111 protein-coding genes and 1 pseudogene (2 of these 112 running past the window's edge) are annotated in these 113,624 nt (G+C 63.7%); 64 read left to right on the top strand and 48 right to left on the bottom strand.

Annotation, left to right across the window (positions count from 1 at the left end; genetic code table 11):
• From QQL28_RS05300 to ytfQ, 7 genes are all read right to left on the bottom strand, one after another.
• Window positions 1-51 carry the beginning of an aldose epimerase family protein gene (locus QQL28_RS05300; protein ID WP_284261936.1) on the bottom strand. Its footprint begins 1,026 nt before the window's first position, so 51 of the gene's 1,077 nt are visible here — the first part of the coding sequence; it begins with the start codon at window positions 49-51; its stop codon lies off the left edge, out of view.
• Between the two features lie 2 nt (window positions 52-53).
• Window positions 54-980 (bottom strand): Gfo/Idh/MocA family protein, encoded by a 927-nt coding sequence (locus tag QQL28_RS05295; RefSeq protein ID WP_284261934.1) that lies wholly within the window; start codon window positions 978-980, stop codon window positions 54-56.
• Between the two features lie 2 nt (window positions 981-982).
• Window positions 983-1,753, bottom strand: coding sequence for a FadR/GntR family transcriptional regulator (locus QQL28_RS05290; protein ID WP_284261932.1), 771 nt, complete (start codon window positions 1,751-1,753; stop codon window positions 983-985).
• Entirely contained in the window at window positions 1,750-2,730 is a 981-nt protein-coding gene (yjfF, locus tag QQL28_RS05285; RefSeq protein WP_284261930.1) for a galactofuranose ABC transporter, permease protein YjfF, read from the bottom strand. The genes QQL28_RS05290 and yjfF overlap by 4 nt, the downstream gene beginning before the upstream one ends.
• A complete protein-coding gene (locus QQL28_RS05280; protein WP_284261927.1) occupies window positions 2,727-3,719 on the bottom strand; it encodes an ABC transporter permease in 993 nt (330 codons plus the stop codon). Before QQL28_RS05280 ends, yjfF begins: the two co-directional genes overlap by 4 nt.
• Window positions 3,716-5,260: a sugar ABC transporter ATP-binding protein gene (locus tag QQL28_RS05275; RefSeq protein ID WP_284261925.1), complete on the bottom strand. Its 1,545-nt coding sequence runs from the start codon at window positions 5,258-5,260 to the stop codon at window positions 3,716-3,718. The genes QQL28_RS05280 and QQL28_RS05275 overlap by 4 nt, the downstream gene beginning before the upstream one ends.
• Before the next feature lie 128 nt (window positions 5,261-5,388).
• Window positions 5,389-6,354, bottom strand: a complete 966-nt coding sequence (gene ytfQ / locus QQL28_RS05270; RefSeq protein ID WP_284261923.1) for a galactofuranose ABC transporter, galactofuranose-binding protein YtfQ — start codon at window positions 6,352-6,354, stop codon at window positions 5,389-5,391.
• A 165-nt stretch (window positions 6,355-6,519) separates the two neighbouring features.
• Here ytfQ and QQL28_RS05265 point away from each other — a divergent pair, with 165 nt between their 5' ends.
• Window positions 6,520-7,785 carry an FAD-dependent oxidoreductase gene (locus QQL28_RS05265; RefSeq protein WP_284261921.1) on the top strand — a complete coding sequence of 422 codons (1,266 nt, stop codon included), beginning with the start codon at window positions 6,520-6,522 and terminating at the stop codon, window positions 7,783-7,785.
• A 24-nt stretch (window positions 7,786-7,809) separates the two neighbouring features.
• Here the strand turns inward: QQL28_RS05265 and QQL28_RS05260 are convergent, their stop codons facing one another.
• Entirely contained in the window at window positions 7,810-9,000 is a 1,191-nt protein-coding gene (locus QQL28_RS05260) for a fumarylacetoacetate hydrolase family protein (protein ID WP_431309577.1), read from the bottom strand.
• 306 nt (window positions 9,001-9,306) lie between these two features.
• Between QQL28_RS05260 and QQL28_RS05255 the strand changes: the two genes are divergently transcribed.
• The 20 genes from QQL28_RS05255 to QQL28_RS05160 all read left to right on the top strand — a co-directional run bounded on the left by QQL28_RS05255 (window position 9,307) and on the right by QQL28_RS05160 (window position 31,444).
• Window positions 9,307-10,557 (top strand): ABC transporter substrate-binding protein, encoded by a 1,251-nt coding sequence (locus tag QQL28_RS05255; RefSeq protein WP_284261919.1) that lies wholly within the window; start codon window positions 9,307-9,309, stop codon window positions 10,555-10,557.
• A gap of 127 nt (window positions 10,558-10,684) precedes the next feature.
• Window positions 10,685-11,512 carry a helix-turn-helix domain-containing protein gene (locus tag QQL28_RS05250; RefSeq protein ID WP_284261917.1) on the top strand — a complete coding sequence of 276 codons (828 nt, stop codon included), beginning with the start codon at window positions 10,685-10,687 and terminating at the stop codon, window positions 11,510-11,512.
• A 194-nt stretch (window positions 11,513-11,706) separates the two neighbouring features.
• On the top strand, window positions 11,707-12,717 hold the full coding sequence (locus QQL28_RS05245; RefSeq protein ID WP_284261915.1) for a branched-chain amino acid ABC transporter permease: 1,011 nt from the start codon (window positions 11,707-11,709) through the stop codon (window positions 12,715-12,717).
• A gap of 1 nt (window position 12,718) precedes the next feature.
• On the top strand, window positions 12,719-13,822 hold the full coding sequence (locus QQL28_RS05240) for a branched-chain amino acid ABC transporter permease (RefSeq protein WP_284261913.1): 1,104 nt from the start codon (window positions 12,719-12,721) through the stop codon (window positions 13,820-13,822).
• Window positions 13,815-14,597 (top strand): ABC transporter ATP-binding protein, encoded by a 783-nt coding sequence (locus QQL28_RS05235; RefSeq protein ID WP_284261910.1) that lies wholly within the window; start codon window positions 13,815-13,817, stop codon window positions 14,595-14,597. Before QQL28_RS05240 ends, QQL28_RS05235 begins: the two co-directional genes overlap by 8 nt.
• Entirely contained in the window at window positions 14,590-16,806 is a 2,217-nt protein-coding gene (locus tag QQL28_RS05230; RefSeq protein WP_284261908.1) for an ABC transporter permease, read from the top strand. Before QQL28_RS05235 ends, QQL28_RS05230 begins: the two co-directional genes overlap by 8 nt.
• A gap of 3 nt (window positions 16,807-16,809) precedes the next feature.
• The gene (locus QQL28_RS05225; protein ID WP_284261906.1) at window positions 16,810-17,643 is read left to right on the top strand and encodes a phosphoenolpyruvate hydrolase family protein; all 834 of its coding nucleotides are present in this window, start codon (window positions 16,810-16,812) and stop codon (window positions 17,641-17,643) included.
• Between the two features lie 25 nt (window positions 17,644-17,668).
• Window positions 17,669-20,569: a flotillin family protein gene (locus tag QQL28_RS05220; protein WP_284261904.1), complete on the top strand. Its 2,901-nt coding sequence runs from the start codon at window positions 17,669-17,671 to the stop codon at window positions 20,567-20,569.
• A 10-nt stretch (window positions 20,570-20,579) separates the two neighbouring features.
• Window positions 20,580-21,017 (top strand): SRPBCC family protein, encoded by a 438-nt coding sequence (locus QQL28_RS05215; RefSeq protein WP_157331006.1) that lies wholly within the window; start codon window positions 20,580-20,582, stop codon window positions 21,015-21,017.
• A gap of 2 nt (window positions 21,018-21,019) precedes the next feature.
• Window positions 21,020-21,463: an SRPBCC family protein gene (locus QQL28_RS05210; protein WP_284261899.1), complete on the top strand. Its 444-nt coding sequence runs from the start codon at window positions 21,020-21,022 to the stop codon at window positions 21,461-21,463.
• 2 nt (window positions 21,464-21,465) lie between these two features.
• Complete coding sequence (locus tag QQL28_RS05205) at window positions 21,466-22,284, top strand: FAD binding domain-containing protein (protein ID WP_284261897.1); 819 nt, start codon at window positions 21,466-21,468, stop codon at window positions 22,282-22,284.
• Between the two features lie 6 nt (window positions 22,285-22,290).
• Entirely contained in the window at window positions 22,291-22,767 is a 477-nt protein-coding gene (locus QQL28_RS05200) for a (2Fe-2S)-binding protein (protein WP_284261895.1), read from the top strand.
• A gap of 11 nt (window positions 22,768-22,778) precedes the next feature.
• On the top strand, window positions 22,779-24,368 hold the full coding sequence (locus QQL28_RS05195; RefSeq protein WP_284261892.1) for a xanthine dehydrogenase family protein molybdopterin-binding subunit: 1,590 nt from the start codon (window positions 22,779-22,781) through the stop codon (window positions 24,366-24,368).
• Window positions 24,369-25,391, top strand: a complete 1,023-nt coding sequence (locus QQL28_RS05190; RefSeq protein ID WP_284261890.1) for a xanthine dehydrogenase family protein molybdopterin-binding subunit — start codon at window positions 24,369-24,371, stop codon at window positions 25,389-25,391. It abuts the gene before it with no gap.
• An 8-nt stretch (window positions 25,392-25,399) separates the two neighbouring features.
• Complete coding sequence (locus QQL28_RS05185; protein ID WP_284261888.1) at window positions 25,400-26,281, top strand: AAA family ATPase; 882 nt, start codon at window positions 25,400-25,402, stop codon at window positions 26,279-26,281.
• Complete coding sequence (locus tag QQL28_RS05180; RefSeq protein WP_284261886.1) at window positions 26,278-27,399, top strand: vWA domain-containing protein; 1,122 nt, start codon at window positions 26,278-26,280, stop codon at window positions 27,397-27,399. The genes QQL28_RS05185 and QQL28_RS05180 overlap by 4 nt, the downstream gene beginning before the upstream one ends.
• Entirely contained in the window at window positions 27,396-28,280 is an 885-nt protein-coding gene (locus QQL28_RS05175) for an amidohydrolase family protein (RefSeq protein ID WP_284261884.1), read from the top strand. Before QQL28_RS05180 ends, QQL28_RS05175 begins: the two co-directional genes overlap by 4 nt.
• A 41-nt stretch (window positions 28,281-28,321) precedes the next feature.
• Window positions 28,322-29,170 (top strand): MBL fold metallo-hydrolase, encoded by an 849-nt coding sequence (locus tag QQL28_RS05170; protein WP_284261882.1) that lies wholly within the window; start codon window positions 28,322-28,324, stop codon window positions 29,168-29,170.
• 75 nt (window positions 29,171-29,245) lie between these two features.
• Window positions 29,246-30,814 carry an isochorismatase family protein gene (locus QQL28_RS05165; protein ID WP_284261880.1) on the top strand — a complete coding sequence of 523 codons (1,569 nt, stop codon included), beginning with the start codon at window positions 29,246-29,248 and terminating at the stop codon, window positions 30,812-30,814.
• Window positions 30,815-30,817: 3 nt separating this feature from the next.
• On the top strand, window positions 30,818-31,444 hold the full coding sequence (locus QQL28_RS05160) for an FMN-dependent NADH-azoreductase (RefSeq protein ID WP_284261878.1): 627 nt from the start codon (window positions 30,818-30,820) through the stop codon (window positions 31,442-31,444).
• A gap of 3 nt (window positions 31,445-31,447) precedes the next feature.
• Here the strand turns inward: QQL28_RS05160 and QQL28_RS05155 are convergent, their stop codons facing one another.
• The 4 genes from QQL28_RS05155 to QQL28_RS05140 form a co-directional block, all read right to left on the bottom strand.
• Window positions 31,448-32,425, bottom strand: coding sequence for a HEAT repeat domain-containing protein (locus QQL28_RS05155; RefSeq protein ID WP_284261876.1), 978 nt, complete (start codon window positions 32,423-32,425; stop codon window positions 31,448-31,450).
• A gap of 2 nt (window positions 32,426-32,427) precedes the next feature.
• Entirely contained in the window at window positions 32,428-32,661 is a 234-nt protein-coding gene (locus tag QQL28_RS05150; protein WP_008141081.1) for a 4Fe-4S dicluster domain-containing protein, read from the bottom strand.
• A 35-nt stretch (window positions 32,662-32,696) separates the two neighbouring features.
• Complete coding sequence (locus QQL28_RS05145) at window positions 32,697-34,439, bottom strand: fumarate reductase/succinate dehydrogenase flavoprotein subunit (RefSeq protein ID WP_284261833.1); 1,743 nt, start codon at window positions 34,437-34,439, stop codon at window positions 32,697-32,699.
• A 117-nt stretch (window positions 34,440-34,556) separates the two neighbouring features.
• Entirely contained in the window at window positions 34,557-35,330 is a 774-nt protein-coding gene (locus tag QQL28_RS05140) for a ferredoxin--NADP reductase (protein ID WP_284261831.1), read from the bottom strand.
• Between the two features lie 226 nt (window positions 35,331-35,556).
• Here QQL28_RS05140 and QQL28_RS05135 point away from each other — a divergent pair, with 226 nt between their 5' ends.
• From QQL28_RS05135 to QQL28_RS05115, 5 genes are all read left to right on the top strand, one after another.
• Window positions 35,557-35,862, top strand: coding sequence for a gamma-butyrobetaine hydroxylase-like domain-containing protein (locus QQL28_RS05135; protein ID WP_284261829.1), 306 nt, complete (start codon window positions 35,557-35,559; stop codon window positions 35,860-35,862).
• A 236-nt stretch (window positions 35,863-36,098) separates the two neighbouring features.
• The gene (locus QQL28_RS05130) at window positions 36,099-36,872 is read left to right on the top strand and encodes a Crp/Fnr family transcriptional regulator (RefSeq protein ID WP_284261827.1); all 774 of its coding nucleotides are present in this window, start codon (window positions 36,099-36,101) and stop codon (window positions 36,870-36,872) included.
• Between the two features lie 165 nt (window positions 36,873-37,037).
• Window positions 37,038-38,459, top strand: coding sequence for an ABC transporter substrate-binding protein (locus QQL28_RS05125; protein ID WP_284261825.1), 1,422 nt, complete (start codon window positions 37,038-37,040; stop codon window positions 38,457-38,459).
• A gap of 38 nt (window positions 38,460-38,497) precedes the next feature.
• Complete coding sequence (locus tag QQL28_RS05120; protein WP_284262486.1) at window positions 38,498-39,370, top strand: ABC transporter permease; 873 nt, start codon at window positions 38,498-38,500, stop codon at window positions 39,368-39,370.
• A complete protein-coding gene (locus QQL28_RS05115; protein ID WP_284261823.1) occupies window positions 39,367-40,239 on the top strand; it encodes an ABC transporter ATP-binding protein in 873 nt (290 codons plus the stop codon). The genes QQL28_RS05120 and QQL28_RS05115 overlap by 4 nt, the downstream gene beginning before the upstream one ends.
• 87 nt (window positions 40,240-40,326) lie before the next feature.
• Here QQL28_RS05115 and QQL28_RS05110 read toward each other — a convergent pair whose 3' ends face one another.
• Together QQL28_RS05110 and QQL28_RS05105 are read right to left on the bottom strand one after the other, a co-directional pair.
• Window positions 40,327-41,385, bottom strand: coding sequence for a YeiH family protein (locus tag QQL28_RS05110; protein ID WP_284261821.1), 1,059 nt, complete (start codon window positions 41,383-41,385; stop codon window positions 40,327-40,329).
• A 194-nt stretch (window positions 41,386-41,579) separates the two neighbouring features.
• Window positions 41,580-41,957 carry a hypothetical protein gene (locus QQL28_RS05105; RefSeq protein ID WP_284261819.1) on the bottom strand — a complete coding sequence of 126 codons (378 nt, stop codon included), beginning with the start codon at window positions 41,955-41,957 and terminating at the stop codon, window positions 41,580-41,582.
• A gap of 61 nt (window positions 41,958-42,018) precedes the next feature.
• On the opposite strand from QQL28_RS05105, the gene QQL28_RS05100 reads away from it, so the two are divergent.
• Window positions 42,019-43,929 (top strand): flavin-containing monooxygenase, encoded by a 1,911-nt coding sequence (locus QQL28_RS05100; protein WP_284261817.1) that lies wholly within the window; start codon window positions 42,019-42,021, stop codon window positions 43,927-43,929.
• On the opposite strand, the gene QQL28_RS05095 is transcribed toward QQL28_RS05100, so the two are convergent.
• The gene (locus QQL28_RS05095) at window positions 43,908-44,222 is read right to left on the bottom strand and encodes a hypothetical protein (RefSeq protein ID WP_284261815.1); all 315 of its coding nucleotides are present in this window, start codon (window positions 44,220-44,222) and stop codon (window positions 43,908-43,910) included. The two genes, QQL28_RS05100 and QQL28_RS05095, sit on opposite strands and share 22 nt — an antisense overlap.
• Before the next feature lie 237 nt (window positions 44,223-44,459).
• Complete coding sequence (gene ald / locus QQL28_RS05090) at window positions 44,460-45,575, bottom strand: alanine dehydrogenase (protein WP_284261813.1); 1,116 nt, start codon at window positions 45,573-45,575, stop codon at window positions 44,460-44,462.
• 144 nt (window positions 45,576-45,719) lie between these two features.
• On the opposite strand from ald, the gene QQL28_RS05085 reads away from it, so the two are divergent.
• The 3 genes from QQL28_RS05085 (at window position 45,720) to QQL28_RS05075 (ending at window position 49,208) form a co-directional block, all read left to right on the top strand.
• A complete protein-coding gene (locus QQL28_RS05085) occupies window positions 45,720-46,199 on the top strand; it encodes an Lrp/AsnC family transcriptional regulator (RefSeq protein WP_254096171.1) in 480 nt (159 codons plus the stop codon).
• 66 nt (window positions 46,200-46,265) lie between these two features.
• Entirely contained in the window at window positions 46,266-48,623 is a 2,358-nt protein-coding gene (locus tag QQL28_RS05080; RefSeq protein ID WP_284261809.1) for an Orn/Lys/Arg family decarboxylase, read from the top strand.
• Between the two features lie 6 nt (window positions 48,624-48,629).
• Complete coding sequence (locus tag QQL28_RS05075) at window positions 48,630-49,208, top strand: GNAT family N-acetyltransferase (RefSeq protein WP_284261807.1); 579 nt, start codon at window positions 48,630-48,632, stop codon at window positions 49,206-49,208.
• A gap of 18 nt (window positions 49,209-49,226) precedes the next feature.
• On the opposite strand, the gene QQL28_RS05070 is transcribed toward QQL28_RS05075, so the two are convergent.
• Window positions 49,227-49,439: a hypothetical protein gene (locus tag QQL28_RS05070; protein ID WP_284261806.1), complete on the bottom strand. Its 213-nt coding sequence runs from the start codon at window positions 49,437-49,439 to the stop codon at window positions 49,227-49,229.
• Window positions 49,440-49,563: 124 nt separating this feature from the next.
• Entirely contained in the window at window positions 49,564-50,613 is a 1,050-nt protein-coding gene (locus QQL28_RS05065; RefSeq protein ID WP_284261804.1) for a hydroxyacid dehydrogenase, read from the bottom strand.
• A 257-nt stretch (window positions 50,614-50,870) separates the two neighbouring features.
• Between QQL28_RS05065 and QQL28_RS05060 the strand changes: the two genes are divergently transcribed.
• Window positions 50,871-51,431, top strand: a complete 561-nt coding sequence (locus QQL28_RS05060; protein WP_284261802.1) for a thiamine pyrophosphate-binding protein — start codon at window positions 50,871-50,873, stop codon at window positions 51,429-51,431.
• An 8-nt stretch (window positions 51,432-51,439) separates the two neighbouring features.
• Entirely contained in the window at window positions 51,440-52,042 is a 603-nt protein-coding gene (locus QQL28_RS05055; protein ID WP_284261800.1) for a thiamine pyrophosphate-dependent enzyme, read from the top strand.
• A gap of 57 nt (window positions 52,043-52,099) precedes the next feature.
• Here QQL28_RS05055 and QQL28_RS05050 read toward each other — a convergent pair whose 3' ends face one another.
• The 7 genes from QQL28_RS05050 to QQL28_RS05020 all read right to left on the bottom strand — a co-directional run bounded on the left by QQL28_RS05050 (window position 52,100) and on the right by QQL28_RS05020 (window position 61,538).
• A complete protein-coding gene (locus QQL28_RS05050) occupies window positions 52,100-52,486 on the bottom strand; it encodes a DUF1236 domain-containing protein (RefSeq protein ID WP_284261798.1) in 387 nt (128 codons plus the stop codon).
• A gap of 115 nt (window positions 52,487-52,601) precedes the next feature.
• The gene (locus QQL28_RS05045) at window positions 52,602-53,489 is read right to left on the bottom strand and encodes a 2-hydroxy-3-oxopropionate reductase (protein ID WP_284261796.1); all 888 of its coding nucleotides are present in this window, start codon (window positions 53,487-53,489) and stop codon (window positions 52,602-52,604) included.
• Window positions 53,490-53,719: 230 nt separating this feature from the next.
• Complete coding sequence (gene hyi, locus QQL28_RS05040) at window positions 53,720-54,505, bottom strand: hydroxypyruvate isomerase (RefSeq protein WP_284261795.1); 786 nt, start codon at window positions 54,503-54,505, stop codon at window positions 53,720-53,722.
• 12 nt (window positions 54,506-54,517) lie between these two features.
• Complete coding sequence (gcl, locus tag QQL28_RS05035) at window positions 54,518-56,308, bottom strand: glyoxylate carboligase (protein ID WP_284261793.1); 1,791 nt, start codon at window positions 56,306-56,308, stop codon at window positions 54,518-54,520.
• Between the two features lie 154 nt (window positions 56,309-56,462).
• Window positions 56,463-58,265 (bottom strand): adenine deaminase, encoded by a 1,803-nt coding sequence (locus QQL28_RS05030; protein ID WP_284261791.1) that lies wholly within the window; start codon window positions 58,263-58,265, stop codon window positions 56,463-56,465.
• Window positions 58,266-58,386: 121 nt separating this feature from the next.
• Complete coding sequence (locus tag QQL28_RS05025; protein ID WP_284261789.1) at window positions 58,387-59,238, bottom strand: IclR family transcriptional regulator; 852 nt, start codon at window positions 59,236-59,238, stop codon at window positions 58,387-58,389.
• Between the two features lie 170 nt (window positions 59,239-59,408).
• Window positions 59,409-61,538, bottom strand: coding sequence for an acetate--CoA ligase family protein (locus tag QQL28_RS05020; RefSeq protein WP_284261787.1), 2,130 nt, complete (start codon window positions 61,536-61,538; stop codon window positions 59,409-59,411).
• Window positions 61,539-61,876: 338 nt separating this feature from the next.
• Here QQL28_RS05020 and QQL28_RS05015 point away from each other — a divergent pair, with 338 nt between their 5' ends.
• The 9 genes and pseudogenes from QQL28_RS05015 (at window position 61,877) to QQL28_RS04975 (ending at window position 73,936) form a co-directional block, all read left to right on the top strand.
• Window positions 61,877-62,572 carry a GntR family transcriptional regulator gene (locus QQL28_RS05015; protein ID WP_051389613.1) on the top strand — a complete coding sequence of 232 codons (696 nt, stop codon included), beginning with the start codon at window positions 61,877-61,879 and terminating at the stop codon, window positions 62,570-62,572.
• Between the two features lie 87 nt (window positions 62,573-62,659).
• Window positions 62,660-64,393, top strand: a complete 1,734-nt coding sequence (gene oxc, locus QQL28_RS05010; protein ID WP_284261785.1) for an oxalyl-CoA decarboxylase — start codon at window positions 62,660-62,662, stop codon at window positions 64,391-64,393.
• A gap of 61 nt (window positions 64,394-64,454) precedes the next feature.
• Complete coding sequence (frc, locus tag QQL28_RS05005) at window positions 64,455-65,732, top strand: formyl-CoA transferase (RefSeq protein WP_284261780.1); 1,278 nt, start codon at window positions 64,455-64,457, stop codon at window positions 65,730-65,732.
• Between the two features lie 373 nt (window positions 65,733-66,105).
• Window positions 66,106-67,383, top strand: a pseudogene (locus QQL28_RS05000) (serine hydrolase domain-containing protein); the annotation flags it as partial.
• Between the two features lie 1,045 nt (window positions 67,384-68,428).
• Window positions 68,429-69,472 carry an alpha/beta fold hydrolase gene (locus QQL28_RS04995; RefSeq protein WP_284261778.1) on the top strand — a complete coding sequence of 348 codons (1,044 nt, stop codon included), beginning with the start codon at window positions 68,429-68,431 and terminating at the stop codon, window positions 69,470-69,472.
• A gap of 56 nt (window positions 69,473-69,528) precedes the next feature.
• Window positions 69,529-70,953, top strand: coding sequence for a class II fumarate hydratase (gene fumC, locus QQL28_RS04990; protein ID WP_284261776.1), 1,425 nt, complete (start codon window positions 69,529-69,531; stop codon window positions 70,951-70,953).
• An 80-nt stretch (window positions 70,954-71,033) separates the two neighbouring features.
• Window positions 71,034-72,281, top strand: coding sequence for a threonine/serine exporter family protein (locus QQL28_RS04985; RefSeq protein WP_284261773.1), 1,248 nt, complete (start codon window positions 71,034-71,036; stop codon window positions 72,279-72,281).
• Between the two features lie 2 nt (window positions 72,282-72,283).
• A complete protein-coding gene (locus QQL28_RS04980; RefSeq protein WP_284261767.1) occupies window positions 72,284-73,015 on the top strand; it encodes a YoaK family protein in 732 nt (243 codons plus the stop codon).
• 78 nt (window positions 73,016-73,093) lie between these two features.
• Window positions 73,094-73,936: an alpha/beta fold hydrolase gene (locus tag QQL28_RS04975; protein ID WP_284261765.1), complete on the top strand. Its 843-nt coding sequence runs from the start codon at window positions 73,094-73,096 to the stop codon at window positions 73,934-73,936.
• A 134-nt stretch (window positions 73,937-74,070) separates the two neighbouring features.
• On the opposite strand, the gene QQL28_RS04970 is transcribed toward QQL28_RS04975, so the two are convergent.
• From QQL28_RS04970 to QQL28_RS04950, 5 genes are all read right to left on the bottom strand, one after another.
• Window positions 74,071-75,342 carry an MFS transporter gene (locus QQL28_RS04970; protein ID WP_284261763.1) on the bottom strand — a complete coding sequence of 424 codons (1,272 nt, stop codon included), beginning with the start codon at window positions 75,340-75,342 and terminating at the stop codon, window positions 74,071-74,073.
• A 215-nt stretch (window positions 75,343-75,557) separates the two neighbouring features.
• Complete coding sequence (locus tag QQL28_RS04965; protein ID WP_284261761.1) at window positions 75,558-75,947, bottom strand: cysteine rich repeat-containing protein; 390 nt, start codon at window positions 75,945-75,947, stop codon at window positions 75,558-75,560.
• Between the two features lie 67 nt (window positions 75,948-76,014).
• The gene (locus tag QQL28_RS04960) at window positions 76,015-76,506 is read right to left on the bottom strand and encodes a flavin reductase family protein (protein ID WP_284261758.1); all 492 of its coding nucleotides are present in this window, start codon (window positions 76,504-76,506) and stop codon (window positions 76,015-76,017) included.
• A 2-nt stretch (window positions 76,507-76,508) separates the two neighbouring features.
• The gene (locus QQL28_RS04955) at window positions 76,509-78,098 is read right to left on the bottom strand and encodes a 4-hydroxyphenylacetate 3-hydroxylase N-terminal domain-containing protein (protein WP_284261756.1); all 1,590 of its coding nucleotides are present in this window, start codon (window positions 78,096-78,098) and stop codon (window positions 76,509-76,511) included.
• Between the two features lie 107 nt (window positions 78,099-78,205).
• Entirely contained in the window at window positions 78,206-79,015 is an 810-nt protein-coding gene (locus QQL28_RS04950; RefSeq protein ID WP_284261754.1) for an IclR family transcriptional regulator domain-containing protein, read from the bottom strand.
• 139 nt (window positions 79,016-79,154) lie between these two features.
• On the opposite strand from QQL28_RS04950, the gene QQL28_RS04945 reads away from it, so the two are divergent.
• From QQL28_RS04945 to ampH, 7 genes are all read left to right on the top strand, one after another.
• The gene (locus QQL28_RS04945) at window positions 79,155-80,483 is read left to right on the top strand and encodes an ABC transporter substrate-binding protein (protein WP_284261752.1); all 1,329 of its coding nucleotides are present in this window, start codon (window positions 79,155-79,157) and stop codon (window positions 80,481-80,483) included.
• Window positions 80,484-80,603: 120 nt separating this feature from the next.
• The gene (locus QQL28_RS04940) at window positions 80,604-81,320 is read left to right on the top strand and encodes an ABC transporter ATP-binding protein (protein ID WP_284261750.1); all 717 of its coding nucleotides are present in this window, start codon (window positions 80,604-80,606) and stop codon (window positions 81,318-81,320) included.
• A gap of 3 nt (window positions 81,321-81,323) precedes the next feature.
• Window positions 81,324-82,022 (top strand): ABC transporter ATP-binding protein, encoded by a 699-nt coding sequence (locus QQL28_RS04935; protein WP_284261747.1) that lies wholly within the window; start codon window positions 81,324-81,326, stop codon window positions 82,020-82,022.
• Between the two features lie 4 nt (window positions 82,023-82,026).
• A complete protein-coding gene (locus QQL28_RS04930; protein ID WP_284261745.1) occupies window positions 82,027-82,896 on the top strand; it encodes a branched-chain amino acid ABC transporter permease in 870 nt (289 codons plus the stop codon).
• A gap of 9 nt (window positions 82,897-82,905) precedes the next feature.
• The gene (locus QQL28_RS04925) at window positions 82,906-83,988 is read left to right on the top strand and encodes a branched-chain amino acid ABC transporter permease (protein WP_431309576.1); all 1,083 of its coding nucleotides are present in this window, start codon (window positions 82,906-82,908) and stop codon (window positions 83,986-83,988) included.
• Window positions 83,989-84,154: 166 nt separating this feature from the next.
• The gene (locus QQL28_RS04920) at window positions 84,155-84,337 is read left to right on the top strand and encodes a hypothetical protein (RefSeq protein WP_284261743.1); all 183 of its coding nucleotides are present in this window, start codon (window positions 84,155-84,157) and stop codon (window positions 84,335-84,337) included.
• A gap of 921 nt (window positions 84,338-85,258) precedes the next feature.
• Window positions 85,259-86,428 carry a D-alanyl-D-alanine-carboxypeptidase/endopeptidase AmpH gene (gene ampH, locus QQL28_RS04915; protein WP_284261741.1) on the top strand — a complete coding sequence of 390 codons (1,170 nt, stop codon included), beginning with the start codon at window positions 85,259-85,261 and terminating at the stop codon, window positions 86,426-86,428.
• 56 nt (window positions 86,429-86,484) lie between these two features.
• Here ampH and QQL28_RS04910 read toward each other — a convergent pair whose 3' ends face one another.
• Window positions 86,485-87,546 (bottom strand): alpha/beta fold hydrolase, encoded by a 1,062-nt coding sequence (locus tag QQL28_RS04910; protein WP_284261739.1) that lies wholly within the window; start codon window positions 87,544-87,546, stop codon window positions 86,485-86,487.
• A 73-nt stretch (window positions 87,547-87,619) separates the two neighbouring features.
• Window positions 87,620-87,862 carry a hypothetical protein gene (locus QQL28_RS04905; protein WP_284261738.1) on the bottom strand — a complete coding sequence of 81 codons (243 nt, stop codon included), beginning with the start codon at window positions 87,860-87,862 and terminating at the stop codon, window positions 87,620-87,622.
• Window positions 87,863-88,019: 157 nt separating this feature from the next.
• Between QQL28_RS04905 and QQL28_RS04900 the strand changes: the two genes are divergently transcribed.
• Window positions 88,020-88,898: a LysR family transcriptional regulator gene (locus tag QQL28_RS04900; RefSeq protein ID WP_284261734.1), complete on the top strand. Its 879-nt coding sequence runs from the start codon at window positions 88,020-88,022 to the stop codon at window positions 88,896-88,898.
• 79 nt (window positions 88,899-88,977) lie between these two features.
• Here the strand turns inward: QQL28_RS04900 and QQL28_RS04895 are convergent, their stop codons facing one another.
• From QQL28_RS04895 to QQL28_RS04880, 4 genes are all read right to left on the bottom strand, one after another.
• Window positions 88,978-90,489 carry a YncE family protein gene (locus QQL28_RS04895; RefSeq protein WP_284261733.1) on the bottom strand — a complete coding sequence of 504 codons (1,512 nt, stop codon included), beginning with the start codon at window positions 90,487-90,489 and terminating at the stop codon, window positions 88,978-88,980.
• Window position 90,490: 1 nt separating this feature from the next.
• Window positions 90,491-91,021 (bottom strand): DUF305 domain-containing protein, encoded by a 531-nt coding sequence (locus QQL28_RS04890; protein ID WP_284261731.1) that lies wholly within the window; start codon window positions 91,019-91,021, stop codon window positions 90,491-90,493.
• Between the two features lie 152 nt (window positions 91,022-91,173).
• Complete coding sequence (locus QQL28_RS04885) at window positions 91,174-91,524, bottom strand: hypothetical protein (RefSeq protein ID WP_284261729.1); 351 nt, start codon at window positions 91,522-91,524, stop codon at window positions 91,174-91,176.
• 93 nt (window positions 91,525-91,617) lie between these two features.
• Entirely contained in the window at window positions 91,618-91,974 is a 357-nt protein-coding gene (locus tag QQL28_RS04880) for a hypothetical protein (RefSeq protein WP_284261728.1), read from the bottom strand.
• A gap of 221 nt (window positions 91,975-92,195) precedes the next feature.
• Here QQL28_RS04880 and QQL28_RS04875 point away from each other — a divergent pair, with 221 nt between their 5' ends.
• Both QQL28_RS04875 and QQL28_RS04870 read left to right on the top strand, forming a co-directional pair.
• Window positions 92,196-93,647: a histidine kinase gene (locus QQL28_RS04875; protein WP_284261726.1), complete on the top strand. Its 1,452-nt coding sequence runs from the start codon at window positions 92,196-92,198 to the stop codon at window positions 93,645-93,647.
• Window positions 93,644-94,327 (top strand): response regulator, encoded by a 684-nt coding sequence (locus QQL28_RS04870; protein ID WP_284261724.1) that lies wholly within the window; start codon window positions 93,644-93,646, stop codon window positions 94,325-94,327. The genes QQL28_RS04875 and QQL28_RS04870 overlap by 4 nt, the downstream gene beginning before the upstream one ends.
• Before the next feature lie 18 nt (window positions 94,328-94,345).
• On the opposite strand, the gene QQL28_RS04865 is transcribed toward QQL28_RS04870, so the two are convergent.
• The 12 genes from QQL28_RS04865 to QQL28_RS04810 form a co-directional block, all read right to left on the bottom strand.
• Window positions 94,346-94,486: a hypothetical protein gene (locus QQL28_RS04865; RefSeq protein WP_284261722.1), complete on the bottom strand. Its 141-nt coding sequence runs from the start codon at window positions 94,484-94,486 to the stop codon at window positions 94,346-94,348.
• A gap of 12 nt (window positions 94,487-94,498) precedes the next feature.
• Entirely contained in the window at window positions 94,499-94,690 is a 192-nt protein-coding gene (locus QQL28_RS04860) for a hypothetical protein (protein WP_284261720.1), read from the bottom strand.
• Between the two features lie 112 nt (window positions 94,691-94,802).
• Entirely contained in the window at window positions 94,803-96,107 is a 1,305-nt protein-coding gene (locus QQL28_RS04855) for an Hsp70 family protein (RefSeq protein ID WP_284261718.1), read from the bottom strand.
• A 90-nt stretch (window positions 96,108-96,197) separates the two neighbouring features.
• Window positions 96,198-97,094 (bottom strand): YncE family protein, encoded by an 897-nt coding sequence (locus QQL28_RS04850; RefSeq protein ID WP_284261716.1) that lies wholly within the window; start codon window positions 97,092-97,094, stop codon window positions 96,198-96,200.
• A gap of 14 nt (window positions 97,095-97,108) precedes the next feature.
• Window positions 97,109-97,852: a sulfite exporter TauE/SafE family protein gene (locus QQL28_RS04845; RefSeq protein WP_284261714.1), complete on the bottom strand. Its 744-nt coding sequence runs from the start codon at window positions 97,850-97,852 to the stop codon at window positions 97,109-97,111.
• 80 nt (window positions 97,853-97,932) lie between these two features.
• On the bottom strand, window positions 97,933-98,328 hold the full coding sequence (locus QQL28_RS04840) for a YncE family protein (protein WP_284261712.1): 396 nt from the start codon (window positions 98,326-98,328) through the stop codon (window positions 97,933-97,935).
• Window positions 98,282-98,980, bottom strand: a complete 699-nt coding sequence (locus tag QQL28_RS04835; protein WP_284261710.1) for a YncE family protein — start codon at window positions 98,978-98,980, stop codon at window positions 98,282-98,284. The genes QQL28_RS04840 and QQL28_RS04835 overlap by 47 nt, the downstream gene beginning before the upstream one ends.
• 10 nt (window positions 98,981-98,990) lie before the next feature.
• Complete coding sequence (locus QQL28_RS04830) at window positions 98,991-99,239, bottom strand: hypothetical protein (protein WP_284261707.1); 249 nt, start codon at window positions 99,237-99,239, stop codon at window positions 98,991-98,993.
• A gap of 10 nt (window positions 99,240-99,249) precedes the next feature.
• A complete protein-coding gene (locus QQL28_RS04825; protein WP_284261705.1) occupies window positions 99,250-99,846 on the bottom strand; it encodes a superoxide dismutase in 597 nt (198 codons plus the stop codon).
• Between the two features lie 54 nt (window positions 99,847-99,900).
• A complete protein-coding gene (locus QQL28_RS04820; RefSeq protein ID WP_284261703.1) occupies window positions 99,901-100,833 on the bottom strand; it encodes a DUF1259 domain-containing protein in 933 nt (310 codons plus the stop codon).
• A gap of 51 nt (window positions 100,834-100,884) precedes the next feature.
• Complete coding sequence (locus QQL28_RS04815) at window positions 100,885-101,118, bottom strand: hypothetical protein (RefSeq protein WP_284261702.1); 234 nt, start codon at window positions 101,116-101,118, stop codon at window positions 100,885-100,887.
• A gap of 617 nt (window positions 101,119-101,735) precedes the next feature.
• Window positions 101,736-102,746 (bottom strand): transcriptional regulator GcvA, encoded by a 1,011-nt coding sequence (locus tag QQL28_RS04810; protein ID WP_284261699.1) that lies wholly within the window; start codon window positions 102,744-102,746, stop codon window positions 101,736-101,738.
• Between the two features lie 126 nt (window positions 102,747-102,872).
• Between QQL28_RS04810 and QQL28_RS04805 the strand changes: the two genes are divergently transcribed.
• From QQL28_RS04805 to QQL28_RS04745, 13 genes are all read left to right on the top strand, one after another.
• Window positions 102,873-103,109 (top strand): DUF1127 domain-containing protein, encoded by a 237-nt coding sequence (locus tag QQL28_RS04805; RefSeq protein WP_284261697.1) that lies wholly within the window; start codon window positions 102,873-102,875, stop codon window positions 103,107-103,109.
• A gap of 42 nt (window positions 103,110-103,151) precedes the next feature.
• Window positions 103,152-103,844, top strand: coding sequence for a glutathione S-transferase family protein (locus QQL28_RS04800; RefSeq protein WP_284261695.1), 693 nt, complete (start codon window positions 103,152-103,154; stop codon window positions 103,842-103,844).
• 393 nt (window positions 103,845-104,237) lie between these two features.
• Window positions 104,238-104,375: a hypothetical protein gene (locus QQL28_RS04795; RefSeq protein WP_198031694.1), complete on the top strand. Its 138-nt coding sequence runs from the start codon at window positions 104,238-104,240 to the stop codon at window positions 104,373-104,375.
• A 238-nt stretch (window positions 104,376-104,613) separates the two neighbouring features.
• Complete coding sequence (gene oxlT / locus QQL28_RS04790; RefSeq protein WP_284261692.1) at window positions 104,614-105,900, top strand: oxalate/formate MFS antiporter; 1,287 nt, start codon at window positions 104,614-104,616, stop codon at window positions 105,898-105,900.
• 260 nt (window positions 105,901-106,160) lie between these two features.
• Window positions 106,161-107,477, top strand: a complete 1,317-nt coding sequence (gene oxlT, locus QQL28_RS04785) for an oxalate/formate MFS antiporter (RefSeq protein ID WP_284261690.1) — start codon at window positions 106,161-106,163, stop codon at window positions 107,475-107,477.
• Window positions 107,478-107,656: 179 nt separating this feature from the next.
• Window positions 107,657-108,082, top strand: coding sequence for a CBS domain-containing protein (locus QQL28_RS04780; protein WP_284261688.1), 426 nt, complete (start codon window positions 107,657-107,659; stop codon window positions 108,080-108,082).
• A gap of 98 nt (window positions 108,083-108,180) precedes the next feature.
• Window positions 108,181-109,194 (top strand): 2-dehydropantoate 2-reductase, encoded by a 1,014-nt coding sequence (locus QQL28_RS04775; RefSeq protein ID WP_284261686.1) that lies wholly within the window; start codon window positions 108,181-108,183, stop codon window positions 109,192-109,194.
• Window positions 109,194-109,982, top strand: a complete 789-nt coding sequence (locus QQL28_RS04770) for a fumarylacetoacetate hydrolase family protein (protein WP_284261684.1) — start codon at window positions 109,194-109,196, stop codon at window positions 109,980-109,982. The genes QQL28_RS04775 and QQL28_RS04770 overlap by 1 nt, the downstream gene beginning before the upstream one ends.
• Before the next feature lie 271 nt (window positions 109,983-110,253).
• On the top strand, window positions 110,254-110,448 hold the full coding sequence (locus QQL28_RS04765) for a hypothetical protein (protein WP_284261683.1): 195 nt from the start codon (window positions 110,254-110,256) through the stop codon (window positions 110,446-110,448).
• Between the two features lie 77 nt (window positions 110,449-110,525).
• Window positions 110,526-111,122: a hypothetical protein gene (locus tag QQL28_RS04760; RefSeq protein ID WP_284261681.1), complete on the top strand. Its 597-nt coding sequence runs from the start codon at window positions 110,526-110,528 to the stop codon at window positions 111,120-111,122.
• 302 nt (window positions 111,123-111,424) lie between these two features.
• The gene (locus tag QQL28_RS04755; RefSeq protein WP_284261679.1) at window positions 111,425-112,129 is read left to right on the top strand and encodes a GlsB/YeaQ/YmgE family stress response membrane protein; all 705 of its coding nucleotides are present in this window, start codon (window positions 111,425-111,427) and stop codon (window positions 112,127-112,129) included.
• A gap of 342 nt (window positions 112,130-112,471) precedes the next feature.
• Window positions 112,472-113,467, top strand: a complete 996-nt coding sequence (locus tag QQL28_RS04750) for an NAD(P)H-dependent flavin oxidoreductase (RefSeq protein ID WP_284261677.1) — start codon at window positions 112,472-112,474, stop codon at window positions 113,465-113,467.
• A 25-nt stretch (window positions 113,468-113,492) separates the two neighbouring features.
• Window positions 113,493-113,624: the 5' end (the start) of a zinc-binding dehydrogenase gene (locus QQL28_RS04745; protein WP_284261675.1), read on the top strand. It continues 837 nt past the right edge of the window; only the first 132 of its 969 coding nucleotides appear in the window; it begins with the start codon at window positions 113,493-113,495; its stop codon lies off the right edge, out of view.

Raw genomic sequence — 113,624 nt, 5'->3', positions numbered from 1 at the left:
GCCATCCGGCAGCGTTCCGAAGACGTCCTTTGCGATGCGGCTGCCTGCCATGATCATTCCACGAACGGTTCGACGACGTTGCGCTTGCCAAGCATGAAGGCGTCGGCGACGAGACGGAACGGCGTCAGGTCGACATCGCTCTCCCCCGTCGCCGCAAGCTCGACGAAACGCCGGTAGAGCCCGCGATATTCGGCTTCCGGCTCTTCCGCAAGCACTTTGCCATCGACCGCCATGCGGGCGCCGCCGCCCGACAGCGTCATCCGGCCCTGATCGGTCTCGGCGACGATGTCCCAGCTCTGCGGGCCGGTCTGTCGGAAGTCGAATTCCGCCATGATCGGCAGGCTGCCGGCGTCGGTAAGCGCCAAATTCGCCGCAATCGGCGCGTCGCGATTGGCGGGAAAGGACAGGTCGGCCGCGGTCACGAACACAGGGCGCGGCAGGATGCGGGTCAGGATCGAGAGCGCATTGATGCCGGGATCGAACACGCCGAGCCCGCCCGGCTCCCAGATCCAGCCCTGCCCCGGATGCCAGACGCGGACGTCTTCCTTCCAGCTGATGTGCACGGACTTGATCCGGCGCGCGGCAAGCCATTGCCGCGCCGGCTCGACGGCCGGGGCAAAGCGCGAATGCCAGGTCGCAAACAGCGTCCGCTTCGCATCCTTCGCCATCGCGACCAGCGGATCGAGCTCACCGACGCTGAGGCCGGGCGGCTTCTCCAGCATCACATGCTTGCCGGCGGCAAGCGCCGCCAAGGCCTGCGCGCGCCGCACCTGCGGCGGCGTGCACAGCGACACCGCATCGATCGGTGGCCCTTTCTCGAGCAGGTCCTCGATGGTGGCGAAATGCGGCAGATCCGGTAGCGAGGCATTGCGGCTCGCGATGGCGGAAAGCGTCGCACCCGGCGTTGCCGCGATCGCGGCGACGTGCTGGTCGCGCGCAATCTTGCCGAAGCCGACGATGGCGATGCGAAGTTCGGTCACGCTCATTCTCCAGATTGCGCGGACGGAGCCGGCTCGGCCGGCGCCGTCTCGATCACCGTGCCTTCATGGCGGCTCATGCCATTATGGATGACGAAGACCATGGCGGCCGCGGCGGCCTCGGTGTCACCCGCCGCGATCGAATCGACGATCTTCTGGTGCCAGAGCAGCACCGTGTCGCGATCCTCGACCTCGACCGGCGCGCTGAGCAGGAAGGACGCCCGCAAGGCGGCTTCGATGACGTGGCCGATCGAGCGCATGAACAGATTGCCCGACGCGCGCGCGACCGCAACGTGCAAGGCGAGGTCGGCGTCGGCGAAGCCTGCCGAATCCGATGCCTCGCGCCGCATGCGATCCATGCTGCGATTCAGCTCGGCGAGGTCCTCCTCCGAGCGCCGCGCGGCCGCGAGCATCGCCGCGCGCGGCTCGACCGCGAGACGGATCTCGGCGAGGTCGTTGAGGAAGCGTTTGTCGATGCCGGCATCGAGATGCCAGGCCAGCACATCGGCGTCGAACATGTTCCAGGCGCCGCGCTCGCGCACGACAGTGCCGACCCGCGCCTTGGTGGTGAGCAGACCTTTTGCCACGAGGGTCTTCACGCTCTCGCGCAACACCGGCCGCGAGACGCCGAACATCGAGGTCAGCTCGGCATCGCCAGGCAGCCGCGTACCTTCGGCATAGCGACCCGCGATGATGTCGACCCCGATCGAGCGGGACACTTCCGCATGGTTGGAATGGGCCCGCCGCGTCGGGATGACGACGATGCGCGAGGTCATGGCGTGGCTCCCGCAGGTCTCACGGCCGGCCGGCGCGCGATCGCGATCATGACCTGCTGCAAGGCGATGAAGGCAAACAGCAGAACGCCGGTCGCGATCTTGGTCCACCAGCTCGACAGCGTGCCGTCGAAATTGATGTAGGTCTGGATCAGGCCCTGAATGAGGACGCCGAGGAACGTTCCGACCACCGAGCCCTGCCCGCCGGTGAGCAGCGTACCGCCGATCACCACCGCCGCGATGGTGTCGAGCTCGACACCGACGGCCGAGAGCGAATAGCCGGCGCCGGTGTAGAAGGAGAAGACGATGCCGGCGATGCCTGCGAGCAGGCTCGACAGCATGTAGATGCGGATCGTCATCTTGCCGACGGCGACGCCCATCAGGCTCGCCGTGATCCGGCTGCCGCCGAGCGCATAGACATTGGCGCCGAAGCGGGTGAGCTGCAGCAGCAGCGCTCCGCCGATCACGATGACCAGCATGATGATCGCAACCGCTGTCAGTCGCCCGCCGCCCGGCAGTCGCAGCGCAAAGTCCGAGACCGTCGAATAGATCGGCGCGGTGATCGGCACCGATTCCGTGGAGAGCAGGAAGCTCGCGCCGCGCGCGAGGAACATGCCGGCCAGCGTCACGATGAACGGCGGCAGATCGAACAGATGGATGACGGCGCCCATCGCCGCGCCGAAGGCCGCGGACAGCGCCAGGATAGCCACGAAGGCGACCAGCGGCGGCATGCCCCAGCGCTCGATCGCGAGCGCGACGAACACGGTGGTGAAGCCGATCACCGAGCCGACCGACAGGTCGATGCCGCCCGAGATGATCACGAAGGTCATGCCGGTCGCGACGATGCCGAGGAAGGCGTTGTCGGTCAGGAGATTGCAGACCACGCGGGTCGAGGCAATGTTGGGAAATTGCAGCGCGCAAAGCACGAAGCCCGCGACGAGCACGATGGCCGTGATGAGGACGGGCGGCAGGCCTTTCATGCTTTCGTCCCCCGGATACGCGCCACGATGCCGGCCATGCCGGTCAGCTTCGGCGATTGCAGCAGCAGCACCGCCAGCACCACCACGGCCTTGACCAGGAGGTTGAATTCCGGGGGATAGCCCGACAGGAGAATGCCCGTGTTCATCGTCTGGATGATGAGCGCGCCGAGCACAGCGAGCAAGAGGCTGAAGCGGCCGCCGAACAGCGAGGTTCCGCCGATCACGACGGCCAGGATCGCGTCGAGCTCGAGCCACAGGCCGGCATTGTTGGCATCAGCCCCCATGATGTCGGCCGCGGCGATCACGCCCGCAAGCGCCGCGCACACGCCGCACCAGACATAGACGGCCAAGATCATGGCGCGGGTGCCGACGCCGGCGAGATCGCTCGCGCGCGCATTGCCGCCGGTCGCCTCGATCAAGAGACCGAGCGCCGAGCCGCGCACCACGGCGCCGGTGAGGATCAGCATCCCCAAGGCAATCGCGACCGGCACGGGAACGCCGAGGATGGCGCCGTTGCCGAGCCAGACCAGATCCGGCGAGGTGAAGGTCACAATGCGCCCCTCTGTGATCAGCTGGGCGATCCCGCGGCCGGCAACCATCAGGATCAGCGTCGCAACGATCGGCTGCATGCCGAGGATGCTGACTAGAAAACCGTTCCAGAGGCCGCAGACGAGGCCCGCACCGAGCGCAGCCGCGAGCACCACGGGCAGGCCGTGACTGTCCGCAAGGCTCGCCGCAATCGCGCCGGAAATCGCCATGACTGCGCCGACCGAAAGATCGATGCCGCGCGTCGCGATCACCAGCACCATGCCGAGCGAGAGCAGCGCCACCGGTGTGCCGCGGTTGAGCACGTCAATCATGCTGCCGAACAGCCGTCCGTCCTGCAAGCGCAGATCGAAGAATTGCGGCGAGACGGCGCGATCGACCATCAGGATGACGATCAGCGCGAATATCTGGGCGAGGCCCCGGCGCGGCAGAAGAGCGGTCACGGCCTGCCCTCCTGCGCGATGGTGCTGCCGTCGGCGGCAATCGCCGCCAGAATATTGGAGACGTCGATCGCCTCGCCCTGCAACTCCTCGACATGGGCGCGATCCCGCAGCACGACGACGCGATCCGAATAGGTGACGATCTCGTCGAGCTCGGAGGAGATCACGAGTAGCGCGAGGCCATCGTCGCAGAGCTCGCGGATCAGGCGGATGATCTCGGCGTGCGCGCCGACGTCGATGCCGCGGGTCGGCTCGTCCAGCACCAGGAGCCGCGGCGAGGTTGCGAGCCAGCGCGCCAGCAGCACCTTTTGCTGGTTGCCGCCGGACAACAGGCCGACCGGACGCTCCGGATCGGGCGGACGAATATCGAGCATTTTGACATACCGCGCGGCGATCTCGTCCTGCTCGCGGCGCGACAGCGGCCGGTGCAACCCTCGCTTGGCCTGCAGTGCCAAGACAATGTTCTCGCGCACCGTGAGCTCGGCCACGATACCTTCGGTCTTGCGCTCCTCCGGGCAATAGCCAAAACCGTGGCGGACGCCGTCGCGCGGGGTCTGGAGCCGCGCTGGCGCGCCCTCCACTTTCGCCTGGCCCTGATCGGAGCGCTCGGCGCCGAACACCAGCCGCGCCGTCTCGGTGCGCCCCGAGCCGAGGAGGCCGGCGAGACCCACGACCTCGCCGTGGCGCAGTTCGAGATCGAACGGCGCGACGTAGCCGGCCTTGCCGTAGCCCTTAAAGCTCGCGCAGACCCCGCGCGCCTGATGCTCGCCCGCGGACGCGCGTGCGCTGGTGGTCTCGGCAAGCTCGCGGCCGAGCATCATCCTGATCAGCTCGAGCCGCGGCAGCGATGCGGTCTCGCGCTCGCCGACGAGGCGGCCGTTGCGCAGGACGGTGATGCGGTCGGAGATTTCGTAGACCTGGTCGAGGAAGTGGCTGACGAAGACGATGCCGATGCCGCGGCCGGCAAGCTGGCGCATGATCTTGAACAGAATCTCGACCTCGTGGCGGTCGAGGCTCGCGGTCGGCTCGTCGAGAATGAGAACGCGCGCCGACAGGTCGACGGCGCGGGCGATCGCGGTGACGTGCTGGATCGCGACAGAGTAGCTGCCGAGCGGCGCCGCCACGTCGATGTCGAGGCCGAACCCGGCAAGTAGCGCGTTTGCCCGCCGGCGCATCTCGCCTTCGCGGACGATGCCGAAGCGCATCGGCTGCCGGTCGAGAAAAAGATTCTGCGCCACCGACAGGTTGGGCAGCAGATTGACTTCCTGGTAGACGGTGGCGATCCCAGCTTCCAGTGCCGCCTTCGACGATCGCGGCGCGACCTCGACGCCGCCGAGCCGAACGATTCCGGCATCGCGCGGGAAGATCCCGGTGACCACCTTGATCAGCGTGGACTTGCCCGCGCCGTTCTCGCCGAGCAGGGCATGGATCTCGCCGGCACGAAGCGTGAAGTCGACGTCCTGCAACGCACGTACAGCGCCAAAACTCTTGCTGATCCCACGCACCTCGAGCAGACAAGGGGCAGAATCCGGGCCGGTCTCCATTGCGACGTCACTCCCGCCGGCGTCCGCTTGTGGGGTTGCGGACGTCCAGCCAATTCACCACGCTTAGCAGTTTCGAAGGGGGTGGCGCCACCGCAGCATGCGTCAGCCGCGGTGGCGCACGGGAGGGCTCAGTAACCGAGACCCTTCTTGCTGTCGTAGATCTTCTGCGGATCGTCGGAGGCGGTATAGAGCTTCGATTCCGTCTGGATCCACTTCGGCGGAACGGTGCCCTTGTCCTTGAAGGCGGCGATGACGTCGAGCGCGGGCCCGGCCATGTTCGGCGTCAGCTCCACCGTGGCGTTCGCCTCACCTGCGGCCATCGCCTTGAAGATGTCGGGAACCGCGTCGATCGAGACGGTCAGGACGTCCTTGCCGGGCTTGAGGCCGGCTTCCTTCATCGCCTGGATTGCGCCGACCATCATGTCGTCATTATGCGCATAGACCGCGCAGATCGACTTGCCGCCGCCTTCGGCCTTGATGAAGCTCTCCATCACTTCCTTGCCCTTGGCGCGGGTGAAGTCGCCGGTCTGGCTGCGCACCACCTTCAGGTTCGGATGCTTGGCGACGACGGAGTCAAAGCCCTTCTTGCGGTTGGTGGCGACGCTGGCGCCGACCGTACCCTGCAATTCGACGACGTTGCAGGCCTTCTCGCCGACCGTCTTGGCGAGCCACTCGCCGGCGACGGCACCTTCGTGCACGCTGTCCGAGGTGACGGCGGTCAGATAGAGCTCCTTGCCGGAGGGATCGATGTCGCGGTCGAGCAGCACGACCGGAATCTTGGCCTCCTTGGCCTCCTTCAGCACCGCGTCCCACCCGGTCGAGACGACCGGCGCGAGGAAGATCGCGTCGACGTTCTGCGCAATGAAGGAGCGGATCGCCTTGATCTGGTTCTCCTGCTTCTGCTGGGCGTCGGCGATCTTCAGGTTGACCTGGCGCTTGGACGCTTCCTGCTTGGAGACCGAAGTCTCAGCGGCGCGCCATCCGGATTCCGATCCAATCTGCGAAAAACCGATGGTGAGCTGGCCGGCATTGGCCGGCAACGCGAGCAGCAGCGCTGCCGTGGCGGTGGCCGCAAAGAGGGCTTTGAGGGTCATCAGGCGTGTCTCCCAAAAAATGTTTATCTCGGATGCCAATTGGTATGATGGCACCTACTAGACCGCCCCTCTGGGCGGCGGGAGGGACTATTTCACGGAAGCTCAGCTCCGTATAGTCATATTATTTGACTATATGACTGATCACAAAAATTTTCGCATACACTCGTGGCACGCGAATTCTGCGTGCCTATGCAACGAAAAGATGAACGCGAAAATGTGGAGCGGCCTATCGACGGGGCCCGCTATATTCTCCACTGCGTTAGCGTTGTGCGCAGAGGCGAAGGTGAAGCCATGCAGACATGCGATGTCGCGGTGATCGGGCTGGGCCTTATGGGCAGCGCGGCGCTCGACGCTTTGCTCAGCGCTGGCGTCGATGCGCTGGGTTTCGACCCCATTGGCCCCGGCGATAACCGCGGCTCCTCGCACGGTTCTTGTCGGGTGTTCCGACGCTTCAACTTCGAGAATGACAACTATACCGATCTGAGTGACGCAGCCCTTGCAGGCTGGAAGCGGCTGGAGTCTGACAGCGGCGAAACAATCCTCATACCGTCTCCGGTTCTGGAGGCCGGCCGGCCCGGATCGCCGATGGTGGCGGCCTCACGCGCTGCGGCGCTGGCGAAAGGCCATGCGGATCCCGCTTGGTCGGCCGCTGCGGCAAATCGGGAATTCCCTGCATTCGCTCTTCCTGCCGACTGGGATGTGGTGGTGCAGGACGGTGGGGCCATTCTGAAAGCCGAAGTCGCCCTGAGGATCACGCGTTCGCGCGCCAACGAGCGGGTGTTTCCGGAAGCTGCGCAGATCGACTGTCGTCCAGACGGCGTTCTGGTGCGCACCAAGACCCGGGACATTTTCGCCCGGCAGGCCATCCTCGCTCTTGGCCCATGGCTGGGCCGCGCCCTGCCCAAGATCGCTCCGATGCTGGAAGTGACGCGGCAGGCGGTGGGCTGGTTTAGCGCCGCCCGACCCGAGAGCGTGTCACCCGACCGCTTTCCACTGTTCATTCTGGAGCGGGGACCCAACGATATCGTGTACGGCTTCCCGGATTTTGAACAGCGTGGCGTGAAAGCGGCCCCCCATAATCATGGACCGAAGGTAGACGCGGACGACTGGGACCGGCCGGCGACGGATGCCGAACTAATGCAGGTCGGAAACGCCCTGGCCCAGCTTGTCCCGGGTGCCGCCGGTCCCATCGTCGATCGCGATATCTGTCTCTACACGAACACCGCGCCGGCCGACCACCGACCGGACAAAGGCCAGGAGTTCATCATCGATCGATGGCCAAATTCCCGGCTGATCGTCGCCTCGCCCTGTTCGGGTCACGGCGCGAAGTTTGCGCCTGCCATCGGCGAAAAACTTGCCCGCCTCGCCATCGATCCAACGTACCAAGTCGAGCCTTTCTTCCAACTGTCCCGGTATTCGGCTTTCGCCTGACGAGTCGATGATGTCGTCGTGGGCTTAAAGCAGCCTGCGCTGCGCGAGGTTCTTCATCAGCGCGCCGATGCCGAAGCTCCAGGGCTCGCATTCATCGCTCGTGCGCATGCGGTTGGTGAGCTTGCCGAGCTCAGGGGCTGCGATGGTGACGATGTCGTCATGCTTGTGGGTGAACCCCTGCCCCGGCGCATCGCGATCCTCGACCGGCGCGAACATCGTGCCGAGGAACAGCACGAAGCCGTCAGGATATTGATGGACGGTGCCGATCGTCTGCGCGACGAGATCGGTGGGATCGCGGCTGATCTTGCTGATCGAGGAATGGCCGTTGAGCACGAAACCGTCCTGCCCCTTCACGTTGAGGGTGATGTCCAGCCTGCGCGCGTCATCGAGGGAGAAGGTGTCGTCGAACAGCCGCAGCAGCGGGCCGATGGCGCAGGAGGCGTTGTTGTCCTTGGCCTTCGACAACAGCAGCGCCGATCGCCCCTCGAAGTCGCGCAGGTTCACGTCATTGCCGAGCGCGCCTCCGACGATCTTGCCGCGGCTCGAGACGAACAGCACCAGTTCCGGCTCCGGATTGTTCCATGTCGATTTCGGATGCAGCCCGGCATCCATGCCGGCGCCGACCGACGACAGCACCGGCGCCTTGGTGAAGACCTCCGCATCGGGGCCGATGCCGACCTCGAGATACTGGCTCCAGGCGTTCTGCTCGATCAGCACCTGCTTCAGCCGCATCGCCTGGTCCGAGCCTGGCTTGAGCTTTGACAGATCGTCACCGATGAGCCGCGTCACTTCTTTCCGGATCGCTTCGGCCGAGGCCGGATTTCCCTTTGCCTTCTCCTCGATCACGCGCTCCAGCATGGAGATGGCAAAGGTCACGCCGGCGGCCTTGAGGGTCTGAAGGTCGACCGGCGCGAGCAGCCAGGGTTTTTGCCGGTCGCGCTGATCGGGCGGCGTATTGGCTGCGATCGCCTCGAGATCGCCGATCCGCTCGCCCTTGGTCTCGCGCACGGCCTTGGCCGGATCGGCCTCCTCGCAGAGCGCGCTGATGGTCGGAAACCGCGCGGTGACGTCGAACACGCCGTCGCTGCGCACCGCGACCACGGCGGGACCATTGACCTGCGGCAACCAGACGCGGCCAACCAGCGTGCCGCGCGTCCCGTCCTCCGGCAAAACATCCGTCGCCGTCAGTGTCATCCTGGCCGTTTCCGACTTCATTGCATCGGTCCTTTTCTCTTTCGTTGTCACCCGCGTGGCACGACAGGCGCGCCGCTCGCCAGCACCAAGAACACCATTTGCGGGCGTTCCGCCACTGGGCAGCGTGCGATTCAACCACGCGGCGCGCGGTCGCCTATTGCACCGCGGAACCATTTGCGACGCAACATTCAAAATGAGACTGCCCGTTAAGCCGTGCATGGCTCCGACGCGTGCGCTGCATCCGAGTTCGGTTAGCCTCCATGCAAGAACCGTGAGCCTCGTGTGAACAAGCTACCGGCGAACAATGACGACACAGGGAGGAGAGCAATGTTGAAAGGCAGTGTGGGACTTATCGCGCTGAGCAGCCTGTTGCTTTCAGGAGCAGCCATGGCTCAGGAGAAGATCAAGGTCGGCGTCACCGCAACTCTCGAAGGCACCTATACCGTGCTCGGCGAGGACGGCATCCGCGGCCATCAGACCGCGCTCAACGTGCTTGGCAAGAAGGTCGGCGACAAGGAACTCGAATTCATCATCGCCTCGACCGACGCAACGCCCGACTCCGCCGTGCGCGCCGTGCGCAAGCTGATCGAGCAGGACAAGGTGCAGATCCTGCTCTCGCCGCTGTCCGGCGACGAAGGCATCGCGGTGAAGAATTTTGCGAAAACCCATCCCGAGCTGACCTTCATCAACGCGGCCTCCGGCGCCCAGGAAACGACCTATGTCGATCCCGCGCCGAACTTCTTCCGCTACAACATGGACGGCGCGCAGTGGCAGGTGGGCCTCGGCAAATACGCCTATGAAACCAAGGGCTATCGCAAGATCGCGACGGTCGGCGAGGACTACTCCTTCATCTACACGCAGGTGTTCGGCCTCGTGCTCGAATTCTGCGGCATGGGCGGACAGGTCACCAACCGGCAATGGGTGCCGCTCGGCACCAAGGACTTCGCCTCGGTGATCGCCGCGCTGCCCGACGATGTCGATGCGATCTATCTCGGCCTCGGCGGCGCCGACGCCGTCAACTTCCTCAACCAGTACCAGCAGGCCGGCGGCAAGGCGCATCTGATGGGCGGCTCGATCATGATCGACCAGACCATCCTGTCCTCCAAGGGCAACGCCAAGAACGCGCTGATCGGCACGCTGGCGGCGAGCGGCCAGGCCGACACCTGGGAGGATCCGGGCTGGCAGAAGTTCGTGAAGGACTACCAGGACGCCTTCCCGCCGAACAAGCGCTTCCCGAGCCCGTCGCTGCTCGCGACCAACTATTACGGCTCGACCATGGCGCTGATCCTCGGATTGCGTGCGGTCAACGGCGATCTCAGCGACAATCAGTCGAAGTTCAAGACCGCGCTGGCCAAGCTCGAGATCGACGCACCGAACGGCAAGATCAAGCTCGACTCCAACCGCCAGGCGATCGGCACCAACTTCGTGACCGAGGTCGTCGATGACGGCAAGGGCGCGCTGTTCTCGAAGGTCGTGAAGGTGATCCCGAACGTGAATCAGACCCTCGGCTACGATCCGGCGGTGTTCGCCAAGATCGGGCTGCCGAGCCGTACAGTACCGGAATGTAAGAAGTACTGACGCAATCACGTTCGCAACTGCGGCGACCGGGGAGCGATTTGCGAGGCGCGGATCTCACCGCCCTTGCAATCTCTCCCCGGTTGTTGAACGCTAACGGCAAAACAAGAGAACATCGGGAGGGGAAGGCATGAGCCGGGCGCTCGCCATCTTCCATGGCCGGTTCGGTCGGGCAACGGTCTATCAGTTGAACCGCCCTTTCAACATCCATGCGCATCGCGAGGGTCATCTGATCTTCCACGTCGGCGGCATGTCGGCTTGCATCGATGTCTGTGACCACCGCTTCCAGCTCGACGAAACCTCCGTCGTCGCCGTCAATCCCTGGGAACCGCACAATTTCCTGCCCTCCGATCTCGACGCCGGCGCGATCTTCTTCGTGCTCTATGTCAACGCCGAGTGGTTTGCCCCGGATGCGCCAGGCGCCGACCGGCTGCGCTTCGGCCGCACCCAATTCAAGCGCACGCCGGCGCTCGACAAGCACATCCGCAGGACCGCGGCGCTGGTGTGCGGCGCCCCCTCGCTCTCGAGCCTCGACTCCGAGCTCCGGCGGCTGATCGACATCTGCTACGACGAAAGCTGGCAGCAGGCCGAGATCGCGCGCGACGCCCGCGCGGCCGGCGCCGTCACCGACTTCCGCGTGCGCAAATGCATCAAGCTGATGTCGGAAAGCCCGGGCGCGGAGATGGAGCTCGACACCATCGCGCGTGAATCCGGCCTGTCGCGGCCACATTTCTACCGGCTGTTCCGGACCCAGACCGGCGTCACCCCGCATCTCTATCTCAACACGCTGATCATGGAACAGGCGCTGGAGGCGCTGGTCGCCAGCGAAGCGCCGATCGCCGACATCGGCTTCGATCTCGGCTTCTCCTCGCAGAGCGGTTTCACCCGCTTCTTCGCCGCCAATGTCGGCATGGCCCCGACCGATTATCGCCGCGCCGCCAAGGTTTTGCGCGCGTAAAGCCGCGCGAAAAGATACTGACGATCAAACACCTTCGTTCTGTCCTCGCTAGGATGTGCGGAACACGATCCCGAAAAGAGGATCGCGAGCCCAGGGAGATGCACGTCCATGGCGTGGTACGCAGCCTGCTCGGGGCTGTCTGACCTGCATCGGGATGATCGTCGGCGCGGCGCCTCCGCGGTGGAGCGATCGCCATGACCCGCTTTGTCGAACGCCATCCCGCCTGGGCACTGATCGTCATCATCGCGATTGCGCTGGCGCTCTGGTTGATCTTCGCGGTCTGGCCGCCGGGGCTCGAGGAGGCGATTGGCCGCAAGCGGGTGTTCCTCAACGCCGTCTTCAACGGCATCACACTTGGCGGCCTCTACTTCCTGGTCGCGAGCGGCTTCACCTTGATCTTCGGGCTGATGCGCAACGTCAATCTCGCGCACGGCTCGCTTTATCTATTCGGCGGCTATGTCGGCTACGCCATCAGCGCCTCGACCGGCTCGTGGATCCTGAGCTTCATCATCGCCTTCATCCTCACCGCGCTGGTCGGCATCCTGCTCCAGGTCATCGTCTTCCGCCGCATGGAAGGCCAGGACCTGCGCCAGACCATGGTGACGATCGGGCTTTCGATCGTGTTTGCCGATCTGATGCTGTGGGCCTGCGGCGGCGACTTCTACCAGATCCAGACCCCGAGCTGGCTGATCGGCCCCGTGGAGCTGCCGCTGATCACGGCGCTCAAATCCTCGGGCGAGCCGGTCTATCTGCGCTATCCCCTGGTACGGCTCGTGATCTTCGCCGCCTCCGTGGTGATCGGCATCGCGATGTGGCTGGCGCTCAACCGCACGCGGATCGGCATGATCATCCGCGCCGGCGTCGACGACCGCGATATCCTCGCGGCGACCGGCGTGCGCATCCAGATCGTGTTCGTGCTCGTCTTTGCGCTCGGCGCCGGACTTGCCGGCATTGCCGGCGTCGTCGGCGGCACGTTTCAATCGCTCTCGCCGGGCGAGGATATCCGATTTCTGCTGGCGTCCCTCGTGGTCGTGATCGTCGGCGGCATGGGCTCAATCCCCGGCGCCGCACTTGGCGCGCTGATCATCGGCCTCGCTGAGCAGCTCGGCTCGGTCTACATCCCGACCTATGCGATCGTCGTGACCTTCCTGATCATGGTGCTGGTGCTGGCGCTCCGGCCGCAAGGCCTGCTCGCGAGGCGCTGACATGTCCGTCACCCACGACGCACGCGTTTCCGTTCGCACCGCCACCGGCGTGCAGCGGCCCGGATTGCGCGCGTGGCCGGGGATCGACAATCCCGCCGCCTGGATCGTCGCGATCATCCTCCTGATCATGCCGCTGATCGCCAACGGCTTCTTCCTGATCGAGATCTTTGCGACGACGTTGATCCTCGGCACCATCGCGCTGAGCCTGATGTTCCTCGCCGGCTATGGCGGCATGGTCAGCCTGATGCAGCTGACCATCGCGGGCTTTGCCGCCTACATGGTTGCGGTGTTCGGAACCAGCGACAACGCCAATATCAGCCTCGGCTGGCCGTGGTGGCTCGCAGTTCCGATGGCGCTCGCGCTCGCCACCGCCTTCGGCACGCTCGGCGGCGCGCTCGCGGTGCGGACCGAGGGCATCTACACCATCATGATCACACTCGCGATCGGGGCGGCCTTCTACTATTTCACCAACCAGAACTGGGCGATCTTCAACGGTCACACCGGCATCAACAATGTCGGCACGCCGCGCTTCTGGGGTATCAACTGGCGTGCCGACATTCCCTTCTACTACATCGTGCTCGGCGTCGCCGCGCTGTGCTATTTCGCGGTCGAGTACATCTCGCGCGCGCCGTTCGGCCTTGCCTTGCAGGGCGTGCGCGACAATCCGCGCCGCATGGCCGCGCTCGGCTTCAACGTCAATGCCCATCGCGTCGCGGCTTACGCATTTGCGTCCTTCGTCGCGGCGCTGGCGGGCGTATTGCAGGTCTGGAACTACCGGCAGATCTCCCCGGGCTCGGTCAGCGTCGGCGCCTGCATCGACATTCTCATCATTGCGATCGTCGGCGGCATCACGCGGCCTGTCGGCCCCTACATCGGCGCGCTGATCTTCGTGCTGCTGCGCACCTTCGCGCTCGACTTCCTGGTCAAGATCGGGCTCGACGGCAACCGTTTCCGGCTGCTGATCGGGCTCGGCTTCCTCGCCATCGTGTTCTGGTCGTCGGATGGCGTGATCGGCCTCTGGCAGCGCTGGCGCCAGCGCGCCACCCCGACGCGCCCAATCGGACGGAGCGGCCAACGATCTGGTCAAGGATCCGGTCATGGATAGCGTCGCCCATCGCCTCTCGGCCGTCGGCGCCGGCGCAGCGCTCGAGCTGCGCGGCGTGACGCGGCTGTTCGGCGCGCTCGCTGCGCTGACCGACGTCACCATCACCGTCCGCCCCGGCGAGCGTCGCGCCGTGCTCGGCTCAAACGGTGCCGGCAAGACCACGCTGTTCAACTGCATCACCGGCGACTTCCCGCCCTCCTCCGGCACCATTCGCTTCTTCGGCGAGGACATCACGCACTTCCCACCCTATGAGCGGATCCGCCGCGGCCTGCGGCGGACCTACCAGATCTCCGCGCTGTTCCCCGGCCTCACCGTGCAGGACAATGTCTATCTCGCCTGCCGCGGCGTCTCGCGCGGGCGCTTCTCGCTCCTGCGCCCCAGCCAGAACGATGCGCTGATGCATGCCGCCGACAATCTCGTGCAGGCGGTGCATCTCAACGCCGTGAAGGACCGGCGCGTCGCCGAGCTCGCGCATGGCCAGCAGCGCCAGCTCGAGATCGCGCTGGCGCTGGCCGGCGCGCCGCGCTTCGTGCTGTTCGACGAACCGGCGGCGGGCCTGTCGCCGGCCGAGCGGCTCGAGCTGATCGAGATCCTGACCTCCCTACCCGCCCATATCGGCTACATCATCATCGAGCACGACATGGACGTGGCGCTGCGCGTCGTCGAGAGCGTCACGATGATGCACAACGGACGCATCTTCAAGGAAGGCCTGCCGCAGGAGATCCAGTCCGACCCCGAGGTTCAGGAGCTTTATCTCGGAGGCGGCCATGACTGAGGTCCGCCGCACCGCAGCCGCGCTCGAGGTCAAAGGCCTCGACGTCTACTATGGGCATTCGCATGCGCTGCAAGGCGTCGACCTCTCGCTCGACGCGAGCGTGTTCTCCGTCGTCGGCCGCAACGGCATGGGCAAGACCACGCTGTGCAAGGCCATCATGGGGCTTGTGCCCGTGAGCGGCGGCTCGATCCGCATTCGCGGCGAAGACATCACGCGGCGGCCGCCGGCGCATATCGCGCGGCTCGGCGTCGGCTATGTGCCGCAGGGACGCCGCCTCTGGCGCTCGCTCAGCGTCGACGAGCATCTGCGGCTTGCCGGCGGCATCCGCAGTGGCGCCTGGACCGTCGAGCGCATCTACGACACGTTTCCGCGTCTCGCCGAGCGCAAGGACCATGGTGGCGGCCAGCTCTCGGGCGGCGAGCAGCAGATGCTCGCTATCTCGCGTGCGCTTCTCACCAATCCGCAGCTCCTGATCATGGACGAGCCGACCGAGGGCCTTGCGCCCGTCATCGTCGCCCAGGTCGAGGAGATGCTGCTGCGCCTCGGCGAGGACGGCGACATGTCGGTGCTCGTGATCGAGCAGAACATCGGCGTCGCCACCGCGGTCTCACGCAACGTCGCGATCATGGTCAACGGCCGGATCAATCGGATCATCGACTCGTCGCGCCTTGCCGCCGACCGCGACTTGCAGCAGCGCCTGCTGGGCGTCGGGCTGCACGCCGGGCTCGAGGCTGATGTCGATGCACCCGCGGCCGGCAGTGAGACAAAACCAGCCCAGCAACCTGCGCGTCCGAGCGGTCCGATCCGCATCTACATCTCCAACCCGACGCCGCCGACGCGCTGGTCGCAGCCCGTGCCGATCGCCCGCATCGAGGCCGCAGCGCGCACGCTCTCGACGCAGGTGGCGCGTCTCGACGAGACCGCGCGGCGCAAGCGCGAGCCGGTCGCGGCGCAAACCGCCGGACCGCCGGTCGTGCTGGTCGTCGGCACGCTCGACACCAAGGGCACGGAACTTCGCTTCATCCGCGACATCATCGCGGAAAGCGGCCTGCGCACGCGGCTCGTCGACGTCTCGACCGGCGGCAAGCACACGAGCTGCGACGTCTCCGCGCAGGAGATCGCGCTGAACCACGGCCGTGGCGGATCGGCCGTGTTCGGCCCCGACCGCGGGGTTGCCGTGACCGCGATGGCCGACGCCTTCGCCAACTGGCTCCGTCGCCAGCGCAACGTCGCCGGCGTGATCTCGGCAGGAGGTTCGGGCGGCGCCTCGCTGGTTGCACCCGGCATGCGCGCCCTCCCCGTCGGCGTGCCCAAACTGATCATCTCCTCGGTCGCCTCCGGCGACGTCGGCCCCTATGTCGGGCCGGCCGACATCACCATGATGTATTCGGTCACCGACGTGCAGGGCCTCAACTCGATCTCGCGCGCGGTGCTCGCCAACGGCGCCAACGCGCTTGCCGGCATGGTCAAGGCGCGTCTCGATCAGCGCGAGGCGAAGGAGCGCACTGCCGCCGCCAGCCTGCCCGCGGTCGGCATCACCATGTTCGGCGTGACCACGCCGGCGGTGCAGAAGATCGCGGCCGATCTGCGCGAGGACTTCGAATGCCTCGTCTTCCACGCCACCGGCGTCGGCGGACGCTCCATGGAGAAGCTGGTCGAGTCCGGCCAGCTGGCCGGCGTCATCGATCTCACGACGACGGAGGTCTGCGATCTCTTGATGGGCGGCGTGTTTCCGGCGACCGAAGATCGCTTTGGCGCAATCATCCGCAGCCGCGTACCCTATGTCGGCTCCGTGGGCGCACTCGACATGGTCAATTTCGGCGCGCCCGACACCATCCCCGAGCGCTATCGCGGCCGCAAATTCCACGTCCACAATCCGCAGGTCACCCTGATGCGGACCACGGTGGACGAGAACGAGCGCATGGGTCGGTGGATCGGCGAGCGGCTGAACCAAATGGACGGGCCGGTGCGGTTCTTCATTCCCGAGGGCGGCGTCTCCGCGCTGGATGCGCAGGGACGGTCGTTCTGGGATCCCGAGGCCGATGCCGCGCTGTTCCGTGCGCTCGAACGCACGGTGCGGCAGACGAGCAACCGCCAGCTCATCCGCGTCAAGAACAATATCAACGATCCCGAGTTCGCCTCCACGATCGTCAGTGCGTTCAAAACCCTGTTCGGACGCACCGGGGCGCGCCGGAGAATGGTGAGGTGACCGATGGCCAGGTTTGAACGGGCTGCACTGCTGAAGCGATTTCGCGAGATGGCAAAGCGCGGCGAGCCGATCGTCGGCGGCGGCGCCGGCACGGGTCTCTCCGCCAAGTGCGAAGAGGCCGGCGGTGTCGATCTCATCGTCATCTACAATTCCGGCCGCTATCGCATGGCCGGTCGCGGATCGCTTGCGGGCCTCATGGCCTACGGCGATGCCAACGCCATCGTGCTGGAGATGGCCACCGAAGTGCTGCCCGTGGTCAGCAAGACGCCGGTGCTCGCCGGCGTCAACGGCACCGATCCGTTCCGCGACATGGACGTCTTCCTCGACCAGCTCAAGGCGCTCGGCTTTGCCGGCGTGCAGAACTTTCCGACGGTTGGCCTGATCGACGGGATATTCCGCGCCAATCTGGAGGAGACCGGCATGTCCTACGCGCTGGAGATCGACATGATCGCCAGGGCGCGTGAGAAGGACATGCTGACGACGCCTTACGTCTTCAGCGAGAAGGAAGCCGCCGCGATGGCGATCGCGGGCGCCGACATCATCGTCTGTCACCTGGGGCTCACGACGGGCGGCACAATCGGAGCGCAGACCGCACCGAAGCTTGCCGATTGCCCGGCGCACATCGACACCTGGGCCTCAGCCGCGCTCAGCGTCAATCCGGACATTCTGGTGCTCGCCCACGGAGGTCCGATCGCGGATCCCGCGGATGCCGATTTCATCATGAAGAACACCCGCTACTGCCACGGCTTCTACGGAGCCTCCTCGATGGAGCGCCTGCCCGTGGAGCGGGCACTGACGGACCAGGTACGCAAATTCAAGGCGATCGGCGCGCGTTGACGCCTGTAAGTTCGAGGAGGGAAAGATGTCGGGGATTTTGGTCGGTGAATTGATCCTCTGGCTGATCATCGCGATCATCGTGATCGTGGTTGGCGTCTACATCGTGAACTGGCTGTACCATCGCTCATCCAAGGAGGTCTCGTTCGTCCGGACCGGCTTCCTCGGCGAGCGCGTGGTGATCAATGGCGGCGCTTTCGTGCTGCCTTTCATCCACGACTACACGCCGGTCAACATGAACGTGCTGCCGATGGGGATCATACGTTCCAGGCAGGACGCCGTGATCACCCGCGACCGCATGCGCGTCGACATCGAGGCCGACTTCTACGTCCGCGTGCAGCCGACCCGCGAAGCCGTCTCGATCGCGGCCGCCACGCTCGGCCGCCGCACCATGGAGCCGGAGCAGCTCCACGCGCTGCTAGCTGGCAAGTTCATCTCCGCGATCCGCTCGGTTGCTTCGGAGATGACCATGGAGGAGATGCACGAGCGGCGCGGCGACTACGTCGCGCGCGTCAAGACCAATGCCGCCGAAGCCCTCGCCCAGAACGGCCTCGAACTCGAGTCGGTCGCGATTACCGATCTCGACCAGACTGACCTCGAATTCTTCAATCCCTCGAACCGCTTCGACGCCGAAGGCTTGACGCGGTTGATGGAGGACATCGAGGCCAAGCGAAAGCTGCGTAACGACATCGAGCAGGACTCGATGATCAAGATCCGCTCCCGCAATCTGGAAGCCGAGCGGCAGGCGCTCGAGATCGAGCGCGAAAGCGAGACTGCGCGCCTCGAGCAGGAACGCGACATCGAGATGCGCCGAGCGCTTCAGCGCACTGAGGTGGCCCGCGAGCGCGCGCTGCGGGAGACCGAGGCCGAGCAGGCGCAGATTTCCGCGCGGGAGGCCATCGAAAAGGCCCGCATCGCCAACGATCAGGCCATTGCGGAGGCCCGCATCGCCTCCGAGCGCGAGACCCGCCAGAAGGAGATCGAGCGGACCCGGACCATCGAAGAGAAGGAGCTGCTTGCCCGCGAGGAGGTCGAGAAAACCCGGATCACCAACCAGCGCTCGATCGACACGACGCGCATCGCCTCCGAGCGCGAGGTGCGCCAGCGCGAGATCGAACGGATGCGCACCGTCGAGGAAGCCGAGATCGCCGCGCGCGAGGCGATCGAGAAGGCCCGCATCCAGCAGGATCGCGTGGTGACCGACGCCCGCATTGCCAACGAGGAAGAAACAAGGCGCCGCGAGATCGAGCGTACCCGCGCCGTCGACGAGGCCGAGATCGCGGCACGCGAGGCCACCGAAAAGGCCCGCATCGCCCAGACCATGATTGTCAATGTCGAGCGCATTTCCTCCGACGAGCGCACCCGCGCGCTGGAAATCCAGCAGGTGCGCACCATCCAGGAGGCCGAGATCGAGGCGCAGCGCTCGGTCGAAGCCGCCCGCATCGCTCGCGAACGAACGCTCGCCGCCGAGCGCATTGCGGCCGAGCAGAACACGCGGCAGCTGGAGATCGATCGTAACCAGACCCTGGATATCGCCGGCGTCACGGCACGCGAAGCGACGGAAGCGGCCCGCATCGCCCAGGAGGAGCGCGTCCGCTCGCTCGAGATCGCCCGCAACCGCACTGTAGAGGAAGCCGACATCGCCTCCCGCGAGGCGATCGAGGCCGCGCGCATCGCGCAGGAGAAAGCGGTTGCCGCCGAGCGCATCCAGGCCGAGCGGGAGACCCGCGCGCTCGAAATCGAGCGGACCGGCATATTGGAGGCGGCCGAGTTGAAGAGGCGTGACGCCATCGAGCGCCAGCGCATCGGCGTCGACCTTGCGCTCGAAGCCGAGCGGATCACCTCCTCGAAAAAGCGCGAGGTGCTCAACATCGAGCAGAAGAAGGCAATCGAAATCGCGGACGAGGACCGCGTCATTGCGCTCTCAAGCAAGAAATCCGAGCGCATCGATGCCGACCGCCAGGTCAGGCAGGCCGAGATCGTGGCGCGCAAGGAGGTCGAAACCACTGACGTCTCGCGCGAGCACGCGCTGGAAGCCGCCCGTATCGAGCGCCGCCGCGCGATCGAGCAGCTGGAAGTTGCTCGCGTGCAATCCTTGCAGGAAGCCGAGATCGTCTCCCGCGAGGAAGTCGAGCGCGCACGCATCGCGTCCGACCGCGGCCTCGACGAAGCCCGCATCGGCCGCGAGCGCGAGCTGCGGAAGCTGGAAGTGAACCGCGAGAAGGAAGTCGAGACGGTCCTGATGGAGAAGGCCATCGCCATCCATCAGAAGTCACTCGAGGAATCCGCTGCGCGCGCTGCCGCCGAGGAGGCCCGCATGCGAGCGACGGAAGCGGCCGAACGCGTCGTCACGGCGCGGGAAAGCGAGATCGCCAAGCGACGCAAGACGGTCGAGGTGCTGCTCGCCGAGAAGCAGGCCGAGGAGACCCGCATTGCCGCCGAGGCCGAGCGCGTCCGTGCCGCCGTCGAGGCCGAGGCGCAGCGCATGCTGAATGAAGCCGAGAACGTGCTGACCGATCAGGCGCGCTACTCGCTATTCCGCAGAAAGCTACTCGACCGGATCGAGGGCATCGTGCGCGAGAGCGTCAAACCGATGGAGAAGATCGAGGGCATTCGCATCCTCCAGGTCGACGGCCTCAACGGCGCCGGCCATGGTGGCGGCAATGGCGGCCGCAGCGCCACAGACGAGGTGATCGACTCGGCGCTCCGCTACCGCGTCCAGGCGCCGCTGATCGACTCGATCCTGTCAGATATCGGCGTCGAGGGCGGCAGCCTCGCAAAAATGCCGGGCCTGATCCGCGAGGCTCGCGACATGCAGGGGATCAAAGATTCCGCGCGCAAGAGCGGCGGCGACAAGCCCGCCGCCTCGCCTGCGCCCTCCGCCGAAAGTGGGCCGCCGGCCGAGCGCGGCCCGCGGAAGAAAAGCTGAGGTCTAGATCATGGCCCGCGTCTACGTCTCCACCGTCGTCAATGCGCGCAACGACCGCGTCTGGGCGCGGGTGCGCGATTTCAACGGCATGCCGAACTGGCACCCCGCGATTGCGGAAAGCCGCATCGAAGGCGGCGAGCCCTCGGACAAGATCGGCTGCGTTAGGGATTTTCGCCTCCGCAACGGCGACCGCATCCGCGAGAAGCTGCTCGGCCTCTCCGACTACGACATGTTCTGCACCTACTCGATCCTGGAATCCCCCATGGGCGTCGAGAACTATGTCGCGACGCTGCGGCTCACGCCCGTGACGGATGGCGATCAGACTTTTATGGAATGGACCGCCGAATTCGACTGTGCGCCGGAGCGGGAGACCGAGCTCGTCAACAATATCGGCGGTGGCGTGTTCCAGGGCGGTTTCGATGCTCTGAAACGTGTGTTCGGAGGCTAGGCGTGCCGCATATCGTCAAGAGCACGATCGTCGATGCGCCGACCGACGCGGTATGGGATGTGCTGCGCGATTTCAACGGGTTTGATCGCTGGCATCCGGCGCTGGCGACCTCCGCCATCGAGCGCGCGCAGTCGTCGGACAAGATCGGCTGTGTCAGGCGCGTCAAGCTGAAGGATGGCTCGGAGCTGCGCGAGCAGCTACTGGCGCTGTCCGATCTCGAACAGACCTATAGCTACTGCCTGCTCGATACGCCGATCCCGCTGTTCAATTACGTGGCCCATGTTCGCCTGTTCCCGGTCACTGACGGCGACCGCACCTTCTGGCACTGGGAGTCGCGCTTCACGACCAGGCCGGAGGACCGCGACCGCATGACGCGCTTGGTCTCCGAAGACATCTATCAGGCCGGATTTGAGGCCATCCGCAGACACCTGAAGGAGGCTGCCTGACCATGGCTGTCACGGTGAAGACCTTTGCCAGCTCGAATGAGGCTGCGGCCGCGCTGTCATCGGACCGGGCCGCGCGTTATCTCGGTGGCGGCACGCTGGTGATGCGCGCGTTGAACGAGGGCGACGTCTCGATCTCGACCGTCGTTCGCACCAATGACCAGACGCTGACCCGGATCGACGCATCGGGCCCGCGGATCACACTGGGCGCCGGCGTCACCTTTGCGCGCGTCCTCGCTGAGCGCGATCTTGCCTTCCTGCACGCCCCCGCCCGCTCGATCGGCGGGCCTGCGGTGCGCAACATGGGAACGGTCGGCGGCAATCTCTTCGCACCCAATCCCTATGGTGATTTCACGGTCGCCCTGCTCGCGCTCGATGCCACCGTCGCCGTGCAAGGCGGCTTTGGCGCACGCGATATCCCGATCGAGGAATTCCTGCAATCGCGTGAGCGGCAAGCCGGAACGCTGGTGCTGTCGGTTTCCTGCGCCCGGCCGGCGAGCGCGGAGGCCTTCCGCTATCGCAAGATCGCCCGCATCAAGCCCAAGGGCGGCTCCGTCATCACGCTCGCTGCGCACCTGCCGATCAGCGGCGGCCGCATCGCCGGCGCCCGCATCGCGCTGGGCTCGATGGCACCGACGCAGATCCGCGCGCGTGCCGCCGAGCGCGCGCTGGAGGGTCGCATCCTCGACGCCGCCACCATCGCAGCCGCAGCCTCCGCGGCTAGCGAAGGGACATCGCCATCCGACAATGCGCTGGGCAGCGCCTGGTATCGCCGCGAGATCGTCGGCGTGCACCTGCGTCGCCTTCTCTCGGGTCAGGAATAGACCGCCATGTCCAAGACGCCCCTGCAATTTCGTCACAACGGCCGCGAAGTCGCCATCTTCGTCGATGGTGGCACCAATCTGCTGGTGGCACTGCGGGAGTTGATCGGCGACATGACGCCGAAATTCGGCTGCGGCCAGGGTGGCTGCGGCACGTGCAGCGTGCTTGTTGACGGCGAGCTTTATCTCTCCTGCCTGACGCTCGCCGAGACCGTCGCCGGCCGGTCCGTCGAGACGCTCGACAGCCTGAAGCAGGGACCGAACCTGCACCCGCTCCAGCGCGCCTTCGCCGACAATTTCGCCGCTCAATGCGGTTATTGCACGCCGGGCATGCTGATGGCCGCAAAGGCCCTGCTCGACCGCAACCCGCAGCCGAGCCGCGCCGAGATCGTGGAAGCCATCTCCGGAAACATCTGCCGCTGCACCGGCTACGAGCCGATCATCAACGCCATCCTCGCCGCCTCGGGCGGCCGGGCCAGCGCCTGAGGACATTTGCCATGCTGGAATTGCGCAAGGACATCTTCGCCGACGAGCGCGACGACAATCTGAAAGAGATCGGCAAGGGCACGCAGCGCCAGGACATGCTCGGCCATGTCACGGGCACTTCGACCTATTTTGGCGACCACAAGCTCCAGGGCATGCTGCATTTGAAGGTGGTCCGGTCAACGCAGGCGCATGCGCGGCTGCGCCGCATCGATACGACCGATGCCGAGCGCTCGGTGGGCGTGCGCCGGATCATCCGCGGCGCCGACGTGCCGCGCAATCTCAATACGCTGCTCAGCCTGATCAATTTCGGCAAGGACGACGAGCCGTCGCTGGCGGTCGACAAGGTCCGCTACAAGGGCGAGCCGATCGTCGCCATCGTCGCCGACAGCGAGCGCGAGGCTTTTGAGGCGACCGCCAAGGTGCGCATCGACTACGAGCCGCTACCGACCCTGTTCGACGTCGAGGAGGCGCTCAAGCCCGGCGCGCCCGTGGTCAACGAGACCTATCCGAAGAACGCCTTCATCTACCACGACGTCTACGACCACCAGAGGCTGCGCTTCGGCGATGCCGATGCAGCGCTTGCGACCGCCGATCACGTGCTGGAACAGCGCTACCAGATGTCGCCGATCGAACATGCGCCGACAGAGACCAACGGCGCGATCGCCGCGCCGGACACCAACGGCCGCTACGTCGTCTACACCTCGACCCAGGCGCTATTCTTCTCGGTCGACACCTGCGCCAAGATCCTGGACGTGCCCTCCAACACTTTCCACTTCATCGGCGGCACGGTCGGCGGCGGCTTCGGCGGCAAGGTGGATACGTTGACCGAACCGCTCGCCATCCTCGGCGCGATGCTGACCGGCCGCCCCGTGCGCTACGTGTTCGGGCGCGAGGAAGAGATGCAATACGGCCCGCCGCGCGGCGCCGAGCGCATCTACATCAAGGATGGCGTCATGCGCGACGGCCGCATCGTCGCGCGCAAGATCCGCGCCTACTTCGACAGTGGCGCCTATACAAGGCTGTCCAGCTATGCCGCGGTGAAGTGCGCCGCACATCTGCCGGGGCCTTACACCATCCCGAACGTCTATGGCGACGTCTATTGCGTCTTCACCAACCGCACGCCGGCAACCGCGATGCGCGGCTTCGGCGTTACCGCGATGGATTTTGCCATCGAATGCCAGATGGACAAGCTCGCGCATCTCGTCGGCATGGATCCGATGGAGTTCCGCATCCTCAACGCTTATCGCGACGGCGACATGAAGGCGCATCGGCGTGAGGCGAAGAACACCGCGCTGATCGAATGCGTCCAGGTCGCCGCCGAGAAGGCGAAGTGGCCGATCCGCGAGGAGTTCAGGCGCGCCTCCTCGCGCAAGGACGGCGGCGGCAGTCGCGCCGTCATCCCACCGACCCCAGCGGATTCGCGTGCGCGGCCGGCAGCGCCGGCGCAGCAGCGTACGACCTATGACCGGCTTCCGCCCACCATCACCCGCGAGCCGCCGCGTGAGCCGCCGCCACCAGCATCGCCGCCCTCACCCCGGCCCACGGCGCCCTCGCATGGCGCGGCACGTTTCTCGTCCGTCTTCGGCACCAGGAGGCGCTAGATGACCCGGCATCGCGGACGCGGCATGGCGTCGATCAACTATCCCATCGGCATGAATCTCGGCGGCGATCCGAGCCAGGCGCTGGTTCATTCCAATCCCAGCGGCAAGTTCACGGTGGCGCTGTCCTCGATCGATCTCGGCCAAGGCATGAAGTCGGTGACGCGGCAAATCTGCGCGGAGACGCTGGGCGTGCCTGTTGAAGACGTCTATGTCGACACGGCGGATTCCGACACCGGCCCGCATTGCATGGGCTCGTTCGCCTCGCGCGGCACTCACCGCGTCGGCAATGCGGTGATGGCCGCGGCGCGCGAGGCGCGCGGCGTGATGATGGAGGCCGCCGCAGAAGAGCTCGAGGTCAACGCCGCCGATCTCGAGACCGACGGGCGCGGCAACATCCACGTCAAGGGCGCACCACATCGCTCGATCTCGACCAAGGACGTCGCGATCGCCGCGCAGTTCAAGCAGGGCAAGACGATCTCGGGCCGCGGCATCTTCCTGGTGCCGCTCTCCGAGGTCAATCCTGAGACCGGCGAGATGTCGCCGGCGACCTGCTATGCGCATGCCTGCCTCGTCGCGGAAGTCGAGGTCGATGACGAGACCGGCGAGGTCGCCATGGTGCGCATGGATTCCGCCTATGAACTCGGCCGCGCGCTCAACCCGCGCCTGGTCGAACAGCAGCTCGTCGGCGGCGCCTGGATGGGTGTCAGCCACGCGCTCTACGAAACACCGGAGCCTTATTATCCCGATCCCGTTCATGGGCCGCGCGACTTCGTCGAATATCTGATGCCCGGCCCCGGCGACATCTGCCCGCACGACATCGCCGTGCTGGAGCGTCCCGCTCCCGATGGCCCGTTCGGCGCCAAGGGCCCCGGCGAGATGTGCGCCAACCCGGTGCTGCCCGCCGTTGCCAACGCGATCTTCAACGCCGTCGGCGTGCGCATCGACGATTTGCCGATTACGCCGGAAAAAGTGCTACGCGCGATCAAGGCCCAGGGCGGCGCGCGGCCGCAGGCGCGGCGCTGAGGTTTGCCGTGGCGGTTCGCAGCAACATCGTCGGCATCGATGGCCCGGAGGCGCTGGAGAAGGCGCTGCGCGCGGCCTATTACCTCGCCGACGAAGGGCTCGCGACCGCGGCCTATCTCGGTCTCGCGCTCGGCAAGCCGCTGCTGCTGGAGGGCGCGCCGGGTGTCGGCAAGACCGAGGCCGCCAAGGCGATCGCCGCCGTGCTCGGCCGCCGCCTGATCCGTCTGCAATGCTACGAGGGCATCGACGCGGCCGCCGCGCTCTACGAGTGGAACTATCCGCGCCAGATGCTCGCGATCCGTCAGGCCGGCGACGAGAGCATCGACATCTATGGCGAGACGTTTTTGATCGAGCGTCCCATGCTGGCCGCGCTGCGCGCGCCTGATTCCACCGTGCTGCTGATCGACGAGGTCGATCGCGCCGACCAGGAGTTCGAGGCGTTTCTGCTCGAATTCCTGTCCGATTTCCAGATCTCCATTCCCGAGCGCGGCACGGTGCGCGCGGCCGAGCGGCCCGTCGTGGTGCTGACCTCCAACCGCACACGCGACCTACATGAAGCCTTGCGCCGGCGCTGCGTCTATCACTGGATCGACTATCCCACCACCGAGCGCGAGGCGCGCATCGTGATGATGCGGGCCTCCAGCGTCGCCGAGAGCACCGCACGCGCCGTGGTGGCGGCCGTCGAGAAGCTGCGGCGGGAGCCGCTGAGCAAGGCGCCGGGCATCGCCGAGGCCGTCGACTGGGCCGAGGCCGCGACGTTGCTGCACAAGGGCGGCGCGCACTGGCCGGACGCGTTCAAACGTTCGATCGGCGTTGCACTCAAGGATGAGGAAGATCTGCACTTCATCTCGCCGCGGCTCGATGCCTTGCTCGCGGAGGCTTCTGCATGAGCACCGAACCGCAGTTGCCGCGCGCCGTCCGCGTCTTCATCTCCTTCTCGGCGCTTCTGCGCGCCAACGGCTTTGCCGTTGCGCCGGAACAGACCACGTCCTTCCTCGCCGCGATCGGTCTGCTCGGCCCGCGCAGCCTCGACGACATTCGGCAGTCGGCTCTCGCAACGCTCGCCCCGCCGCCCGAACGTCGCGCCACCTTCGATCGGCTGTTCGATCTGCACTTCCGCGGCAGCGAGACGATCGAGCGGACCGACGAGGGTGAAGACGACGAGACCGTGCGGCTGCAAGAGGAGGGCCGCGGCGAAGAGGAACCGCTGCTGTCCGATGAAGCCAGCGAATCCGGGCTGACCGCCACACGCGCCGAGGCCCTGGTCGAACGGCGGTTCGCCGTCACCTCGACCAGCGATGCACTGCGCCGCCTGGCGCGCGAGGCACCGCGGCGCCTGCCGAAGCGGCGCGGCCATCGCCGCATGCGCGCGCGCCGCGGGCCGTTTGCAGACCTGCGCCGCACCTTGCGCGATACCGTCCGCAGCGATGGCGAGATCTTGCGGCTCGGGCACCTGAAGCGGCGGCAACGCCCGCGCAAATTCCTGCTCCTGATCGACGTCTCCGGCTCGATGAAGGCCCGCACCGAGGAGAACATGAAGCTCGCGCACGCGCTGGTGCAGGCCGCGCCCACCATCGAGGTTTTTACCCTCGGCACGCGACTGACCCGCGTGACCCGCGCATTGCGCATCAAGCGCCGAGAGCAGGCGCTCAATGCCGCCGCGCATCTCGTCAGCGACTGGGACGGCGGCACCCGCATCGGCGATGCGCTGCAAGCCTTCCTCGCTGTGCCGCGCTTCGGCGGCTATGCGAGAGGTGCCGCCGTCGTCATCGTCTCTGACGGCCTCGAGCGCGGCGAACCCGACGCGCTGCGCGACGCGGTCGCAAAATTGTCGCGGCGCGCCTGGCGGGTGAGCTGGCTGACGCCCCTCGCAACGGGCGCAGGTTTCCGTCCGCAGACCGCGGCGCTGGTCGCGATCGAACGCTTCGTCGACGATCTCGTCGACGGTAGTTCGAGCGCGTCGATCGTCGCGCATGTGCTGGCGCTCGGACGAAGGAGAGCGGCGTGACCGGGATCGTCGACGGCCACCATCACATCTGGCGCCAGGCCGACCTGCCCTGGCTGATCGGCCCCATGCAGCCGCGGATCTTCGGCGCCTACGAGCCCATCCGCCGCGACTATCCGATCGAGGAATATCTCGAGGATCTCAAAGACACCGGCGTCACCCGCTCGGTCTACGTCCAGACCAACTGGGCCAATGACCGGTTTGAGGATGAGGCCGCCTGGGTGCAGCAGACCGCCGACGAGCACGGCTGGCCGCATGCCATCGTCGCCTATGCCAACTTCGCCGCCGACGACGTACGCCCGCAGCTCGATCGCCTGAAGCGCTATCCGCTGGTGCGCGGCGTGCGCATGCAGCTGCACTGGCACGACAACCCGCTCTATCGCTTTGCGGCCCGGCCCGATCTGTGTCTCGACCCCATGATCCGGCGCAACATCGGGTATCTCGCCGACTATGGCTGGAGCTTCGATCTGCAGGTCTTCGCCCCGCAGATGCAGGATGCGGCGAGCCTTGCCGAGGCCTGCCCGGAGGTGACCTTCATCCTCCAGCATGCCGGCATGCTGGAGGACCTGTCGCCCGCGGGCCGCACCGCATGGCGCGTCGGCATGAGCCGCCTTGCGGCGTGCCCGAACGTCTATTCCAAACTCTCCGGCCTCGGGACGTTCATCCACCGCAACGCCCCCGCGCATATCGCCGCTGTCGTCGCCGACACCGTCATGATCTTCGGCGCCGAGCGGTGTCTGTTCGGCTCGAATTTCCCGATCGAGAAATTGTGGACCAGCTACCGCGAGCTGATCGCCACCTTCCGCACCGCTGCCGCGCCGCTGAGCGTCGGGCAACACGAGGCAATCTTTGGAGCAACTGCCATGCGCGTCTATCGGCTCTGAGCGCAGAGGCAACACACGAGCAGAGACAGGGAGGGGAAAGAATGCCGCTGGAGATCAAGATCCTGGACTATGGTGACATCGAGCTGGAATCGAGCTTTCTGGTGCTGGGCCGCGACTGCGGCCGCACCCGCCGCGTCCTCACGCTCGGCTTCCTGATCCTTGGGGGCCCCTACCCGGTCGTCGTCGACACCGGCTACCGCTCCAACCAGATCATGGAAACGCTGGGCATGCGGGGTTTGCAGTATCACGAGCACATGATCGAGAACCAGCTTGCGCGCCACGGCGTGCGCATGGGCGACGTCCGCTTCGTCTGTCATACCCACCTGCACATCGACCACGCCGGCAAGGACGATCTGTTCCCGATGAACACGACAGTCGTCGTCAACCGCCGCGAGCTCGAATATTCCGTCTCCGGCCTGATGCATCCGCAGTATCCGGCGCCCGACATCAAGCACCTGATCGACCGTCTGCACACCAAGAGCGCACTGCGCTTCCTCGACCTCGAGATCACCGGTCCCATCGAGCTGATGCCCGGCGTCTATTGCGATGCCGCGAATGCGCACACCGAAGGCTCGATGAACATCATCGTCCACACTGCCGACGGTATCGCGACCATCTGCGGCGACGTGATCTACGACTTCAACGACCAGATCGTCACGCCCTTCCACGAAATCCACGACTGGGAGCCGCGCACGACCGGCAATCACGGCACCACCAAGCGCGCCGAGAAGGCGGCGATCAAGAAGCTCCTCAGCAATTCGCGCTACCTCCTGCCCGTGCACGACCGGCCTGCCAGGATCGAAGGCGGCAATGTCGTCGGACGGCTGCACGACCAAGTCCCGGGACCGATCGTGCAGTCCCTGCCCCAACGCAACTGGTTCCCGGCCTGACGCTCTTTGTTCGCGCATGATCTCTTCGGAAAACCGCTTCACACTTTTCCGGATCATGCTTTTGAGGATCGACCGATGACCCACGTCACCTTGCGTTCGGAATTCGAGACCCTGATCGACCCCTATGCGCCGGTCGGCCAGGTCGGCACGGGTTTTGACTTCACGGAAGGGCCGATCTGGCATCCGGTCGATCATTACCTGCTGTTTTCTGACATGCCGGGCGACGTGCGCAGGCGCTGGGATGCGCGGCGCGGTGTCGTCGAGGTCAAGCGCCCCGCGAACAAATGCAACGGCATGACCTATGATGCCGAACTGAACCTGATCGTCTGCGAGCACGCGACGTCCTCGCTCATTCGCGAGCGGCCTGATGGCCGGCGCGAGGTGCTCGCCTCGCACTTTGGGGGTCAGGAGCTGAACAGCCCCAACGACGTCTGCGTGCACTCCTCCGGCGCGATCTATTTCAGCGATCCCTGGTATGGGCGCATGCCCGTCTATGGCGTCGAACGGCCGCGCCAGCTCGGCTTCCAGGGCGTCTATCGCGTCGTGCCAGGCAGCGAGCCACAACTCGTGGTCGAGCGCAACCTGTTCGACCAGCCGAATGGACTCTGCTTCTCGCCGGACGAGAAGCTGCTCTACGTCAACGACACCGTGCAGGCGCTGATCCGCGTCTTCGACGTCGCCGCCGACGGATCGCTCGGCAACGCCCGTGTGTTTGCAAGCGGCATCAAGTCCGAGCTCGAGCCCGGTCTGCCCGACGGCATGAAGTGCGATCAGCACGGCAACGTCTGGGTCACCGCGCCCGGTGGCGTCTGGGTCTATTCGCCGAGGGGGGAGTTGCTCGGCAAGGTGCGCGTGCCGGAGCTCGTCGCCAACCTCGCTTGGGGCGGGCCGGATTTTCGCATGCTCTATCTGACCGCGACGCATTCAGTCTACGCGATCCCGACCAAAACGGGACCGCGGCACGAGCCCTATATGAGCGGGAAGCGCGGCGGCGCGGGCGCGAGTTCCTCCGCAGCCGCGCCGATCCTGACCGACGGTGAGATGCGGCTCGATCCACAGCGCTGCGCCATGATCATCCTGGATCTTCAGAACGACGTCGTCATGGATGGCGGCGCCTTTGCCGAGTCCGGCGCCCCCGTGCATGCACGTCAGCAAAACGTGATCGAAAACGTACGCCGGCTCGCCGAGGTTGCGCGCGGGCGCGGCGTTGCCATCATCCATGTCTGGTTCGTGGTGGAGCCGGGCGCGCCCGGCGTGACGCTCAACGCACCGCTGTTCGAGGGGCTGGTCGACAGCAAGGCGTTGGTGCGGGGAAGCTGGGGCGCGGCGCCCGTGTCAGGCCTGGAGCCGCGGCCCGGCGACTTCGTGGTCGAGAAGATGCGCATGAGCGCATGGGAAGGCACCAAGCTCGAGACGATCCTCAAGGCGACCGGGCGCGACATGATCATCAACACCGGTGCCTGGACCAATATGTCGGTCGAGCACACGGCGCGCACCGGTGCGGACAAGGGCTATTTCATGATCGTGCCGGAGGATTGCTGCTCGACCATGAACGCCGACTGGCACAACGCTTCAGTCAACTTCGCCATGCAGAACGTGGCCGTCGTCACCAAGGCCGAGACCGTCATCAGAGCGCTGGGATGAGCGGTGGCAAAGCTCCTGCACCTGTCCTGCTCGCCGCGCGCCGACTCCGAGTCGAGCGCCGGCGCGCGAATCTTCCTCGAGGGCTTCCGCCAGGCACACCCGGATTGGGATATCGACGTGATGGACCTCTGGCGGGAGCGCATGCCCGAGTTCGTTGGCCCCATCGTCGAGGCCAAATATGCGCGCATGAAGGCGAAGGCCTTCAACGACGCGCAGCGGGTTACATTCGCCGAGGCCGAGCGGATCGCGCTCCGATTCTCGCTCGCCGACCGCGTGCTGATCTCGACGCCGATGTGGAATTTCGGCATCCCCTACAAGCTGAAGCAGTGGTTCGACGTCATCATCCAGCCCGGACTGACCTTCCGCTTCGATCCGTCACAGGGCTATTTTCCGCTGCTGAAGGACCGGCCGACGCTGGTGATCCTGGCAAGCGGCAGCGATTATGCGACTGGGATGAACCGCGGCCGCATGGACATGGCGACGCCGTATCTGCGCGAGGCGCTGCGCTTCATCGGCGTGAACGACGTGCGTTTCGTGCCGATCGGCCCGACGGCGGGACCGGTCGAGCCGATCCGCGCCGCGCGCGAGGCCGCCCATCGCCGCCTCGCCGAGATGGCGATGCGGTTTTGACGCTTACGATCCGGCCCGCGCCTTTCGCGCAGCGATCTGCTGGAGCGCCCAGCGCGCGTTCTTGCGCACGTCGGGATCGGGATCGTTGGCGACCACGGCGAGGTACGCCTCGCCCTCGGGATCGGCAATCTCGCCGAGCGCGGCAGCCGCCTCCTTGCGCAAATTCGCCTGCTCGTGGTTGATGCAATTGCCGATCGGGCGCACGGCGCGCTCGATCTTCATCTTGCCGAGGCTGCGGATCGTCTTGAGCCGGACCTGCCAGAACTCGTCGGCAAGCGAGGCGATGAGCTGATCGGCCGCGAGCGAACCGTTGACGTTGAGCCCCAGCGTCTCGGCCGCCATCTCGCGGACCATCCAGTCGGCGTCCCTGAGCGCGCGGGTGATCGTCTCGGCCGCCGGCTTCAGGTGCGAAAAGGCGAGCGCACTCACCGCGGCGCGGCGTACATGGGCGTCGGGATCGTGGATCAGCGCGGTCAGCGCGGGAATCGACTCTTCGAGCTTCAGGAAACCGATGACGCCGATCGCCTGCACGCGCACCGCGGCATCGCCATCCTGGAGCGCTTCCAGCGCCGGCTTCAGCGTGTCCTTGCGCCGCAGCTCCTTCAGCGCGCGCAGCGCGCCCATCCGGACGAAGGCGTGAGGATGTTTCACCAGCGGCAGGATGACGTCCGCGCACGCCGGATCCTTGAACTCGGCCATGCTGTCGGCAGCAGCCGACGCCACGATCCGTTCGGGATCGACGAGCAGCTGCACCAGCGCGTTTGCCGCCTCCGGCCCGTCGAACTCCCCGAGCGCCATCGCGACCTGCTGGCGCACGCCGGCGTCGGGATCGGACACCATGTTGGCGAGATGGCCGACCGCGGCGGGATCGCCGGAATGGCCGAGCGCGATGATGGCCACGCGACGCTCGGCTGGGTCGGCGGCCTGGAGCCGCTCGTCGGCGTCGTCGAGATCGTCGTAGGATTCGAACGGGCTCGACATGCTCACCTCAAGAGATAGGGAATGTTGACGGTGACCGCGCCGGTCGGGCAATCCGCCTCGCAGGGCATGCAGTACCAGCACTCGTCATAGGCCATGTAGGCCTTGCCCGTCATGTCGCTGATACGGAGCACGTCGAGCGGGCAGACGTCGACGCAGACCGTGCAGCCCTTGTCCGCAATGCATTTGGCGTCGTCGACCACCACCGGGACCGAGGTCTGATAGGAAGCGAGAGGCATTTCGAGATCTCCTGTTGCGTTGCTGTACGGCGGGCTCAGGCGCTCGCCCGGATGCGCTGCTTGTCGTAGAGGTCCTTCTCGTCGTCGGCGATCGGCACGACATAGGGCTCGACCGCGCGCTTCTCGCTAGCCATCTTGCCGTCCTGCTTGCTGAGCAGCGTGTGGCAGAACCAGTTCTCGTTGTCCTTCTCCGGGAAGTCCGTGCGCCAGTGGTAGAGGCCCCAGCGGCTCTCCTCGCGGTAGAGCGAGGCGTGGGCCGCCATATCCGCGCAATCCATGATCGACTGCACTTCGAGCGCGCGTAGCAGTTCATGCGCGTTGCGCGCGATCATGCGCTCCTGCATGTCCTCGCGCACCTCGGCGAGGCGGCGCATGCCGAGCTCGTATTTGCGGGTGACTTTTGGCGGCTGGAGATAGTCGTTGACCAGGCGCCGGGTCTTGTACTCGATCTGGTTCGGCGGAATGCCGTCCTCGCGCGTGGTCGGCGCCATCACGCGCTCGCGTTCCTTCACCACCTCGCTCGCATCGAACTCCGCAAAGTCGTGGCTGTCGGCGAACTCCATCGCATCGATACCAGCGACCGAGCCGTTGGTGAAGGCGCCCAGCATGTAGTTGTGCGGCACGCTCGCCATGTCGCCGGCGGCATAGAGGCCGGGCACGGTGGTGCGCGCATTGTCGTCGACGAACACGCCGGATGCGCTGTGGCCGGAGCAGAAGCCGATCTCGGAGATGTGCATCTCGATCGACTCGCTGCGGTAATCCACGCCGCGTCCCTGCTGGAACAGGCCGCGCGTCGGCCGCTCCACCTTGTGCAGCGTCGATTCGATCTCCGAAATGGTGTCGGGATGGAGGTGCTTGAGCTGGAGGAACACCGGCCCCTTACCGGACAGAAGCTCGTTATAAAACTCCAGCATCATCTGTCCGGACCAGTAGTCGCACTCGATGAAGCGCGAGCCCTCGTTGTTGGCAGTGTAGGCGCCGAAGGGGCCGGCGACATAGGCGCAGGCCGGACCGTTATAGTCCTTGATCAGCGGATTGATCTGGAAGCATTCGAGGTTCGCGAGCGCCGCGCCCGCGTGATAGGCCATGGCGTAGCCGTCGCCGGAATTGGCGGCGTTCTCGTAGGTACCGAACATGTAACCCGACGTCGGCAGGCCGAGCCGGCCGGCGGCGCCCATGCACAGGATCACGGCCTTGGCCTTGATCACGAGCATCTCGGCGGTGCGGGTGTTGACGCTGATCGCACCCGCAATGCGCCCGTCGGACGACTTCAGCAGCCGCGTCGCCATGTAGCGGTTGGAGATCAGGATACGAGCGCGGCGGAGCTGGCGGTACAGCGCCTTCTTCACGGTCTCGCCGTTCGGCATCGGCAGAACGTAGGTGCCGATGTGATGCACCTTCTTCACGGCATAGTCGCCGTTCTCATTCTTCAGGAAGCGGATGCCGAAGCTGTCGAGCTCCTCGATGATTTTGTAGCAGTTTTGAGCGTATTTATAGACCGCCTTCTGATCGACGATGCCGTCGTTCGCGATGGTGATCTCCTTGGTGTACTGCTCCGGCGTCGCATAGCCGGGGATCACGGCGTTGTTCAGCCCGTCCATGCCCATCGAGATCGCGCCGGAGCGCTTGACGTTGGCCTTTTCGAGCAGGACGACGTTGGCCTTCGGGTTCTTCAGTTTCGCCTTCAGCGCCGCCATCGGGCCGGCCGTGCCGCCGCCGATGACCAGCACATCGCAGGAAACCTCCGAAAGTCCGTCGACGATCTGATCTAGTGCCATCGCTTGCTCCTGGTTCGCCGGACGCCCGGCGCCTTTGCATCAGATTTGTTCAGGTGAGCTTCGTTCAGGTGTCTTGCCGGCGATAGCAATTAGTTGTCGCCGGGATGCGATTTGCCCTCACCGCTCCACGAAGGCTTTCTCGATCACGAAGTGGCCGGGCTGGCTATGATTGCCTTCGGCGAAACCGCGGGCCGCGAACATCGCATGAAGCTCATCCAGCATCGCGGGGCTGCCGCACAGCATGATGCGATCGGTATCGCGGTCGAGGCCGGGCTGGCCGATGTCGTCGAACAGCTGGTTCGACGCAATCAGGTCGGTGATGCGGCCGCGATTGCGGAACGGCTCACGCGTGACGGTCGGGTAATAGATCAGCTTGTCCCTGATCAGGGGGCCCAGGAATTCATGGCTACGCAGGCCCTCGACCAGATGCTCGCCATAAGCGAGTTCGGAAACCTGGCGGCAGCCATGGGCGAGCACGATGGTCTCGTAATTCTCGTAGACGTCTGGGTCCTTGATCAAGCTCGCGAAGGGCGCGAGGCCCGTGCCGGTGGACAGCAGGAGCAGCCGCTTTCCCGGAATGAGATTGCCGGTGATCAGCGTGCCCGTGGGCTTGCGGCCGACCAGGATGATGTCGCCTTCCCTGATCTTCTGGAGCCGCGAGGTGAGCGGACCATCCGGCACCTTGATCGAGAAGAACTCGAGATTCTCCTCGTGATTGGCGCTCGCCATGCTGTAGGCGCGCATCAGCGGCCGGCCGTCGACCTCGAGCCCGATCATGGCGAACTGGCCGTTCTGGAAGCGGAAGCCGGGATCGCGCGTCGCGGTGAAGCTGAACAGGGATTCGGTCCAGTGTTTCACCGACAGGACCGTTTCCTTCTGAAAAGCGCTCATCGTTCGTCTCTCCGTGCTTGCCTGATGGGCCGGAAAGTTTCGGAGAGGAGCTTTTCCCGCAACGGCGAACTGCCGTTCCCGGTCGATTAGTTTCACATTTCGCGGGCAATGATCGAAGAGGAGGCAGCCGCGCGCTCGCCCGTGACTGTCGCGTCCGTTAGAGTCCGGCAATTAGTTGCTATCGGGAGGCTTTCTCTGCGGGCTAGAAGGAGGCCGGAGGCTCGCCATGACCACGACTGCCTTGGTCGCACCAACGGTGACTGACTACACAACAAGCGCGGATCTTGCGACGCTCGTGGTGCGCACCACGCGCGATGGCGAGGTGATGCTTGCCGCCGAGCAGCTCCGCCTCTCCTGCAAATGCGCTCACTGCACCCGCGCCCGCTTCGACGGCCGCTTCCCCCAAGGGTTTCCGGGCATCGCCATCACCGAGATCGGCGACCTCGGCTACGGGCTGAACATCTCGTTCTCGGACGGCCACAACCGCGGGATTTACCCCAAGCCGTATTTGCTGAGCTTGGCGGGACGTTAAGCTCGCGAACACGCCAGCCATATGTTCGCTGTCATTCCCCGCGAAAGCGGGGAATCCAGTACGCCGCGGCTTTTCCGTATCTAACGAACGTCTCTGGAATACTGGATCGCCCGCCTACTACGCGGGCGACGACAGGGAGTGTATGGCAGCCGCTTGCCCCCAAGCGTTCCGGCTCCCCCCATCTGGCACGGACATTGCTCCTCCTTAGAACGATTTGAACAATCCGGAGGCAGGTGATGTTGCAGGCGGCCAATGCGGTTCGCGGGACTGTTCCCGCAACGGTCCGGCCCGCCGGAAGCTCCTCGCTGCTGCTCACCGAGAACCAGCAGTGGATCGGCGGGCCGCCGCCGCTGATGGACAAGCTCACGCCGCGCGAACGCGAATTGGTGCTGAAGCAGGGCCGCCGCAAGGTGCTCAACCGCGGCCAGACGCTGTTCAGTCAGGGCGGCAAGCACGACGGCATCTGGCTGATCGAGAGCGGCCGCATCCGCGTCTTCTACACCTCGCCCCTGGGCCGCGAGATCACGCTCGCCTACTGGCATGTCGGCAATTTCGTCGGCGGGCCCGAAGTGTTCGAAGGCACCGTACATCAATGGTCCGGCGTTGCATCCAGCAATTGCAGCGTCGTGCACCTTCCCGGAAAAGAGCTGCGAACGCTCGCAGCCGAAATCCCCAACCTCGCCATCGGCCTGATCGAAGGCCTGACCTTCAAGGGCAAATGCTATTCGGCGCTGGCCCAGATGCTGGGAACGCGCTCGATCACCCAGCGGCTCGCGCATCTGTTGCTCCACCTCGTCGAGCTCTATGGCGTGGAAGACGCCGACGGCAGGGTGATCGCCGCCGCCTTCACCCATGCCGACATCGCCCACATGGTCGGAGCGACCCGGCAATGGGTCACGATCAGCCTGAAGCGCATGCAGGAAAAGGGAATCGTTCAGACAAAGCGCTCGCAGATCCTGGTCTGCCGCCCCGACATCCTGGAGGAGATGCGCGGCCAGGCGTCCGATTAGGACCGGTGCACATGCAATTGGCTTTCAACTGCAAAACTGCCCAAGGAGTATGCAACCGGTCTTTGGCGGCAACTAATCGACTGCGGCGGTAAATCCGGATTTGCCCTGCCGACGCCCTCCCCCAATCATGGCAACCACAGCACATCCAACCGAATGAGGATGAGAATGGTCCGCCATCTTCCCACGCTCTCGATCGCGATGTCGGTGACTTCGCTGGCGCTCTTGCTGGCGCAGCCCGCGATGGCGGAGACAGTCACCCTCGGCATCGGCACGCAGGACACCACGACCAATACGGTCACCGCCGGCGTCGTCATCCGACAGCTTCATCTCCTCGAAAAATATCTGCCAACCGACGGCAAATACGCCAACATCAAGTTCGAGCTGGAGTGGCAGAATTTCACATCCGGCCCGCCCGTCACCAACGCGATGATGGCCAACAAGCTCCAGATCGGCATGATGGGTGACTACCCGCTGATCGTAAACGGCTTCACCTTCGAGAGCAATCCCGAGAGCAAGAGCCGGCTGATCGGCGTCGCCGCCTACAGCCTCTCCGGCTCCGGCAACGGCATCGTCGTCCACAAGGATTCACCCTACTACGATCTCGCCGATCTCAAGGGCAAGCTCGTCAGCGTGCCCTTCGGCTCCGCCGCGCACGGCATGGTGCTGAAGGCGATGCAGGACCGCGGCTATGCATCCGACTTCTTCCAGCTCGTGAGCCAAAGCCCGGAGGTCGGCTCGACCAACCTCCAGGAAAAGAAGATCGACGCCCATGCCGACTTCGTGCCCTTCGCCGAGCTGCTGCCGTTCCGCGGCTTCGCGCGCAAGATTTTCGACGGCGTCGAGACCAATTTGCCGACCTTCCACGGCATCGTCGTGCGCACCGATTTCGCCGAGAAATATCCGGAGGTCGTCGTCGCCTACATGAAGGCGATCATCGCCGCCAACCAGTGGCTGCGCGACAATCCCAAGCTTGCGGCCGAGAAGATCCAGGAGTGGACCGGCATCAGCAAGGAGGTCGTCTACATCTTCTTGGGACCGAGCGGCAACATGACCACCGATCCCTCCATCAAGCCGGCGCTGATCGATGCGGCCACGACCGACGTCAAGGTGCTGCAAAACCTCGGGCGCATGAAGGAGTTCGATCCGAAGAAGTGGGTCGACGACAGCTACATCCGCAAGGCCTATGCCGAGATGAAGCTCGACTACGACGCGCAGCTCGGCAGCACCAGGAACTACGAAATCACCGGCGAGGATACGTTCTGCAAGAAGCCGATCGCCGATCCACGCAAGGCGGGCGAGGTGTGGGTCGACGAGGCCGGCATCCTGCGCTTCGCGAGTGCCGCCTGCACACTCGGCGCCTATGCCGACTTCAAGGCCAAGGGCAAGAAGATCAACGTCGCCTATGTCTTCGACACGACCCGCGGCATCAAGCTGTTCGCCGACCAGGCCTTCTATGCCGTCGGTGGCGACGACATCGCACCGTTCCTCCTGAAGAAGGACGCGGAAGCCTATGCCACCAAGATCAACGGCAAGGTTCTCGGCTTCGACGACGCGGTGAAATCGGCCGTCACCGGAGGCAAGACGTGAGCAGCAGCCCCGCCATCCTGCGCCATCAGGACGACGCCATGCCGGCAGCCGCAGCCGTTACCGAGCCTACGCCTGTGCCAGTCATGACGCCGACCCCCGCGCCGCCCTCGTTCGGCGCCCTGGCAGGGCGCTGGTACCGGCTCAACCAGGACAGCTTGCGCGCGACCGCCATCGGCGTGATCTCGCTCGCCGCCTTCCTGCTCGTCTGGCATCTGCTCACGACCTACCGCGTCGTGTTCTTCGTGCGCTTCACCAACGTGCCCTCGCCGCTGGCGGTCTATGCGAGCTTCACCAAGGCGATCCACGATCCGAAATTCCTGCTGCACATCCTCTTGAGCTGCCGGCGCATCTTCTTCGGCTTCTCGCTGGCGGCCATTGTCGGCGTCCTGCTCGGGCTGATCATGGGCCGTTTCAAGCTGGTCCATGAGATTGTATTCCCGGTTGCGGAAGTGCTGCGGCCGATCCCGGCGATCGCATGGGTACCGATGGCGATCATGCTGTGGCCGACCAACGAGCAGAGCATCGTCTTCATCACCTTCCTCGGCTCGTTCTTCCCGATCCTGGTCAACACGCTGCACGGCATGTCGCTGGTCGACCCCGTGCTGGTGCGCGCGGCGCAATGCCTGGGCGCGCGCGAGCGCTCGATCTTCCGCGAGGTGTATTTTCCGGCCTCGCTCCCGCACATCTTCACGGGCCTCACCATCGGCATGGGAGTCGCGTGGGTGTCGCTGATCGCAGCCGAGATGATCTCCGGGCAATACGGCATTGGCTACTTCACCTGGGAGGCCTATTCGCTGGTCCAATATGCCGACATCGCGCTCGGCATGATCGCGATCGGCGTGCTCGGCCTCGGATCGAGCCTGCTGATCCGCGGCGCCGGTCAACTCGTGATGCCATGGAGGGCGAAATGAGCGAGATCGCGACCGCCACACCGCAGGGGCATATCGAGGTCAAGAATTTTTCGCTGAGCTATGAGACCATCGATGGATCGGTCGAGGCCGTCACCAACACGCATATCCATGTCAAGCCGGGCGAATTCGTCTCGATCGTCGGGCCGTCGGGTTGCGGCAAGTCGACTTTCCTGAATGCGGTGGCGGGGTTTCTCAAACCCACCACCGGCACCATCACGGTCGACGGCGAACGCGTCAGCGGGCCGAGCGCCGAGCGCGGCATGGTGTTCCAGCAATATTCGCTGTTTCCCTGGAAGACGGTGCGCGAGAATGTCGAGTTCGGCCTGAAGATGCGCGGCATGCCGCGCTCGCAGCGCGAGCGCGCCGCGCGCACGTTGCTCGGACTCGCTGGCCTCGAGGCCTTCGAGAAGCATTATCCGGAAAAGCTCTCCGGCGGCATGAAGCAACGCGTCGGCATCGTGCGTGCGCTCGCGACGGGGCCGAAGGTGCTGCTGCTGGACGAGCCCTTCGGCGCGCTGGACGCGCAGACCCGGGTGATCATGCAGCAGATCCTCACCAACATGTGGCAGCGGCTGAAGATCTCGGTCCTATTCGTCACCCACGACATCGATGAGGCGATCTTCCTCTCCGACCGCGTCTACTGCATGACCGCGCGACCCGGCTCGATCAAGGCGGAGATCCCGATTCCGCTGGAACGGCCGCGGCAGCAATCGATGATGATGTCCTCGGAATTCCTGGCGCTGCGCCGCGGGCTGATGTCCCTGATCCGCGAGGAGAGCCTGAAGGCGATGGGCGGCGAGATCAACGATCTGGGCATGCAGGGATTGAACATCGAGCTGCACGGCCATTCGCTGGCGGACGTGATTTAGCGCTGCGATCCTTCGTGAGGTTTGCGAGCTGGCATCCCTTCTCCCACAAGGGGAGAAGGAAGAGGAGTTCGCGTCGGAAGCCCGACCTTACTTAAACCAGTGCACCAGTGCGATGCTGATCCCGAGCAGCAGCATCAGCGACAGCGTCACCGCCGCCGTCACGCGTCCTCCGACATTGGCGAGCACGCGCACGTCGACGCCGAGGCCGAGCGCGGCCATGGAAACGACGGTGAGGAAGCTGGTGATCTTCGTCACCGGACCGACGACGGTCGAGGGAACGATCTCGAGCGAACGGAGCGTGGCGAGCGCGAGGAAGCCGAGGATGAACCAGGGCACGAGCCGGAAGAAGCCGACGCTGGTCTTCTTCGTGCCGCCCTGCCGGCGCGAGGCAATGAGGGAAAGGCCGACGACGACCGGCCCCAGCATCAACACGCGCATCAGCTTCACCAGCGTTCCGATCTGCGTGCTGACCAGCCCAGCCGGCACGGTGGCCGCGAGCACCTGCGGCACGGCGTAGACGGTCAGCCCTGCGAGAATGCCATATTGCGTCGCCGTCAGTTGCAGGAGCGGGATGAGCAGCGGCAGGCCCAGCACCATCATCACGCCGAGGATCGCGGTGAAGGAGATCGAGGATGCGATCTCGTCATTGTTGGCCCCGATGATCGGCGCCACGGCGGCGATCGCCGAGTTGCCGCAGATGGAATTGCCGCAGGCGATCAGGATCGACAGCCTTGTGGACAGGCCAAGCATACGGCTCAAGCCGAACGAGACGCAGAGCGCGACCACGACGACGGCGGCGATCGCCGCGAGCAGCGTCACGCCGGACGCGGCGATCGCGGCAAAGCTGATGGAGGCCCCGAGCAACATCACCGCGACTTCGAGAAGCTGCTTGGCGCTGAAGGCGATGCCGGCCTGCCAGCGCTCCGACGGCTTCCAAAAGCTGCGCACGGCCATGCCGAGCAGGATCGCCATCACGAGCGCCTCGACATAGGGATGCGCGAAGACCTGTCGCTCGACGCCTTCGAGGCTTGCTGAGATTCCGGCGACGCCAATGCACAGGAGAACGCCAGGAATCAGCGTTGTCAGCCGGCTTGCGGTGGTGACCGGTCTTGCGCCGGCTGCGGAGGGTATCTTGTTATCGGCCACTCAAATCTCCCGAAGGAGAAGATTTTATACGCCGAATGGCGTGAGTGGGTAATATATTTCCAAGTAGGGCCTATGAAAGCAAGTAATGTCCTTGGGCGCCAATCTTCCACACACGCCGCAAAAGCCGTCGCTGCCGCGTGAAATCCGGCAGGACTGAATTAAGCCGATAGAGGGACCTAGACGAACAGAGGGATCTAGAAGATCAGGCCCTTGGCGAGGGAGGCGACACGGCTAAAGCTATCGAAGACCCCCGGCTCGAAGAAGGCAGCGCGGGCGAGCACGATGGCGCCCACCAGTGACCAGAACACCCCGGTGCCGGCCCAGAGCAGATATTTGGAGGCGCGCGACTGCGGCTGGACATCCCCTTCGGGGGCCAGGCGCTCGCCAAAAGGCTCGAAATCTGCGCGTTCCATCACAAAACCAATCCACTGCTGTGTGGCTGGAATGTCGTCGTTTCCCTCGCTCCGCGCAATGAAACCGATTGGCTTTTTTGGGCCCGGGAGGGGAAACTCCTTCTGCCGGGTGAGGCGCGGGCGATAGTTTTCTTCTCGCGGCGCCTTGGCCCAAGCCACGCCGCCGAAGCTCGGTCAGATTGGCGATACCGCGGTCACTTTTGCCGAATCGAGACGATTGATGAACATCGAACTGCCGCGCCAGCACCACGACCTCGCCTCGGCGATCGCTGAGGGCGACATCCGCTGCCTCCTGATGGTGCTGGTTCACATGACGGGGAATGAGCGCTGGCTCGAGCCTCCATACCTGCCCAAGCGCGACATCCGCCTCATTCCCGACCCCGAGGCGGGCGTTCCGAAGGAGGTCCAGGACGAAATCCGCGCCGCGGTCTTGAAGCTCTTCGCCAATGGCACGCCAAAACCGGTCATCGCCGATCCAAGCGAAGAACTCCTCCTGAAGATGATGCGTGCCTGTCTCGGGGAGAATGTCGCGCCGGAATATGCGCCGCTGATGCGCGAGGAGATGGGCTTTGTGCCGCGCGAGGCGCGCTGGAGCAGACGTCCATCCGAGCCGCAAGCGGCGCAGCAGCACGTGCTGATCGTCGGCGCCGGCGTCTGCGCCATTGCGCTTGGCGTGGCGCTCGGTCATCTCGGCATCCCCTACACCATCGTCGAGAAGAACGCCGAGCTCGGCGGCACCTGGTGGATCAATCGCTATCCCGGCTGCGGCGTCGACACGCCGAACCATTCCTATTCCTACTCCTTCGGCGCGCGCAACGCGTGGACGCGCTATTTCTGCCAGCGCGAGGAGTTGCTCGACTACCTCAGGAAGGTCGCCGACGAGTTTGGCCTCCGCAAGCATCTTCGGCTGAACACGCAACTGACCTCGTCGCGATGGGACGAGAGCAGGCGCCGCTGGATCTCGACGCTGAGAACGAGCAGCGGCGAAGAGACATTCGAGTCCACGGCACTCGTCAGCGCGATAGGCCAGCTCAACGATCCCTCCCGCGCCCGCTTCAAAGGCGAGGAGGATTTCAAGGGCCGGATCCTCCATTCGGCGCTGTGGTCGAACGACATCAATATCGACGGCAAGCGCGTCGCGGTCATCGGCACGGGCGCGACCGCGATGCAGCTCGTGCCGTCGATCGCATCCCGCGTTGATTCCGTCACCGTCTACCAGCGCTCCGCACAATGGGCGCGACCGGTGAAGGGCTATTCCGATCCAATCACAGAGGGCGCGCGCTGGCTGCTTGCGCATCTGCCGTTCTACGTGCAGTGGTACCGCTTCAACATGTTCTGGCGCTATGGCGACGGGCTGTTGCCGTTCCTGCGCAAGGATCCGGCCTGGCCGCATCCAGAGCGCGCGGTGAACAAGGGTAACGATCGGCATCGCCAGGAGCTGACCGACTTCATCCTGTCGGAGCTGAGGGACCGCCCCGACCTGATCGCCAAATGCGTGCCGACTTATCCTCCTTACGGCAAGCGCATCCTGCTCGACAACAACTGGTTCAAGACGCTGACGCGCGAAAATGTCGAGCTGGTCACCGACGCGGTCGATCATGTCGATCGCGATGGCATCGTGACATCGGACGGCAAGAGCCGTCCGGCCGACATCATCGTGGTCGCGACCGGCTTCAAGGTCACGGAGATGGCGGCCCGTCTCGATATCACCGGCCGCGACGGCAGGAATCTCCGCGACGCCTGGGCGGGCGACAATCCGACCGCGTTTCTCGGCCTCACGGTCCCGGGTTTCCCCAACTTCTTCTGCATGCTTGGCCCGAACTCCGGCCCGGCGCATGGCGGCAGCGTGATCTTCCAGTCGGAATGCCAGAGCCGCTACATTTCGGCCTGTCTCGTCGAGATGATGGAAAACGATGTCGCCGCCATCGACGTCCGCCAGGATGTGCACGACGACTACATCCGGAAGGTCGACGCCGAGCACGAGGCGATGATCTGGACCCATCCCGGCATGACCACCTACTACCGCAACACAAGCGGCCGGGTGTTCTCAGCGATGCCGTGGCGCTTCGTGGACTACTGGCGGATGACGCACGACCCTGATCTCGGCGACTACCGCCTGACGAAAGCGTGAACCTGACGGCGCTCGGCGTCAGCCGGCGGCTGCGCGACGGGCGCCTGCGAGACGGTCGGTTGCGCAAGAGGCTGCGCTGAACCTGCGCCATCGACTGCGCTGATGCGTGGCGCCTGAGGCTTCGGCGCGCGAACGAGAAACGCTGGCGGCTGCGCCGGCCGTTTGCCCGATCGAACGTACGGTTCCCATTTCAGATAATTGGCGCGGCGCTTTCGCGAAATGCGATCGCGCGTGACATAGCCCGCCGCAAACGAGATCGCGGCGACCAGAACGAGAATGAGAACGCCAAGCATTCGGACTGTTCCGCACGAAGATTCGGATCCTGCCTATCAATGCCAGCAACCTAACCCGGATGTGACCATTTCGAGGAAATTTGGAGACGACGTGAACGGATCCGTGATCGCATTTTTCTCGCACGCACAGGAACTTTTGCGCGAGATGCGAACAGAGCATATTGTAGTATTTGCAACTAGGGAGCGACCACGCATTTTGCCTAATGCGTGATCATCAAGCCTGATGTGACGGCACCGTCACGCCGCAAGACTGCTCTCGACCGGCGAGAACGGCAGACCAAGACTCTCCGCCACCGCCTTGTTGGTGATACGGCCGCGATAGACGTTGAGGCCGTTGCGCAAATGCGGATTCTCGAGCGCGGCTGCAAAGCCCTTGTCTGCGAGCATCAGCCCGAACGGCAGCGTGGCATTGTTCAACGCCTGGCTCGATGTCACCGGCACCGCGCCCGGCATGTTGGCGACACAGTAATGCACGACGCCGTCGACCTCGTAGGTCGGCTCGGCGTGGGTCGTCGGACGCGAGGTCTCGAAACAGCCGCCCTGATCGATCGCAACGTCGACCAGCACGGCGCCCGGCCGCATCGACTTGAGCATCGCACGCGTAACCAGTTTCGGAGCGCTCGCGCCGGGCACCAGCACCGCGCCGATCACGACATCGGCGGAAAACACCTCGTCCTCGACGGACTCGATCGTGGAGAAACGCGTGCGCACGCGACCAAGGAACATGTCGTCCAACTGACGCAGGCGCGGGATGGAACGATCGATGACGGTGACCTCTGCCCCAAGCCCCGCCGCCATGCGTGCCGCCTGGGTTCCGACGACCCCGCCGCCGAGCACGACGACCAGCGCCGGCTGCACGCCGGGCACGCCGCCGAGCAGCACGCCGCGTCCGCCTGCCGAACGCTTCAGCGCGGCGCCGGCCGCCTCGATCGCAAGACGGCCAGCGACTTCGCTCATCGGCGCGAGCAGAGGGAGGTGGCCGCCCGCGTCAGTGACGGTTTCGTAGGCAATGGCGGTGCAGCCGGAGGCGAGCAGGCCCTTGGTCTGCGCGGGATCCGGCGCGAGGTGCAAATAAGTGAAGAGGATCTGATTCTCGCGAAGCTGCGTCCACTCGCTCTGCTGCGGTTCCTTCACCTTCACGATCATCTCGGACTTGGCAAAGATCTCGCGCGCGCTGCCCGCAATCGCGGCGCCCGCCTTGCGGTAGACATCGTCGGAGGCGCCGATGCCCTCGCCCGCACCGGTTTCGACCAAGACCTCATGCCCGGCCGCGGCATATTCGCGAACGGCTCCGGGGGTGAGCCCGACCCGATATTCGTGCACCTTGATCTCCTTGGGAACACCAACGCGCATAGCGAGCTCCTTACCTTAACGTCTTGATTCTCCTCTTCATGTTAACGGCCGCGCCGGTTTGGTTTCGTGCAAATATCGGCTAGTTTCGGCACCCCGACGCCGGTTTCCGGCGCCGATTGCCCCTTCCACGCTGGAAACGAAACCTTGGCCCTCGACCGAAAAGATCTCGCCATCCTCGCGGAACTCACCACCAATGCGCGAGCCAGTCACACCGAGCTCGCCAACAAGGTCGGCCTGTCGAGCACGGCGCTGGCGCGGCGGCAGAAGGCGCTGGAGGATGACGGCTATATCCACGGCTACCAAGCCGCGCTCGATCTCGGGCAATTCGGCCTCACCACGACGGTGTTGGTGCGAATCGCGCTGGAGAGCCAGAGCGAGGAGGCGCTGAAGGCCTTCGAGGCCGAGGTGGTGAAATGCCCCTCCGTCGTGCGCTGCTTCCTGATGTCGGGCACCGACGACTACATCCTGATCGTGCTCGCGCGCGACATCCAGGATTTCGAGCGCATCCACCGAACCGAGCTGTCGCGCCTGCCGCGCGTCGCCCGGGTGCAATCGAGCTTCGCGCTGCGCGAAGTCGTCAACCGCGCCGTGCCGACCGTGGTGTTCGGCGAGATGAAGCGGTAGACCTCTGTCATCTAACTGTCATCGAATATGCCGAGAGCTGTGAGCTTCGCATGTTCGGGACCCACCATGGACTATTTCAAGCGCTTCAACTTCCTGTTCGCAGCCCCTGTGTTCGATGCCGACGACCTCGAGGGCATCCGCTTCAACCAGATCATCGAGGAGATCCAGCGCTCCGGCTTCGAGGTCGTCAGGGCCCGCAAGCTCGAGGATGCCGAAATCGCGGTGCAGACGGACGCTGCGATCGGCTGCATGGTGGTCGACTGGGGCAAGAAAGGGCTGGAAGGCAAGACCGCCGCCCTGATCAACCTGATGCGGCGCCGCGGCCTCGACTTCCCGATCATCCTCCTGATCCGGCGCAAGCGGTTCGAGGATCTGCCGGTCGAGGTGCTCGACTTCATCGACGGCTACGTCTTCCTTTCCGAGGAGACCCCGCCCTTCATCGCAAAGAACCTGATCAGCCGGCTCAAGCAATATGCCGAGACGCTGAAGACGCCGTTCTTCGGCGCACTGGTCGACTATGCCGAGGAAGGCAACCAGCTCTGGACCTGCCCCGGCCACAATGGCGGCATGTTCTATAGCCGCAGCCCGATCGGCCGTGTCTTCGTCGAGCATCTCGGCGAGTCCGTGTTCCGCGACGATCTCGACAATTCCGTGCTCGATCTCGGCGATCTCCTCACTCACGAAGGACCGGCGCTGAAAGCGCAGAAGGAAGCGGCCCAGATCTTCGGTGCGGAAAAGACCTACTTCGTGCTCAACGGCACCTCGACGTCCAACAAGGTCGCCCTCGGCGCGCTCGTCACCGACGGCGATCTCGTGCTGTTCGACCGCAACAACCACAAGGCCGCCCATCACGGCGCGCTGATGATCAATGGCGGCATCCCGGTTTACGTCCCGACCATCCGCAACGCCTGGGGCCTGATCGGACCGATGCGCTGGGAGGCGCTCGACGAGAAGGCGCTGCGCGAAGCGATCCGCAACCACCCCCTGGTCAGCGATCGCGACGCCTGGCGCAAGGAGCGGCCGTTCCGCGTCGCAGTCGTCGAGCAATGCACCTATGATGGCACCATCCACAGTGCCGAAATGATCCTTAAGCGCATCGGCCACCTCTGCGACTACATCCTGTTCGACGAGGCCTGGGCCGGCTTCATGAAGTTCCACCCGCTCTATGCCGGGCGCTTCGCCATGGGCTTGTCGGGGCTGACGCCGGACGCACCCGGCATCATCGCGACGCAGTCGACCCACAAGCAGCTCGCGAGCTTCTCGCAGGCGTCCCAGATCCACATCCGGGACCGCCATATCCGCGGCCAGAAGCGGCGCGTCGAGCACCGCCGCTTCAACGAAAGCTTCATGCAGCACGCCTCGACCTCGCCGTTCTATCCGCTGTTTGCTTCCCTCGACGTCGGCGCGCAGATGATGAAGGGCCGCTCGGGCGAGGTGCTGTGGGACGACACGATCCGTCTCGGCATCGAGCTGCGCAAGAAGATCCGCGCGATGCGGCGCGAGTTCGAGGAGAAGGAGCAGACCATCGACCGGCGCTGGTTCTTCGAGCCCTTCGTTCCCGACCGCGTTGCCATTCCCGACGTGAGCCGGCCGGGCGCGGCGCATAACGTCGCCTGGGAAACGCTCTCGACCGACGAGCTTGCGACCAATCCCGCGCTTTGGCAGCTCGGCCCCGACAGCACCTGGCACGGCTTCCCCGGCATGACCGAGGGCTTTGCCATGACCGATCCGAACAAGCTGACGCTGCTCACGCCCGGCTTCGATCGCGCCACCGGCACCTATGCCGAGCACGGCATCCCCGCCCCCGTCGTCGCGCAATACTTGCGCGAGAACCGCATCGTTGCCGAGAAGAACGACCTCAACTCCCTGCTATTCCTGCTGACACCGGGCGTCGAGGCGAGCAAGGCCGGCACGTTGATCTCGGGGCTCGTCGCGTTCAAGAAGCTGCACGACGACAATGCGCTGCTGGCGGACGCCATCCCCGAATTCTATCAGCGCCGGCAGGCGCGCTATGCCGGCGTGCGACTGCGCGATCTCTGTGCCGAGATGCACCGCTTCTTCCGCCAAGCCGATGTCAGCGCGCTCCAGGCGCGCCAATTCCTGCCTGAGCACCTCCCGGAGATCGCGCTATCGCCGCGCGACGCCGCACGCTGCCTGATCCGCAACGACGTCGACTATCTGCCGATCGAGGCCATCGCCGGCCGCATCGCCACCACACCTTTCGTGGTCTATCCGCCCGGCATCGCCACCATCGTGCCCGGCGAGCGGCTCACGGAACGCGCGAAACCCATGATCGATTATCTCAGGATGTTCGAGACCTGCTTCAACACGTTTCCGGGCTTCGACGTCGAGATCCAGGGCGTCTACAAGGAGGTCGACGCCGCCGGCCGGATCGGGCTCTACACTTACGTCGTCGCCGAGTAGCGATCGATGAGCGGAACAAGCCTCATGCGCGAGGATGACGAGCCGGTCCTGGTCCGGCCATCGCGCGACAGCGATGTCGAGGCGATGCTGGCGATCTACCGCCATCACGTCCGCCACGGCGTGGCGAAGGACGTCGAGGGCACCGGCGCGCCCGAGCCCGACGATCTGCGCGACCGGCGCAAGAACCTGCGGCAGACGCGCCTCCCCCACCTGGTCGCGTCCTGGCGCGGCGAGGTGATCGGCTATGCCTATGCCGTGCTGTTTCGCAAGCGGCCGGCCTATCGCTACACCGCCAAGCACTCGATCTACGTGCATCACGACCATCTCGGCCGCGGTGTCGGCCGCCTGTTGCTTCAGGAGTTGGTCGACGCTTGCGCGGCGGCCGGCTTCCGCCAGATGATCGGCTATATCGACGCCGACAATGCGCCATCGCTGGCGCTGCACGAAAAATTCGGCTTTGCACGGGTCGGGTTGTTGTGCGGGGTCGCCTACCGCCACGGCCGCTGGTCCGATACCGTCATGGTGCAGCGATCGCTCGGCGCCGGCGCGACCGCACCGCCGCCCGCGTCCATCCTCGGCCGCTGAACGCGCCGGCCCCCCGCCTCAGGACGGAAAATCGGCCGCCTTCACATGGATGCGATCCGCATGCAGGGACCAGTGATGCAACGCCTGGTCCTTGCAGAATTTCAGCTTGGCCCGCTCGGTCGCTTCGCTTTCACAGGAAGCGTCGATTTCCAGGGTTCCCTGGCAGACCTCACTCTGCCGGCCGTACTCGCCGAGCACGTCCTTCATGAACCTGACGACATAGCGTGACATGGGACCTCCTGCTGCCCCGGCAGCACTCTAGTCCCATTTAGCCCAACGGAGGGAAGGAGATTTTGAGCGGGATCAAACTGAGCGCCGCGTCCCGGCCTCATCCCGATCCGTCAGCCGCCGCGCCCTATCCTGGCGTGACTCCAAACGCCTTCCGGAAGCGCTCGGCGTAATGCGGCCAGACCTCGGGGTTGATGATGCGCGGCGGCCGCTTGCCGTCGAGCGCATCCAGCACCTGCTCGGCGGCGATGCGTCCCATGTTCTGGCGGGCCTCCCGGGTCACGCCCGCGGTGTGCGGGCTCGCCAGCACGTTGTCGAACTGAAGGAGCGGATGCTCCGGCGGCGGCGGCTCCTTGGACCAGACGTCAAGGCCGGCGCCGGCGATGCGCTCGTCGCGCAGGGCCTGGAGCAGCGCGTCCTCGTCATGGATGAAGCCGCGCGCGGTGGTGACGAAATAGGCGTGCGGCTGCATCAGCGAAAATTCGCGCACGCCGATCATGCCACGGCTCTCCCTGGTCAGCGGACAGGAGATCGAGACGAAGTCGGACCGGCGCAGGAGCTCGTCGAGCTCGACCTTCTCGCCGCCCCGCGCGGCCATCACGTCTGCCGAAAGGTACGGATCGTAAGCCAGGACCTTCATCCCCAGCAGGGTGTTGCAGAGCGCGGCGACGCGGCGGCCGACATTACCGAGCCCGACGATGCCGACGGTCTTGCCCCCGACCTCGTTGCCGATGAGATCGTTGCGGTTGACGTCGCGCTCACGCCGCAGACGGCGGTCCGACTGGATGATGCGCTTCGACAGCGTGAGCATCATCGCCAGCGCGTGCTCGGCAACCGAATGGGCGTTGCCGCCGGATTGATTGACGACAAGCACGCCCGCCGCCGTGCAGGCCTCGACATCGACCGGGTCGAAACCGGCGCCGTTGGATGAGACGATCAGCAGGTTCGGCGCGCGCTTCAACAGCTCGGCCTGGGCATGGAAGTGCGGAGCGAGCTCGTCCCGCGCCGCGCCGATCTGGTAGACGTGCGCGGCCTCCAGGATCGGCGCAAAGACATCTTCGGGGCTTTCATTCTCGATGCGATCGAGCCGGACGTCGCTCCGCGCCTTCAGCACGTCGACATAGATCGGATGCGCGAGATATTTGACGTAGAAGACGCGCTTGGTGTTGACGGGCATCGAAATGTTTCCGGCTCCTCGCAAGGAGGTGTCCCAGGAGCGGCGCGCATTGCGCACATTCCAGGCCGTCCTCCCGTTGGTCTCGTTATGGTCGCTTATGACACGGCAGCGCCGGCCATGGCAGCGCGGAGAGCGCAGACCACCGTGCCGGCTCTGACATGTTGACAATCCCGCCCGCCACGTCAAGTTCGGGACCAAGACGCCTATGAAGCGGCACCGCGCATAGACCAAAAAGGTGTCGCGGAAGGGAGGACGAGATGACGATCGTGGAGCAGCAGCCCCCGCCCCAGATGTCTCCCACCGAACGAAGCTGGCACGGCATCGTGCTGCAGACCCTGAAGCGGAACGAGGTCAGCCTGGTGCCCTACGTGCCCGATCGCGTTCTGACGCCGCTGATCAACGCCCTGCACGCCGATCCCTTCTTCACGACCTTTGCGACCGCACGCGAGGAGGAAGCCGTCGGCATCGTCTCCGGCGCCTGGATGGGCGGACGGCGGGGCGCGGTGCTGATGCAGACCTCGGGCTTTGCCACTCTTGCCAATGTGCTGGCCTCGCTCGCGGTGCCCTATCAGATCCCGCTGATCATGTTCGTGTCCGAGCGCGGCACGCTCGGCGAGTTCAACTACGGCCAGGCGCTGGTCTGCCGCACCATGCGCCCGGTGCTGGACTCGCTCGCGATCGAGCACCACACCATTACGCGGCTCGGCGAGCTCGAATTCATTGCCGACCGTTCGATCAAGCAGGCCGTCACCACCCAGGCGCCGGTGGCGCTGATCCTCAACCCGCTGCTCACCGGCGGCAAGGTCTTCGACAAGTGAGATCGGCCATGAACAGCACCCAAGGCAATACCAAGGTGATGAACCGCTTCGACGTCACCTCACGCCTCATCGCGAAGCTCAACAACGAGGAAGCCGTGATCGGCGGCATCGGCAACACCAATTTCGACCTGTGGGCCGCCGGCCACCGCCCGCAGAATTTTTATATGCTCGGCAGCATGGGCCTCGCCTTCCCGATCGCGCTCGGGGTCGCGCTGGCGCAGCCCGACCGCCGCGTCATTGCGCTCGAAGGCGACGGGTCGCTGTTGATGCAGCTTGGCGCGCTGTCGACGATCGCGAACTTGAGGCCGAAGAACCTCACCGTGATCGTGATGGACAACGGCATCTACCAGATCACCGGTGCGCAGCCGACGCCGGCCGCCGGCGTAGCCGATGTCGTGGCAATTGCGGCGGGCTCGGGTCTCGTAAACAGCGCCTGGGCCGCGGATGAAGAGGATTTCGAGCGGCTGGTCGAGGCTTCGCTGACGGCCTCGGAGCCGAGCCTCATTGCGGTGCGGATCGACGACAAGCCGGGCGTCGGCACCACGCGCCGCGATCCCGTGCAAATCCGCGAGCGCTTCATGCAGGGCCTCGGCGTGCGGCAGCCGCTTTGAACACGCGAGGCCCCGCGGCAAACCCCTCCGCGGGGCCTCGACCTCCATCCACGACGATCAATCGATGATCCTGATGACCTTGCGCGTGCGCGGCTCGACGATCACGCGACGGTCGTTGACGACCGCATAGCGATACTCGGTATAGTTCGGGACCGGATGCAGCACCACGGTGGGCGGCAGCGGCTCGCCGACCACGACGCGCTCATGCACCACGACTGATGGCTCGCCGCGCGGAATGCCACCCAGCACCGCGTTCGGAATTTCGAGACCTGCGCCGACGGCTGCACCCACGGTGCCGCCGACCATCGCACCGACCGGGCCGCCGACCTCGCCGCCCGCGCGTGCGCCGTTTGCGGCGCCCTCGGCTGTGGTCGATTGGGCAAAGGCTGCGCTCGACGCCAGCAGCGAAGCGGCAGCCAACGAAATCAAAAGACGGGTCTTCATGTCCTCTCTCCGGATTGTTTGGTCTTGCGCCGTCAACCGTCGGGCCCGGTGATAGTTCCGGGTTCCCGAACGGCTGGAGCGACATCCATCCAGAGAGTGTTACTGCGTAACAGTTTTACGCTGCGGCGATCTCGTGGCCCGCCATCAGTTCGAGCGCGCGCACCATCGCCGAATGATCCCACGCCTTGCCGCCATGCGCAGTGCAGGCCGAGAACAATTGCTGCGCCACCGCCGTGCTCGGCAGCGAAAGGCCGAGCGCTCGTGCGCCTTCGAGCGCGAGGTTGAGATCCTTCTGGTGCAGCTCGATGCGGAAGCCCGGATCGAAATTGCGCTTCACCATGCGTTCGCCATGGACTTCGAGGATCCGCGACGACGCAAACCCGCCCATCAGCGCCTGCCGCACCAGCGCGGGATCCGCGCCGGCCTTGGAGGCGAACAGCAAGGCCTCGCTCACCGCCTCGATCGTCAACGCGACGATGATCTGGTTCGCGACCTTCGTGGTCTGGCCGTCACCATTGGCGCCGACGCGGGTGACGTTCTTGCCCATCTTGTCGAACACGCCCTTCATGGTGTTGAAGGCGCGCTCCGGACCGCCGATCATGATGGTCAGGCTTGCCGCCTTGGCACCGACCTCGCCGCCCGACACCGGTGCGTCGAGATAATCGGCACCGAGCGCCTCGATCCTTTTGGCAAACTCCTTCGTCGCCAGCGGCGAGATCGAGCTCATGTCGACAACAATCTTGCCCTTGGAGATGCCGCTCGCGACGCCGTCCTTGCCAAACAGCACGGCCTCCACATGCGGCGTATCCGGCACCATGATGATGACGGCATCCGCCTCCTCCGCAACCTCCTTCGCCGATTTGCAGTCGACGCCGCCGGCCGCGATCAGCTCCGGCGCAACCGGCGCGACGTCGTGCAGGAACAGCCGATGGCCCGCCGCCAGGAGATGGCCGGCCATCGGCCGTCCCATGGTGCCAAGTCCGATGAAGCCGATGTCGATCATGGTGTCGTTTTTCCTCTGCAACAGTTCTGGCTAAGTCTATCCACGAGCGCACTGCACCTTTCCCGCTTGCGGGAGAGGTCGGCGCGAAGCGACGGGTGAGGGCTTTATCCGCTCGGGGATTTTCTCGGTGCACCTCAGCAATCCCACCGCGGGGGCACCCTCACCCCAGCCCTCTCCCGCAAGCGGGAGAGGGAGCGCAGCATCGCCGTGGCTACATTCTCAGGTCTCGCTCAGGTCTCGAAGGTTTGAGCCGCGTGCCAGGACAGGCCTTCCAGTGTCGTGGTGCGCGGCTTGTATTCGCAGCCAATCCAGCCGCGATAGCCGATCGCGTCGAGATGGCGGAACAGGAAGGGGTAGTTGATCTCGCCCGTGCCCGGCTCGTGGCGGCCGGGATTGTCCGCAAGCTGGATATGCGCAATGCGGTCGAGACGCTTCTCGATGGTGCGGGCGAGATCGCCCTCCATGATCTGCATGTGATAGATGTCGTACTGCACGTAAAGATTGCTCGACCGCACCTCGGAGATGAGCTGCACCGCCTGCTCGGTGCCGTTGAGGAAGAAGCCGGGAATGTCGAGCGTGTTGATCGGCTCGACCAGCAGCTTGATGTTCTCGCGTGCCAGCGCGGCCGCAGCGAAGCGCAGGTTTCCGACCAGCGTCTCGTTCAGCTCGCGCGGATCGGCATCCGCCGGTGCGATGCCGGCGAGGCAGTTGAGCTGGTCGCAATCAAGCGCCTTGGCATAGTCGATGGCGCGGAACACGCCGTCGCGGAATTCGGCGACGCGATCGGGTAGGATCGCGATACCGCGCTCGCCGCCCGCCCAATTGCCGGCGGGGAGATTGTGCAGCACCTGAGTGAGGCCATAGCTGTCGAGCTGCTCGCGCAGTAGTGCCTTGTCGAAATCATAGGGAAAGAGATATTCGACCCCGGAAAAGCCTGCCGCCTTCGCCGCAGCAAAGCGGTCGACAAACGGCATCTCGTTGAAGAGCATGGTGAGGTTGGCGGCAAATTTCGGCACGATCTGTTCTCCCTATTCCGCCGGCTGCAAGACGCCCGGGCGCGTGCTCTCGACCTCGTCGAGCCGCAGATCGAGCACTTCTTCGAACTCGACGATGTTGTCGATCTCGGTGCCCATCGCGATGTTGGTGACGCGTTCGAGAATGAACTCGACCACCACGGGGACGCGGTGCTTCGCCATCAACTCGCGCGCCGTTGCGAACGCGGCCTGCGCGTCCTTGGGATCGGTGACGCGGATCGCCTTACAGCCAAGGCCCTCGGCGACCGCAACGTGGTCGACGCCGTAGACCCCGAGCTCGGGCGCATTGATGTTCTCGAAGGAAAGCTGGACGTGATAGTCCATGTCGAAGCCGCGCTGCGCTTGGCGGATCAGGCCGAGATAGGAATTGTTCACGACGACGTGGATGTAGGGCAGATTGAACTGCGCGCCGACCGCGAGCTCCTCGATCAGGAACTGGAAGTCGTAGTCGCCCGAAAGCGCAACGATGTCGCGATCCGGACATGCCGCGCGCACGCCGAGGGCTGCGGGCAGCGTCCAGCCGAGCGGGCCCGCCTGCCCCGCATTGATCCAGTTGCGCGGCTTGTAGACGCCCAAAAACTGCGCGCCGGCGATCTGCGACAAGCCGATCACGGTGACGTAGCAGGTGTCGCGTCCGAACGCCCTGGTCATCTCCTCATAGACGCGCTGCGGCTTGATCGGCACGTTATCGAAATGGCTCTTGCGCAGCATCGAGCGCTTGCGATCGCGGCAGGCCGCGGGCCACGCCTGGCGCTCGCGCAACCTGCCTGACCGGCGCCACTCCCTGGCGACGGTGACGAACAATTCCAACGCAGCCTTCGCATCCGAAACGATGCCCAGATCGGGGTTGAACACGCGCCCGATCTGCGTCGGCTCGATGTCGACATGCACGAACTTGCGGCCCTTAGTGTAGGTCTCGATCGAGCCGGTGTGCCGGTTGGCCCAGCGATTGCCGATGCCAAGCACGAAATCGGATTCGAGCATGGTGGCATTGCCGTAGCGATGGCTGGTCTGCAAGCCGACCATGCCTGCCATCAGAACGTGATCGTCGGGGATCGCGCCCCACCCCATCAGCGTCGGGACAACAGGCACGTTCACGGTCTCGGCGAATTCGACGAGCAGGTCGGAGGCATCGGCGTTGATGATACCGCCACCCGCCACGATCAGCGGCCGCTCGGCGGCATTGAGCATCTCCAGCGCCTTCTCGACCTGCTTGCGCGTCGCGGTCGGTTTGTAGACCGGCAGCGGTTCATAGGTCTCGTCGTCGAACTCGATCTCGGCGAGCTGCACGTCGAGCGGCATATCGATCAGCACCGGCCCCGGGCGCCCCGAGCGCATCACGTGAAAGGCCTGGCTGAACACGCGCGGCACCAGCGCGGGCTCGCGCACGGTGACTGCCCATTTGGTCACGGGCTTTGCGATCGATTCGATATCGACCGCCTGAAAGTCCTCCTTGTAGAGCCGCGCGCGCGGCGCCTGCCCGGTGATGCAGAGGATCGGAATGGAATCGGCGATCGCCGAATAAAGCCCGGTGATCATGTCGGTGCCGGCTGGCCCGGACGTGCCGATGCAGACGCCGATATTGCCGGCCTTCGCCCGCGTAAAGCCCTCCGCCATGTGGGAGGCACCCTCGACATGGCGAGCCAGGATGTGGCGGATCGATCCGCGCTTCTTCAACGCCGAGTAAAGCGGATTGATCGCGGCCCCGGGAACGCCGAAGGCGGTCGAGATACCTTCCTTCTCCAGAATGCGGACGGCAGCATCGACGGCTCGCATCTTCGCCATATCGGACCTCGCTCGGTTGCGTGACTTCGAGCGTGATCATCGGGCGCAGAGGACGCGCTCTCAACGAGATCGATTTTATTTCCCACGATGCGGCAGCCGCAGAAAAAGCGGGGCGGTCTCAATCGGTTAGATCAGAAGTTCCGTGAAACGCCGGCTACTCGAACAGCGGCGCGAGCTCCATCTGCGGCACCAGCACCAGTCCCTTGTCGGTGATGCGGATCTCCGGAATGACCGACAGCGGGATCAAATTGAACCCCATGTAGGGAATGGTGCAGCCGGCCTCCGCCCATTCCGTCTTCAGCGCCCGCACCTCCTCAGCCACCTCGGTGATGCGCTTGTCCGAGAGCAGCCCTGCGATCGGCAGCGGGACCAGCGCCCTCACCTTGCCGTCCGCCACGACACACACGCCGCCTTGTTGCGCCTTGATCGCCGCGATCGCCACCTGCATGTCAGCTTCGTTGGTTCCGGCGACGATGATGTTGTGGCTGTCGTGCCCGACGCTGGAGGCCACCGCGCCGCGCTTGAGGCCGAAGTCCTTGAGGAGGCCATAGGCGACGTTGCCGGCCGATTTGCCATGGCGCTCGACCACCGTCACGAAGCACAGGCCATGGCGCGCGAACAGCGTCGGCCAATCCTTCGCCGGTTCGATTCTGACCTTCTCGTGGATCAATGTGATGCCGGGAAGCGCGGTCCTGATAGCGTTGACGGTGCAAGCTTTCGCCGGCAACTCCGGCGTCAGCTTGAGCTGTTCCGGCAGCTTCACGGTCGCATAGGCCGCCTTCGGGTATTGATAGCGCTGCGACAGCGCCTGATCGAGGCGCTCTGTGATCTTGCCCTTCTCGACCACGAGTTCGCCGCCATACCAGGTGCATTGCGGCTTCAGATCGTCGTCCATCAGCACGAGATCGGCGCGGCGGCCGCCGCCGAGGCCGCCGATCTCGCCCTCCATGTTGAAGCGCGTCGCGCCATGGAGCGAGCCCATCGACCAGGCCTGCTCCGGCGACATCCCGGCTTTCACGGCTTCGCGCACCACCCAGTCCAGGCCAAACAGGAAGAGATCGTCGGCATCGCGGTCGTCCGTGCACACGGCCGTGCGCTTGTGCGAGGCACCGAGCTCGGTGATGGTGCGGATCGCCTGCGGCAGCGAGTGCCAGGGGGTCGTCGGCGGCCCGCCGCGCAGGAAGACCCAGACGCCGGCATCGAGCAGGTCATCGGCGATATCGCGATCAATCGCCTCATGCGTATCAGTGACGCCGGATGCCGCATAGGCCGCGACGAATTCGCGGCCATAGACGTGACCCGACACCGGGCGCCCGCGCTTCAGCGCAGCAGCGAGGATCGCATGGCTGCGCTCGTCGCCCATGGTCACCGGCACGAAATCCATCTTCTCTCCGAGCGCGACCGCTTCCGGCCAGCGATCGAACAGGCCGGCGATCTTGTCGGGCGTGAGGTCCCCGCCGGCAGTCTCCAGCTCGGGCGAAGTCGCAGGCACCGTCGACGGCACTGTCAGGAAGATCGACAGCGGCGCCTCGCGCGCGTCCTGAAGCATCGCCTCGACGCCGGCGACGTCCATGACGTTGCCGATCTCATGGCTGTCGCAGAAGATCGTGGTGGTGCCGTTGAGCAGCACCGCTTCCGCATAGGCGCAGGCCGTCACCATCGAAGATTCGATGTGGATATGCGGATCGACGAGCCCCGGCGCGATGATGCCGCCGGCAGCGTCATAAACCGCCACGCCGCTCCAGGCCTTTTTGGCCGTGCCCGCCGGCTTCACGCCCGCGATCCGGCCGCCCACGATCCAGACCTCGCGGTTCGGATGGACGCGCTCCGAATAGGTCGACAGCACCCGCGCACCCGTGATGACGAGGTCAGGCGCGACGCGCGCCGAAGCGACGTCGGCGAGGCGTCGCGTCATCGAATGTAGCGGCGCGACGGCGAAGCGGGTCAGTTGGGTCATCGGGAATCTCACAGGGACATGACTGGCCCGGCGATGGTTGCGCCCCCGGTGTGCAGGGGCAACTCAAATAAAACGGCACCGCTGCTTACGCATTGGGCAAACAGGACAAACGCCCCGCCCTTCACCCCTTGTCAGTGGCCTCGGGCAACACGCCGCCCAGCGCCGCCGTCAGTTCCGCGGCGACCTCGCGCACCATCCGGCCAATTTCCGGCAACCGCGCGTCGGTGATGCGGCTCGTCATACCCGAGACGGAGATCGCGGCGAGCGGCTCGGCGCTGGGGTTGTAGACCACGGCCGCGACGCAGCGAAGGCCCATCTCCGCCTCCTCATCGTCCACCGCAAAACCCTGCTTGCGGATCGTCGTGAGCTCCCTGAACAGGTCACTCGGCCGCACGATCGACTTCTCCGTCAGCCTCGGCATGCCGTGATGCCGAATGACCGCGCCGACATCCTCGTCCGAATAGGTCGCCAGCACCGCCTTTCCGACGCCGGAGGTCACCATCGCGACGCGGCCGCCGACCTTGGTCAGCGAGCGCATGATCTCGCGGCTCTCCATGCGCGTCAGCACGATGATGAACTCGTCGTCGACGACGGCGAGGTTGGCGGTCTCGCGGGTGAGATCCCGCAGCTTGCGAAGGTAGGGAACGGCCTGCGCCGTGAAATTGCGCCGCCGTGCGAAGCTGGCGCCGACGGTAAAACTGCGCACGCCGACGTGCCATTTGGATTCGGCGCGATCGAACTGCACGAAGCGGCGGCTTTCCAGCGTCGCCAGCAGGCGATGCACGGTCGAGGCCGAGAGCCCAGTGCGGACGGCGAGATCGCTCAGGCGATAGCCTTCGTCGTCCTCGGCCAGCGTCTCGATGATCGACAGCGCGCGATCGACCGACTGCACGCCGCCGTCGCGGCTTTCGTTATCGGCCTCGGCGGGCGATCGGGGCTCGAGCGACTTGCGCCGGATCACGTTCTTGCTCATCGCGACCTGCCGCTCTTGGGTTCGTCATTCCGGGATGGTCCGAAGGAGCAGACCCGAAAATCTCGAGATCCCGGGTTCGATGCTTCGGATCGCCCCGGGATGACGGAAGTCACTCATGCATTTGAGCGCCGCTCCGGAGATTTCCGAAGCGGCAGCTCTTGTTCGTCAGCTCAGAGCAGCCCTGCCCCGCGCGCCCACTTGTACTTGGCGCCGAGGACCTCGACCGGCATCTCGGTCGAATAGGCGTAGGCCGGGATGCCGTGCTGGTAGAGATATTCGGCAGCCTCCTCGACCTCGACGTCGCCGGCGAGCGAAGCGACCATGGGCTTCACGAAGCCCTTGGCCTCCATCTCCTTCTTCACCTCGACCATGTTGCGGGCGAACACCATCGGCGGGGTGACGATCGTGTGCCAGTAGCCGAGGATCAGCGCGTGGATGCGGTCGTCGGAGAGGCCGAGCTTCACCGTGTTGACGTAGGTGATCGGCGGCTCGCCACCGGTGATATCCACAGGATTTCCGGCTGCGCCAAACGGCGGGATGAACTTGCGGAAGGCCGCATCGAGATCCGGCGGCATCGACATCAGCGACAGGCCGTTGTCGACACAGGAGTCCGACAGCAGCACGCCGGAGCCGCCGGCACCGGTGATGATCAGCACGTTCTCGCCCTTCGGCGTCGGCAGCACCGGCACGCCACGAGCGAATTCGAGCAGTTGCCGCAAGCTGCGAGCCCGGATCACGCCGGACTGCTTGAACACGTCCTCATAGATCCTGTCGTTACCGGCAAGCGCGCCGGTGTGCGAGGACGCCGCCTTCGCGCCGGCCGAGGTGCGGCCGGCCTTGAGCACGACGACCGGCTTCTTCTTGGAGACGCGCTTGGCGGCTTCCGCAAAGGCGCGACCGTCCTTGAGGTCCTCGCAGTGCTGCGCGATCAGGTTGGTGTTCGGATCCTGCTCGAAGAAGGCGAGCAGATCGTCCTCGTCAATATCGGACTTGTTGCCGAGGCCGACGATCGCCGACACGCCCATCTTCGCCGAGCGCGAGAAGCCGATGATGGCCATGCCGATGCCCCCCGACTGCGACGACAGCGCCGCATGGCCCTTCACGTCATAGGCCGTGCAGAAGGTCGCGCAGAGATTGGCCGGCGTGTAATAGAAGCCGTAGATGTTCGGCCCCATCAGGCGGATGTCGTACTTCTTGCCGACCTCGACGATCTCGGCCTGGAGCTCCGGCGCGCCCGCTTCCGCGAAGCCCGACGGAATCAGCACGGCGCCCGGGATCTTCTTCTCGCCGCACTCGGTCAAAGCACCGGCGACGAACTTTGCGGGAATCGCGAACACCGCGACGTCGACCACGCCGGGGACGTCCTTGACGCTCTTGTAGGCCTTGTAGCCGAGGATCTCGGAGGCCTTGGGATGGATCGGAATGATCTCGCCCTTGTAGCCGCCGTTGATGAGGTTCTTCATCACGGAGTTGCCGATCTTGCCGTCCTCGGCCGAGGCGCCGATTACGGCAACGGCCTTCGGCTGCATGATGCGGTTCATCGCCGCGACGATCTCTTCGGTCGGGCGCGGCTTCGGCTTGGGCTTGTAGGCGAAGTCGACGACGATGCGCACGTCCGCGGCGGTCGCATCCTTTGGGGTTGCGAACACCGGGTTGAGGTCGAGCTCGACGATCTCCGGGAAGTCCGTGACGAGCTGCGAGACCTTGACGATGACGTCGGCAAGCGCCGTGCGGTTCACCGGCTCGCCGCCGCGAACGCCCTTCAGGATCTCATGCGCCTGGATGCCGTCGAGCATCGACAGCGCATCCTCCTTGGTCGCCGGCGCGAGGCGGAAGGTGATGTCCTTCAATACTTCGACCAGCACGCCGCCGAGGCCGAAGGCGACCAGCTTGCCGAAGGAACCGTCGGTGATCGAGCCGACGATGACCTCGGTGCCGCCGGCCAGCATCTGCTGCACCTGGACGCCCTCAATCTTGGCGTCAGCTTTGTACTTCTTGGCGTTACCGAGAATGGTCTCGTAGGCCTTCTCGGCATCTTGCGCCGTCTTGAGGCCGACGATGACGCCGCCGGCTTCGGTCTTGTGGAGAATGTCGGGCGAGACGATCTTCATCACGACCGGGAAGCCCATGGAGGAAGCCATCTTGCCGGCCTCGCCCGCCGATTTGGCGACCCCCTCCTTCGGCACCGGGATGCCGTAGGCATCGCAGACGAGCTTGCCTTCAGGGGCCGTCAGGCTGGTGCGGTTGTCGGCCTTGACCTGGTCAAGCACCCTGCGGACGGCATCTTTGGAATTCGACATGTGGTTTCTCCCTTGACCTCAGATCTTGCTTTTCAAGGCGCGTTTTGCGGCTGCCTGTGATGCTTGCCATTCGCCGCGCCTTGTTCCATGCGGCGGAACGGAGGGGCAGAAAACCCGAGCTTACTCCGCCGGCTTGGATCAAAAATGGCTTGCGATGGCATTTGGTATGCCAGAAGCCAACTTGTCAAGGCAGGTCATTGGGCCGAAGGCCGCAAAAAATAGGCAGCTTGACATTCTGGCATGTGGTATGCCAAAAACATTTCGGTAAATATTCCTGTAAAAGACGACTCCCCCTGAGGAGGAGAATCGTCGTGAAGCAAATCAAGGCGTCGCCCAACATGGCCGAGGCAGATCTCGCAATCGTCCGTATTGCCCCGGAGAGCAGCTTCAAGAACAAGGCGTATGACGCCTTGAAGGAAGCGATCCTCAAGATGGACATCTATTCGACGCCCGAGCCGGTGATGCTGGACGAGCGCGCGCTGTCCGAACGCCTGGGTGTCAGCCGCACGCCCATCCGCGAGGCGATCGCGATGCTCGAGCAGGACGGCTTCGTGAAGACCGTGCCGCGCCGGGGCATCATGGTGGTGCGCAGGACCAAGAGCGAGATCGTCGACATGATCCGCGCCTGGGCGGCGCTCGAGAGCATGGCGGCGCGGCTGATCACCACCACCGCGCGCAAGAAGGACATCTCGGCGCTGCGCGACTACTTCAAGGATTTCGGCAAGGATCGCCTGCCCGAGGATCACATCGAGGAATATTCGCGCGCCAACATCGCCTTCCATCAGGCGCTGATCTCGCTGTCGGAATCGCCGATCCTCGTCGACCTCACCAACGATCTGCTCTTGCACGTGCGCGGCTACCGGCAACTGACGATCGGGCGGAAGGACCGCACCGCGACCTCGCTGCCCGAGCATCTCGGCATCATCGAAGCGCTGGAGGCGCGCGACACCGAGCTCGCCGAGAAGCGCGCCCGCGATCACACCCTCGGCCTTGCGGCTTACGTCGAAGCGCATGGCCAGGAACTATTCACGTAGCCGCCTAGCCAGCAACTTCACCAGAAGGGCGAACCATTCGCCCCCAAAAGCCTAAAACGGCACCTTGAGACCAGGGAGACAAGGCCCATGCTGAATACCGCGACCAAGTCCGAAGCACCGGGCACCGAGCAGGAATTGACGGATGGCTTCCATCTCGTCATCGACGCGCTCAAGCTGAACGGCATCAACACCATCTATAATGTGCCGGGCATCCCGATCACGGATTTGGGCCGCATGGCGCAGGCCGCCGGCATTCGCGTGATCTCCTTCCGCCACGAGCAGAACGCAGGCTACGCGGCGGGTATCGCAGGCTTCCTCACCAAGAAGCCCGGCGTCTGCCTCACGGTGTCGGCGCCCGGCTTCCTCAACGGTCTGACCGCGCTCGCCCACGCCACCACCAACTGCTACCCGATGATCCTGATCTCGGGCTCCTCCGAGCGCGAGATCGTCGACCTCCAGCAGGGCGACTATGAGGAGATGGACCAGCTCGCGATCGCAAAGCCGCTGTGCAAGGCGGCCTATCGCGTGCTGCACGCCCAGGACATCGGCATTGGTCTCGCCCGCGCCATCCGCGCTGCGGTCTCCGGCCGTCCCGGCGGCGTCTATCTCGACCTGCCGGCAAAGCTGTTCGGCCAGGTGATGAACGCCGATGCCGGCCAGAAGTCGCTGGTCAAGGTGATCGACGCGGCGCCTTCGCAGATCCCCTCGCCTGCTTCGGTCAAGCGCGCGCTTGACGTCTTGAAGAGCGCAAAGCGCCCGCTCATCATCCTCGGCAAGGGCGCGGCCTACGCGCAGGCCGACGAAGAGATCAAGAGCTTCGTCGAAAAGAGCGGCGTGCCGTTCCTGCCGATGAGCATGGCCAAGGGCCTCCTCCCCGACACCCATCCGCAATGCGCCGGTGCCGCCCGCTCGACGGTGTTGAAAGAGTCCGACGTCGTCCTGCTCATCGGCGCGCGGCTCAACTGGCTGCTTTCGCACGGCAAGGGCAAGAGCTGGGGCGAAGCGCCCAAGAAGTTCATCCAGATCGACATCGAGCCGAGGGAGATGGACTCCAACGTCGAGATCGTCGCGCCCGTCGTCGGCGACATCGGCTCCGTCGTCTCCGCCTTCAACCAGGCGCTTGCGTCGGGCTGGACCACGCCGCCGACCGAATGGACCAACGCTGTTTCGACCAAGCGTGAAGAGAACGTCGCCAAGATGGCGCCGAAGCTCATGAACAACAAGTCGCCGATGGACTATCACGGCGCGCTCGGCGTGCTGAAGAACGTGATCAAGGAATATCCCGACGCAATCCTCGTCAACGAGGGCGCCAACACGCTCGACCTCGCCCGCGGCGTGATCGACATGTACAAGCCGCGCAAGCGTCTCGACGTCGGCACCTGGGGCGTGATGGGCATCGGCATGGGCCAGGCGATTGCGGCTGCGCTCGAGACCGGCAACCCCGTGCTCGCGGTGGAAGGCGACTCAGCCTTCGGCTTCTCCGGCATGGAGGTCGAGACCATCTGCCGCTACAATTTGCCGATCTGCGTCGTCATCTTCAACAATGACGGCATCTATCGCGGCACCGACGTCAACAGCGCCAATTCCGATCCGGCGACCACCGTGTTCGTCAAGGGTGCGCGCTACGACAAGATGATGGAAGCCTTCGGCGGTGTCGGCGTGAACGCCACCTCACCGGACGAATTGAAGCGCGCCGTCAACGAGGCGATCAAGTCGGGCAAGCCGACGCTGATCAACGCGGTGATCGATCCGGCCGCAGGCTCGGAGAGCGGCCGCATCGGCAACCTCAATCCGCAGAGCGTCTTGCAGAAGAAAAAGTAAGCCTTCCCCTTCAACCCATTTTCCCTGCGGTGCAGGGGCAGACAGAGTACGGAGCAACACGATGACCAAGGCGCTCACGGGCGTTCGCATTCTCGACTTCACCCACGTCCAGTCGGGGCCGACCTGCACGCAATTGCTGGCATGGTTCGGCGCCGACGTGATCAAGGTGGAACGTCCCGGTGTCGGTGACATCACCCGCGGCCAGCTGCAGGACATCCCGAACGTGGACAGCCTGTATTTCACCATGCTGAACCACAACAAGCGCTCGATCACGCTCGACACCAAGAACCCCAAGGGCAAGGAAGTCCTCACCGAGCTGATCAAGAAGTGCGACGTGCTGGTCGAGAATTTTGGCCCCGGCGTGCTCGACCGCATGGGCTTCCCCTGGGAGAAGATCCACAGCCTCAACCCAAGGATGATCGTCGCCTCGATCAAGGGTTTTGGCCCCGGACCGTATGAAGACTGCAAGGTCTATGAGAACGTCGCCCAGTGCACCGGCGGCGCTGCCTCGACCACCGGCTTCCGCGACGGCCTGCCGCTCGTCACCGGCGCGCAGATCGGCGACACCGGCACCGGCCTGCATCTCGCGATCGGCATCCTGGCCGCGCTCCACCAGCGCACCAGCACCGGCAAAGGCCAGAAGGTCACGGCTGCGATGCAGGACGGCGTGCTCAACCTTGCGCGTGTCAAGCTGCGTGACCAGCAGCGCCTCGCCCATGGTCCGCTCAAGGAGTACAGCCAGTTCGGCGAAGGCGTTCCGTTCGGTGATGCCGTGCCGCGTGCCGGCAACGACTCCGGCGGCGGCCAGCCCGGCCGCATCCTGAAGTGCAAGGGTTTTGAGACCGATCCCAACGCCTATATCTACTTCATCACCCAGGCCCCGGTCTGGGAGAAGATCTGCGACGTGATCGGCGAGCCGACCTGGAAGACCGATCCGAACTACGCAAAGCCCGCAGCGCGCCTGCCGCGGCTCAACGAAATCTTCGCCCGCATCGAGCAATGGACGATGACGAAGACGAAGTTCGAGGCGATGGAGATCCTCAACAAGGACGACATCCCCTGCGGCCCGATCCTGTCGATGAAGGAGATCGCGGAAGACCAGTCGCTGCGCGCGACCGGCACCGTGGTCGAGGTCGACCACCCGACCCGCGGCAAGTACATCTCGGTCGGCAACCCGATCAAGCTGTCGGATTCACCGAGCGACGTGCAGCGCTCGCCGCTGCTCGGCGAGCACACCGACGAGATCCTGCGCAGCGTGCTGGGCTTCAGCGATCACCAGGTCGCCGACATCCACAAGTCCGGCGCGCTCGATCCGCCGCAGAAGCAGGCCGCGGAGTAAGCGGAACGACTTCGAACCGAACCGAAAGGGCCGCCTGTTCAGGCGGCCCTTTTTTGTGTGTGCTCCGTCTCCCTCTCGCGGGGGCCCACCAAAATTCGAAAAACAACCCCATGCAAAGGAGTCGATGATCGCCGGCACAGGAGATGCGGATTTTGCGAAATCGCTTGACGCGTCGGGCAAATCAGGGGTAAAAGTCGATCATTGCAGATTGACCTCACCTGAGACCGCCATCGCCACGACATCCGGCAATCGGATGTTGCACCACATGGCGAGCTATTGCTCGCCACCAGCATGTCCTCCCAGGTGCATTGTGCAACTGGGCGCCCCTTGTGCAGATAGAACCGAACGCTAAACTCCGGCCGGGAGCGGGCTGATGAAATTTTTTCAGGCGTTGGGATTGCTTGGCTGTACCGCGCTGCTCGTCGCCGCTGCACCTTCGGCCCGGGCCGGAGGGACTTTCGAGATTCCAGCGGGGGCACGTTTCAACAAGGACAAGCTGGCAAAGATCGGCGAGTTCTTCGGTAACGAAGTGACGACCGGGAAGATTCCCGGGGCAATCCTGCTCATCCAGCAGCACGGCAAGCCGGTCTATCACGAAGCCTTCGGCGTGCAGGACGTGGTCTCCAAGGCACCGATCACCGACCAGACGATCTTCCGCCTGTTCTCGATGACCAAGGCCATCACTAGCGCGGTTGCGGTGCAGATGCTCGACGAGGGCAAGTTCGCACTCGATGACCCCGTCGCGAAATACATTCCGTCTTTTGCAAACGTGAAGGTGGGCGTCGAGAAGGAGGCCAGCGACGGCACCAAGACGCTCGAACTGGTGCCGCCGAGCCGGCCGCCGACCGTGCTCGACCTGATGCGCCAGACCTCCGGCATCACCTACGGCTTCTACGGCGATAGCCTGGTCCGCAAGGCTTACAGGGCTGCCAACCTCTATGCCGGCGATTTCGACCTCGCCGAGTTCGCCGAGCGGATCGCAAAACTGCCGCTGCACAATCAACCGGGCGCGCTCTGGCAATATGGCCACTCCACCGACATCCTGGCGCGGATCATGGAGGTCGTAGCCGGGAAGTCTCTGATCGAGATCGAGAGAGACAAGCTGCTCGATCCGCTCGGCATGAAGGACACCGGCTTTTTCGTCGGCGCCCCGGACAAGCAGAAGCTGCTCGCGCAGCCGATGCCCAACGACAGCGACTTCCGCGTGGGGCGCGAAAACAATCCGACCGTTCCGAAGAGGATAATGTACGCTAGCGGCGGCATGGTCTCGACGATGGCGGACTACGCGCGCTTTGCGCAGATGCTGTTGAACGGCGGCACGTACGAAGGCAAGACCATTCTCAGTCCCAACGCGTTCAAGCTGTTGACGACGGATCAGGTCGGACCGGGTTCGGGCGTCGATCGAGATTTCTTCTACTTTCCGGGCGACGGCTTCGGCTTTGCGCTCGGCCTCGCTGTGCGCACCGATGCAGGCCACGCCAGTCCGCCGCCGCCGGGCGATCTCGGCGAACTGAAATGGGACGGCGCGAGCGGTTGTTATTTCGTGATCGACCGCAAGCAGGACATGTTCTTCGTCTTGCTGGAGCAGACCCCCACGGAGCGCCAGCGCATCCAGAGGACGGTGAAGCAACTGATCTACGAGGCGATGGAGGTTGACGACTTCGACGTCGGCAAGTCGGAATTTCAGTCTTCCTGCGCGAGTTGTCACGGCGCGGACGCAAAGGGCAAAGGACCAGTCAGCGGCCAGCTCAGGAACCCGCCTGCCGATCTGACGATGCTGGCCAAGAACAACGGCGGGGTGTTCCCCACCGACGCCGTTTATGAAACCATCCATGGATCGAAAACAATTCCCGCTCACGGCACGCGCGAAATGCCGGTTTGGGGCGTACGATTCAATCCCGTCGTCAACCTGCCGCACGATGTTGATCCGTACTATTGGCAGAAGGCCGGGCCGCAGCAAAGTCCGGAAGTCGTCGTGCGAACACGCATACTGGCCGTTATCGATTATCTGAATCGCATCCAGCAAAAGTAGGACGGACGGGCGTCGGATGACGTGGCGGCGCCAAGCGCCGCGCCGGCGCTCCCGACAAAAGCCGGCGGGCTCGGGGATTGCGGACATCAATGCCTGCGACGCGATCATGCGTGGCGAGCGCTCGCGTAAACGTGTGGAGAGGAGTACCTCGCCTTCGGCTACAATATGCCGCGCCAGCGCGGGTGAAAATACTAAAAATACTAGCAGAGGAGCTGACTATATGCAGATGCATTGCTGTTGGCCTTGCTGTCCTCGCTCTCTCCACCTCTGTCGCTTTGGCCGCTCACCGGACTCGTCATCACGCGATGAACGCTGCTCCGGCTATCAGGACTGGCGGCATCAATAGCACCGACCAGGCTGTATCTGCGAAATCTGCATCCCGGGTAAACTCCGAAAATGGTCGAAGTGAACGGGCTAACCCGGACCCAGTAGCACTACGTCTCGCTCAACGAGATCGTCACTCAAAGGGAGGGGTCACATCCTCTCTGAGGTGATCTGCGCGCCATCAACGCCGCTTAGTTTTGCGGCGCGCTCGACGCCGCGCAACGGATGATCTCCCACACGCGTCAGCGTACTCCTCGATCATCCGTTTCTACAATTTGTGCGAGCGTCGTGGCGTTTCAGGTGAACAGACAAGTTTCGGCCGGGCTACAGGAGGTCGCACATGTCGAAGCACTCTACGTTGGATCGTCGTGGTTTTTTACAAGCCGCCGCGGCGGGCGTTTCTGCCGAGTTCCTTCCGACCCTCGCAGCTGCCCAGCAAACTGGTCGGGGTAAATCGGAAGTGGCCGTCAGAGCAGGCGCAAACACATCCTTTGAGCACCTGAAGCAGATCGACGCTGGCGATCTCAAGGTGACTTACGCCGACGCGGGCCCGGAGGATGGCCCCGCTGCTATTCTGTTGCATGGTTGGCCGTACGACATCCACAGCTTCGTCGACGTGGCCCCGGCTCTGGCATCGCACGGATATCGCGTGATCGTTCCCTATCTGCGCGGATACGGTCCGACCCGTTTTCTCTCCGCAGACACGTTCCGCAATGGTGAACCGGCAGCCGTTGCCGTCGATATCGTTGCATTGATGGATGCGCTGAAGATCGAGAAGGCGACGCTTGCCGGCTTCGACTGGGGTGCCCGGACCGCCAATGTCATCGCGGCTCTCTGGCCGGAGCGCTGCAAGGCAATGGTCTCCGTCAGCGGCTATCTCATCGGAAGCCAGGAGTCCGGCAAAATGCCATTGCCGCCCAAGGCGGAGTTCGAGTGGTGGTATCAGTTCTATTTCGCCACGGAGCGCGGCCGCGAAGGCTACGATAAGAACCGGCACGACTTCGCCAAGCTCATTTGGCAGCAAGCGTCACCGAAGTGGAACTTCGACGATGCCACCTTCGAGCGCAGCGCGAAGGCGTTCGACAATCCCGATCACGTCGCGATCGTGGTCCACAATTATCGGTGGCGAATGGGCCTCGCCAACGGCGAGCCAAGATTTGACGGTCTGGAGAAGCGGCTCGCCGACGCTCCCGTTATTGCGGTGCCTACAATCACGATGGAAGGCGACGACAACGGCGCGCCGCACCCAGAGCCCAGTGCTTATGCGAAGAAGTTCTCGGGCAGATACGAGCACCGTCTGATCAAAGGCGGAATCGGACACAATTTGCCGCAGGAGGCTCCGCAACCCTTCGCGGAAGCGGTCATGGATGTCGTCGAGATCTGATCGGCAGATCAGTTCACCTTCACATTGGAAGCAGAGCAGAAGCAAGGAGAGAGAGCATGACCGATTTCCGCAAGGAAAGTGACAGCCTCGGCGTGGTCGAGGTGCCTGCAGACAAGTTGTGGGGCGCCCAAACCCAGCGTTCGCTCGAGCATTTTTCGATTGGCAAGGATCTGATCCCCCGCGAAATGATCACAGGCTATGCGATTCTGAAGAAGGGCGCTGCGGCCGCCAACCGCGCGAGCGGTCGCCTGGACGATACGAGATACAAACTGATCGTGCAGACCTGCGACGAAATCCTGGCCGGTCAGCACCACGACATGTTTCCGCTGCATGTGTGGATGACGGGCAGCGGTACGCAATTCAACATGAACGTCAACGAGGTGATTTCGAACCGCTGCAGCCAGTTGGCCGGCACGCCCCTCGGTAGCCACAGGCCGGTCCATCCAAACGATCACGTGAATATGGCACAATCGTCGAATGACTCGTTTCCTTCGACGATGAACATCGCGGCCGGCGTGAACGTCAAACAGCGGTTGATTCCGGCGGTAACGGAATTGCGCGATGCAATCGCGGCCAAATCGAAGGAATGGGAGAACATCGTCAAGATCGGCCGCACGCATATGCAGGATGCGACCCCGCTGACGCTCGGCCAGGAATGGTCGGGTTACGCCGGCATGCTCTCGGACGATCTGGAACGGACAGAAGCGGCCCTGCAGGGCGTCTACCGGCTGGCGCTCGGCGGCACCGCGGTCGGCACCGGCATCAATTCGGCACCGGGCTTCGCCGAAGCGGCCGCAGCCGAAATCGCCAAGCTCACCGGCCTGCCGTTCGTGACCGCGCCGAACAAATTCACCGTCCAAGGTGCTCACGACGCGCTGGTTCAACTGTCGGGCACGATGCGAACGCTCGCTGTTTCTCTCTACAAGATAGCCAACGACGTCCGCCTGATGTCATGCGGCCCCCGTGCGGGCTTCGCCGAGCTGTCGATACCGGAGAATGAGCCGGGCTCCTCGATCATGCCGGGCAAGGTCAATCCCACCCAGTGCGAGGCGCTCACGATGATCGCAGTCCAGGCAATGGCCAACGACGTGGCGGTCGGTTTCGGCGGCGCCGGCGGTTACCTCGAAATGAACGTCTACAAGCCGCTGATGATCTTCAACATCACGCATTCGATCGCGATCTTGAGCGACGGCTGCGTCAACTTCCGCAAATTCCTGGTGGAAGGGACCAAGCCGAACCTGAAGAAGATCAACGAGTATGTCGAGCGCTCTTTGATGCTGGTGACGGCGCTGTCGCCCGTGATCGGCTACGACAAGGCCTCGAAGATTGCGCACTACGCAATGGACAACGATCTCACGCTCAAGGAAGCTGCGCTCAAGCTTGGTTTCGTCAGCGAGGACGAGTTCAACCGCGTCGTGGATCCGACCAAGATGGTGAAGCCATATGTAGCGAGCGGGGCGACCTCCACGGCCGCCGGCTGAACGGCTGCTGCAGACGCGAGGACCGGCGTCCAGCCTGGCCGGCCCTCGCGCTCCCGTACGTTCGCCTGGGAGGAATGGTCATGACCGGTGAAGAGCGTTCGGAGCTGAGCCTTGCCTTCGCGAGAATTCTTTTCGTGAACGGCCAGGCAACCGATCAGATCATCGCGTCGATCCGGCGGCTCACCAACAAGCTCGGTCTGAAAGCCGAGCTGCTGCCACGCTGGGGCGAACTGCAATTGCGATCGGACCGCGACGGGGTGCCGTCGATCTCGTATGTCGAGGCCGATCCGGTCGGGGTCGACATGGATCGTGTCGTTTCCACGATGCAGACGATCGCCGATATCGAGGCTGGTCGGCTTTCGCCCGAGCAAGCGAGCAAGCGGATCGAGGCCGTCGCCAAAGCGCCGCCCGCACCGGCATGGCTTTTCGCTCTGGCTGCCGCCGCCGGTGCGGTCGCGCTCGCGATCATCTTCGGGATCCAGCACGAGCTTACCGCGCTATTGATCTTCCTGAGCGCCGGCGCCGGCGGATTCCTCCGCCGCGCCATCGCCAAGGTGAGCGCGAACATCTTCCTTCAGCCCTTCTGTGCCGCGCTGCTTGCTGGTCTGATCGGCGGGCTTGCAGTGCGCTATCAGTTGAGCACCGCGCTGCGGCTCGTCGTGGTGTGCCCCTGCATGGTGCTGGTTCCGGGGCCGCATATTCTCAACGGCACGCTCGACCTGATCGCCGGTCGCATACATTTGGGTAGCGCACGACTCATTTATGCCGGCCTCGTCGTGGTCGCGATCTCGACCGGACTGCTCTTGGGGCTCACCCTGTTGCACGCGTCGCTTCCGATCGACCCGCCGGGGCTGGCGGTGCCGCTCTGGCTTGACGTGATCGCGGCCGGCGTAGCGGTGGCCTGTTACAGCGTATTCTTCTCGACCCCGTTGAACATGCTCCCCTGGCCGATCGCGGTCGGCATGCTGGCCCATGCCTTGCGTTGGGTAGCCATCGCCAAGCTTGGCGCCGGCGTAGCAACGGGGGCTCTCGTGGCCTGCCTCGTCGTCGGCGTGCTGCTCACGCCAATCTCGCGCCGCTTCCACTTGCCGTTCGCAGCGATCGGCTTTGCGTCCGTGGTGTCGATGATACCCGGAGTCTACGTCTTCAGGATGATGAGCGGGCTAACGCAAATTGCAGATACGGCGCAGGCCACGCCGGAACTGGTCGGAGCCACAATTGCAGACGGCGTCACAGCCGTCGCCGTCATCTTGGCCATGAGCCTGGGCTTGATCGTGCCAAAGACGGCAATCGACTTCTTTGGCGATCGGTATGCTCAAAGGAGCTGAAGATGCTTTCATTCGCTCAAAAGTTCCATGTGGGACGGACGTCCATCATTCCGCCTGACGAAGCAGCCGTGTTGCTCCGCATGGAGGAACGGCTTCCGCCGGTGCTCAGCGTCATCGCGGGAATGGTCGATCTCACCGGCTTTTTTAATCTTGGCCATATTTTCACTGCTCACGTCACCGGAAACATCGTAGTGGTCGCCGCGGCGGCGGTACACGCTGGCGCATTCAACTTGATGCAGGCGATGGCCATTCCCGTATTCATGTTAGCGCTCGCCGCTGCGTGGCTGGTTGCTCGCGTTTCCAGCCTACGCGGTGCATCCCTCACACGCCTGCTTCTATTGATCCAATTTTTGTTGCTCAGCGTGGTCTTTGCTTTCAGCGTCACCACGGAGCCGTCGGTCAACCCGGACGGTTTGACGGCCCGCATCGCCGTCATGGTTGCAGTTTGCGCGATGGCGTTCCAGTACGCTCTTCTCCGCTTGGCAATGCCCAACGCGGTTTCAACAGCGGTCATGACTGGCAATCTGACCAACACGGTTTTGTCGCTGATGGACATCCTGTCACCGCAGCACCCCTTAATGACGGTCGATCGCGGACGATTGAAGAGATCCCTTCACCTGCTGATTGGGTTCCTGGTGGGCTGCCTCGTGGCCGCTGCTGCGATCTCGACGCTGGGAGACTGGGCGTGGTCGATCCCAACCGTACTGGCAGCTCTCGCGATCGCGGTGCGATAGAGGACACTTCCGAACTGGAGATCCCAGCAGAACCACAATTTCGGATATTTCTGGCGGAGCTTGGAAGGAGATCATGCCATGAGTATTCTCATCACCAAGGATGGCACGCAGATTTACTATAAGGACTGGGGCAAAGGTCAGCCGATCGTTTTCAGCCATGGCTGGCCGCTTAACGCCGATGCCTTCGAGGACCAGATGTTTTTCCTGGCCTCGCACGGATATCGCGTCATTGCCCATGACCGCCGCGGGCATGGCCGCTCCGATCAGCCCTGGCTAGGCAACGACATGGACACCTATGCCGACGATTTGGCGGAACTCGTCAAGAAGCTCAATTTAAAGAGCGTGATTCATGTAGGCCATTCGACTGGAGGGGGCGAAGTCGCACGCTATATCGGACGTCACGGCACCAAACGCGTCGCCAAGGTTGTCCTCATTGGTGCGGTACCACCGGTCATGCTCAAAAGCGCGACTAATCCCGCCGGCTCGCCTATCGAGGTCTTTGACCAGCTCAGGGCTAGCGTTCTTGCCGATCGCTCGCAGTTCTGGAAGAACCTCAGCATCCCGTTCTATGGCTACAACCGACCAGGCGCCCAAATTTCCGAGGGCGTGCGAGAGTCATTCTGGTTGCAGGGCATGATGGCTGGCATGCCGGCCAGCTATTTCTGCATCAAGGCGTTCTCGGAATCGGATATGACCGAGGATCTAAAGAAAATCGACGTACCAACGCTGATCTTGCACGGTGATGACGATCAGATCGTACCGATCGCAGATTCAGCGATGCTGTCGGTCAAATTGGTGAAGAATGCCGAGCTGAAGACCTATAAAGGTGCGCCGCACGGCATGTGCACGACCGAAAAAGACAAGATCAATCAGGATCTCCTCGCCTTCATCGAACGCAAAGAGGCGCAACGAGCCGCCTGAAGGCGAAGTGCGTGACAAACAGCTGACGGCTCGCACGCGTGATCCACGATCTATGCGCGGTATGAGCCGCGTCCAAACGTGTTCGAGCCCACAGTCGCCCGATTGGCATCTTTCCAGGCGTCGGAACCGACGCCTCAAACGACGCGTTTGCCGGCCTGGGCCGCGATCGGCCTCTGCACGAAATACATCACGATCAAGGAGATCACCGCCGTCGTCACGACGACGTATCCCAGCCGGTCGAAATGCCGGAGCGAACCGTCGGCATTCTGTGCGATGAGCGCGGCGGCGAGCACGGAGCCGAGCCCGCCGGAGAGTTGTTGCAGGGACGCGCCGATCGCGCTGAAGGAGCCGCGTTGTCCGGGCTCGGGGATTGCGGACATCAATGCCTGCGACGGGATCATGCGTGAAAAGATGCCGACGAACAGCAAGACGTTGACCAGGATCGCGACCGACAGACTCACCTGACCGAGATGCGTGTAGATCAGCACCATGACGATGGACATGGCGCTGCCGAAAGCAAAGGTGGGGTATTTGCCAAAAGCGTCGCTCGCGCGACCCACCAGCGGTCCGATGACGATACTGAACAGGCCGGAGACGAGATAGATCGTCGGCAGATGAATGATGTCGATGCCGAGATTGTGCACGGTGTAGGCGCTGCCGAACGGCATCAGCATGTAGCCGCCGGTCGCCAGCAGCGTCGTCAGCGCGAATGCCGTCCAATAACGGGGCTGTGCGACCGTCGCGATCAGATGCCGGAACGGGTTCTTGTCCTGCTTCAGCAGAAGATGGCCATTGACCGGCTTCATCAGGAACAGCACGGCGAGCATGCCGGCAATCGACAGGCCGACCAATGCGCCGAACGCGACGTGCCAGTTCCAATGGTTGGAGAGGAAAAGACCGGCCGGGATGCCGAGCACCTGGCTTGCGGCGAAGGCGGTTTGCACGAAGCCCATGACGCGGCCGCGCAATTGCAGCGCAAAGAGATCGGTCACGATGGCGAGCACAACGGAGCCGATCACACCGCCGAACAAGCCTGTCACGATCCGCCCCAGCAGCAGCACGTGATAGTTGGGAGCGATCGCGCAAAGCGCCGTTCCAAGGGTGAAGCCCAGATAGAAAAACAAAAGCATCCATTTGCGATCGAACCGATCGGCAAAGCCGGCCGCCAGGATGCCGGAAATTCCGGCGCTGAATGCGTAGGCCGAGACCGCCACCCCGAATTGTCCGGCCGAAATATCGAGCGCCGGCATGATGATGGCGCCGAGTGGCGACATGATCATGAAATCGATGATGATCGTGAACTGGACCAGCGCCAGCAGCGCAACAAGGATCGACTGGTAGCGCGAAAAGCCGCGGGAGAGCTCTTGCCGCTGGTCGACCGGCTCCGTCAGGGTTTGTTCAGTCATGACATTCATTCGGAAAGCAGAAAGGTGAGGACGTGCGATGGCGGACCCCGCCCCTGTCTATTGTGCTTCCAGCGTTATTTCGATGGCTTGACAAGCAGTTTTGATGCCTGCGCGACGCGCGGAGCACCGGATCAGTCCGCCGGGCTCGCGCTGATCGTCCAGACGGCACGGGTCAGGCGCGTTGAAACCCGCCATAGCGCCCGGATTGATACTGACTAGAGGTCCCCGCCTCCCAGGAGCTTCTTGCCCGCTGCAGCCCCGGACATCGCATCCCTGCAAGGCTCGCTCAGCTCTGCAACGTGCGATTTGATGCACTGCCTGATGCCGCCGGTCCCAGGCGCAATACCGGCACATAGTTTCGCGACATCGGCTTTGCAGATCTTTCCGGTCACCGCCACCGTGAGCAGGCGGTCCCGGCAGGACTCCGACACGTCGTTCAGATGAGACTTTATGCAAGCCTTGATCCGGCCTTCACCGGGTGAAACGCCCGCGCACAGCGTCTTGATGTCGCCGGTGCAAGGCGGGCCAGCCTGCTGCGCTAGCGCGATGGAATCTGACAGCAACAGCGCTATCACAATGACGAGCCCGGGTCGGATTCCTGCCATTTTGATGCCCTCAGCTTGATGCCCTCAGCCCGGATAGGACCATATCCTACGTCGATCGCCATTCCACTCAAGCCCGCTGAAAGCTCCCGTAGCTGCCCTTGTGAAACACCAGCGGGCTGCACGCGGACTCATCGCCCGTGAGCACCTCGCCGAGAATGATGTCGTGGTCGCCTGCCTTGTGGGTGGTCGCAACGCGGCAGCAGAGCCGGGCCGCGGCGCCTTGCAGCAGCGGCAGACCATCGGCGCTGAACGCGACGGCGAGATCCTCGAATCGGTTCTTCACTTGCCCGGTGAAACGGTGGGACAGGTCGGATTGATGCTGGCCCAGGATGTTCACCGAGAACAGGCCACGCTGCCGGATCGCCGCTCCCGTCGAACTGCCCTCGTTGGTGCAGAACAGCAGCATGCAGGGATCGAGCGACACCGAGGTCAGCGAGTTGATCGTCGCGCCGAACAGCTCGCCGTTCCATTCGGTCGCGATGATCGCGACGCCGGTCGGGAATGTAGACATCACCGACCGGAAGCGTTTGGAATCGATGGCGGTGGGGCTCAGCATCATCTTCACTTTCGCAGCATGTGATAGCTGAGCTCGCCGGGATCGGTGAGGTCGGGCACCTTCCAGCCGTCGAGGTCGTATTCGGCCATGCAGTCCTCGGCAAAGCCCTTGAAGCGGTCGGCATTGCCGGACGCCAGTGCCCCCCAATAGTTGAACAGCCGGATCTGCTCGGTGGCGCCGCCATAGTTGATCTCATAAAGTTCGTGGCGACCGCCGAACTCCGTGCCGAGGGTGTCCCACAACAGCTTCATCAGCTTGACCCGCTCTTCGGCCTTGTAGCCGTTGGAGCCCCGCATGTACTGATCGATGTAGGGCCTGATCTCGGGATTCTTGAAATCACGGGAGTGGCTGTTGAGATAGATCAGTCCGGAGGCAACGATCTGCTCGATCAGATATTTGATCTTGGTATAGGCAATGGTCGAGAGCACCTGGTAGGCGTTACCGGGATCAGCGTTGGGCTGGACGTAGTCGCCAATCCAGGGCTTGGGATCGCGCACCATGGCGTCGCTCAGCCCCCAAAACAAATTGCGCCACGCAATGATCTCGCCGATGTTCACCTGCACGCCGCGAAAATCCTTGCTGCCCATGGCCTCTACGGCTTTGAGCAGCAGGCCGGTGATGAAGTCGAGTTTCACGGCGAGCCGCGTGCAGCCGTGCACGACAAAACGCGACAAGAACCCGGTGCGCGGGAAGAAGTTGTTGGCCTTTTCGATGTCGGCGTAGACGAAGACGTTCTCCCAGGGGACGAGCACCTTGTCGAGGATGAACACAGCGTCGTTCTCGTCGATGCGGCTCGACAGCGGGTAATCGAACGGACTGCCCATGACGGTCGAGGTCATCTCATACGAGGTGCGGCAAAGAAACTTCACGCCCTTCGCGTTGGTCGGGAGTATGAAGACGACGGCGAATTTCTTGTCCTGCAGCGGCAGCTGGCCGTGGTGCGCCACGAACGTGTAGTTGGTCAGCACCGATCCGGTCGCGACCACCTTGGCGCCGGACACGATGATGCCTGCATCGGTTTCCTTTTCAACGTGAACGCAGACGTCGCCGACCTCATTGGCGGGACGGCCGCGATCGATCGGGGGATGGATGATGGCGTGATTGACGAACGGCACGCGCTCCTGGCTGAATTTGTACCAGCGTTTTGCGTTCTCCTGGTACGGCTCGTAGAAGTCGGAGTTGGCGCCGAGCGTCGCGAGGAAGGCAGCCTTGTAGTCCGGCGCCCTGCCCATCCAGCCATAGGTGATCTTCGCCCATTCGGCGATCGCGCTGCGACCGGCGAGAAGATCGTCCATCGTCTTCGGCGCCTTGAAGAAGGCGTGCGTCATGCCGCCATTACCGGTGTCGGTCGGCAGCAGGAGCTTGTCCTTGCGCTTGTCGTCGTGAAGCGCGTCGTAGAGCCGGGCGGTCATGCGCGCAGTGTTGCGGAAGGCCGGGTGCTCGGTGACGTCCTTCACCCGCTCGCCATAGATGTAGACGGCGCGATCATCGCGCAGCGAGTCCAGATATTCCGCGCCCGTCTGCGGACGCGTGACTTTGACGTTACCGGTGTGCTCCGGCGGAATTGCCATCGCAGCCTGCGTCTTGCCTGCCATCGCGCGATCTCCCCTGCAATGCGTTCGATAATCGAACTAGTGTCCGTATTTCGAACTTGATGCGACGATACGGCCGGCGCGCCTCCATGGCAAGAGCCGGGCTCGTCTCAGACGGTCATCGCGGAGACCTGCTCGCTGATGCGATTGAGCTCGGGCAGGAAATGCTCGCGCATTTCATTGCGGGTGGTTCGCGTCGAGTGCGTCGACAGGTTGATGGCGCCGACGACCTGGCCGCTGCGATCGAGCACCGGCACGGCGAGCGCGCGCAGGCCGCGCTCGAGCTCCTCGTCGACGATGGAGAACTTTTGCGCGCGGTCGGCGCGGATGCGGTCGAACAGCGCCTGCGGGTCCGTGATGGTCTGCGGCGTATACGCCTCGATCCGCTGCGACATCAGCCGCCGCCAGATCTCGGCCTCGTCGAGATAGCCGAACAGAACGCGGCCCAGCGCCGTGTGCAGTGCCGGCAGCCGGCTTCCGACCGACAGCGCTGCCGACATAATGCGCCTTGCGGGCACGCGCGCGACATAGACGATGTCGTTGCCTTGCAGTATCGCGGCCGAGCAGGATTCGCCGAGACGCTCGCTGAGCTCACGCATCAAGGGCAGCGCGCGGTCGATCCAGCTCTGCGTCGACAGGTACGCAAAGCCGAGATCCAGGATCTGCGGCGACAGCGCAAAGGTCCGGCCGTCCTGCACGACATAACCGAGCTGGGTGAGCGTGCGCAGCACGCGCCGTGCGGTGGCGCGCGAGAGATCGGCGACCACTGCCGCTTCCGACAGCGTCATGGTCGGCCGCTGACGGCCGAACGCGCCGAGCACCGCCAGCCCCTTGGCGAGCGTCGTCATGAACTCCTTGTCGTCGGGCTCGCCCTTGCGATGCCCCGGCTCGCCCTTGTGGCGCTCGGATGCTTGCGACATGACGCGGCCTGTTGACTCCATCGGGGCGCTGGCGGAAACTGGTCGAATTACGAACTTATGTTCGAATATCGAACGCCGGCCCGTGTGTCAATCGATTGACGCTTGAGAATCCGGCGCATCCAGAGGGGAGGACGCGCAGATGACCTGCCGCAAGATCAGCTCGACTGATTGTCATTCCATCGACCGCCGCACGCTCCTGAAATACTCCGCCGCAACCGGCGCCGCGCTCTCGGTCGGATTGAAGTCGCCGGCAATCGCGCAAACGCGCGCGATCAAGCTCGGCTACGTCTCGCCGCTCACCGGTCCCCTCGCCGCCTTTGCCGAGGCCGACAATTTCATCCTCGCCAATTTCAAGGAGGCCACCAAGGCCGGCATCAAGCTCGGCAACACCACCGTGCCCGTCGAAGTGGTGGTCAAGGACAGCCAGTCCAATCCGAACCGCGCGGCGGAGGTCGCCAAGGATCTCATCGTCCAGGACAAGGTCGATCTGATGCTGGTGGCATCGACGCCGGAGACCACCAATCCGGTCTCGACCCAATGCGAGATCGAGGAAGTGCCGTGCATCTCCACGGTCGCGCCGTGGCAGCCCTGGTTCATCGGCCGTCAGGCCAATCCCGGCGGTGGCCCGCCGGCGTGGAAAGGCTTCAACTACACCTATCACTTCTTCTGGGGGCTCGAGGACGTCATCGCCGTCTTCACCAACATGTGGAGCCAAGTCGCGACCAACAAATCCGTCGGCGGTCTCTTCCCCAACGACGGCGACGGCAATGCCTGGGGCGACAAGGTCGTTGGCTTCCCGCCGGTGCTCGAGAAAGGCGGCTACAAGCTCACCGATCCCGGCCGCTACCAGAATCTCACAGACAACTTTTCGGCGCAGATCGGCGCGTTCAAGGCGGCCAATTGCGAGATTATCACCGGCGTGGTGCTGCCGCCGGATTTCACCACCTTCTGGAAGCAGGCGCTCCAGCAAGGCTTCAAGCCGAAGGTCGCTTCCGTCGGCAAGGCGATCCTCTTTCCGGTTGCCGTCGAGGCGCTCGGCAAGGACGGCCACAACCTCTCCTCGGAAGTCTGGTGGACGCCGAACCATCCGTTCAAATCCTCGCTCACCGGCATGAGCGCGAAGGATCTCGCCACGGCCTATGAGGGCGCGACCAAGAAGCAGTGGACGCAGCCGATCGGCTTCGTCCACGCGCTGTTCGAGGTCGCGGTCGATGTGCTGAAGCGCGCGCCCGATCGCGACGGCAAGGCGATCGCAACGACGATTGCCGCGACCAATCTCGACACCGTCGTCGGCAGGGTACAGTGGGGATCTGCGGATTTGCCGCCGTTTGCCGCCAAGAATGTCGCCAAGACGCCGCTCGTCGGCGGCCAGTGGCGGTTCAAGGACGGCAAATACGACATCGTCGTGACGGACAACCGGACCGCGTCGGCCATTCCGGTCGCCGGCAAGATGGAGCCGATTGCCTGATCGCACTGGAGCCCCGTTCCGATTGCATCGGAACGGGGCTCCAGATTCTTGGTGTGACGCGTTTTCTTCACGCGATCCGGACTCCACCTCGCTGGAAAACACTATGAGCGTTGACAAGCCATGCTGCTGGAAGTCGCCGGCCTCAGGAAGAGTTTTGGGTCGATCGTCGTTGCTGACGATCTCGACCTGACGATCGCAGCTTCCGAGGCCGTCGGCATCATCGGGCCGAACGGCGCCGGCAAGACCACGCTGTTCAACCTGATCGCCGGCGGCCTGTCGCCGAGCGCGGGCCACATCCGCTTCGACGGAAGCGATCTCGCCGGGCTGCCGCCACAAGGCCGCTGCCGCGCCGGCATCGGCCGCACGTACCAGATTCCGCAGCCGTTCGAGAATCTCACCGTGTTCGAGAACCTGCTCGTCGGCGCGGTCCATGGCCGCCGCAAGACGGAAACCGAAGCCGTGCAAGCCTGCGGCGAGATCCTCGACCAGCTTGGCCTGTTGAAGTGCGCCAATGCGCTTGCGGGCTCATTGACGCTGCTCGAGCGCAAGCGGCTGGAAATGGCGCGCGCGCTGGCGACGGCGCCAAAACTCGTGCTGCTCGACGAGATCGCCGGCGGCCTGACCGACGGCGAATGCGCCGAGCTCGTCGCGACCATCGGCGACATTCGCAAGACCGGCGTTGCGATCCTGTGGATCGAGCACGTCGTGCATGCGCTCTTCGCCGTGATCGACCGCTTGGTCGTGCTCAATTTCGGGCGCAAGATCGCGGAAGGCGCGCCGAAAGAGGTCATGCAACGGCCCGACGTGCATCAGATCTATATCGGCATCGAGGCGTGAGGCATGCCGCTGCTCAGGACACAGAAGCTCACCGCCTTCTACGGCGACTTCCAGGCGTTGTATGGCATCGACACCAGCCTCGAGGCGAGCGAGACCATTGCGATCATCGGCGCCAACGGCGCAGGCAAGTCGACCTTCCTGAAGGCGATCGCGGGCCTCATCGAAGGTCCCGCCGACAGCGTGCTGCTCGACGGCCTGCCGATCGGCGCCAAGCGTGCCGCCGACATCGTCAGGCTAGGCGTTGCGCTGGTGCCTGAAGGACGGCGGCTGTTTCCCTCGCTCACCGTGGAGGAGAATCTCCTGATCGGGGGCCACAGTCGTAAGCTCGCCGCCCCCTGGACGCTCGACCGCGTCTATGCCCTATTCCCGGTGCTGAAGGAGCGGCGCAGTTCGGCCGCACCGCTCCTGTCCGGCGGCCAGCAGCAGATGGCCGCGATCGGCCGCGCGCTGATGTCCAATCCCCGCGTGCTCTTGTGCGACGAGATCAGCCTCGGGCTTGCGCCGATCGTCATTGCCGACATCTATGCAGCCCTGCCGCAGATCAAGGCCGAAGGCACCAGCGTCGTGCTGGTCGAGCAGGACATCGTGCAGGCGATGAAGGCCGCCGATCGCGTCTACTGCTTCCAGGAAGGCCGCGTCTCCCTCGAGGGCCGTCCCCGCGCGCTCTCGCGCGATCAGATCCACCGCGCTTATTTTGGTTGATGCGATGACCGGCTTTCTCGACGCGATCATCCAGGGCATTTTGCTCGGCGGCCTCTACGCCCTGTTCGCCACCGGGCTCTCGCTGATGTTCGGCGTGATGCGGCTGGTCAATCTCGCCCATGGCGATCTCATCGTGCTCGCCGCCTTCGCCATTTTCGTGGTGGCCGAGAGGCTCGGCCTCGATCCCTTCGTAGCGGTCCTCCTCGCAGCTCCGATCCTGTTTGCGATCGGCTTTGCGCTTCAGCACGTGTTGTTGAACCGGGCGCTCGGACGCGACCTCCTGCCGCCGCTGCTCGTCACCTTCGGCCTGTCGATCATCATCCAGAACGGGCTGTTGCAGATGTTCTCCGCCGACAGCCGCCGCCTGCGCTCCGGCGCGATCGAGACGGCGTCGATCTCACTCGGCGGCGACATCGCGGTGGGCGTCGTGCCGTTGCTGACGCTCGCCTCCGCCATCGCGGTGATCGTGCTCCTCAACATCATCTTCTATCGCACCGCGATCGGCCGCGCCTTCCGCGCAACCTCCGACGATCTCGACGTAGCGCAGCTGATGGGGATCGACGTCAACCGCACCTTTGCGATCGCGATGGGCATTGCCTTCGTCGTGATCGCGATTGCGGCGCTCTATCTGGGCCTGCGGGCCAATTTCGATCCCACCATCGGCCCGGCGCGACTGCTCTACGCCTTCGAGGCCGTGATCATCGGTGGGCTCGGCAGCTTCTGGGGCACGCTCGCCGGCGGTATCGTGCTCGGCCTCGCCCAGACCATCGGCGCGCGGATCGATCCGGAATGGCAGATCCTGTCGGGTCACCTCGCCTTCCTCGTGGTGCTGGCGATCAGGCCGCGCGGCCTGTTTCCGCGCGCGGTCGATTGAGGGGCCCCGATGATGGATGCCGGCGCAGCGAGGCCAACGCGGGTGTTTCGCATCGAAACCGCCGATCGCCTGTCGCGCACCTCTGCGATCATCGCCTGCATCGTCCTGCTCATGCTGGTGCTGCTGCCCGTATTCGCCGGCCGCACTCTCATCCAGGACCTGATCTTCCTGTTCTATATGCTGGCGCTGGCGCAGTGCTGGAACCTGCTCGCGGGCTATGCCGGCCTGATCTCGGTCGGCCAGCAGGCTTTCGTTGGCCTCGGCGGCTATGTCCTGTTCGCGCTGACGCTCATCGGCGGCGCCAATCCCCTGCTCGCGATTCCCGTTGCGGGCATTGTGTCGGCGGCACTAGCCTTGCCGACCGCGCTGATCGTTTTTCGCCTGCGCGGCGCCTATTTCGCGATCGGCACCTGGGTCGTGGCCGAGGTCTATCGCCTGGTCTTCGCGCAAGTGAAGGCGCTCGGCGGCGGCACGGGCACCTCGCTCTCCCCCTCCGTCACCTCCTCCGTGCCCGGCATCGAGTGGATCAAGACGGCGCTCGATGTGCGCACGCCGGCCGCGCGCGACATCGCCTCCTACTGGCTGGCGCTGGCCCTGATGGCCGGCACGCTCGCCTTCGTCTATCTCGTGCTGCGCTCGCGCCGCGGCCTTGCGCTGGGCGCGATCCGCGACCGCGAGGCCGCTGCCGCGAGCCTCGGCGTTGACATCGACCGCATCAAGCTCGCCGTCTATGTCGCGACCGCCGCGATGACCGGCATGGTCGGCGCGCTGATCTATCTCCAGAAGGCGCGCATCTCACCGGATGCCGCCTTCTCCGTGCTCGACTGGACCGCCTACGTCCTCTTCATCGTCGTAATCGGCGGCATCGGCACGATCGAAGGCCCGGTGATCGGCGCCATCATCTTCTATCTGATGCAGCGCTATCTCGCCGATTTCGGCGCCTGGTATCTGATCCTGCTGGGCACGCTCGGCATTCTCGTCATGCTGTTCGCCCCGCGCGGCCTCTGGGGCCTCGTCTCAGAACGTTACGACCTGACGCTGTTCCCGACGCGGCGCCGGCTGGTGGTAAACGAGGATCGCAGTCAGGGATGACGCCGGCACTTGATCGTCGCAAAGAGCTGCTCCGTAGTTCCTAGTGTTGCTGCGCAGAGACTCTCGACGCGCTTCCTTTCAATTTCGGTGGATGCTGCAATGATGCGGTTGATATCGGCGCGATCGCGAGCAAGATGGGGCGCTCACTTGAATCCGGGAGCTGCGGATGTTCCAGGAATTGATTGACGATTATCGACGGCAGGCAGCGCAGTATATCGCGGACGCCATTGAGATCGAGGCCGGCCACAAGCTTGTAGGCGACCAATCTTCAGTGACCGCTGCAAGCAAGCGCGGTCTTGCTGCGATGCTGCTTGAATTGGCTGATGATTACGAAGCGCTAGACCGGTGAGGTAGAGCCGCGGTCATTGGGGACTTCTCAACTTCGAAAAGCTGGCTGACGATCAGCCGCAAGGCAGCGAAGAACGACGAGGTAGCTTGATAAGAAGCGAAAGCGTTCCAGGCACACGGATGTTTATTTTTAGGAACGAGCCCTGAGCGCCGAGTGTTTTCATGCCATGGAGGAAATTGCCATGCTTGTGTTCTGGTTACCGATCATAATCCTCGAGGCGATGCTTGAAGCATATTCGAACAAGCGCAAGGCAGGCGATCCAACGGTGATCGAATAGTGCCGCGCGCGCGTTTGCTCCGCAATATGTGATGAGGATCACTGCCCCGACGCGTAACTCGTAGGACTGTCGCGTCAATCAGTTGTTTGCGGAAATGCAGATTCTTCGAGGAGCACACTAATGAGCGTCGTCATTCAGAGACTTAATGGCCTGTGGCACCTTGTCGTCGGGTCGTGTCAGTTACGAACTCCCTTCCTGGAGACTCAAGACCGGGCGCTGGTCGTGACGTACGCCCGGCGAGTTTACCCTGGCGCGAAGATCTTCGAGCGCGACTGATCCTAACGGCAACGCACTCGAACCGATGCAGTTGTCAAGTCTTAGAAGGATCAAGCCAACAACGCGGAAGACTATTCGATCAATTCATCGGCAAGCGTCAGCAGGTTCGCGGGAACATTGATCGCGAACTGCTTTGCGGTCCTGGGGTTGAGCACCAACCAGAACTCGACAGGACCGCTTCGAGATTCTCAAGCGTAGCCTTGATCTCATCACTCTCAAATCCGATCCCCAATTGCGCCGTGACCTTGCGCAGTGCATTGCACCAAATGCCTTGCTAATGGATCACCGTATCGGCCTGCGGCACAAAACAGCGCAGAAGTATTGTATTATATCTAGCCGTAAGGCGCGTAAGAGAATTGGGGCCTCGAATGATGAAGATGGTGCTCAACTTGCGAAAACGGACGGGCATTGCGGGCATTGCCACGATCATCGCAGCGCAGATCATTTTCTGCCATGCGGCCGCGGCGGCAGACAAGCTCCTAACCGAGGCGGTGAACTTCACGGGCACGTTGACGTATCTCGCTAGCCGGGTGCCCGGCTTCATCCTGGTTGCGGTTCGCAACGGCGAGACGGCTTTCGCCGGGTTCGGCAGCATCAACGACAAGGGAGGAAAGGAGCCGGATGCCGACACGATGTTTCGCATCGGTTCGGTCAGCAAGGTGTTTTGCGGCGAAGTCCTCGCCAGCATGGTGCTCGACGGTCGGGTGGGCTTCTCCGATCGTCTACAGGATCGACTGGGTTACAACATCACCCTGCCCGAAAGGGCCGGCCATCCAATCCGGCTCATCGAGCTCGTGACGCAGGCGTCCGGTCTGCCACGTGAAGTCCCGCGCAATGAGGGGCCGGCGAACGACCCCTTCGGCACCAACACCAAAGACGCGCAGATCGCAAACCTGAAGACAGATCCGTTGCTGTTTGCACCGGGCACTGCCGCCCTCTACTCAAATTACGGCTTCGACCTGCTCGGCGCGGCGCTGGCGAACGCCGGTGGCAAGCCTTATGCCGACCTCCTCAGGGAGCGCGTGCTTGATCCGCTCGGCATGAAGGACACGGTGTTCAACCCTCGGCCGGGAGATGAGGCGCGCCTCATGCAGGGTCACGATTTCGACGGATCACCGATGCCGGCCGCGCACACGCCGACCAGCATCGAATGCGCCGGCGGACTGCACACCACCGCGAACGACATGGCACGTTGGATGAAGTGGCACCTGGACCGTTTCGCGACGACCGACCGCGAGCTGCGACTGCTCGATCACGCTGCTTATCTCTATCGCGACGGGCTTGCGTCAGTCGTCGGCCTGGATGATGCCGGGCCGATGGATGCGATGGGCTTGGGCTGGGTCATCAACATGCCGGCCGGCAATCGACCGTTGATCCTGCAGAAAAGCGGCGGCTTGCAGGGCAACTTCGCCTATCTTGCGATCGCGCCGACCCGCGGCGTAGCGGTATTCTTTCTGATGAACGCCTTCAATGTCGGCGGCTTCAATGCCGCCGTGGCCGCGAGCAACGAGTTGATCGCTCAACTCGCGCCACGCTAGCAAACGCCAATCGCGCCCCTTGCGGCTCATCGCGCCCCGCAGCTTCACCACGCCGATCAGCCTTCAGAGGTGACGTCGACGACCGCTTCGGCAAAGGCTTGCGGCGCTTCCTGGGGCAGATTGTGCCCGATGCCGCCCTTGATGGTTCGGTGCGAATATTTGCCCGAAAACATCTTCACGTAGGCAGCTGGCTCCGGATGCGGAGCGCCATTGGCGTCACCCTCCATCGTGATGGTGGGCACGCCGATGGCGGGCTTCCGGGCAAGCCGTTTCTCAAGCTCGTCATATCGCGGCTCGCCCTGGACGAGACCGAGCCGCCAGCGGTAACTGTGGATCACGATCGCGACATGGTCCGGATTGTCGAAGGCGTTCGCACTGCGACCGAAGATGGCGTCATCAAAATCCCACTTTGGCGAGGCGAGCTGCCAGATCAACTTCGAGAAATCGCGACGATACTTGTCGTAACCGGCACGGCCGCGTTCCGTGGAGAAATAGAATTGATACCACCATTCGAACTCGGCCTTTGGGGGCAGCGGCATCATTCCCTCCTCCTGGCTGCCGATCAGATAGCCGCTCACAGACACCATGGCCTGACAGCGCTCCGGCCAAAGCGCCGCGACGATGTTGACGGTTCGCGCACCCCAATCGAATCCGGCCAGGGTCGCCTTCTGGATTTTGAGCGCATCCATCAGAGCGATGATATCGAGGGCGACCGCAGACGGCTGGCCGTTGCGGAACGTCTCGCTGGAGAGAAAGCGCGTCGTGCCATAGCCGCGTAGATATGGCACGATCACCCGATACCCCGCCGAAGCCAACAGCGGCGTGACATCGACAAAGCTGTGAATGTCGTAGGGCCAGCCGTGTAAAAGCAGCACTGGCGGACCGTCGGCGGGGCCGGCTTCGGCGTAGCCGACATCGAGCAGACCGGCATCGATCTGCTTCAGCTGGCTGAACGAAGCAGGCAATCCGGACTTGACCGAGGGCAATTTTTCCTTGCCGGGCTGCGCATCTACCGCGCCGACCATGCCGAACTGAGCGGCCGCGAGTGCCAAGGCCGCGGCACCGACAAAGTTGCGGCGACGATGATCGACATCCTCGGATGTCTTGATCTTTTCCATGACGAGTCTCCAAATTTCGATGCTCCGCATCTCGATCGAGAAGGCGGCCTTGGTAGATTCCGATGCGCTTGGCTCAGCAAATCGCCGGATTGTCGCCATGGTCGCAAACGCCGCCAGGCTGAGTTTGAAGCGCAGTATCGGATTCCCCGGCGATGCGGGCATGGCCGTAAATCCAGCGATCAGTGGTGGAGTAGGCGTTCGTATTGCTTTTCAGCGCAACATGTCGCGCGGCCATGGCGTTCTCGTGTGCCGCGGCCGGCGTTGTGAGCGTGGCGATCACGATTGATGCCGCCGACAGGAGCTTGATTGTGGTCATTGGACTTCTCCTTTCGATTTCGATGCCACCAAGCTAGAGGCGCCCAATCAAACTATCCAACTTATTGTTTATATCGTTTCAATCGATATAATCGATTGATCAGACGCTTGTCGAAGATGACGGTGTCGGGCTGATCAAACTTGCGAGGTGACGGGCCATGACCCTGGAGCAGCTTCGTATTTTCATCGCAGTCGCTGAGAACCAACACGTCACTCAAGCGGCGAGCAGACTTAATTTGACTCAGTCAGCAACGAGCGCCGCCATCGCGACACTCGAGGCGCGGTACAAAATCAAGCTGTTCGACCGTGTCGGCCGCGGGATCGTGCTGACCCGGACCGGCCGAGATTTCCTCAATGAGGCACGCGAGGTCATGACGCGCGCCAAGGCCGCGGCACAGGTCCTGGACGATTTGGCTGGCCTCAAGCGTGGCTCGTTGATCCTGGCGGCGAGCCAGACCGTTGCAAACTATTGGCTCCCATCACGCGCCAAAGCTTTTCGGAAGACCTACCCGGGCATCGATCTGCACGTGACAATGGCAAACACCGAGAACGTTGCCCAGGCGGTGTATCGAGGAGACGCGGACCTTGGCTTTGTTGAAGGCGAGGTTGATGATCCAGCGCTAGCCATCCGGAAAATGGAAGGCGACTCGTTGGCCCTGATTGTCGGACCGGGCCATCCATGGATCGGCAAGACACGCATTGCACCAAAGCTTTTCACAGAAGCAAGGTGGATTATGCGTGAGCCAGGCTCGGGCACCAGGTCAATGTTCGAGGCTGCGCTCAAGAAATGGGGGCTCAAACTGTCGGACCTCGATGTCCAGCTCGAGTTACCGTCGAACGAAGCCGTACGTACGGCTGTCGAGTCCGGAGACTGCGCGGCGGTCATCTCGGATTTGGTCGTCGCGCAGTCGCTGGCGGCAGGAGCACTTTATCGCGTCAAGATCGAACTGCCGACGCGCTCGTTTTTCGCTCTGAGACATAAGGAGCGCTATGCGAGCCACGCGGAGAGAGCGTTATTCGCCTTTTTGCGGATGTAGGACCATCCTTCATTGTCGGGACAGTATCGGCTTTGAATCTCTTGAAGGAGTCTCGCCCGAGACTGGAAATCGGAAGGACTCATTCCCTTTGCACTTGAACGGCGGCGCCGTGGTTATCGGGAGTGCCGGGAAGGATGACCAGGTAGCGACGCGGAATCTTGCCCTCGCCGCGCACCAACTGACGGATTGGTCCGATTGTACTCACGACGGCTGCTCCAGCAGGGTTGGTCATGAAGCTCTGCAAAGGTTCCAGAGCGCCAGTGCCCGACGGCTCAGTCGCAAGGGCAATCAGATATGGCTTCCCCGGCTCGAGCCCGGTGACCGCGGCCTCTAGGACTTGCACCAGGCCTTGATCCGATAGCGAAACGCTGGTAGGCGCCCTCTCCTCTTTCTTTGCTTCCGGCGACGCGAGCCAGAGTTGCGCCGATTGTCCGGCCACGCCAAGCGGCTGCAAGTTGCTGGTCCCGAGGCCTTCGGGGACGACCATCATTCTGGTCATTGCCGAGTTGATGGCACCGCTCGCCGCGGGTACCGCATCGGGCACGTACACGAGCGCTTGCGGCGCCTGACCGATCGGACTGGTCGCGATCACTTCGTTCTTTAGTGTATCGATTGCGGCGATCTTATCCTCGTTCTCGAGGCCGACATAGACTCGCGTGCCGTCCCCGGATGGCCAGATGCCGTGCGGCAACTTGCCGACCGGAATCGTCGCGACCTGCTCAAAATTGTCAGTGCGAAACACCTTGATTTCGTTGAGCCCGCCAATCGTAACATAGGCAAACATGCCGTTGGCATTGCGCACGATATTGACGTGGTTGGTGATCGGTCCGGTGTCGAGGGTCTTCAAGAGCGCGAATGGCGGTTGCCCATCGAACACTTGGGTCTTGCCGCTGTCTTTCAGCGTAAGCCAGACCTGCTTGCTGTCCGGCGTTGCGGCGATGTTGGGACAGAACGGACTGGCTTGCGGAACCCTGCCGACGATCTTGTGATCGGCCACGGTGATGACTTCGGTCTCTGGCGTAAAGGAAGAGCAGACATAGCCGTATTTGCCGTCGGGGGAGAAGATCGTCATGCCCGGACCGTTGGGAACGATAATCCGTGTCTTCTCCTCGTAAGTTTTGCCGTCAAGCACGGAGACATAATTTTCTCCACGGACGACCACCCAGACCTCACTGCCGTCCATCGTGTAGAATGCTTCGTGAGGAGAGCGCCCAACATAGGTTACGTGCTTCACAGCATTGGTCGCGGTATCGATGAAGTTCACCGCATTCGAGCCGATGGCGACAACGGCAATGGTGCGATGATCGGGCGAGAACCCCATGCCGTGCACCAACAGCTGGCCCTTATAGAGCGGACTGAGATTGGCCGGCAGCGGATCGCCAAGACGGATGGTGCCAAGGAGCTTGTTATCGACGGGATCGGTGACGGAGACAGTGTTCGAGTACTGTTCGGCGGAGTAGACGCGATCTTGATGACTCATGGGGATGTCAGGATCCGAAGCGGCGGACGGCGCCTGACCGGCGACGGCGTAGCGGGTACCGACAAGAGCTGTCGTGAGCAACAGAACGGCCACAATTGAGCTGCGTGCCATATCACTGCCCCTTTGCCAGATGTTGTGCACTACTCGACTGTCGAGCGCTCATTGCTGCGGGCGGGATTTGTTGAGGCGACGGTGCCGACGCCGGCAGTGGTTGGCCCAGCGACAACCGCATCACGGTAATCTCTTGCAGCTGGGTGACGATGATTTCCTGAGCCATGCGCCGGAGTGGCTCATTGCGTCCGTAACGGAGTTCGGCCTGCGCCATCGCAATGGCGCCCTGATGGTGCGGCACCATCATCGCCACAAAGTCGGTATCCACATCGCCCGACGGCGTGATGCCCATGTCAATCATCATCTTTGTCATCGCGCCGACATTCTCGGCGAGGTACGGGGCCTCCGCGGCAGGCGCCGAACCAAAGGTCTTCACGCAGATTGCCGAGATGTAATCCGCGAGCGATCGCGGGTTGCTTGAATAGATAGTCAGATAGGCCGCGGCAACGGCGCCGACCGCGATCGCCGCGAGGTGCGAGCCTGCTGATAAGCAAAGGGCTGGCAATAAGGTTGTGCCACGCGATTCCGGCATCGAAACCTCCACGGTCTGGGAAGAGCTCGACTAAGCCTTAGGCCTGACGGTTATAGCATGCCCGCGCGTTTCACTTGGCCAACAAAAGGTCGGCATTGGGCCAACAGGCGACCTGCTGGTGACGCGGTCGGGCAGAGGCTGGAGCCGACGCATCAGGTCATGCTGCCAGGTATGAAACAGCGGACACGGGGATGGCCGTCGATATAGTGCTTCCAGACCATCGTCCGTCCGGTGAGGTTGGGTTGCCTGAGGAGAGCGCCGTCCGGCACCAGAACCCATTCGCCATCGATGCGAACGCGATATTGCCCGTGATCAGACTTCCAGTCCGGTTCGGAGAGCACGTAGGCATCGGAATCCTCGCAGCACTTTCCGAATTCGCTCTCCAGGCCCTCGAACCAGGGTTTCAGTGGGGAATTCGCGTAGCGCCCGTCATCTCGCGCGAGCGTCGCGGTCGTGAGCAATAGCAGACAGATCGGAACCGCCGCCCGCCTCATCGCCGGCATGTCTTCGCCTCCGAAAATCTCGTCTCGGCTCAACGGAATGCTTCGAGGCCATCGCGTCGGGCCCTGAAGCAGTGGAGTCGATCTCAGGCGTGTTCAATCGGCGGTGCAAAGCCCAGCGCCAGTTGCGCGCGGTGCAAAGCCAGGTGGCGCTAGGCCAACGGTGGTTGGCTCTGGAATGCCAGCCGTGGCCTGAACTATCTTCGCGGCTTTCGAGCGCGGAGTGAGGGCCGCAATCTGATGAGGAGAAGCGGGCATACCGGCCAACATCAGCTCCGGTGTAGCCGGGCTCTCCTCGACATGAGCCGATCCCATCACCGCGACCTGGTGCGGGGAGATCGGGAAGCCCATCAGTTCAAAAGTCGGAAGGTTCGAGTTGCACGCGCCGGCCTCGTTGGTCGGTGCGCCTCCGATGGCGGCGATGGCAATTGTGATTACAAATAGATTTTTCATGATGACATCCCTGTTGGATTAGAGATCGTCCCACCACGACTTCCAAATTGACCTCGTTCAATTCACTGGCGCTCCATGGCCCCCAGCATCTGACGCACCGTCATTCAGGGGAATAGCGAACTCCCTGCGCGGTCCTGGGAAATTTGCCCGATGTCGAACCAGGCGGTATCGAGCGGCGGCTGGATGTTGTAGTCTGCGGAAAGCATCACGGGCCCCACGCCATGCGGGAGATCAGGTTTCTTCGGCACCGGCCGGTCTTCGATCTCAAATGGTCGCTACTGAAGCAAATAGCGGCCGTTGCGCTCCTCTGTTTTCTCGGCGGAGCGGCGATCTCTTTGTACCGAACGGAAAAGGAGACGTTGAACGCCAATCGGGCCGTAGGCGATGCTATTGGCAGGTTTCTGGAAATGCCGATAGCGTTCCATGGCGGTCTGCGGACTGCCCTCGAGAAGCACTTTGATCTGCAAAAGCGCTTTCGTCAGATGGACCCCTTTCTCGACCAGGTGATGAGCCCGGGTCAGTGCGTGCAGTTCAATGAGGCCGGGAAGGATGCCATCTCCAGCTGCCTGGGTTTCCGCAGTCCGGTAGGCGAGGCACCGGCGTGGTTTTCGGCAGTCTACCAGCGGGCCGTCGGCGGTCGCATGACTTACCAGCGTCCCGTCGCGTATCAGGGGCGCGTACTTGGCGCGGTCTTCGTCAGCACAAACCCGTCAGCCGTGACGGCGCGCGCCTGGTCTGAGATCTCGCGGATGCTCGCCCTCTCCGCAGCGACGATCGGCGCTCTTGGCATCCTGGTGTATTTTGTCGTCGAGCGCGCGCTACGGCCGACGAGAGACGTCGTTAGCGGTCTCAACCGGTTGGCTGCGGGCGATCTGAAGTGCCGCCTCCCGCCCTTCCGACTTGCCGAGTTGCAAAGGATAAGTCACGTCTTCAACGATCTGGCGAACACCCTGGAAGTCGCGACCTCCGAGCGCGCCGACCTTGCGCGACGTCTGGTGGAAGCCCGGGAGCAGGAAAGGCGTCACCTCGCAAGGGTGCTTCATGACGAGCTGGCCCAGAGCCTCAGCGCCATGAGTGCGACGGCAGCCTCGATCAAGGTCACCGCCTCGACTGATTGTCCATCTCTTGTGCCCGAAGCTCAGGCCCTGACGGAAACCGCCGGCAATATCATGAAGGGGCTGCGCAGGACCGTGCAGGAGCTGAGACTGCAGGAGATCGACGACGACGGTCTGCTCACGAGCCTTGAGGGATTGATCGGCGATCACAATCGCCGCGGTTGCGGGAAGACCCGATTCTCTCTTGAGACGCACGGCGACCTGAACACGATCCCCCCAGCGATGACGGTTCACATTTTCTATATCGTCCAGGAGGGCCTCACAAACGCGGCGAAGCATGCGCAGGCGGCCAACGTGCGTGCCGTGGTGCGCATCGACCTTGCCCAGGGCGATCCGCCACGGCCGGGTGCCGGCTTGGTCGAGGCGACGGTTGAGGACGATGGTGCGGGATTGGCGCATGAGATCAGGAGAGAGACGGGTTTTGGCCTCGGCCTGATCGGGATTCGCGAGAGAACGCTCGCGCTGGGTGGGCAGATGAAAGTTGTGCCTAGGCCAGAGAAGGGCCTCATCCTCAGCGTCATCATTCCTGTTACGAATTTCCCGGGTGCAGCATCATGAGGCCGCGAAGCATCAGCGTCCTGCTTGTCGATGACCACGCGGTCGTGCGCGAGGGATACCGTCGGCTTCTTGAAAAGCATGAAGGCATCACTGTCGTCGCCGAGGCCGCAGATGCGGCGAGTGCCTATCAGGCCTACAAGAGCAAGAAGCCCGATGTTGTGGTGATGGACGTTTCATTGCCAGGTCGCGGCGGCATTGATGCCATTCGCCAGATACGTCAGTGGGATCCGGATGCGCGTCTGCTTGTTTTCACCATGCACCTGAGCGCGACATTCGCTCTCCAGGCCTTTCGGGCCGGTGCTAAGGGCTTTGTCACGAAGAGCAGCCCGCCCGAGTTGCTCGTGAGCGCGGTATGTGATGCGGCTGCCGGCCGTGTAACAATCTGCCCAGAGATCAGCGATGCCCTTGCAAGGAGCCGCTTGCAAGACGATGCAAGTGCCATTGATGGTTTGTCCCCGCGTGAATTCGAGATCCTTCGCATGTTGCTCGATGGCCGGTCGTCCGAGGAAATAGCCGCTGCATTCAATCTCAGTCCGAAAACCGTCTCGAACTACCACTACGCCATCAAATCGAAGCTCAGCGTCTCTTCCGATGTTGAGCTCGTGCTCTTTGGGCTGCGGAGCGGGTTAGTAACGCGAGCGGAGGAGCGCGAGCACGAGGACGATACACGATCTGCCTAAATCGCATTCGGTCCCGTTCTAAGGGCCGCGAAATGCAACTATGTTGGCTCCAAGTGCAGCTACGTCTTTGCGGACGCCGGTCTGAATCAGCCAGTCCGCCGCGACGGACAGCAGGATCAATGACGGGACAATCAAGATGGTGCTGACTTTTTCCAGCATAGGCCGAACTCCTCACTTCGGAGGCTGCAACCCGCGCGAAGTGGCCCATTCATCCAAACGAGCGGCGACGTCAGCCTGACGCGCCTTTCGCAACAGGTTCTCCTGCTCGATGCCCGGTGGTAGCCGTGAGGCCTTCTCCCGCATTTCTGTGGCGAATGCGGCCAGGCGTTCCCGAACGCGCTTCAAACGGTTCCGCTTGAACATGGCGTTGCTCCCTCTTCATTGGAGGCACCAAGAACGACGCGGCGATGGATGTTAAACGTTCGAGCTGGACGGCGGTTTCTGAGAACTGTCGCTGCAGTGCACGGGCGGAACCCTAGGCTGCGGCCCAGCGGTCGGGGTCGGGACTATGTCCGATCAGGGCGAGGCCGTAGGCGATTGACTCGAACTGGTCTCCCGACATCAGCCGTTCGTTGCCGAACCGCTCGGCGAACAGCCGCCGCACGGCGGGCACGAAGGAGGTTCCGCCGGTTAGGAACACCTTCTCCACTTCGCGCGCGGTGATGCCGGCCTCGCCCAGCACCTTGTCGATGGTGGCCCCGAGCCGCGCGATATCGTCGGCAATCCAGGCTTCGAAGTCTTTCCGTGTGATGGTCGAGCCAATCTCGACCCCGCCACCCTTGAAACGGAAGTCCACCTGATCCTGGGCCGACAGCGCGACCTTGGCATCGGACACCGCGCGGTACAGCGAAAAGCCGAGGTCGAGATCGACGATGGTGATGAAATCCTCGAGCAGCGCCGGCTTCAGCGCGGTGCGCGCAAGCTCGCGGAGCTCGCGCAGATCGCCGTTGCTCTTCATCATCGCGAGTTGATGCCAGCGCGCGAGGTTGGTGTAGTGGCCGCTGGGGACCGGCAGTACCTTGTCGAACGAGCGGAAGCTGGAGCCTTTTCCCAGCCGTGGCGAGACAACGTGATCGACGATACGATAGTCGAACGTATCGCCCGCAATCCCGATGCCGGCGTGGCCGAGCGGCTCCGCGCGCAAGCTGCCCCCTGCTCGCGAGAAACGCATCACCGAGAAATCGCTGGTGCCGCCGCCGAAATCCGCAACCAACACGGTGGCGTCGCGCTCCAGCCGGCGGGCGAAGGAGAACGCTGCTCCCACGGGCTCGTAGACATAGCGCGCGTGACCGGCGCCGAGGCGTTCAAACGCGGCCTGATAGCGCTGCATCGCCAGCGCTTCGTCGGGATTGCCACCGGCAAAGCGCACGGGGCGACCAACCACGATGTTGGTCGCCTCGAAGCCGAACCTGTCTCCGCCATGGCGCGCCAGCGTTCGCAGGAACGCCGCCAAAATATCCTCGAACTTGTAGCGCTGCCGGAACACCTGGGTGGTGTTGAAGCTGCTGCTGGCAGCGAAGGTTTTGAACGACTGGAGGAAGCGGTAGATGTGGCGTCCTTCGAGAAACTGTTCGATCGCCCACGGGCCGCCTTCGGCCTGAGCCCCGCTTCCCGGCCGGTCCTCCCAGAAGCACAGAGCCGACACGTAGACGCTGTGGCGTTGTCCGCCATGATCGAAACGGATCGCCTCGACCCGGCGGTCGTCCGTCGCGAGCGCGACGACCGTATTGCTGGTCCCAAAATCGATGCCGATCGAGACGGCGGGCGAGGCGCTCGACATGAACCACTCTGACAGATGATTGGAAAAGGGGGCAGACCATTAGCGGCTTTGAATCGCCCTGCCAAGACCCGGTCCACCACCGAACTGCCGTCATCCGTCGGCCAGAACCAAAATCCCACCATGGCGAGGCGAAATCACGTAAAGCTGATCGGGCACGACAATGGCCGTCGTGTGCGCGCCTGCCCCGGTCGGAGTTCGCAGTCTCGCACCCGTCTTCGGATCGATCGTCTCGATCACACCCGGCTCGCCGATCGCCACATGGACGCGGCCGGTCGCCGGGTTGAAGAAGGTCACGTCGGGCGGGCCTGCGATCGGCCAGACGTTGGTCACCTCTCCGGATGTGCTGTCGACCTCGACCAGCTCGCCGTCATCGCAGGCGGCATAGAGCCGCTGGCTGACGTGATCGATGTCGAGACCGTGCGCGCCGCCCGACGGCAATGGCCAATGCACGACGTCCGCAAGATCAGGCAGCCGGGCCGACAGGATCATCGAGGGCTCGCGGATGCACAGAAACACCCGCTCGGCGGCGGCATCGGTGACGCACCAGCGCGGCCGGCCCGGCAGATCGATCGTGCGCTGCCTGGCCTCCTTGAGATCGATGCATTGCAACGTCGGACCTTGCTGCGCATCGCCGATGCAGGCGGCGATGCCGATCCCCCTGCGCCCGACGATCGCCGCGCCATTCGGCCGTGGCCCCGACGGGAAGACGGCCTTGATGTCGTAAGTCGCGGCGTCCAGCCAGGAGATCGTGGCCGCGCCGCGATTGGTCGTGAGGATCTCGCCGTCGTCGGCGACCGCGCCTGCCACGCCCGGAAAGCCCGCAAGTGTCGCGATGTGCGTGTGCGTGTCGTGATCGATCACCTCGATGCAATCGCGTGCGGTGTGGGCGATAAAGACGCGGCGGGTCTTGGGATCAAAGGCGGCGTGATCGAAGTCGCTGTTCAATCCGTCGGGGATGGCGATGACGCCAAGGGTTTTCAGCGGCATGGTGTCCTCATCAGTTAGAAGGCAAACGGCAGCACCGAGACGATCAGCGACAGTCCCGCGAACAGCAGCAGCACCAGCACCGTCTTGCGGAAGGTCTCGTCATCGATCTTTCCAAACAGCCTGAAGCCCGACCAAAGGCCGGCGACCATGAACGGCACGCCGAGCGCATAGAGCACCAGCGTATCCCTGGTGATGGTGCCGGCGGCGGCCTGGGACAGCGAGATGACCACGAAGGCCACGAACAGCACCGGCTGAAATACGGCGCGCTGCACGTCCTTGGGCCAGCCCCGCCATTGGCAGGAGATCGTGGAGATGATGCCACCGAGCCCCGTCAGGCCACCGAGCAGGCCGTTGGAGACGCCGATCGCGATGTCGGCCGCGGTGCCGATCTTCATCGGAGCGAACACGGGCCGCGTCAGCCCGTAGATCGCATAAAGCATCAGCAAGATGCCGACGCCGAAGCGCAGATGGGCCGGGTTGAGGTAGGCGAGAATGCTGACGCCGATCGGGATGCCGATGACGGTGCCGAGCGCGAGCGGCCAGGCTTTCCGCAGGTCGAGCACATGCCGCAGCTTGAAGATGCCGTAACCTTGTGTGAGCAGGCCATAGCCCGCGATCAGGGTAGCGGTCTGCATCGGCGTGATGATGTGCAGCCACACGCCGGATACGACGAGGCCCATGGCGAAGCCGGAGAAGCCACTGACGAAGCCGCCGACGAGCGCGGCAAGTGCAAACAGCGCGAAGACAAGTGCATCCATTGGGTCACTCCCCCGAACGAGGTCGCGAGCGCTTTGGATGGACGCCCATCTGATGGGGAGGCCTGCATGTCCCCAAATCGCTAAGCTATTGCGGCGGATGCCATCCCGAACTCCCGGCTGTCTGTTTCTTCAAGGTACCGGCCGGAATATCCAGATCGCCGCTCGGCGAAACTCTCTCGGGCGGCCACGATCAGCCGATCCATCTCCGGAACGAACAGCGACGTTCGCGCTCCGGCGACAGTCGGAATGCGTGAGATTCTGTGGTACGCCATGCCATTCGCCTCGAGCACGTCGACGTAACCCTGGCCACAGCTGACATAGACACGCTTGCGCCCGGCATCGACGAAGAGGTCGTCGACGTCTCCACAGGTGTCGACGGTAGCGATCGACTTGCCGTCCGCAGGCGCCAAAACACCGAGCCCGGGTGGATTACGGAACGCCACGAGAAGTCGATGTCGCTCGCGGTCGATCGCCATCGCATAGTTTCCGCCCCTGTCCATCGGCCAGCTGGCAAGCTGTTTTCCGGATTTTCCGTCCACCACGGCCACTGCGCGGGCATTGGGAAGGTTGACGAAAATTCGATTCGTGTCGGGATCGAGCTGGAAAGCTCTCCGGGTGCGCCTTCAGTGGCGCGTTCTGGACCTTGTTGCCGGTCGTGGCGTCGAGGTATGCCAAAGCGCCGTCGCCGTAGCCGACAATGACCCGCTGGGCCGCGGCATCGATGCGGATATTGTCGGCGTCGCTTCCAAGCTCGATTTGCCCCTTCGCTTTGTAGTCGTTGCCATCGAACAGCTTGACCGAGCCGTCGCGGGCATTGGCTACAAAGAGAATGTCGGTCGTGGGCTCATAGCCAACGCCCTGCGGCTCGTTCAACCCGGATATCGTGCGGATCACGCGGCCAATGGCGAGATCGACGACACCGACGCTGTCGTTACCCAACTCCGCAATGAACAATCGCTGTCGCTTCAAGTCGACCGCCATGTGATCGATCCGCCCGCGCACGTGGCCCAGCAGGATCTTGGCCTCGAGTTGCAATGGGCTGTGCTCTTCCGACCGAGCGGACGTCACCGCGCCACTCAGCACGATGCCGGCCAACGCCACCACCAACTTCCGGAACCAATGGGACATCATCGCCCCCTCACCTCGTCCCTCCCCGTCCTTTCCCGTTCGTCCTCAGCAGATCGTCTCGGGCCTGGATCACGTCGAGCGCGAACGCGAAGCCTGCTCTGACCTGCTCCGCATCGCCGCAGAAGACGATGACGTCACGCGATTTCAGGACCGCGCGCTCCTCCTGCGCTTCGTCGGAGATCGGCGAATTGACCGAGGAGACAGGCTCGTCGCCGCATGTCACCTCGATTTTAGGGGCCGGTCCGGTCTGTTCATTCATGCGTCTCTCCTCAGGCTTCCCTCGCGTATTGTTCATACAGTTTGGCGGCGTTGTCCCAGCGAATGGCCTCCATGTAGACGTCGACATAGCGGGCTGCCGCAGCACCGAAATCCATGTGATAGGCGTGCTCATACATGTCGAGCACTAGCACCGGGCGACCACCGGCAAGCGTTGTCGTATGGTCGGCGGCCCATTGGTTGACGAGCAGCCTGTCGCGGGGTGAATAGGAAAGGATCACCCAACCCGAACCACCGCCTTCCGCCTTGCCCATCGCTGCGAACTGCGTCCGCCAGCGCTCAACGCTGCCGAAGTCGCGCGCAATCGCATCGGCGAGAGCGCCGCTCGGCCCGCCCGCGCCACCGAGACCGTCGAAGTAGATCTCGTGCAGGATCATCGAATTCGACGCGACCAGCTCTTCGCGCTTCAGGCCGTTGATGACGAAGTTCGGAGCCTTGGCGAAGTCGAGCTCGGCAAGCTGCGTGCCGATCGCGTTGAGCCGCTTCACCGCGCCGACGTAGTTGTTCTCGTAGTGGCTCACGAGTATTTTTTCCGAGATGCCGCTGATCGACTTCGGATCGAACGGCATCGGTTTGGCCTGGTATGACATTGCCTTTGACTCCTGTGCGTTATCAGGTCCGTCACCGATCTTGTGGCTTTCACCTCAGCTCTTCGTGCTTGCGGTCTTGTCGAGCGCGGCGCGCAGGCCCTTGGCGAGCTTGACCGCGTCGTCGTTGGCCCAGAAATGCATGAAGAACAGCCGCGGCTGCTCGTCCAGCATGTGGCTGTGCAGCGCAGTCACCTCGATGCCGTTCGCCTTGAGCGCCGCGATCACCGGGTTCACCTCCTCGCCGGTCAGGACGAAATCGCCGGTGATGGCGGCCTTGCCGCCGCCGGTCGGCTGGAAGTTGATGCCGGTCGCAACGCCCAAAGGTCCGACCGGATTGAGCGGCATGCCGCCTTCGCTGATGGGATCGCGACGCGGCACGGTGTACGCGTAGACGCCGCCATTGGCCTGTCCCTTGACGCCGATGATCTGATCGAGCTGCGCCGTGTCGAGATCGACCGCGGGCGGCGGGCTCGACGGCGCGGCGACGGTGAGCGGCGTCTTGCTCTCGGCGAGCGCGTCATGAATGGCCGCCGCGAGTCTCGTGGGATCACCATGTCCGGCGACATGCATGTAGAACGTCGCCGGGCTCGCGCGCAGCAGATGATTGTGCACGGCTGTGACCTCGAGCCCGCTCGCGATCATCTTCTCCATCACCGGATTGATCTCGGTCTCGAGCAACACCAGATCGCCCATGATCATCGCACCGCCATGCGCAGGCTTGAACGCGACCCAGCCGCCGAGCGCGAGCGCCGGCTTGATGGTCACGCCGTCGAGCGTCACGGCAAGATCGCTGCGCGGAAAGCCGTAACGATGCACGTCGCCGGCAACAGCCGGCTTTCGGCCCAGCGTGTCATCGACCTTTTGCCAATCGACGTCCTGCGCCTGGGCCGTCGAGGTGAAACCCGGCCAGCCCGCTTTCTGCGCGCGCGGGTCTTGCGCGAGGAGACAAACGCAGACGCCGATCAAAACGGAGATGATGTTTCGCATTGTTCTGTTCCTTGAATTTGAGTCGGGAGTGCTGGAGACCTGTCCTCGATTTCATTTTTGCTGTTTGATCTGGCCGCTGCTGTCGATGACGAGCCGCACTTCCTTACCGTCCTTCATCGCCTTGGCAGTCGTGCCTTCGGCGGTCGACTTGATGTCGCTGACTTGCGCGTAGCCGGCGGCCTGGATCTTGGCGATGAGCTCTTCGCGCGTAAGGCCAAGCGCAGGCGAAAGTCCGCCTGCGACCGCCAGCAGCAGAACTGCGCAAGAGATGACGTGTTTCCGCATGATCGTTCTCCTGGTTGCGCCCTGCCCCAGGGTGAAGATGCGTTCGGTGTCGCTACGTTCCTAGCCGAGAGGCGCCGGTATCGGGTGTGGCTCCCTTGGCCCCTGTCGGTTGATCGGCTTGGGTAGGTAAATTGGCCTGCGCAAGGGCGTTCGGGCTCGCGAGCGCGGCCATCGGGATGAGGGCCCGTCGGCAGCGCGCCGCGAAACCATGCGCGCTCAGTCCTGCTCGAGGCGCGCGTCGGATCCTGGTAAAAAGGACGGGAGGTGGCGGCAGACATGATGCGTCCTTGGCGAAAAACCGGACGCGATTCTTGGGCATGTCGCCTCATGGGGAGATCGCTTCCCCATGACTGCAAGTAAATCGGGGGAGCCCGCTTTGTCAACGGGGACCGCAGCTTGGCTCCGATTCCCTGACTTAGGCGATCGCAGGGCACGTGACTTGATGTCGGGCCGATCTATCACGTCTGCGCAATCGTCTCTCATGATTGCTTTGCCGCGTGTCCGGGTTCCATCGCGGCGCGCTGACTCGCATTTCCAAGCGTATGCCTTCACTGACCGGGGTTCCTATCTCATGCAAACCAAGCGCATAGGCTCCTATTCGCGAGATTGACTTCCGCTTATTTTCGTCGGTGATCGCCGAGAGATTCCGGCCTGCCCCGACGACGCCTCGGTCCGTCCGAGCGATTGGCGCGTACGGGGTTCCGATCGTCAGGCTGGGCCGTCAGCTTCTTGAGCTGCTGCTGGTCCGTCGCAGCTTCTGCCAAAAGCCAATCGCGGAATGTCGCGATCTTCGGCAGAGCCGCTGTCACCTTCGGACAAACAATCCAATAGGTCTTCGACACAGGCAGCGATTCCGGGAATGGCAGCACCAGTCGGCCGTTGATCAGATCCCATGCCGCGAGTGTCGTGCGCGCCAGCGCGATCCCCTGCCCGTTGATCGCGGCATCAATCACCATGCTTGCGCGATTGAGCACCGGGCCATGGGTGACCGCTGTGTCGTCGATGCCGACGCCACGCAACCAGTTGGCCCAGTCGGATCGGCTGTCGAGATGGATCAAGGGAAATTTCAGGATATCAGCAATGCTATCGATACGACGGCGGCCAAGCAGAAGCTTCGGACTGCATACGGCAAAGAGCCGCTCTGCTGACAGCCTGACGGCATCCAGACCCGGCCAATTGCCATCGCCGTGGCGCACGGCAAGGTCGACATCCTCCCGCGCAAAATCGACGTGATGCAGCGCCGCGGATACGCGCAGATCAATTTCGGAATGTGCCTCGGCAAAATGGCCGAGCCGATGCACGAGCCATTTCGCGGCAAAGTCGGGCGAGGTACTGACCGTCAGGACGCCGGTGCTTTGCCGCTGCAGCAGCCGCTCGGTCCCTGCGGCAATGCGATCGAGCGCGTCGCGCACGACCGCAAGATAATCGCGCCCCGCCTCGGTAATGATCAGGCGTTGGCGCTCACGATTGAACAATTTCACCGAGAGTTCCGCTTCCAACGCCTTGACCTGATGGCTGACGGCGCCCTGCGTGACGCACAGCTCCTCTGCCGCGCGCGTAAAGCTTTCGTGCCTGGCCGCAGCTTCAAAAGCCTTGAGTGCGTTGAGCGACGGCAAGTGCTGGCGCATTGCGGAGGCTTCCGAAGTTCATGAGAAAAATTGGGGCACGCCCGAGAAACGATGCTTTGCAGACGGCGCCTCGCCGGCCTTATGCAGGCGGCGGCAACGCGAAATCATGGAATTTGGAGCCGCCCGATGTCAATGCTTTTTGCCAACACCTATTTTCCGCGACATGTTCGGCGCAGCGCGAGCGATGCGGGTCATCAACGCAATTCATGGCTAACGCTGCTCGACAAATGGCTTGCGTGCAGCGAACGGACGCACCAGCGCGCCGATCTACGCGCCATTGCCGACGACGTCCACCTGCTCGCGGATCTCGGGCTCACGCGAGAAGAGGCCCTGGAGCAGGCCGACATGCCGTTCTGGCGATGATCCGCTCAAGCCAACTCCATCGATCAACTGGAGGACGACCAGATGTCCGAGACCGTTGTTTACGGATTTCCGCGCAGCACTTTCGTCAACATTGTGCGGCTCGTTCTTACCCACAAGGACGTTCCCTACACCTTCCAGGACCTCGAGCCCGTGATGGGCAAGGCCGAACATCTTGCATTGCATCCGTTCAACCGCGTGCCGATCTTCAGGCATGATGACTTCATCATCTATGAGACGAGCGCCATCGTCAGCTACATTGATGAAATGTTCGAGGGAGCACGGCTGACCCCGCAACACCCGCGCACGCGTGCGCGCATGAACCAATGGATCAGCACCGTCAATTCTTACGTCTACCCTTACATGATCCATCACGTGACCCATGAGCGGCTGGTCTTTCCAGAGCTCGGCATCGCCTCCGATGAAAAGGTCGTGGCGCACGCACTGCCCAAGGTAGAACTCGCCCTCGCTGTGACGGAGCGTGCCCTGTCGCATGGAGAACCCTATCTGCTCGGCGATGCGCTCACGCTTGCTGACTTCTATATGCTGCCGAGCACCTTTGCCTTCGGCCTGACCGACGAAGGCCAGACCATGTACCGGAAATTTCCGGCCTTCTGCGGTTGGCGCGCGCGGATGGAAGAGCTGCCGACGACCCGCAAGCTGCGTGCGAGCCTGCCGCCACGCGAACCGATCCAGCACGCACGGGAATGGGCGACCTCGCACCGGCCGAAATATTGACGCGCCGGCCCGCACTGTTGGCCGTAGCGACCGGAGGAACCATCCGTCTCACGCCGAGATGCATTTGCGCGCGGACGTGATGGAGTGTGACTTGGCTGCCACCGGCGGCGTCAACGCCGCCTGCCCCGCTGCCGGCTGCGTCGCTTAGTTTGAATCCAGGCCCCGGTCGAATTGAAGGGCACAGCCGGCCCCATCGGTGAAAACCGGCCGGATTCGACTGCCATCTCGCAGCTTTATGCCTGAAACGGCCGCTTTAAGAGATGATTATGCTGCAATGCAGGATGCCAAATGCTGCTATGCAAACAAATCGATTGCTGCTGGCATCTGGTATACGTAGATTGTCCCTCGAAGATGAGACAGTGATACTGACCGTCTCGAGAAAGGGAACTTCCGATGTCCAAGTCCGCCGCCGTCGCGCTCCAGCCCTCCAGCTCGCTGATCAGCCGCCTCGTGGCCGCGATCGACCGCCTGTTAATGGCGAGCGCCGAGATCTCCATCCGTAACGGCGATCAGCCGCGTTTCGGCCTCTGAGGCCTTGAGCGCGTCGAATTGTCGCGCCCGATGTGAATCTCCTGAATTGCGACTTTCGATGAATGGCCCCTCTTCGCGGGGCCATTTTTATTTGCACGCACGGCTCGTTACGCGACCTCGATTCAAGGTGGTTGCGGCATAAGCGCACGGCGAGCCGCCGGCGCTTGAAGCTTGGCATAATGAATACAAGAATGCCTTCACAGCGCTCGCAAGAAAGAGAAGCGCCTCTGGAGGATTCATGACGGACATGGTGCAAGCAGCGGCGCCCACAGCGGGCCGCGTCAGCGACACCTATCGCTGGGCTCAACTCGCGATCGGCGTCGCCGCGATGGTGATGATCGCGAACTACCAATACGGCTGGACGTTCTTCGTCCCCGACATCCAGAAAACTTTCGGCTGGGATCGCGCCTCGATCCAGTGGGCCTTCACGTTGTTCGTGCTGTTCGAGACCTGGCTCGTGCCGGTCGAGGGCTGGTTCGTCGACAAATACGGCCCGCGCATCGTCGTGCTCGTCGGCGGCGTGCTCTGCGCGATCGGCTGGGCGATCAACGCCAAGGCGACTACGCTCAACGGCTACTATCTCGGCATGATCATCGCGGGTATCGGCGCCGGCGGCGTCTACGGCACCTGTGTCGGCAATGCGCTGAAATGGTTTCCCGACAAACGCGGTCTTGCCGCCGGCATCACGGCAGCGGGCTTCGGCGCGGGCTCCGCGCTCACGGTCGCGCCGATCCAGGCAATGATCAAGGACTCGGGCTTCCAGGCCACATTCCTCTATTTCGGTCTTGGCCAGGGCATCATCATCTGCATCCTCGCCTTCTTCCTGCTCGCGCCGAAGCCGGGCCAGGTACCGGCCGTGGTGGCGAACGCGGCGCTGGTGCAGAGCCGGCGTAACTTCCAGCCGACCGAAGTTCTGCGTCAGCCGATCTTCTGGCTGATGTACTTCATGTTCGTAATCGTCGGTGCCGGCGGCTTGATGGTGACGGCGAACCTCAAACCGATCGCGGTCGACTGGAAGGTCGACGCGGTCCCAGTCACGCTGATCGGCATGACTATGACGGCGGTGACGTTCGCAGCCACGATCGACCGCGTGCTCAACGGCCTGACGCGTCCGTTCTTCGGCTGGATCTCCGACATGATCGGCCGCGAGAACACGATGTTCATCGCCTTCGGCATGGAAGGCATCGGCATCTGGATGCTCTACCTTTGGGGCCAAGATCCCGTCTGGTTCGTGCTGCTGTCAGGCTTCGTGTTCTTCGCCTGGGGTGAGATCTACTCGTTGTTCCCCTCGACCTGCACCGACACGTTCGGCGCGATGTTCGCGACCACCAATGCGGGCCTGCTCTACACTGCGAAGGGCACAGCCGCGCTCCTGGTTCCCCTGGCCAACTATGTGCAGCAGACCTCGGGCCATTGGGACAACGTGTTCATCATCGCGGCCGGCGCCAACATCCTGGCCTCGCTGCTTGCGATCCTGGTGCTGAAACCCTGGCGCAAGACGGTGGTCGCGCAGGCGGCCGCCTAAGCCCTCAGCTCTTCAATTTGCGCGATGCGCCCGGCCCTTTCGGGCCGGGCGTTTTCGTTTTTGGAGAATAGTTCCGTTTTCATATAATCCGAAGGAGCCAGTGCATTTTGCTGCGACGCACCACAAGATAGGGCTTGCATTCTGGGATATGGTATACCAACTTGCGTGCCGCGCTTGCGACGATACGCCACAAGATTTGCGACACTCCGTCGTCTTGCAGACGCCGGGAAACAACAAGCAGGCGCGTTGGGAGGTTGTTGATGATTTCCAGCACGGACGGCGCCGTCACGGCCGCGCCCCTTCGAAGTGGTTTCCGTTGGCTCCAGCTCGTGATGGGCATCGTCTGCATGGCGATGATCGCCAACCTGCAATATGGCTGGACACTGTTCGTCGATCCGATCGACGCCAAGTATCACTGGGGTCGCGCCGCGATCCAGCTCGCCTTCACGATCTTCGTCGTGACCGAAACCTGGCTGGTGCCGATCGAGGCCTGGTTCGTCGACAAATACGGCCCGCGCGTCGTGATCATGTTCGGCGGCGTGATGATCGCGCTGTCCTGGGTGCTCAATTCCTACGCTGACTCGCTCACCTTCCTCTACGCCGCCGCGGTCGTTGGCGGCATGGGCGCTGGCGCGGTGTACGGAACCTGCGTCGGCAACGCGCTGAAATGGTTCCCCGACCGTCGCGGCCTTGCCGCCGGCGCGACGGCCGCAGGCTTCGGTGCGGGCGCTGCGATCACCGTGGTGCCGATCGCCAGCATGATCGCATCGTCCGGGTATCAGAGTGCGTTCCTCACCTTCGGCATCGGCCAGGGCCTGATCGTCTTCGCGCTCGCCTTCTTCATCCAGCCGCCGTCGATCTTCGTGCCGCCGAAAAAGAAGAAGCTCAACCTGCCGCAGACCAAGGTCGATTTCACTCCGCCGCAGGTGTTGCGCAGCCCTATTTTCTGGGTGATGTACGTGGTCTTCGTGATGGTTGCCTCCGGCGGCCTGATGACTGCGGCCCAGATCGCGCCGATCGCGCACGACTTCGGAATTGCCAACACGCCGGTCACGCTTGCCGGCTTCCAGATGGCGGCGCTGACCTTCGCGATCTCGCTCGACCGCATCTTCGACGGTTTCGGCCGTCCGTTCTTCGGCTGGGTCTCCGACAATATCGGCCGCGAGCACACCATGTTCATCGCCTTCGGCACCGCCGCCTTGATGCTGCTGACGCTGTCGGCCTACGGCCACGTGCCTATCGTGTTCGTGCTCGCGACGGCGGTGTATTTCGGCGTGTTCGGTGAGATCTACTCGCTGTTCCCCGCGACCTGCGGCGACACCTTCGGCTCGAAGTTCGCGACCACCAACAACGGCATGCTCTACACCGCGAAGGGCACCGCCTCGCTGCTGGTGCCGCTCGCAAGCGTGATCTCGGCGACCTATGGCTGGAAGGCGGTGTTCGTCGTTGCAGTCGCGCTGAACGCGATGGCGGCGCTGATGGCGGTGTTCGTGATCAAGCCGCTGCGGCGCTCCTTCATCCTCGGCAAGGAAACCGCGACGACCGAGGCAGCGACCGGGAACGCAAAGACGGCATAGCGCGCGCACAACGCGCCGCATATATCAAAGGGGCGCAGCACTGCGCCCCTTTGTTTTTGCCTGATGACAAACGTCAGCATTGCTGCCGCAAGATTTTTCGGATGAGCCAAATCGAACGCTTGACGATTGGCATAATGTATACCAGACTATCCTCAGATTGTTCACCCAGGGAGGTTGCAATGCTGGTCGGAGACATTCTGCGCAAGAAGACGTCGCGCGTCGTGACCGTGCGTATGAACGAAACGGTGGGTATTGCCGCGAAGCTGATGCGCGCCAACAACATCAGCGCGCTGGTGGTCAAGGACGTCGTTCGCTCCGAGGGCAACACCGCGGTCGGCATGTTCACCGAGCGCGACGTGGTCCGCGCCGTCGCCGAGCACGGCGCGGACGGCATCAATGTGAAGGTCTCACAGCTCATCTCGGTGCAGCAGCTCGTCTCCTGCACCTCGAGCGATACCCTCGAGCATGTCCGGCACCTGATGAACCGGCATCACATCCGGCATCTGCCTGTCATCGACGACTACAGCCTTCTCGGCGTCGTCAGCATGCGCGATCTCGCCGCCGCCTTCGATGAAGCCACCGTGAGCACGCCGCACGCGGCCTAAGCCTTAGACCACCCCTGCGACGTCCGTATCCGGCTCGGATCGCCCGAGCCGGCCAGGGGTTCGTGTGCCCAAAATCGGATTATCCCAGCGAGGATTTCATGAAGATCTGCATCTACGGCGCCGGCGCGATCGGCGGATATCTTGGAGTGCAGCTCAAGCGCGCCGGCGCCGACGTCAGCCTCGTTGCGCGCGGCCCTCACCTCGCCGCCATGCGCGAGCGCGGCCTGAGGCTGCTCATGGACGGCGAGGAGCACGTGGTGCATCCGCGCTGCACCGACAACGCGGCGGAGCTCGGCGTGCAGGACTACGTGATCGTCACGCTGAAGGCGCATTCGATCACCGGCGTGATCGAGAAGATGCAGCCGCTGCTGGGGCCGCGCACCCGCATCGTCACCGCGGTGAACGGCATCCCCTACTGGTATTTCTACAAGCATGGCGGCCAATACGAGAACTCGACGCTTGAGAGCATCGATGCCGGCGGCCGGCAGTGGCGCGAGCTGGGCGCCGAGCGCGCCATCGGCTGCATCGTCTATCCCGCGACCGAGATCGAGGCGCCCGGCGTGATCCGCCACGTCTACGGCAACAACTTTCCGCTCGGCGAGCCCTCGGGCGAGATCACGCCCGACGTGCAGCGCCTCGCCGACCTCTTCGTCGCCGCCGGCATGAAGGCGCCGGTGCTCGACCGCATCCGCGACGAGATCTGGCTCAAGCTGTGGGGCAATGTCTGCTTCAACCCGATCAGCGCACTCACCCATGCAACCCTCGACGTGATCTGCACCGATCCTGCGACGCGTGCGCTGTCGCGTGCGGTCATGCTGGAGACGCAGGCGATCGCCGAGACCTTCGGCGTCAAATTTCGCGTCGACGTCGAGCGCCGCATCGAGGGCGCCCGCAAGGTCGGCGCGCACAAGACTTCGATGCTCCAGGACCTCGAGCGCGGCCGCCCGATGGAGATCGATCCGCTCGTCACCGTGGTCCAGGAGATGGGCCGCATGACCGGCATCGCAACGCCCGCGCTCGATTCCGTGCTCGCCATGGTCAGCCAGCGCGCGCGGATCGCCGGCCTCTATGACGGCGTCAGGATGCCTTCCGAAACCAAGGCGGTGGCGTGATGAGCGCGGCCGGCCCCAGCAAATGGCTCCGCTTCCGCCATTCTGGCGCGACGGGATTCGGAACGCTCACGCCGAGCGGCATCGCCGTGCATGACGGCGAGCTGTTCGGCCGCAACGCGCCGAACGGCAGAGTTCTGGCGCTCGGCGAAGTGGAGCTGCTGGCGCCATGCGCGCCGAGCAAGATCGTCGCGCTCTGGAACAATTTTCACGCGCTCGCCGCGAAGCTGAACCAGCCCGAGCCGCCGGAGCCGTTGTATCTGTTGAAGGCCACCACCAGCATCACAACGCCCGGCGCCGTGATCCGCCGCCCTTCCTATTATGACGGCAAGACCACGTATGAAGGCGAGCTCGGCATCGTCATCGGCAAGACCTGTGCCCGCGTCTCGAACGCCGAGGCCGACGCCTTCATCTTCGGCTACACCTGCGTCAACGACATCACCGCCAACGACATCCTCACCCGCGATCCGACTTTCGCGCAATGGGCCCGCGCCAAGGGCATCGACGATTACGGCCCGTTCGGCCCGGTGATCGCAACGGGCCTTGATCCCGCAAAGCTCGTCGTGCGCACCATCCTCAACGGCGCGGAGCGGCAGAACTATCCGATCTCCGACATGATCTTCAGCGCGCAGGAGCTGGTCAGCAAGATCTCGCACGACATGACCCTGCTTCCGGGCGATCTCATCGCGGTGGGCACCTCCGTCGGCGTCGGCGTGATGAAGGAGCCCGTCAACACCGTGACCGTCGCGATCGATGGCATCGGCGAGCTGACTAACGAGTTCCGGCTGTAGCCGAACAACAACTGTCGTAGCCCGGATGAGCGAAGCGACATCCGGGAACAATTGCGCATGATTCCCCGGATATCGCTCCGCTCATCCGGGCTACGAGATCACGCGTCATCTTCATCACACGCACAGCAAAATCGCACGCACAGCAAACATATTCCCCCAACAAGCCGCGCGTTCGCCGCACTGTCGACGCATTCCGACACCCATCTTCGCGTGCTTGGGGAGCGCGGCAGGCTACGGCTGTGCTTTGTCTGATCTCAAAGGGGAACTACCAGTGAAGAAAATCGTGATTGCAATGGGCGCAACGCTCGCCCTGGTGACGGCCGCGAGCGCCGCGGATCTGCCGCGCCGGCAGCCCGTGCCCGTGTATCCGCAGGCAGCTCCGATCGGCAAGATGCCGATTGGCAAATCACCGATTGGAAAGGCTCCGATCGGCAAGGCGCCCGGCCCCGTCGCGGCGCGCTACTGAAGCCTCACGCATCTCCAGATCCGCTGTTGTCGACGGCTGAAAGGCGAAGCGTGGCAATCACACGTCAGAGATCGGGATTGCGCCTCCTTGCGGGATGCGCAGTCCTCTCGCTCGTTTGCACGATCCAGTCGGCTTCCGCCCATGAGGCACGCAAGCGCATCGCTGACGCGAATGCGCTTGCGTCCCGTGACGCGCCCGCCCGGTCGAAGCCGGGTCAGGCAAAGGGCCCGTACTACGTGGACTTCAGGGCAAGGACCGCGGCAAGCTGGGGACATGCCTTCGTCTGGTACGGCAAGACCAGCGAGCGCGCCGTCGAAGTCGCAGGCCTGACGCCCGTGGGCGACACGCTCACCTACGCCCTCGGCCACATCATTCCGGTCCCGTCGGAGACCGGCGCCAGCTATGGCGACCTCGATCCGGAATATCTGACGGCGAGCTACCGCGTCTATCTGAACGAGGCCGACGCCAAGCGCGTGTTCGCCTACATCAAGAAATTGCAGGACAGCTCGCCGCTCTGGAACGCCGAGACGATGAACTGCACGGGCTTCATCGGCAACATCGCGGAGTTCATGGGACTGAAGGTCCCCATGCGCTGGCAGCGCCCCGAGGAGTACGTCAACAAGCTGAAGGAAATGAACGCGGGCCGCCAGATGGTCCAGCTCGCGCCGGAGTAGCGCGGGATCATATTTCGCCTTCGTGGCCCGGATGAGCGAAGCGACATCCGGGAATGTTTTCGCGAAGACCCCGCATATTGCTTCGCTCATGCGGGCTACATGCTGTTCGTTGCTCTAAAGCCCGATGCGATTAGGATGAATCGTCATCGCGCTTTAGGTTGTTGTTTGCGCATGATATTTCCGGAAAACCGCTTCACACTTTTCCGGATCATGCTTTAGCGTTCGCCCGCAGCTCGAACCCGAACGCCCCGCAGCGCGACAAACGACACGCCGCCCTCAAGCACGTTGTCGCACCACGCTCCATGTCTGTCATCCTCGGCCTCCTCTCCGGTCTCATCGGCGCGCTCGCCGGCTGGTCCGGCCTTGCCGCGCTGGTGATCATGCTCGCCGGGCCGGACCGCGACGGCGGCATCGCCATGGGGGCGTTCTTCAACATCGGCCCTTTCGGCGGCATTATCGGGTTCGTCGTCGGCGTCTGGTTGTTCACGAGGTTCGGCCTCGTTCGCGAGAGCGTAGCGCCGGCCGAGACGGCAGACGCGGTGCACCGGACACGCATCTCGTACCCCTTTGCCGTGACTGTCGTGACGATCATCGCGGGCCTCGCCTATTGGGGCTGGTACGAGCTGATCCGCTCGCCCTACCTCACGCACGGCTTCATGACGCTCGAACTGCAATTCCGCCTGCCGGCCGGCATGGCCTTGCCGCCCGACAAGGCCGACGTGCAGATCTACGTCGACGAAGGTCACGGCTACGCACCTGTCACCGTCGGCGAGCTCTGGCACGGCCATGACGGCGACCGCCAGGTCATCCTCGCGAGCGCCGCGCTGTCGTACAAGACGAGCCGGCGCGAGGTCAGCCTGACCCTCCCCGACACGCCGACCGAGACCTGGCGGCTCGATCTGGCGCGCGATCCCGATCCCACGCCGGGTTATTCGCCCTGGCGCTCCGGAATCGGCGGGGGGCCTGCGAAGATCGAGATGAATTTTCGTCTCACCGCCGACAGGTGAAGGTGCTTCCGGGTCATCGCCCGCGAAGGCGGGCGATCCAGTATTCCAGAGACAGCGCCGAATACTGAGAAGTCGCCGCGCACTGGATGCCCCGCCTGAGCCTGTCATCGGGCTCGCCGAAGGCGAGACCCGGTGGCGGGGCATGACAGCGTAGGTTGTAGCGTCGTCCTGCCGCATGACCAAGATTATCCGGCGCACGGAATCATCCCTCAGCCTCTCGCATGATCGCCCTGCCCTGGCCGCACGCCCTGCGAATAGACTTTTGCCGGACCGGGCGGCATCCTGCCGCCGAAATCAATCGATAACAGGGCCGTCACGCGCCCGAGGAAACAGAGGGCACTCATGCTGAAGACACGTTTCACGGAGCTGGTCGGCGTCGAGCATCCGATCGTCCAGGGCGGCATGCAATGGGTCGGACGCGCCGGGCTGGTGGCGGCGGTGGCGAATGCCGGCGCGCTCGGCTTCATCACGGCGCTGACCCAGCCGACGCCGGAGGACCTGACCAAGGAGATCGCGCGCTGCCGTGAGCAGACCGACAAGCCGTTCGGCGTCAACCTCACCATCCTGCCCGCGATCAAGCCGCCGCCCTACGCCGAATATCGCGCCGCGATCATCGAGGCCGGCATCAAGGTGGTCGAGACCGCCGGCAACAAGCCGCAGGAGCACGTCGACGAATTCAAAAGGCACGGCGTCAAGGTCGTGCACAAATGCACCAGCGTCCGACATGCCCTCTCCGCGGAGCGGATGGGCGTCGACGCCATCTCGATCGACGGCTTTGAGTGCGCCGGTCATCCCGGCGAGGACGACACGCCGGGCCTGATCCTGATCCCGGCGGCCGCCAACAAGGTCAAGATCCCGATGATCGCCTCGGGCGGCTTTGCCGACGCGCGGGGCCTCGTGGCGGCGCTGGCGCTCGGGGCCGATGGCATCAACATGGGCACCCGCTTCATGGCGACCAAGGAGAGCCCAATCCACCAGCTCATCAAGGACAAGATCGTCGCCAATGACGAGCGCGAGACCGAGCTGATCTTCCGCACCATGCGCAACACCTCGCGCGTGGCCAGAAACGCGATTTCCACCAAGGTCGTCGCCATGGAGAAGGAAGGCGCCAAGTTCGAGGACATTCGCGAGCTGGTGGCGGGCGCCCGCGGCAAGATGGTCTATGCGTCAGGCAATTCGGACGAAGGCATCTGGTCGGCCGGCCAGGTGCAGGGCCTGATCCAGGACATCCCGAGCTGCGCCGAGCTCATCTCCCGCATCGTGCGCGAGGCGGAAGCCATCATCAGGAGCCGGCTCGAAGGCATGATCGTTCAACCGGCGGCGCAAGCTGCGGAATAATCACTGCAAGAAACGAGAGCAATTCATGAAGGCTTACGTCTACGCCCCTGAGGGAGCTGCGATTTCCGACGTTGCTCAACCGACGCCCAAGGGCACGCAGGTGCTGGTCCGCGTCCGCGCCTGCGCGCTCAACCGCGCCGATACCGGCATGCGCAAG

This window comes from Bradyrhizobium iriomotense, from assembly GCF_030160715.1.
GTDB lineage: Bacteria > Pseudomonadota > Alphaproteobacteria > Rhizobiales > Xanthobacteraceae > Bradyrhizobium > Bradyrhizobium iriomotense.
This window is presented reverse-complemented; position numbering and strand designations above follow the sequence as displayed.

Bases quoted from the DNA above. Each gene is read 5' to 3' on its own strand.
- QQL28_RS04875 (WP_284261726.1), top strand. From the start codon at position 92,196: ATGCGGGAGATCAGGTTTCTTCGGCACCGGCCGGTCTTCGATCTCAAA.
- QQL28_RS05230 (WP_284261908.1), top strand. From the start codon at position 14,590: ATGACTGAGGTCCGCCGCACCGCAGCCGCGCTCGAGGTCAAAGGCCTC.
- QQL28_RS04845 (WP_284261714.1), bottom strand. From the start codon at position 97,852: ATGGATGCACTTGTCTTCGCGCTGTTTGCACTTGCCGCGCTCGTCGGC.
- QQL28_RS04850 (WP_284261716.1), bottom strand. From the start codon at position 97,094: ATGCCGCTGAAAACCCTTGGCGTCATCGCCATCCCCGACGGATTGAAC.
- QQL28_RS04950 (WP_284261754.1), bottom strand. From the start codon at position 79,015: ATGTCGCAAGCATCCGAGCGCCACAAGGGCGAGCCGGGGCATCGCAAG.
- QQL28_RS04995 (WP_284261778.1), top strand. From the start codon at position 68,429: ATGTCGAAGCACTCTACGTTGGATCGTCGTGGTTTTTTACAAGCCGCC.
- QQL28_RS04755 (WP_284261679.1), top strand. From the start codon at position 111,425: ATGTCTGTCATCCTCGGCCTCCTCTCCGGTCTCATCGGCGCGCTCGCC.
- QQL28_RS05055 (WP_284261800.1), top strand. From the start codon at position 51,440: ATGAACAGCACCCAAGGCAATACCAAGGTGATGAACCGCTTCGACGTC.
- QQL28_RS05290 (WP_284261932.1), bottom strand. From the start codon at position 1,753: ATGACCTCGCGCATCGTCGTCATCCCGACGCGGCGGGCCCATTCCAAC.
- QQL28_RS04900 (WP_284261734.1), top strand. From the start codon at position 88,020: ATGACCCTGGAGCAGCTTCGTATTTTCATCGCAGTCGCTGAGAACCAA.
- QQL28_RS04750 (WP_284261677.1), top strand. From the start codon at position 112,472: ATGCTGAAGACACGTTTCACGGAGCTGGTCGGCGTCGAGCATCCGATC.
- QQL28_RS04860 (WP_284261720.1), bottom strand. From the start codon at position 94,690: ATGTTCAAGCGGAACCGTTTGAAGCGCGTTCGGGAACGCCTGGCCGCA.
- ampH (WP_284261741.1), top strand. From the start codon at position 85,259: ATGATGAAGATGGTGCTCAACTTGCGAAAACGGACGGGCATTGCGGGC.
- QQL28_RS05095 (WP_284261815.1), bottom strand. From the start codon at position 44,222: ATGCTTGGCGTTCTCATTCTCGTTCTGGTCGCCGCGATCTCGTTTGCG.
- QQL28_RS04930 (WP_284261745.1), top strand. From the start codon at position 82,027: ATGACCGGCTTTCTCGACGCGATCATCCAGGGCATTTTGCTCGGCGGC.
- QQL28_RS04955 (WP_284261756.1), bottom strand. From the start codon at position 78,098: ATGGCAGGCAAGACGCAGGCTGCGATGGCAATTCCGCCGGAGCACACC.
- QQL28_RS05155 (WP_284261876.1), bottom strand. From the start codon at position 32,425: ATGTCGAGCCCGTTCGAATCCTACGACGATCTCGACGACGCCGACGAG.
- QQL28_RS05250 (WP_284261917.1), top strand. From the start codon at position 10,685: ATGAGCCGGGCGCTCGCCATCTTCCATGGCCGGTTCGGTCGGGCAACG.
- oxlT (WP_284261692.1), top strand. From the start codon at position 104,614: ATGACGGACATGGTGCAAGCAGCGGCGCCCACAGCGGGCCGCGTCAGC.
- QQL28_RS04805 (WP_284261697.1), top strand. From the start codon at position 102,873: ATGTCAATGCTTTTTGCCAACACCTATTTTCCGCGACATGTTCGGCGC.
- QQL28_RS05025 (WP_284261789.1), bottom strand. From the start codon at position 59,238: ATGAGCAAGAACGTGATCCGGCGCAAGTCGCTCGAGCCCCGATCGCCC.
- QQL28_RS04800 (WP_284261695.1), top strand. From the start codon at position 103,152: ATGTCCGAGACCGTTGTTTACGGATTTCCGCGCAGCACTTTCGTCAAC.
- QQL28_RS05275 (WP_284261925.1), bottom strand. From the start codon at position 5,260: ATGGAGACCGGCCCGGATTCTGCCCCTTGTCTGCTCGAGGTGCGTGGG.
- QQL28_RS05220 (WP_284261904.1), top strand. From the start codon at position 17,669: ATGTCGGGGATTTTGGTCGGTGAATTGATCCTCTGGCTGATCATCGCG.
- QQL28_RS05125 (WP_284261825.1), top strand. From the start codon at position 37,038: ATGGTCCGCCATCTTCCCACGCTCTCGATCGCGATGTCGGTGACTTCG.
- oxlT (WP_284261690.1), top strand. From the start codon at position 106,161: ATGATTTCCAGCACGGACGGCGCCGTCACGGCCGCGCCCCTTCGAAGT.
- QQL28_RS04840 (WP_284261712.1), bottom strand. From the start codon at position 98,328: ATGGCGATCGACCGCGAGCGACATCGACTTCTCGTGGCGTTCCGTAAT.
- QQL28_RS05205 (WP_284261897.1), top strand. From the start codon at position 21,466: ATGGCTGTCACGGTGAAGACCTTTGCCAGCTCGAATGAGGCTGCGGCC.
- QQL28_RS05240 (WP_284261913.1), top strand. From the start codon at position 12,719: ATGTCCGTCACCCACGACGCACGCGTTTCCGTTCGCACCGCCACCGGC.
- QQL28_RS05245 (WP_284261915.1), top strand. From the start codon at position 11,707: ATGACCCGCTTTGTCGAACGCCATCCCGCCTGGGCACTGATCGTCATC.
- QQL28_RS05225 (WP_284261906.1), top strand. From the start codon at position 16,810: ATGGCCAGGTTTGAACGGGCTGCACTGCTGAAGCGATTTCGCGAGATG.
- QQL28_RS05135 (WP_284261829.1), top strand. From the start codon at position 35,557: ATGACCACGACTGCCTTGGTCGCACCAACGGTGACTGACTACACAACA.
- QQL28_RS05195 (WP_284261892.1), top strand. From the start codon at position 22,779: ATGCTGGAATTGCGCAAGGACATCTTCGCCGACGAGCGCGACGACAAT.
- QQL28_RS04890 (WP_284261731.1), bottom strand. From the start codon at position 91,021: ATGCCGGAATCGCGTGGCACAACCTTATTGCCAGCCCTTTGCTTATCA.
- QQL28_RS04895 (WP_284261733.1), bottom strand. From the start codon at position 90,489: ATGGCACGCAGCTCAATTGTGGCCGTTCTGTTGCTCACGACAGCTCTT.
- QQL28_RS04970 (WP_284261763.1), bottom strand. From the start codon at position 75,342: ATGACTGAACAAACCCTGACGGAGCCGGTCGACCAGCGGCAAGAGCTC.
- QQL28_RS05020 (WP_284261787.1), bottom strand. From the start codon at position 61,538: ATGTCGAATTCCAAAGATGCCGTCCGCAGGGTGCTTGACCAGGTCAAG.
- QQL28_RS04810 (WP_284261699.1), bottom strand. From the start codon at position 102,746: ATGCGCCAGCACTTGCCGTCGCTCAACGCACTCAAGGCTTTTGAAGCT.
- QQL28_RS05065 (WP_284261804.1), bottom strand. From the start codon at position 50,613: ATGCCCGTCAACACCAAGCGCGTCTTCTACGTCAAATATCTCGCGCAT.
- QQL28_RS05165 (WP_284261880.1), top strand. From the start codon at position 29,246: ATGACCCACGTCACCTTGCGTTCGGAATTCGAGACCCTGATCGACCCC.
- QQL28_RS04965 (WP_284261761.1), bottom strand. From the start codon at position 75,947: ATGGCAGGAATCCGACCCGGGCTCGTCATTGTGATAGCGCTGTTGCTG.
- QQL28_RS04980 (WP_284261767.1), top strand. From the start codon at position 72,284: ATGCTTTCATTCGCTCAAAAGTTCCATGTGGGACGGACGTCCATCATT.
- QQL28_RS04825 (WP_284261705.1), bottom strand. From the start codon at position 99,846: ATGTCATACCAGGCCAAACCGATGCCGTTCGATCCGAAGTCGATCAGC.
- QQL28_RS05070 (WP_284261806.1), bottom strand. From the start codon at position 49,439: ATGTCACGCTATGTCGTCAGGTTCATGAAGGACGTGCTCGGCGAGTAC.
- oxc (WP_284261785.1), top strand. From the start codon at position 62,660: ATGCTGAATACCGCGACCAAGTCCGAAGCACCGGGCACCGAGCAGGAA.
- QQL28_RS05140 (WP_284261831.1), bottom strand. From the start codon at position 35,330: ATGAGCGCTTTTCAGAAGGAAACGGTCCTGTCGGTGAAACACTGGACC.
- QQL28_RS04975 (WP_284261765.1), top strand. From the start codon at position 73,094: ATGAGTATTCTCATCACCAAGGATGGCACGCAGATTTACTATAAGGAC.
- QQL28_RS04770 (WP_284261684.1), top strand. From the start codon at position 109,194: ATGAGCGCGGCCGGCCCCAGCAAATGGCTCCGCTTCCGCCATTCTGGC.
- ald (WP_284261813.1), bottom strand. From the start codon at position 45,575: ATGCGCGTTGGTGTTCCCAAGGAGATCAAGGTGCACGAATATCGGGTC.
- QQL28_RS04880 (WP_284261728.1), bottom strand. From the start codon at position 91,974: ATGAAAAATCTATTTGTAATCACAATTGCCATCGCCGCCATCGGAGGC.
- QQL28_RS04795 (WP_198031694.1), top strand. From the start codon at position 104,238: ATGTCCAAGTCCGCCGCCGTCGCGCTCCAGCCCTCCAGCTCGCTGATC.
- QQL28_RS05260 (WP_431309577.1), bottom strand. From the start codon at position 9,000: ATGAAGTCGGAAACGGCCAGGATGACACTGACGGCGACGGATGTTTTG.
- QQL28_RS05130 (WP_284261827.1), top strand. From the start codon at position 36,099: ATGTTGCAGGCGGCCAATGCGGTTCGCGGGACTGTTCCCGCAACGGTC.
- QQL28_RS05190 (WP_284261890.1), top strand. From the start codon at position 24,369: ATGACCCGGCATCGCGGACGCGGCATGGCGTCGATCAACTATCCCATC.
- QQL28_RS04870 (WP_284261724.1), top strand. From the start codon at position 93,644: ATGAGGCCGCGAAGCATCAGCGTCCTGCTTGTCGATGACCACGCGGTC.
- QQL28_RS04820 (WP_284261703.1), bottom strand. From the start codon at position 100,833: ATGCGAAACATCATCTCCGTTTTGATCGGCGTCTGCGTTTGTCTCCTC.
- fumC (WP_284261776.1), top strand. From the start codon at position 69,529: ATGACCGATTTCCGCAAGGAAAGTGACAGCCTCGGCGTGGTCGAGGTG.
- QQL28_RS04945 (WP_284261752.1), top strand. From the start codon at position 79,155: ATGACCTGCCGCAAGATCAGCTCGACTGATTGTCATTCCATCGACCGC.
- QQL28_RS05170 (WP_284261882.1), top strand. From the start codon at position 28,322: ATGCCGCTGGAGATCAAGATCCTGGACTATGGTGACATCGAGCTGGAA.
- QQL28_RS04775 (WP_284261686.1), top strand. From the start codon at position 108,181: ATGAAGATCTGCATCTACGGCGCCGGCGCGATCGGCGGATATCTTGGA.
- QQL28_RS05200 (WP_284261895.1), top strand. From the start codon at position 22,291: ATGTCCAAGACGCCCCTGCAATTTCGTCACAACGGCCGCGAAGTCGCC.
- QQL28_RS04905 (WP_284261738.1), bottom strand. From the start codon at position 87,862: ATGACCACAATCAAGCTCCTGTCGGCGGCATCAATCGTGATCGCCACG.
- QQL28_RS04830 (WP_284261707.1), bottom strand. From the start codon at position 99,239: ATGAATGAACAGACCGGACCGGCCCCTAAAATCGAGGTGACATGCGGC.
- frc (WP_284261780.1), top strand. From the start codon at position 64,455: ATGACCAAGGCGCTCACGGGCGTTCGCATTCTCGACTTCACCCACGTC.
- QQL28_RS04910 (WP_284261739.1), bottom strand. From the start codon at position 87,546: ATGGAAAAGATCAAGACATCCGAGGATGTCGATCATCGTCGCCGCAAC.
- QQL28_RS04780 (WP_284261688.1), top strand. From the start codon at position 107,657: ATGCTGGTCGGAGACATTCTGCGCAAGAAGACGTCGCGCGTCGTGACC.
- QQL28_RS05060 (WP_284261802.1), top strand. From the start codon at position 50,871: ATGACGATCGTGGAGCAGCAGCCCCCGCCCCAGATGTCTCCCACCGAA.
- QQL28_RS04985 (WP_284261773.1), top strand. From the start codon at position 71,034: ATGACCGGTGAAGAGCGTTCGGAGCTGAGCCTTGCCTTCGCGAGAATT.
- QQL28_RS04815 (WP_284261702.1), bottom strand. From the start codon at position 101,118: ATGCGGAAACACGTCATCTCTTGCGCAGTTCTGCTGCTGGCGGTCGCA.
- QQL28_RS05045 (WP_284261796.1), bottom strand. From the start codon at position 53,489: ATGATCGACATCGGCTTCATCGGACTTGGCACCATGGGACGGCCGATG.
- QQL28_RS05030 (WP_284261791.1), bottom strand. From the start codon at position 58,265: ATGACCCAACTGACCCGCTTCGCCGTCGCGCCGCTACATTCGATGACG.
- QQL28_RS05100 (WP_284261817.1), top strand. From the start codon at position 42,019: ATGAACATCGAACTGCCGCGCCAGCACCACGACCTCGCCTCGGCGATC.
- QQL28_RS04935 (WP_284261747.1), top strand. From the start codon at position 81,324: ATGCCGCTGCTCAGGACACAGAAGCTCACCGCCTTCTACGGCGACTTC.
- QQL28_RS04920 (WP_284261743.1), top strand. From the start codon at position 84,155: ATGTTCCAGGAATTGATTGACGATTATCGACGGCAGGCAGCGCAGTAT.
- QQL28_RS05075 (WP_284261807.1), top strand. From the start codon at position 48,630: ATGAGCGGAACAAGCCTCATGCGCGAGGATGACGAGCCGGTCCTGGTC.
- QQL28_RS05015 (WP_051389613.1), top strand. From the start codon at position 61,877: ATGGCCGAGGCAGATCTCGCAATCGTCCGTATTGCCCCGGAGAGCAGC.
- QQL28_RS05150 (WP_008141081.1), bottom strand. From the start codon at position 32,661: ATGCCTCTCGCTTCCTATCAGACCTCGGTCCCGGTGGTGGTCGACGAC.
- yjfF (WP_284261930.1), bottom strand. From the start codon at position 2,730: ATGAAAGGCCTGCCGCCCGTCCTCATCACGGCCATCGTGCTCGTCGCG.
- QQL28_RS05145 (WP_284261833.1), bottom strand. From the start codon at position 34,439: ATGGCACTAGATCAGATCGTCGACGGACTTTCGGAGGTTTCCTGCGAT.
- QQL28_RS05120 (WP_284262486.1), top strand. From the start codon at position 38,498: ATGCCGGCAGCCGCAGCCGTTACCGAGCCTACGCCTGTGCCAGTCATG.
- QQL28_RS05255 (WP_284261919.1), top strand. From the start codon at position 9,307: ATGTTGAAAGGCAGTGTGGGACTTATCGCGCTGAGCAGCCTGTTGCTT.
- QQL28_RS05050 (WP_284261798.1), bottom strand. From the start codon at position 52,486: ATGAAGACCCGTCTTTTGATTTCGTTGGCTGCCGCTTCGCTGCTGGCG.
- ytfQ (WP_284261923.1), bottom strand. From the start codon at position 6,354: ATGACCCTCAAAGCCCTCTTTGCGGCCACCGCCACGGCAGCGCTGCTG.
- QQL28_RS05080 (WP_284261809.1), top strand. From the start codon at position 46,266: ATGGACTATTTCAAGCGCTTCAACTTCCTGTTCGCAGCCCCTGTGTTC.
- QQL28_RS04960 (WP_284261758.1), bottom strand. From the start codon at position 76,506: ATGATGCTGAGCCCCACCGCCATCGATTCCAAACGCTTCCGGTCGGTG.
- gcl (WP_284261793.1), bottom strand. From the start codon at position 56,308: ATGGCGAAGATGCGAGCCGTCGATGCTGCCGTCCGCATTCTGGAGAAG.
- QQL28_RS04885 (WP_284261729.1), bottom strand. From the start codon at position 91,524: ATGCCGGCGATGAGGCGGGCGGCGGTTCCGATCTGTCTGCTATTGCTC.
- QQL28_RS04925 (WP_431309576.1), top strand. From the start codon at position 82,906: ATGATGGATGCCGGCGCAGCGAGGCCAACGCGGGTGTTTCGCATCGAA.
- QQL28_RS04855 (WP_284261718.1), bottom strand. From the start codon at position 96,107: ATGTCGAGCGCCTCGCCCGCCGTCTCGATCGGCATCGATTTTGGGACC.
- QQL28_RS04835 (WP_284261710.1), bottom strand. From the start codon at position 98,980: ATGTCCCATTGGTTCCGGAAGTTGGTGGTGGCGTTGGCCGGCATCGTG.
- QQL28_RS05235 (WP_284261910.1), top strand. From the start codon at position 13,815: ATGGATAGCGTCGCCCATCGCCTCTCGGCCGTCGGCGCCGGCGCAGCG.
- QQL28_RS05180 (WP_284261886.1), top strand. From the start codon at position 26,278: ATGAGCACCGAACCGCAGTTGCCGCGCGCCGTCCGCGTCTTCATCTCC.
- QQL28_RS04940 (WP_284261750.1), top strand. From the start codon at position 80,604: ATGCTGCTGGAAGTCGCCGGCCTCAGGAAGAGTTTTGGGTCGATCGTC.
- QQL28_RS04865 (WP_284261722.1), bottom strand. From the start codon at position 94,486: ATGCTGGAAAAAGTCAGCACCATCTTGATTGTCCCGTCATTGATCCTG.
- QQL28_RS05215 (WP_157331006.1), top strand. From the start codon at position 20,580: ATGGCCCGCGTCTACGTCTCCACCGTCGTCAATGCGCGCAACGACCGC.
- QQL28_RS05115 (WP_284261823.1), top strand. From the start codon at position 39,367: ATGAGCGAGATCGCGACCGCCACACCGCAGGGGCATATCGAGGTCAAG.